This is a genomic window from Chryseobacterium sp. 6424, from assembly GCF_003692615.1.
Taxonomy (GTDB): domain Bacteria; phylum Bacteroidota; class Bacteroidia; order Flavobacteriales; family Weeksellaceae; genus Kaistella.
Map to the genome: position 1 here is coordinate 2191513 of NZ_CP023540.1, position 115343 is coordinate 2306855.

Below are 115343 nucleotides of genomic sequence, written 5' to 3' on the forward strand. Positions count from 1 at the left end.
TAACATTAAATCCGAAAAGGCCCTGATCTGTTATTTTAAACCCATAAGATGTAGCTCCGCCGCCTCCGGTATGCGGAATGATATTAAAGGAATTACTCGTGAACGTGAGGGGACTATTATCAACGCTAAAAATTAGACCCATATCCCCACCATTAGAAATGGAACTGAAAGAACCACCTCCTAAATTTTCTGCAAATCCGAACCAGGGGTTAACACCATTAACAATATTGCGGTAAGAGCCGTAAATCATCATCCGGTTTGTGGATCCCTCAGCGTCGTAGACTGATAAAATTCCATTGGTAGCGTTGCCGTTGACGCTCACTCTGCCCCTTTGATAAATATCCTGATTATTTGCCGTAGCCGGCTGTCCGGTATTCCGGTTATACCAAGGCTCCACATAATTAGCGGTAGAAGATATTTTTTGCCAAATAGTCCCGTCGAAATAATAATATCCTGCTGAAGTAACATTAATAGTTTGTCCAGCTGGAGAAGTATCCGGTAATGTGGCATACACAATGCTTCCGGTTTGAGCTGTGGTATAGTTTTTAGCGCGCAGTTGATTGCCAGTAATTCTTGGAGCTATGATACCATCAAGCTTCGCAGTATCAGCAGCAAATCCATTAACATCTAAAGTTGCAACTGGAGTCGTAGTGTTGATTCCAACATTACCATTTTGCCCTTGCAGGAAGTGGATAGACAGCGAAATAATTGAAATTGTTAATGTTTTTTTCATCATAAATTTTTCTTCAAAGTTAATATATTTTTTTTTTAAAAGAAACAATGTAAAATATATGTAACCGCGCCTTAAAGTTTATAACTTTCAAAAATTCTTTTATCAACTGATCTGCGCAGCGCTCCATTTAAAACGTTACAGAGGTTTAATAGATAAAAATTTAAGCAAAAAAAGGAGATTGCATTGTAACAACCTCCTAATCTTCATCTAGTAAAAGAATTATTTCAATTCTACTTCAGCACCGGCTTCTTCAAGTTGCTTCTTAAGAGCTTCAGCTTCGTCTTTGGAGATGCCTTGCTTGATTGGAGCAGGAGCACCATCTACCATATCTTTAGCTTCTTTAAGACCGGCACCAGTTAAATCTTTTACCAATTTAACTACAGCTAATTTAGAAGCACCTGCAGCTTTAAGAATTACATCGAATTCTGTTTTTTCTTCAGCAGCTTCACCACCACCACCAGCAGCAGCAACTATAGTTGCAGCAGCAGGCTCGATACCATACTCATCCTTAAGGATAGTTGCCAACTCGTTTACGTCTTTTACAGTAAGGTTTACAAGCGTTTCCGCTAAGTTTTTTAAATCTGACATTTTAATAATGTTTTAATTGTTGAACGATTTATTTTGATTTTTTTTGAGTTCTTATTACTCTGCACTTGGTGCTTCTGTAGCGTCAGCGCTTGCTTCCGGAGCAGCCTCTGCAGCTGGGGTTTCTTCTGCCGGAGCCGCTTCTTCAGCTTTTCCTGTTGCTTCTTCTTTGTTTTGAAGTGCAGAAAGTACGTTTCTGATTGGTGACTGAAGTAATCCGATGATTTCTCCAATCATTTCTTCTCTAGACTTGATGTTTGCAAGCGTTCCGAGGTTCTCATCACCCACATAAATAGTCTCCTGAAGGTAAGCTGCTTTCAAAGCAGGGATTTCTGCTTTCTTTCTGAAGTTCTGGATCAGTTTCGCCGGAGCGTTAGCGGTCTCAGAAATCATAAGTGCTGAGTTTCCTTTGAAGCTTTCGAACATTTCAGAGTAATCTACTCCTTCGATCTGCTCCATCGCTTTTTGAAGAAGCGTGTTTTTTACTACTTTAAGAGAAATATTCTGCTTGAACGCCTGTCTTCTGAAATCTGAAGTCGCAGCAGCATTCATTCCTTCAAGATTTGCTACATACACCACTTTGGCGTCCTGTAGCATTTCTTTAATTTCTTGTATTACTAATACTTTATCTTCTTTTGTCATTGTCTTACAGATTTTAGTTTACAGATTTAGTATCGATTGCAATACCTGGACTCATGGTAGAAGACAAGTAAATACTTTTCACATAAGTACCTTTAGCTGCGGTAGGCTTCAGTTTAATTAAAGTCTGTACCAGCTCCTGCGCGTTTTCTTTGATTTTGGCAGCATCGAAAGACACTTTACCAATACCAGCGTGGATGATACCATATTTATCTACTTTGAAGTCGATCTTACCAGCTTTCACTTCTGAAACTGCCTTACCGATCTCCATGGTTACTGTACCCGACTTAGGGTTTGGCATAAGACCTCTTGGACCTAACACTCTACCTAACGGACCTAGTTTACCCATTACAGCCGGCATGGTAACGATAACGTCAACATCTGTCCAACCGTCTTTTATTTTCTGTAAGTACTCATCTAACCCTACATAATCTGCTCCCGCTTCTTTAGCTTCAGCTTCTTTGTCTGGTGTTACAAGAGCAAGAACTTTAATATCTTTACCTGTACCGTGTGGAAGAGATACTACACCTCTTACCATTTGGTTTGCTTTTCTTGGATCTACACCCAATCTAACCGCGATATCTACAGAAGCGTCAAACTTTTCAAAGTTCACTTCTTTCACTAAAGCAGAAGCTTCGTCAAGCGTATATACTTTGTTTTTTTCAATTTTGCTTACCGCTTCTTTTTGCTTTTTCGTCAATTTTGCCATTTCTATTCGTATTAAGCGTTAGTGGGTTTAGTTCCTGTTACTCTCAATCCCATAGATCTTGCAGTACCTGCGATCATTGTAAGTGCAGAATCCAGCGTGAAGCAGTTAAGATCTGTCATCTTATCTTCAGCGATTTTCTTTACCTGATCCCAGCTTACGCTACCTACTTTCGCTCTGTTTGGCTCACCAGAACCAGACTTGATCTTAGCAGCTTCCATTAACTGGATCGCAGCAGGTGGAGTTTTGATAACGAATTCAAAAGATTTGTCTTCGTATACTGTAATTACTACAGGCAAAACTTGCCCTGGCTTATCTTGCGTTCTTCCGTTAAATTGTTTACAGAACTCCATGATGTTCACACCTGCAGAACCCAAAGCCGGGCCTACTGGTGGAGACGGGTTAGCAGCGCCACCCTTCACCTGAAGCTTCACCATTTTAAAGACTTTTTTAGCCATTGTTGTTTTTTAAAAAATTAAGAAATTTATGAATGTGGAAGCATTTATAAATCTGCAAAGTGTTGTCTCACCTAACAACTTTACATTTCGGACTGCAAAATTAAGAATAAATTTTAATTGAGCAAGTGTAAGATGCTGATTTTTAGAAAGAATTTTATTTATAGTAAAAAAGGCTGCTCAAATCTGAACAGCCTTGTTTATAATATTTTTAAAGTTTACACTTTGTCTACCTGCATGTAGTTAAGCTCCATTGGTGTTTTTCTACCGAAGATCATTACAGAAACTTCTACTTTCTTCTTGTCTTCATGGATCTTCTCTATGGTACCGTTAAATCCATTGAAAGGACCATCGATTACTTTTACATTTTCACCTACTACGAATGGGATACCTGCATCAACTGCAAATTCTGAAAGTTCATCCATTCTGCCGAGCATTCTGTTAACCTCAGATTTACGCATCGGTACCGGGTCGCCACCTTTTGTTAAACTTAAGAAAGAGATAACACCAGGGATATTTTTAATGATGTGCGGAATTTCACCTACCAGGTTGGCTTCTACCATCAGATAGCCTGGGTAATAAGGGCGCTCTTTTGGCACCTTCTTACCATTGCGCATCTGTATTACTTTTTCCATAGGAATGACCACCTGCGTAACGAAATTTTCAAAACCATGATGTTTCATTTCGTTTTCGATATAGGTTTTCACCTTATTTTCCTGGCCGCTGATGGACTTCAGCACATACCATTTCAAGTCACTCATTTTTCTTTGGAAATACTTTTTTAATTGAACAGGCCGATAAACAAAGAGATCACGTTGGTGATGGCTTTGCTGAAAAGCGAATCTACCCCAAAGGTAAATAAGGCCAAGATCACGGTAGCAATAGTTACTACGATGGTTGAAGACTGCAGATCTGGCCACTTAGGCCATTCTACCTTATCTTTGAACTCGGTATAAGAACCTTTTAAAAAATCAACTAAGCTCATTATCTGTTATTTGCACGGGCACAAGGATTCGAACCCTGATCAACGGTTTTGGAGACCGGTATCCTACCATTGGACGATGCCCGTAGATTAAAAAAGTCCCGTAAGTTTCCTTACGGAACTTTTATATGGTTTTAGAAATTAATCTAAGATTTCAGTTACCTGACCTGCACCAACTGTTCTACCACCTTCTCTGATCGCGAATCTAAGACCCTCGTTAAGAGCGATTGGTTGTAACAATTCTACAGTAATAGTAAGGTTATCACCTGGCATTACCATTTCTACACCTTCTGGCAAGAAAATCTCACCTGTAACGTCAGTAGTTCTTACGTAGAACTGTGGACGATATTTGTTGTGGAATGGCGTGTGACGACCACCTTCTTCTTTAGAAAGGATATAAACCTCTGCTTTGAATTTCTTGTGTGGCTTCACAGAGTCTTTCTTAGCGATTACCATACCTCTCTTGATGTCGGTTTTCTCGATACCTCTCAACAATAGACCTACGTTATCACCAGCTTCACCTCTGTCTAGGATTTTACGGAACATCTCTACACCTGTAATGGTAGAAGTAAGTTTCTCGTCACCCATACCTACGATGTCTACAGGGTCACCCGTGTTGATCACACCAGCCTCGATTCTACCAGTTGCTACAGTACCTCTACCAGTAATAGAGAATACGTCTTCGATTGGCATCAAGAATGGCTTATCTTGGTCACGTGTTGGTTGCTCGATCCAAGAATCTACAGCAGCCATAAGCTCGTCGATTTTCTCAACCCACTTCGCATCTCCGTTAAGTCCACCTAAAGCAGAACCTTGGATTACTGGGGAGTTATCACCATCATATTCGTAAGAAGAAAGAAGGTCTCTAACTTCAAGTTCAACAAGTTCTAATAATTCAGGGTCATCAACCATATCCACCTTGTTCATGAAAACAACGATTCTTGGTACGTTTACCTGACGGCAAAGAAGGATGTGCTCTCTTGTTTGAGGCATTGGTCCGTCTGTCGCAGCAACTACAAGGATCGCTCCGTCCATCTGAGCAGCACCGGTAACCATGTTCTTAACATAATCGGCGTGACCTGGACAGTCTACGTGAGCATAGTGTCTGTTTTCAGTTTCATATTCAACGTGAGAAGTGTTGATAGTAATACCTCTTTCTTTTTCCTCTGGCGCAGAGTCGATAGAAGAGAAGTCTCTCATCTGTGCTAAACCTTTTTCAGCTAATACTTTAGAGATCGCAGCTGTCAAAGTAGTTTTACCATGGTCTACGTGACCGATGGTACCAATGTTCAAGTGTGGTTTGTTACGATTAAACGTTTCCTTTGCCATGATTTAATTATTTATTTAATTATTTATTTAAATTTTCGGTGCGCAAATATAGTGAAATTTTAAATATCGAAAATCTTTTTTAATAAAATTTTCTTTATTGAAATTTAATCGTTTACGTCGCCAAATTGCCAGTGAATACCGGTGGGCAAATTTACTAAAAATTTTTTAGTGACAAAATCCTTACTCCAGTTTTAAGAAATCAATCCTTTAGCATTCATCCTATTACACCGCTGGGCATCTGGCAGAACACCCTTTCCGGTAAAAACAAAAAATCTCCCGGGTTGGGAGATTTTCCAGAGCCAACAATGAGATTTGAACTCACGACCTCTTCCTTACCAAGGAAGCGCTCTACCCCTGAGCTATGTCGGCAAAATCTAAAAAAAAATCACAAGCCGCTTGTGTGGTTGTGATTTCTTTGAGCGGAAGACGAGGGTCGAACTCGCGACATTCAGCTTGGAAGGCTGACGCTCTACCAACTGAGCTACTTCCGCATAATGTGTAAAACACACTGTTGGCAAACGGTCTGCAAATGTAATAAAAAATCTTCATTACCTGCAAACAGTTTATAAAATGTGGGGAGAGTAGGATTCGAACCTACGAAGTCGTAAGACAGCAGAGTTACAGTCTGATCCATTTGGCCACTCTGGAATCTCCCCAAAATTTTACAAAAAAAACGAGCCTCCAGAGGGATTCGAACCCACGACCCCGAGATTACAAATCACGTGCTCTGGCCAACTGAGCTATGGAGGCAAATAGATTTCAAAAGATCTCTTCTCTTTTTGCGAGTGCAAATATAAGGGAGATTTTTTGAAATCTACAAATATTTTACAATAAAATTTTAACTTTTTTTCTACGCCAGTTCCTTTTTCTTGATTAGCAGCTTTTTAGCTACTTCCGCACACTGGTCTAAACTTTCTTCAAAAGTGGTGGTTGTTTTCTTAACTACGATGTCGTCCCCCGGAACGGCCAATATGATCTCGGCTGTTTTGTTTTCCTTATCAGATTTGTTTTCCACTTTCAGGAAGACTTTACACTCCACGATCTTGTCATAATAATTATCGAGCTTGCTGAGTTTTTTCTCAATATGTTCTTCAAGCGGTGCGTGAGGCGTCAATCCTATTGACTGTACTGAAATTTTCATAAATCTACATTTTTTATAGCCCGCGGATGGGCATTGTTAAACACTTTTTTTAACTGTTCGATATTCGCGCTGGTATAAACCTGGGTACTGGCCAGTGAGCTGTGCCCCATCAAAGTTTTTACTTTAGAAATTTCTGCCCCATGCTCTAACACGTGTGTCGCGAAGCTGTGTCGCAGCATGTGCGGGCTTTTTTTCTTCTTCGATGTTACAAGACTAAGATAGGCATTAACCGCAGAATACACAAACTTATCATTCAGTTTTGTACCCCGTGGCCCAATGAAAAAGTACTTTTCACTCTCTACCTTCGGCTTACGCACTTTCAAATATTCTTTGAAATCATCCGCCAGCTTGGCAGACATGGGGATGATGCGCTGTTTATTACCTTTCCCTATCACCTTCAGTTCAAGTTTATCCAGATCTACCGCTTCAAGAAGCAGGCCAGTCAGCTCGGCGCGCCGCATACCTGTTTGATAAAGTGTTTCAATAATCAGTTCTTTCAGAAAATCGTGCTTTTGTGGCCGAAACTCTTCCATCTGCAGGTTATTCATTTCATCAAAGGACAAAGGAATCTGCTTTTCAGGATAGAATTTCAGGGTCTGGATATGCTCTACAGGCGAAACTTGTATTTCACCCAGCTTCATCATGAAAAGGTAGAAACTACGCAGTGTAGAGAGTTTGCGATTGATCGAACGGCGGGCGATCTTTTTTTCACCAAGATGTGCCATGAAATTGCGCACAACCTTATAATCAGCCTTTAAAAGATCTTCATGGGCTTCGGTGACCAGTAGAAACTGCCGGAAATCCTCCAAATCTTTCCGATAACTGATGACCGTGTTGGCGGAATAGCGTTTTTCGGTGAGGATGTAATCTAAAAATTTTTCGAGCATGGTATAAAAACAAAAAATCACTTTCCAAATATAACTATCTGAAAAGTGATTGTCGTATTTTCTGAAGAAAATTTTTACTTATGCCTGCTCGTCGCGGCTAAGATTGCGCTGTTTGTGAGCTGCTTTCAGTTTTGCCTGTCTGTTGATAACCGACGGCTTGATGAACTGCTGACGGCTTCTTAAAGCACGTACCACACCAGTTTTATCAAATTTTCTTTTGTATTTCTTTAATGCTCTGTCGATAGCTTCGCCATCTTTTACGGGGATAATTAACATAGTTTACATCTCATTTTGGTTTGCAAAAGTAATATATTATTTCGATTTGACAAATTTTTTAGTATTTTTAAACTTAAATTCACATTCATGGTTCAGAAGAATTATCGGGTTATCAATGCCTCCGCAGGTTCCGGCAAAACGTACGCACTTGTGCTCAACCTTCTCATGATCTGCCTGCGGCATCCCTCGCAGCCTGATAAAATTAAAAACATCCTCGCACTTACCTTTACCAACAAGGCCGCCAATGAGATGAAACACCGTATCATCAGTTGGTTAAAAGAATTTTCGCTGCCCGGATATGAAAACAACCAGGAACTGAAAAACATTCAGCAAAAAATGTTAGCCCAAGGGCAGGAAGTATCCTTAAAAGTGCTGCACGAACGCTCGCGCAAAGTGTTGGATTATATCCTGCACAATTATTCCACCCTCAACATCGGTACAATTGATAAGTTTAACTCGCGGCTGGTACGCAGTTTCGCCTATGAACTTGGGCTGGCGCAAAATTTCAACCTCGAGATCAACGCGGAGCCTTATCTGGTGGAAGCGGTGGAAAAAATGCTGGAGGATATTGGCGAAGAAAATGAAGTCTCTGATGCCTTTATGGATTTTGTGACTTATAGCCTTGATAATAATGAACGCGTGAATATCAATAAAACCCTTTACTATTCTGCTAAGGAATTCGTGCAGGATAAACATTATTTCCGCCTCAGCCAGAATAAAGATTTCGACTGGAAGGTATATGATGACGCTAAAAGAAAACTTCGGGAAAACATCCGCAATCTGAAGGAAGAAAACATCAAGACCGCAGAAACCTGCCTGAAGCTCTTGGAAGAGAAAAACCTTGAAACCGGCGATTTCTCGGGTGGTTCTAAAAACAGTATCGCAAAGTTCTTCACAGAAGCCATACGCTTTTTCGGTAATGAACGGATAGATTTCCCATTCCCGAAAAACGAAGAAACCGCACTCACCACCTTTCAGAAAGGCTGTTCCTCAACCTCTAAAAACCGCCAAACCGAGATCCTCGAAATCCTTGATTTTCTGCTCGAAAGCCGCAGCAAAATCATCAGTAATTATATCGACAGCCAAAAACAAGAGAAAATCCTGCATGCCCTGCTGCCACTGAAGGTAAATAAAGACATACAGGATAAACTGGCCGAAATAGAAGATAAGAATGATATTGTACTGCTGAGCAAATTCAACATCCTGATCCATGAAAACCTGCGCGATGAGCCTTCATCATTCATTTATGAAAAAGTTGGCAGCCAGTTTTCGCATTATTTTTTCGATGAATTTCAGGATACATCCTTCCTTCAGTGGCAAAATTTCCTTCCGTTGCGCGATCATGCCGTATCTTCGGAAGAGATGAGCTTTACGCTTGTGGGTGATCCAAAACAGAGCATTTACCGTTTTCGGGGCGGGGATTCGCAACTGATGCTCGACATCATTAATCACCGTGAAAAATCTTTGGTATTGGCCGACCTCGAGAATCTGGGCGACAACTGGCGCAGCGCGAAAAACATTGTAGATTTCAACAACCGTTTATATCAGTTCCTGGCTTCTCACACGCAAGAGCAACACTGCGAACTTTTTGGGAAGGGCTCGCAACAGACTCCAAAATCCAAATCTGAAGGCCGTGTAAGAATAAACCTCATCGAAAACGCGGATAAAAACTCTTTTTATGAAGATATCGCCAGGAAAATGCAGGCAGATATACAGCAATGCGCCGACAACGGTTTCCGGTTTTCAGATATCACAATCCTGTGTCGGGGCAATTTCGATATCTTCAACTTTTCGCGGCTATTGGGTAACCTGAAAATCCAGTATCAGGGGAAAGAAGAGTTTATTAAGACCATTTCAGAATCTGGACTTACGCTGAATCTCTCTTCTACCCTATTGGCTTTAACTGAATTTCTACGATGGGAACAGAACCCAAAAAACAATCAGTTTGCCGTAAAAATGCTGTACTATTTAAATGATTTGGGCCGAATTAAAATCAACGACTTCAGTGCTGCCATGATGCAAATGCTTGCGCTGAGGCATAAACCGGCAATGCTGTCGTTCATAAAGGAACATTTCGGGCTGAATCTTTCGGCTGAATCCTTGTTGCAGCTCAATCTTTATAATTTCGTGGAGCATTACCTGCAAGAATTTGCGGTGGACGGCAAGGAAACTGATTTCCTCTTTAATTATCTGGAAATGCTGTATGCATTCAGCCAGAACTCTGGGGCTAACCTGAAAGAATTTCTGCGCTTTTGGGATGAGGAGGCACAAGATTTTACCATCCAAGCCTCTGATAATCTGGACGCTGTAAAGCTAATGACCATCCATAAAGCCAAAGGGCTGGAGTTTCCTGTGGTATTTCTACCGATGGAAAACTCACACAAAGACACCTCATTCAGCAATTGGTTTGAGGTACCCGATGGCGGTAGTCTCGCGTCTGTAAATGTAAAAGGTTTCACTAAAGGACTGGATGTCTATGACCCTGATATTGAGAAATTCAACAGTGAGAACGTATATCAAAACAAAATCGACCGTTTCTGTCTGCAATATGTCGCTACCACGCGCGCGGCCGAGCAACTGTTCCTGTATGTACAGCAAGGGAATAAAACCAGCAACAATCTTGAACTTTACGACTTTATCGCACCGCTGATTCCCCAAGATGAAAACGGAGAGGCAAGGGATTCTTTTGATATCTATGAAACATCACCGGAGATTTTAAAAAAGAAAAAACAGGAGCAGGCCGCTGACTGGGTTACAAAATCGGTCCCATTTAAAAACATTAAACCACCTTATAGAGATTCAATAAAAATTGCTACGCCATCAAAAAGCTACCAAAACCGTGTTGAGAAAGTGCGCACCGGGATCTTCACACACGAAATCCTGGCTAAAATAAATACGGCTGCTGATGTGGAAAAAACATTGGAGGCCTACATCCTAGAAGGCACCATCACGCAGGAAGAAAAACGTGATATCGCGGAAAGGATCTACAGCATTATGAACGATGAGAATTATGCTAAATATTTCACTCCGGGGCAAGTGGTACTCAATGAAAAGGACCTGATGATCTCAGCCGGTGGCGAATCCAAAATTTGCCGCCCCGACCGACTCATCGATACCGGGAACGGATACCTCATCATTGATTTTAAAACCGGTGAACCCCTGGAGAAACATCAGCAGCAGATCAATGAATACCGCAATATGCTGGAGCGTTTTGGGAAAAAGGTATTGGAGACGACTTTAATTTATATCTAAAAAAACCTGTTCCGGTGCAGGAACAGGTTTTTCTTATTTGTTTAGGTCATCATTTCTTTACGGCTGTAACCACTTGGGCTTCCTGTTTTGTGATATTATCAAAAATCTGTGTGAAAGCCGGATAATACTCTTTTGGGAACACCGAATCATCGATCTGGGTAATGGTTTCCACCGTAAGTGTATTGCCATTTTGTGTCACCAGATAAGTATATTGCAGTGCATTATCTTCTGTCCTGAATTTCTTAGACTTCGGTACATTTTCAAAGACATAGTTTTCGGGCAGTGTGATGGTAACTTTTTTTATACGGTCGTTGGCAGAATAAAACTCCAGTGGCGCCTTTCGCGCTTCTGCCTGCTTAAAATCGTGATTTTGGGTGTATAGAAACAGTAACGGATTGAAGACTAGCTTGCTGCCTATGACATCCACAAAAGTATCTGAGGTAAAATCGAAACTGGTTTCAAACTCATTATTATCCTGCAGGCCATGCTTCATGTTTGCGATGGCAAATTTGTAATCATCTTTATAAGATTTGGCAAACCGGTTGGCATCTTCGGTAAAACGTTCATTTACGACCATTGCATAGAGTTTGGTATCGCGATCGCGGAAGCTACCTTCGAAAGTGCCATCTTCTTTTAGTTTTGCATTCACGGTAAGGAACGTCTTGCTCACGTCCGGATATACGATATTAATTTGTTTGGCATCTTTTCTACCCATAATCAACCCATGGTAATTGAGGGCCTTGGGCGCTATCATGTTAATCTCGCTGTGTTTGTATGCCGCATCCAGAAGGTAAATATTATCCTTATCTATGAAGGAAGCGATTACATAATTCAACTGTGCGATAGAGGGATTATAAGCCAGCAAAAGCCCTTTATGTATCGTAGAAAGCACCACGGGATCTGCAGGGATATCGGCACTGCGCAGCAACATGACCAACAACAGGTTGATGTCGGCACTGTTACCGACTTTGGTAGAGATTAGGTTGCGGACTCCTTTGCCGGCCACCACGTCATCCTCCTTGTTCCAGGTATAGTTGTTCTGCACAAACTTCAGTACGGCCTGCGCCCGTTGCATTATCGGCAGTGTTTTAACCTCCGCCGGAAGCAGATTTTTCACCGCACTTTCCTTGCTGAGCTGTCCGCCGAAATCCTCATGTTCATACAACCGTTTCCGGACGTCTTCCCACGTAGTCGCGTAGGACTTAAATACGTTATTGATTAAGGTAGAATTAAGTTCCGCTTTGATGCCGGTTTTATAATTCTCGTTATTCATGACATACATCTCTTCCTTGTAAGCAGGTACATTCTCGTACGCGAAGCGGTAAGTCTGGTATTGCCCGCCATACAGATTACGCTCCTCCACCACACGTTGAAAGGGCGACAGGGACCCTTTATAATTAATGGTGTAACCTAAAGGTTTCGGCGCATCAAGTACATACTCTACATAACGCACCGGTATGTCTTCTTCAATTAAAATACGCGGTGTAGAACCCAAAAACGGCGTCATAATGGAATATGAGTATTCGATGACCGAACCGTTCTTCACATTAGCAAAAGCAAACTTCGTAATTTGGTAGTTCTTATCTTCTTTGGATTTATATTTTTCATCTTTAGCCACTTTTGTAGCCACGCTTTTTCCGTTTTCGAAATTAAATGTATTCGCTTTCAGGTTACTGAGTACCTCGCGCGAACCTAGACCGTCATCATAAATAGCAATCTCACGATCCAGATAATCAGAGGCGTTGTCTTTATTATAAATCTTGATGCGGTTTACGACATTGTGATACATGGTACCATCATAATCTATCCGGAAATGGATGGACCGGTATAAGACTTCCGCAGGCACATCCCCGAATTTCACAGATTTCTCGCTCTTAAGGTCTTCATCGGAAAGATTGGGGACGTTGAGGAATTTGTGCTGGGCATCTATATTTGCAAGCCAGAAAATGCTTACAAGAAGTAGAAATTTCTTCATCAGTGTTTGGTTATTAGGATTTTAGTGTTATCGCTGGCTGCTGTTTTCTTCCGGAACGCCAGATATTCCTTGAATCTTTCTTTCGGATATATCCCTTTATTGATGGTAAGTATTCGGTGAACACTCAGCTTTTTGTCTTTCAGTTCAAACTTGATGGTATAAGTACCAAAATCTGTGGTAATGGTGTTCGACGCGGGCAGTTCGTTAAAAGCATATCCTTCCGGAGCGGAAAATTCGATTTCGTAATCATCCTGAAACGGGAAACTGATCTCAAAAGGGTGCTGGCGCTCCTCGTTTTCCGAGAACAGCACCGCTTCGTAGTAAGGCATCACCGGAAAGAACAGATCGGCACCTAATTTCTTGGCAAAATTGTTGGCTTTCAGTTGAAGTCCGTAAGAAATATGTGCTTTGTCGCGGTCATTCTGAAGATTCTTTACCAGAAGCTGATCTATTTTTAACTGATAATAGCGGCTTTTTATCAGCTCTGTCAGTTCATCATTCTTAAGTGAAAACAGGCGCAGATTGGTATCATACTGTCCGCCAGAGAACTGAAAAGTGGCTTCAGAATTCATTCCACCGTCTTCAAGCAGCGTGATACGCGCGACGAGTTTCTCTTTGCTTTGCTCTGGTTTATACACCGGTGTATCCACAATCTGTATCCCATCATCTTTTACCGCAAGCACATTACGGTGATGCGAGGTGAAACTAAGGTGGTTGAAAGCGTGTTTCTGCGAGGTATTCTCCAGCCAGATGTTTCCTTCCTCCGTAGGTACCATTAAGATAGCATGATTACCTGAAAGTCTTGGGAAATCTTTATCGAATAACTCCACCGACTCCCCATCATATATCACCGAAAAATAAGAAGGAATACCCGCCGCTGCCAGCAATGTCCGCATATAATTGGTTAATGCCTTGCAGTCGCCATACCCTTTTTTGCTGACTTCGGCCGCAGGCATGGGTTGCCAGCCGCCAATACCCATCGCAATCAGCACGTACCGGGTTTTGTTCTGCATATACTGGTAAAGCGTTTTCACTCGCTCAGCGGTGGATCCGGTAAGGTTCAGGGCTTTTACTTCGGCTATAATCTCTGGCGTAAGTTCAGAGACGGGCGTAATCAGTTGTTGGTAATACCATTTCCCGAAAGCATCCCAATCCGTCATATCGCCCTGGCGACCCTCGAGGGTGAATTTTTCAGGCGAAAATTGCACCTGCGGGACTAGATAATCCAGATCGGGCGCAAGCGTTTCTTCGATAAGCGCCGGAATATTTTCGTAGCCGTACTTCCAAAGGTTACCATCCTGGGTATGAGTAAGTTTCGTGAGTGGTTTGTCGGTGATTTTAGTCCTGATTTTAATACCAGAATCATTCTGTACGGACATGCTGGCCTTTTGGACTGCCACCTGATAAGCTTCTACGGGGCGAAACTGGCTCAGATAAACGGTATTTGAAGTATTGGTCTCATAAGAGCTCCGCATTGTGTACGGATAACTTGCAGATACCGGACGCAGCACCAGGATTCTGTCATCTACATACAATGCCGCACTGGGGTTGTTGGTATAATCCGAGAAATCTTTTTTGGTATAAGTCTTTACCAATTTACCACTGCTGTCGAACATTTCTACTTTAATATTACTTACTTTCGTATTAGGATTGTAAGGAATAAAAACTGTAGAAAAGCGGTCTCCGGCACTGTTTATGACAGAGACCGCGTGGGTAGCTTTTATCTGAAGCTCATTTATTGATTTTAGGATATACTGCTCATCATGCTCGCGCACGACGGCATTTGCATTACTCAGCAAATTTTCGGGGATTAGGCCGAAGTCATAATCCTGCGCATAGGCTGTTACTGATATGAACAGTAAAGCCAGCCTTGAAAAAGTTTTCATTAAAGTAGAAAGCTATTAATTTTCCGTATCTGGGGAAAATACCCTCTGACCCAACTCCTGATCGAAAAGATACAGCGCTGAGGGGTTACCGCTTACCATGTTGATTTTGGTTACTAACTGTGAAGCGTTGGCCTCTTCCTCTACCTGTTCATTCACGAACCATTGCAGGAAAGATACTGTGGCGAAATCTCCCTCATCATTCGCATTCTTCAAAATATGGAAAATGCTTTGGGTAACAACTTTTTCATGTTCCAGTGCTTTTTCGAAAATATCTTTGGCATCTGCGAACTGGTGCGGTGGCTGCGGAATTTCCCCCGGAACAATCTCGGCACCTACATCTACCAAATAATCAAACATTTTGTCGGCATGCATGAGTTCTTCCTTGCTTTGCACACGGAAATAGTTGGCAATCCCATCAAGATCCTTGGCATAGAACCACGCGGACATGGAGAGGTAATACTGCGCTGCATACTGTTCTTTCGCAATCTGACTATTAATAAGTTGTGCGATCTTTTGGCTAATCATAATATAAAATAGTTTTCACCAAATATACCCAAATAATCACTATAGGCATAAAAAAAGCGGAAAAACTTAAATTCTCCGCCTACTAAAAACATTAAAATTATGAACTAGTTTGCCGCTGGCATTTTCTTCATTCTGTGGGCTTTCATGCCAGTTTTTCTTGCCTGTGATTTTTCTTTTTGTTGGGCCTGCCATTTATCATATTGCGCTGGGGTGAGGATCTGCTTCATTTCGGTATCCCATTGTTGTTGCTGTGCCTTCATCGCATCCAAGCGGGCTTTTCTTTCGGCCTGTATCTGTGGGGCATTGCGGCGTCTTTCCTCCATTCTTTTATCCTGCATGGCTTTTATTCTGGCGGTTTGCGCATCCGAAAGCTGTAGGTCTGCCTGCATCATTTTCAGTTTTTCCGCTCTCTTCTGTTCCATCTGTGCCTGGTTTTTCTGTTGAAGCGCTGGGGACTGCTGTGCGTTCAGCATTAGACCGGCAAGAGCAAATATTGAACTAAGGATGATTTTTTTCATATCAGTATAATTTATTGTTGATTTATTTTTTTAATATGGTTTTGGAATTGAAGTTAAAACCATCGGTCACAAAGTTTTGTTAAAGCTCTTTAAACAAAAAGCAGCCCTGTAAAAACAAAACTGCTTTGAAAATCAATACTAAAACTATCACTTACTTATCTCGCCGTCAATCTTAGCCCGGGTGTGCGGGTTGAGTTGGGTGTCCTAAGCCCTGGTGAAGGGTTATTCTGGGTACCGGGAGCGTTTTCGATACTTCTTGTGGGGCGTCTTTACGTGGCGCAGCCTCATTCCGGAAGCCGCTGTTGCTGCCATTCTGGGGAACTGCCTGATTACGGAAGCCTCTATTTTCAGGCATATTCCTCACCTTTTCTTCGTTACCATTCCTGAAGCCTGAACTGGTATTGCTGTTCGGTTTGGCATCGTCGCGGAAACCGTTACCACGCGGCAAACTGCCGTTATTACCGTTATTGATACGCGGCGCATCCCGGAAGCCAAAATTGTTTCTTGGGTTTGCCTGGTGATACTTCACACGATCTACGCGGTATCTGTTCACGTTAATATCTCTGTAACGCGGCACTACATAGATGCGTGGGCTGTAATGCTGTACGCGATAATTCTGATAATATACAACAGGATTGTAACCGTTATAGTAACTGTTCTGGAAGATCACAAACACGCGCGGTCCCAGGATACGTTCAAGTGCGTAGAAACGGTCATAGTACCACCGGTCAGGGTTGTATCGGTAATATGAATTCCATGCGCTGAAGGAAGGGAACTGCTCGTTCAGCAAAATAATCTGTTGCATCTGCCAAGGTGCCAGTTGGTACATGGAGAAAAAGCGACTCCAGTTTACTTGCTGGATACTGCGGCGATAGTCGTTGTAATAACTCCGGTATAGATCATTGCTGTAATAATCAGTAGGATATTCGTAATAATAATCATCCGGAAAGTAAAATTCGTCATTGTAACGATCATAATATCCCATATTGTATTGGGAATTAGGACCTGAGGTAGGATAATAATCCTGATAAACCTGTGCGGACATCAATGTTGTACATAACACCGAAAGTCCCAAAAATATTTTTTTCATGTAAATGCCGTGTATTTGGTTAATTTAATGAAACACCGTTTCGGCTACTGCGTTCAGATGCTTCTGTCTTTTGGATGTATAAATAAAAAAGAAGTTAAACGCGTGGCTTAACTTCTGTATTCAATGTAAATAACGGATATTTATACTGTTTTCTTTAATTAGATTTAAACTCTGTTAGAATCTTTCACCCAACCGGCGATTTTTTCATTAAATCTTTCTTCGGTAATCAAACTTTCAAGCGTCAGGTGCATTCTGTAGCGCCAATAATGAGGGAAGACCGCTGGGATGTTGATGCGTTCCTCATCCATATGGGGATGCTGTAGTCCAGCTTCTGTAGCCAGATATTCCTGGATCGGGAAAATCGCCAACATAGCGTCATTATACAGATGTTGTTTCATGATAATTTCGGCGAGTTGAGGCTCCAGATTTAAAGGTGCGGTGCCTGCCTGCCCCAATTGGTGCTGGAAGTACTGTTGCGTAAGCTCCCGGTCCTCATGCCACCATTGCCGCAGGGTGCTGCTGTCATGGGAACTTGCCGTCACCACATTCATATAACCGGCATTCTTAGGATCATACCACAAGATGTTCTCGGATGGCATCCGCTGTACCTTCAGGGCGGTAATGGCCAAACGATCCATCACTATAGGTACCGCATCGGGCACCAATCCCAAGTCCTCACCACAAATCAGCATATCGGTCGCATTCAGGATTACCGGCAGCTTCTCCATGGCCTGTTCGTACCAAAGCCCATCCTGTCTTTTGAAGAAATAATCGTTATAAAGTTCACTTACCGCATATTTCTCATGATCGGACAGATATTTATAAGAAGTCGTTTTCATGATATTGAAACGCGGGTGATACACACGTTCGCCATCAGCAGTTTCTTCCGTTAAAAACAATACATTGGCGCAGAGCGAAATTAGTTTTTCCTGTGCCCACGGATGCGGATTTTCCTTGAAATATTCTGTAAGTTTCCGCTGGGTGTTATATTCTTCCTTAAAGGTATATCGCCCATTAAAATGGTTATTCATGAATTGCTGATGAATCGCATCGCGCTCACTGCCAAACTCATCCCAAAGGATCTGGTCATTAATGAAAGGCTCACAGTACCGGTTTTCGTCAAACGGAATGTTCCTGGCCTGGAACTCGCTTGTACGAACTGGCACCGCAGGATAAAAATAGCCTAAAATACCCTGTGTGGCACTCATAGGCATCCTCCAGATCCGGAAGAAACCTAATATATGGTCAATCCGCATCGCGTCGAAATATTGTTCCAGCGCTTTGAAACGGTTTTTCCACCAGCGATAGCCATCTTTTTTCATCGCTTCCCAATTGTAGGTCGGGAACTCCCAGTTTTGTCCCAAATCGGTGAACTGATCTGGTGGTGCGCCAGCCTGAAAATCCATACCGAAGAGTTCAGGCTCCGTCCAGGCTTCCACAGAATATCGGTAAATACCAATCGGCAAATCACCTTTTACAGAAATCCCGAGGGTATGTGTATAATCAATGGCTTCTTTTAATTGTATATGCAATTGGTATTGCACCCAGGCATGCAGCATCGCGGCCTCGAAATCCTTACTTTTCGGACTGAAGAATGGTTGTATTTTCCCTGCGATGTATTTCCGGTGGGTTTTCCAGGTATTGAAGTTAGGCGTGTTGTATTTGTCGCGCTGTACACAGAAAGCGCTGTATGGCAACAGCCATTCTTCATTTGACTTCATGAATTTCTTGAAATTCCGGTCTTTTAGGATTTCATCAATGTTTTGTGCGAAAACCGCTTTTAAATACTTCCATTTGGCGGTAATCATTTTTTCATAATCAATGAGGCTCAGTTGATTAAGCGACTGTCTTTCAGCCTCAAACTGAGGTACAAGTTCAGCCGGGATCGGATAATCGAGTCTTGAAAGAGAAATATACTGCGGATGCAGCGCATACACTGAGATCGCGGCGTAAGGATAAGAATCTGTCCAGGAATAATTTGCAGTCGTATCGTTGATCGGCAGAATCTGCAATATTGATAGATTAGTTTTTTTCGCCCAATCAGCCAGATTTTTAAGATCCTCGAACTCACCTACACCAAAACCGTTTTCAGTTCTTAACGCAAAAACCGGCACGGCCACCCCTGCAGCGTGGTACATTTCTTCGCCCCGGAAACGGTAATAATGATCAGCAACTATCTGAAGAACCTCCGAATCAGTATTGGGCTTAACTTTTCGGTCTTCGCCATATTCCATATTTAATATTTCACCAGTGGTGAAATCTCGGATGGCATATTTGTAACTAATTTCTTCGTTTGCCACCAGCTCTACCGGTACTTCCCAAACACCATAATCTGTTTGAGACATAATCACCGCTTGCGAAGCATCCCAGTTGCCAAGTGCTTCATTACCTCCTAGGATGGCGATTTGCCAGTTTGGGTGATAAAGTGGCGCTTCAATGCGGAACAGATGCGTATGCTTCTTAAGGACCGAAATCTTTTCTGGCCGAAAACCACTGAGCTTATTTTTAAGGATCTTGTTGTTCAGATAATTTTCAGGGAAGTTTTTGGCATTCCAGCTGTCATAGATATTAAATTCGCTGTACAGATGCGGAAAACTTAGTTGATGTGAAGCCAATTCCTTCTCAAGAATTTGACCGGCATCATCCGTAACGAGGTACAAATAACTAATGCTTCTTGAAAAATAATCTACCTCCCCATACCAATCTCCTTTTTCCTTGTAAACCAATGGTTTAACTATGGAATGTCCGTCGCGGTCCTGTATCGAAATATGCAGGTTTTCACCTGGTTTTGTGTTAAAATTAATGTTGAAATATAGCTTCATCCTGATGGCATTTTAATAACCGCAATTTACTAAAAAGAAAAGGACTGCCAAGCTGTTTTTCATCTTTAAAAACAGATTAAAATCATGTGTTTATTTACTGAAAAACAATCCATTACAAAGATATATTCCGTACATAAAAAACCCCTCATCAAATCGTGAGAGGTAATGTTTAAATTATTGAATAAGTAGTGCCATCGCGTCCATCTTTCAGTTCAATCCCTTCTGCCAGCAGGCGGTCTCGGATTTGGTCTGAAAGTTCAAAGTTTTTGGCTTTACGTGCTTGATTTCTTAGCTCTATGAGGACCTTTAATGTCTGATCGAGCTTTTCATTGTTATTTTCTTCCACATTTCGAAGCCCAAGCACTTCATATACAAAGGATTGCATCAACGATTGTAGTTCAGTAAAATCAGCCTCTGTAATGGTTTCTTTTCCATCCTCAAGTCGGAAGATCACATTTACCGCCTCAAAAAGATGAGAAATTAAAATGGGTGAATTAAAGTCATCCGTTAGCGCGTCATAACATTTTTTTCGCCAGCCTTGCAAGTCGAAACTACCTGACGCAGAGAAGGGAAATCTAAAATCCTGCAGCAATTTCATCGCCTCCATCAGTCGCTGGAAACCTTTTTCGCTGGCTACCATGGCTTCATTGGAAATATCGAGTACGCTGCGGTAATGTGCCTGCATAAAATTGAATCTTACGATACTCGGGTGAAAAGGCTTTTCAAAGAAATCATTATTTCCGGAAACCAATTCCATAGGCAAGATGTAATTTCCGGTAGATTTACTCATACGTTGCCCGTTCATTGTCAGCATATTAGCATGCATCCAGTAATTTACCGGCTCGGTGCCATTACAGGCTTTGCCTTGGGCAACCTCACATTCATGATGTGGGAACTTAAGATCCATACCACCGCCATGAATGTCGAATTTTTCACCTAAATACTTAGTTGACATGGCAGTACACTCCAGATGCCAACCTGGGAAACCTTCTCCCCAAGGTGAATTCCAGCGCATGATATGCGCGGGCGACGCCGATTTCCACAGTGCGAAATCCTGAGGGTTTTTCTTCTCATGCTGCCCATCGAGGTCGCGGGTGTTGGCAAAGAGTTCTTCAATATTCCTACGCGAAAGTTCGCCGTAGTTAAGTCCCCGGCTGTTATATTCCTGTACATCGAAATACACTGAACCATTGCTTTCATAAGCAAAACCGCTATTGATGAGTTTCTGTGTAAGTTCGATCTGTTCTACGATATGGCCGGTCGCGGTAGGCTCAATGGTTGGCGGAAGCAGATTAAAGGCATCCAATACCTTATGGAAATCTACGGTGTACTTCTGCACAATCTCCATCGGTTCAAGTTTCTCGAGGCGGGACTGTTTTACAAACCGGTCGTTATCTACGTCGCCATCATCGGTAAGATGGCCGGCATCGGTAATGTTTCTTACATACCTTACTTTATAGCCGAGATGCTGAAGTGTGCGGTAGATGAAATCGAAAGACATAAAGGTACGCACATTCCCCAAATGCACATTGCTGTACACGGTAGGTCCACAGACGTACATCCCCACATGGTTTTCATGAATTGGACTGAATATTTCTTTTTCTGCGGAAAGCGAGTTGTATATTTTAAGCTGCATGATAGTAAATTTAATCAAGTTTCTGTACGAAGTCGCCCAAGTCTGTTCAACAGGGGTTTGCTGCTGAATGATTAAAACACAACCGTATCATCTCAAGGGTTTTCAGGTTAATCAAATTTTGCATGGCTCCCTACATAATGCAGAAACTCTTGGCGCGTAATGGGGTTGGTACGGAAGATCCCGCTAAGCTCTGCGGTAATGGTAGAACTGGCCGTATCCTTAATACCGCGGCAGTTCACGCAAAGGTGTTTGGCATCAATAATACAGGCGACATCCTTCGTCCCGAGGGCGATCTTCAGCGCATCCACAATCTGCATCGTCAGTCTTTCCTGTACCTGCGGGCGCTTTGCATAATAATCCACCAGACGGTTAATTTTAGAAAGTCCGATCACTTCACCCTTAGAGATATAAGCGACATGCGCTTTACCGATAATCGGCAGGAAATGATGCTCACAGAAGGAATACACGGTGATATCTTTCTCCACCAGCATCTGCCGGTATTTATATTTATTCGAGAAGGTAGAAATCCCAGGTTTGTTCTCCGGAAGAAGGCCGCCAAAGATTTCATTCACGTACATTTTGGCTACCCGTTTCGGGGAATCTTTTAGGGAATCATCGGCCATATCCATCCCCAGCGTTTCCATAATCTTATAGAAATGATGCTCAATGATTTCTACCTTTTCCTCGGGTGATTTATCAAAGGCATCGCTGCGCATCGGCGTGTGGTTATTACCGGTGAAAACATCGTCGTCGTTATCGATATCGTGATTCATAGTATTAAATGAGCAGCAAAATTAAGATTAAATTTTTAAAACAGGGCGCCGGAGCCTTTAATAATACCACCAATATGACCTCAACTTCAATAAAAAAACCCAGGACATTCATCCTGAGTTTTTATGCTTTAGAAGCCGCTTCCGGTAAAGGTGAACGTGGCTGAAAGCCCTGCCCTGATGGTCGACAGCGGGAAGGCTGTGGAAATCTTGTACCTGGTCAGCAACTGATCATAGAAAAATCTGAGGTTAAAGTTCTGCGACATGTTATAATCTGCAGACAGTTTTATGCTCATCATCCTTTGTCCGCCAGTCACCTGCGAGTCGTTCTGCAGGATGTTGGTGATGCGCGTTTCGCTATCCCGTAAGGAAAAATCCCCACGGATGTTCAAATCACTTTTAATATTCCTGGCTTTCCCTTTAAAGTTGATCTTCATCTTCAGGTCTTTCAGGATGTACCCGAATCCAACAATATATTCATTGCCCGCATCTTCGGTGAGGGTATGGTTCACCAATCCCAGCATAAACATACGGTCGCGGTTGTATTGCGCACGGAACTGCATGTTGTTTCGCATCGTAACATCAGCACCGATAAGCGGGGCAAAAGCTTCTACATAGCCAACTTGTGAGAAGGTATATGGGTTGAACTCATTACCGAAGTTATCGGTTTGTGGCGCGCCCGGATTGTTTCGGAAATTGTAATAATCCACGCTCGACTGTATTCCGGAAGCGGTATAAGTAGAGCTATAGGCATGCAGAATATCGAATTTGGAAAACTGACTGCTGATCAGCGGGATGTTTTTCAGTCCAGCATAGGTAACGCGCCAGTTGGGTAGTGGAAAACCTGTTTTTTTAGGATTACGAAGTTCCCCGTCTACAGATTTGCCTTCCACTGCTGCCTGGAAAGCAGGTATCAGCACATACGCGTCTCCAAGGCCTTTACCGGCGGCAAAATCGGCTTCGTTATATACGCCACCACTTTGCTGATAGATTTTTCGGGCGTTCTGGTACATATTGTTATAGATGTCTTTGCCGTTTGTAAAGGCGGTACCGAACGTCCAGGCCGTACGGCTGTAGGTTACCATATCGCTGCCGAAGGAGAACTGGAAACCGTTGGCCGCGTTAGAATCCGCATCAACATTATATCCACCCTGTGTGAAGATGCTGTTGTAGTTTTTAAGGAAGTTGACATCAATCCTGAACTCATTCACCGGCATAATCTGTACATTGGCGAGGAAATTCTGGTTCTTGAGCTGGGTGTAAGGATCATTCATATAGGGTGAATCAGAGAGCCAACCCCTTTCGATCACCGTTCTGCGGATATCGGCCTGCGAACCCAATAAGAACCCGTAAGTCGGCCCACCGAGTGTTTGCCCATACCCATACCAGTTTGGTGCTGAAAGCAAGCCCGGAAGCACCGTCCCGTTGTTTTCATTATAGGAAATATCTAGCTGTTTTATTGAGGTTAGTGCGTATGCTACACTTTGCAACGGACTGAGTTTATTTTTAAATGTATAAGACTTAAAGTTTCGTTTGCTGTTTTTCTTCTGCCAAGCCAGGCTGTATGCATTGTTTAAGGAATCTACCTCCCGCTTGCGTTGCTGCATGGTGGCATTGATCTTCTGGAAATACCTAAACTTACTGAAAAACTTCGGCACATCTACCGAGGATGTCGCTACGATATTATTGGTGTTCTGCCCGATGCTACCCAGACTTTCTGACTGATTGGTTTCCGGGTTAAAAAAACCAGTCATTACAGTACTGCGCGCATTCCAGTTATAGGTGAACCCGTAACCAAGTTCTGCATTAATGAAATCCAGATAAGGCAGATACTCGAACGGGAAACGGTAATTCAACTGTACGCGGTGGTTGTAAAGTACAGGTCTGCCTGCCCGCAAAGGATCGCTAAAGATAGACCTGCTGTTCATATCCTGCACATTCAAATGGTCGTTGAGCGTACGCATGGCAGAATTTATCTCGAGCTTCAGGGATTTAGTAAAGTTAAATCCGATGCCGTATTGCCAGCCGAAATAGAAATTCCGGTTCTTGATGACATCAAAATTCTGCCCTGCATTGCCATTCAGGATGGCTTCGATATTCCGGAACTCCAGTTCGTTGTAATTACGGTCGATTTCTGTACGGAAAGAGAAACGTGTCGGTATCGGGTTAAAGTTTACTTCTTTAATAAACCTTAAATATTTATAAGACTTTGCCGTATCGCTCACAATTTTATTGAACGGACGAAGCACCCACGGTTTGAAACTGTAATTATAATCTATATATCCCCGCAGGTACTGGCGGTAGTTCTTCTTGGTATATACATCGCGGAAATAATCATCATTATAAACAGCGGTAAGAGAAAGGTTTTCCACATCATAGAATTTCGGTATCCTTTCCGCGTTCATTCTTTCCTTGCGCATATTCACTACTCCAATGCTGCGCTGTTGGGTATAGGTACGCGCTACCTTCTTTAATTCTTCCTTATTGGGAGCTTTATCAAACGTCACATCGTTATCCAGCGGGTTGTATTTCGGATCTTCGATGGTTTGGGTGTAGGAATAGTTGACCGGAATCTTCATACCTACCTTCTCTGGGATGAATTTATCAACATTCACCGTAGTATTCACGCTGTATGCGGAGAATTCAGACTGTGCTCTTTCGGCTGGCTTTTCGGTAATTCCCCCAAACCCGATGGTAGAATAAGATGCGTTGGCATTTACCAGGGCAAAATCTCCCAAATTGAAGTTAAGACTTGCGTTACCGGCGTATCCGCCTTTGTTTTCAATTTCCGAAAGACGAATTTCGTTCACCCAAAGCACCAATTCTTTAGAAGTGGCAGCGTTGTTCCTAACACCCAGCATAATGGTGGTTACATTACCTAAACTCGGGCGTCCTTTGAGGTAGATCTTTTTATTCGGGTCCATCGCACCGTATTCCAGGTCTTCCGTCCTTTGATCAATAATAATCTGTGAGTTGGCATCGCGCCGCAGTTTGGCATCTACGAAATTCTGAATCAATAAATCCACGGTATTCTCGGAAGGCCAGATTTCCATTGGGGAAGTGGCGTTTCTCGGAGTGTACTTCAGGGAGGTTTCGTATTCGTAATAATTATCGGTCGCATCACTTCCGAAACGGATGAAGAATTTAGCATCAGGATCAAGCTCATTGCTGATGGCACCGGCGCGTATATCTTCGGCATGTACAAAAAGTTCCAGGTTTTTGTATCTGCGCATATCCAAAGCTACATTTTTGAAGACGGCACGGGAAGAGCGGGGCTCCATCGGGGCTGCTTTCAGGTAAAGAGAAGCTTCATTCTGTCTTTGCGCGCCTGCGTTGCCACTTAAAATCTGGCGGTCGATACCCGGTGGCAGTACATACGGTGGCTGGTTGAGGCCGTTTTCTTCAAGATTCACACTTCCTACGTCAAGGTTTCGGTTATCCACTTGGTTTACACCTTCGGTGGTGCTGTTGGCAGCGGCCACATCTTTGGTATATTTCCTCCAGTCGCTTCTTACAAGATCGAAAGTGCCGAAACGGATGGTAGAAGCCTGGTCGAAACCTGTAAGTAACATCCTCGCAAAGCGTACATTGTTTAGAATGGAAAGATCTTTCACGCCGCCTTCATTGGCTGCCTCATCAAACTGCGTTACCGGCACACGGAAGAGGTACCATTTGTTCTTGCCGGTTTGCCCGTTCTGGAATTTCACTTCCACCTCTTTTTCATCTACGATAAACTTTTGCCCTTTTGCCAGACTTGCACGGTCGAGGTTGATGGTGTACTGGGTATAGTTTTCATTCTGATCGAGGTTGTAATCACGGTTTACATCTTCAGCATCGGGTGTTTGCGTGGCAACTTCCAGCGAGTTACTTTGTGAGTTACCTTCCGGATTCCGGAAATATTTATAACGTTCGGTAAGCGTTGAAGCCTGCGCACCCTGAAATTTATCAGACATATAAAACACAAAGTCATCCGAGGCCGGATCTGGCGTATTGGTTACCGGATTGATGAAATTGGTACCGAATCTCTCACGCTCGCCTAAGGCATCTAGACCATCATATCCTAAATCCTGCGCGGCACGCTCTTCATTTTCGGTAGAGAAAGCATACAATACGGGGAACTGGTTGGGCTGTGTGCCCCACGCTGTAACGGTGGTATTCGCTGGTAAGGCCGGTGTTGGGAGCCCGTTTTCGTATTGTAATTTACCGTCTTTCAGCACGTCTTCTGAGACATTCCCCAAGTGTAGCAGAAGTTTCGGGTTGGCACCGAGTGTATTGCCGTCCGCATAAGGGTCCATCATCCAGAATTCTACATATTCAATATTGGAGTTAATGAAATTGGACACCGAAATCGGCCGCATTAGCCCAGCCCAGCGCTCCTGTGTACTCTCGCTGTTTGGGTTCACGTTATATGGCCCTCTTTCATTTGGGAAATAGGTAATATCAAAAGTATTGGTATACAGTTGTTCACCAGCTACAAAATCGCGCGAGTTATACAGTTCCTGCATTTGCACCCGGCGCGACGCGTGGTTAGAGACTGCCTGCGCATTAATTCCGTTAGGTGCGCTGCCGCCCACTCCGTAAAATCTCGGGTCGATGTTATACCAGGTGAGCAAGCCCCGGCCGTTACCGTAAGCCAGATTGTCGTTCAAGGACCCGTTCTGGAAGTAAGGCTCAGGATTTTTTTCAGGTTTAGAAGCCAAACTCCACATGGCAGGTTCTTTTAATGAAATTTTTGAGGTGGTCTGTTCAAAATCATCGATATAAGACTGGTCGCCAATCCCCTTGTTCTGTCCGGGCATCAGGTAGGCTCCTTCAGCTGTAAAACTGAGGTTCGACGGTGCTTCTGTATTAACGAGCGGAATTTTATCGGTAAGTCGGGTAAGGAATGGTAACTGATTATTATACAGGATATTGAAACCAGCCATGGTATTGTTCACCGCCTCTTGTCCGAAATTCACTTTTTGCGTTAGCGGTGTTTCAGCATAATTTACAACGGTTCCGCCAACGGTAAGATGTTCATTAAACTTACGCTCCAGGTTCAGCCCTAAAAAACGTTTCCGTTGTGTGTTGAACGTAAGTTGATTCTCTAATGAAATATTAATTGCCTGGCCAGACTGTTTTACGGTTTCGTTAATAATATTCACGGTTCCGAGCATGTAATCTACCGTAAAATCAATACCTTCCTGTAGCTGTACCCCATTGGCAGTTACCTTTACAGAACCTTGCGGCACATTAATCGCGCCTAGTGAAATGCCCGTGCCTTGCGATCCCTTGAAACGGCCTTCCAGCGTATAAGCAAGCGCCAGACGGTTTTCTGAAGCTACATTCTTAAACTGCTCATAGAGTTCATTAAACACAAATTTCGGATCGTTAGTGCCTAATACATTTTGCAGATAGGCACCAAACGGTTTCGCTTTAGTAAAGATGATCTTACCGTTTTCGCTGTCCACCGTAATACCCGGCACAAAATCGAAGATACCGTCACCCGTGGTAGTGCCATTCTGTTGAAGGTCATTATTAAGGTTCAGGCGGTCCCAGTTAAAAAGCTTTAACAGGTTGATATCCTGAACGGGCGTGTTGGGCAGGTAGTTTACTTTGCCACTTTGTGGATCCCGTAAATAGACATTCAGAAGAAACTGCTCTGCATTGATGCCATTGGTATTCAATGAATAGATATTCTTCATCATCAAATCCCACATCGGGGTAGTGGTGGTAGTTTTGGTATTAGATTTCAAAAGTTTGGTAATCAGTACCGGACTTTCCTCGGAAAACTCCCCTACTTTATATACACGGCTGTCCCCATTTAATGTATAGGAATACGCTACTGCCAGAAGTTGGTTATCATTCAGACGCTGATTAAGCGAAAGGTAACCGAGTTGGGGGTGATACCGAAATTCGTTGGAGGTAAGTTTCCGCGCTTTTCTGTTGAAGATAAACTGCTCACCATCGCTGTAAGTCTGCGGTGATCCGGCAGCATTTGGGAAGGTTTGTCCGTTAATTGTGTTATAAGCTGTGTTGATATCTCGGATGCCGGTCCCCAGATTAGAGATTGACTGGTAAAGGCCGTTTTGCGAATTATCGGGATAGCCAGATAATCCTTCGCCAAGATCGCGGATGCCCAGCACGCCCTTCTGATCCTGAAGGTTACCCGATCCCTGATCGAGCACCCAGGCTTCGATGCGGGTAATGTTGATTCGGGAGTTGATCTGTGGGTAGTTCAGTAAAGCGTTATCGTAGCTGTTTAGGAAATAATGCCCGAGGAAATAGTGCTGATTATCCTCATAATCAATCGCATTAAGTTTAAAAGTGTTCAGTACGCCACCGCCCTGCGCAATGATATTCCGGGCTTCGCCCTGTTGCTGTGAAAAAACGACAGTTCCGTAGGTTTTCCCGAGCTGAAACTCGGTTTTTAACCCAAAAAGCGATTCCGAACCACGGATCAGGCTGGTGGAAAGCGGCATATTCACGTTCCCGAATTCCACTCTTTTAATGATCTTATCTTCACCGCCGCTGGTATCATCAAGTCCTTTGCTTTGCAGGTCTCGCCATGTTCCTTTGGCCTGCCACACAAGATTCATCCGGTTTTCGAATGCGAAGCCACTTTGGGTGTCGTAATTCGCTTTTAACTGAAGGTTCTCACCCACTTTTCCCAGTAAGCCCAACTGAATGCGCTGTTGGATATCAATCGCGAAGCTGGTTCTGTTCTGCGGTAAAATCAGTGGATTATCAATCTTCTGATAAAGTCCGCCAATATCAAAGGAGGCAAAACCTTGCGGAATAAGCTCAATTTTATTTCCGCCAAAAACCGACTCGAACAGTTTATTCTTAATATTCACACTGGGCAGAAGTCCTTTTTGCCGCGCATCCGTCTGGTCCTTTCGGTAGCCGAGATTATTGGTAGAGGATTTCTCTTTGTAATAAGCACTCAACTGGTTGTTCAGCATATAATCATAATATTCTGCTGAGCTCATCGATACGGGATTTCCCACCACCATGTTGCCGATTTTGGGATAAAGGATATACATCCCGCTCTGCACATCATAAAATGCTTCGTAACGGATGGGGTTCGGGAGAGAAAAATCTTGCCTTACCGAACTGCTGTCTTGTCTGTTTACCTGTGCCGAAAGAGTAAGCGTGCAGAAAAAAAGAATAAAAGGATAGAGGAATTTATGCTGGATAAAGGTGTACCGTTCCAAATGTTAAATATTTTTTAAAATCTGTTTAATTAAATCTTCCACAGAATAAGCGGGGGTTGTTTTAAGAAGCCGGTCTGCGATCTTTTCACTGGTCTTTTTAGGGATGCCCAGAACTTCTAATGCAGATAACGCTTCGTCCTTCACTTTATTATCTGCAAAATTAGAAATATTTTCACCGGAAACGCTGAATTTCTGCACTTTGTCGCGTAGGTCCACTATGATTCTTTCCGCGGTTTTGGCACCAATCCCCTTTACCTTTTGCAGCAGCAAACTGTTACCGCTTAGGATGGCATTGGCAATCTCATCAATGGATAGCGAAGACAGCATGATAAGCGCAGAAACCGGTCCCACGCCGTTAACAGATATTAACAGATTGAAAAGTTCTTTCTCTAAAATGGTGTTAAAACCAAACAATAGGTGTGCATCCTCGCGGATGATTTGTTGGATATGGAGAAACGTAGCTTCACCTAATGTAAGTTTCTCTGAAGTTTGAAGGCTGATGCCCACAAAATAGCCGACCCCGTTTACATCAACCACTACTGAAGTAGGATTCAGTTGTTGAACGGTTCCTTTTAAGGAATAAATCATGATTCGTTTTTGAAGAACCCCAAATATAAGATTTTTTGGTGGTTACAACAGTAAGCACAAGGACATTAACTAAGTACCGTACAGCAAACGAAGCGTCTGTGGATCTGCCCGCCCATTGAAGAACCGCGTCAGGGCTTTTTTGAAAACTGCGTCTGTCGCCTCATCAATTTCCGCAAATAAGGTAAGACATGAATGCAGTTTCAAGTCATCCGGATGGCCAAAGATCTCATGTGCATTATCATTCGGCAGATTGTTTAGAACATCGGTAATCTCGCGAAGCCTTTTCCCAAGGACGGGATGCTGTAGATAACTCTTAGCTTCGTGCAGATCCCTGATGCCGTAAAATTGTGCTGTCGCACTGTGCGCCAACCCTTTCAGTTGCGGAAATATAAACCACATCCAATGGGTACGTTTCTTACCTGTGCGGATTTCGCCCAAAGCCACTTCGTATATTCCGTGTTGCGCATCAATGAAGCGTTGGAGAGCCATATCATTCATGCTGATTTTTGTGCAAAAGCTATTCCCTTCAGTCATTTCAAATAAAAAACTGCGGACAATTGCCCGCAGTCTAAACACATTCCGCTTACGTTAACTATTGCCGGCTTCTTCGCGCTTCTGAGCATCGAGGACGGCAATGGTCGCCAGATTTACAATCTCATCTACGCTGGCACGCATCTGCAGTACGTGTACAGGCTGCTTAAGTCCCATTAAAATTGGGCCCACTACCTGTGCGACTTTCATCCCACGGATGATTTTGTAGGAAAGATTCGCACTCTCCAGGTTCGGGAATATAAACACGTTGGCGGGCTTGGTACCGAGTTTGGAGAACGGATAATCTGAAAGATGATCGGCATCCATCGCAAAATCGGGCTGAATTTCGCCATCCACCACCATATCCGGATACTTTTCATGAAGGATAGATACGGCTTTCGCCACTTTCTTCGAAGTATCGGAAATGGCTGCGAAGTTCTCGAAAGACAGCATGGCGATTCGTGGATCTATCGCAAAAGATTTCACCACCTTTTCAGACATGCGTGCGATATTCACCAAATCTTCTGATGTTGGATTTTGGATAATCGAGGTATCTGCAAAGAAAATCGGTTTCTTGTCTGTAAGGATCATCATCATTGATGCTACCTTGTCCACGCCTTTGTCTTTCTCAATCACCTCAAGTACCGGTCGCAGTACGGAAGTGTAATTTTTCGAAAACCCAACAATTAGCGCATCGGTATCCCCATTTTTCAACATCAGCGGACCGAAATAATCGCGTTGGCGCACAATCCTTTTGGCTTTATATTCGTTCATGCCTTTTCTTTGGCGCAGTTGCCAGAGGGTTTCCCGGTAACGTTTACGGTTCTCTTCCTGGTCATCATCGGCAGGGTCTACTATCGGAACATCAATTTCTATCCCGAATTTCTTCATCTGTTCTTTAATGTACTGTTTCTCGCCAAGCAGGATAGGATGCGCGATACCTTCTTCCAGAAGAATCTGTGCTGCCTTCAGTACATTATATTCCTCGGCATTACCCAGCGTAACTCTTTTCGGGTTTGAGCGGGCACGGTTTTGCATCATACGGATGAGTCTTTCATCACGCCCCATCCTGTCGAGCAGGGCATTTTCATACTCTTCGAAATCTACAATCGGTTTGCTTGCAATACCGCTGTTCATGGCTGCTTTGGCTACCGCCATAGAAACTCTGGTGATCAAACGGTTATCAAATGGTTTCGGGATAAAATATTCGCGTCCGAAACTCAGGTTCTTAAGGTTATAGGCCAAGATTACTGCTTCCGGCACGGGTTCTTTGGCTAGGTTTGCGATGGCATGTACAGCCGCAAGTTTCATAGCTTCATTAATACCGGTTGCCTGCACATCCAGCGCGCCACGGAAAATATACGGGAAACCGAGAACATTGTTCACCTGATTAGGATAGTCGCTTCTGCCGGTGGCCATAATGGTATCTTTACGCGTTTGCATTGCCAAGTCATATTCAATTTCCGGGTCGGGGTTGGCAAGACCAAACACAATTGGGTTATCAGCCATGGTAAGCAACATTTCGGGCGTTAGCACGTTCCCTTTAGACAAACCAATGAACACATCAGCACCTTCCACCGCATCTTCTAGCGTATGGAGATTAGTTTCGCGCACGAAATCTAATTTTTCAGGGGTAAGGTTTTCACGCTGATGATGGATTACGCCTTTTGAATCGCACATCAGTACGTTTTCTTTGCGTAAACCGAGTTCCAGATAGAGTTTGGTACAGGCTACCGCGGCGGCACCCGCCCCGTTCACCACCATTTTTATGTCTTCTATTTTTTTACCGGCAATCTCTAGCGCGTTGATGAGTGCGGCGGCTGAAATAATAGCGGTACCATGCTGGTCATCGTGCATTAAAGGAATATCCAGCTCTTCTTTCAGGCGTTGCTCGATATAGAACGCCTCGGGGGCTTTAATATCCTCCAGGTTGATGCCTCCGAAGGTTGGCGCGATTCCTTTAACGATTTCAATAAATTTATCCGGATCTTTTTCGTCGATTTCGATATCAAACACGTTGATATCTGCAAAAATCTTGAATAATAAGCCCTTCCCTTCCATTACAGGCTTAGAGGCTTCAGCACCGATGTCCCCGAGGCCCAGAACGGCCGTTCCGTTAGAGATTACGGCTACCAGGTTTCCTTTCCCGGTATATTCGTAGGCGGCTTTGGGATCTTTTTCAATCTCCAGACACGGGATCGCCACACCCGGTGAATATGCGAGCGAAAGATCGCGCTGCGAGGAATGTGGCTTGGAGGGGATGACTTCTATTTTGCCTTTAGGCTCGGTACGATGATAATCCAGCGCGGCCTGGCTGAAGGTTTTCTCGTCGCGGTTGGTTTTACTTGACATAATAAATTAATTTTTAAAGAACCGGAAAGATTTTCCCGGCAGAGGCCCAAGAGGCCTTTTAATGATTAATGGACGAATCAGGAAAGATTCAGAATATATTTTTTATGATAATCTACGAGGCTTTCGATAGGTTTCTGTACCACGCGCCCTACTTTCAGGTTAAGTTCTGCCGCTGCTGAACGCAAAATATCTTCGTAAATATAGGCGATATACCCAATGAAATTGATTTCGGCTTCGCGTGCTTCGGGATAGGGCAGCACCTGATAATCGAGAAAGTTTTTCATCTCATCAAACACCATGTTCTGGAAGTAGGAATGCTTTCGCCGCTCGGCAATAAATTTATTGAACTCGCCCAGATAGGCGTTGGCCCTAGGATTATGATACATTTTATTCAGTGCCTCCTCAATGCTGAGGTTGTAGGTCGCACGGAAATCGGCTTCCAGATCTTTCGGGAGTTTTTTCATGAAATATCTTCGAAGGAGATGTTTGCCAAGTGCGCTGCCACTGCCTTCATCACCGATTAAAAAACCAAGTGAAGGCAAATCTGTCCGGATTTTTTCACCATCGAAATAACAGGAGTTAGAGCCTGTACCCAAAATACAGACTATGGCCGGTGCGCCGTTGTAGGCAGCATACGCCGCCGCCGTCATGTCTTCTTTGATGCTGACTTCAGCATTCGGGAAGATCCGAGTAAACTCGTGTTCAATTTTCTGTGCGTTATGTGCTGTACCACACCCTGAACCATAGAAAAACACTTTTTCGATATGATTTTTGAGGAAATAGAGCTGCTGGTTTCTATCAATCTCCTGAGAAACGAAATCAGGATTAATAATATTCGGATTAAAGCCCAATGTAGTGGTCTTCAGGTGTAGTTTACCTGAATTTTCAAGTATCACCCAATCACATTTGGTAGAGCCGCCGTCTACAATGGCAATCATATTTCAATAGGGTTTTAAAGGTGCTAAAGTATCAATTTAATTTGAAAACCGCTGGTGTTTTAGCGGGTTATTTACAAAAGTGCTGCGGAAGAAAGGCATTAAAAAAGCAGCCCCGCACAGGACTGCTGTATCTGGCAAGTTACACCGGCATTACTCCACATTCAGCACTTCCCGGATTTCGGGTGCGTGCTGTTTGATGGTATTCTCTACGCCCAGTTTCATCGTAGAGAAACTCATCGGGCAGCCGTTGCAGTTACCCTGTAGTTTTACGTAAACGATATCCTCCTTCACCTCTACCAATTCGATGTCGCCACCGTCTTTATTCAGAAAAGGCCGAATGGTCTCCAGCGCATATTTTACTCTGTTAATTGTTTCTTCTTGCATAATCTGTATTTTCACGTTCAGCCTGCTAAGACCTGTATTTTTTTATTTTTTTGGGGAACAGCCAGCCATTGTAGTGATTTTCACAGCTTCGGTTGGTGGCAGGTTTTTGTTTCTTTCCACCAGGCTTTCAATCATCTGTTGGGTGGTTTTTAGGTAGATGTCTGCAATAGCCGAACCTTCCTGAAGTGCGGCTGGGCGGCCTACATCTCCTGCCTCACGGATACTCTGGATGATTGGGATCTCGCCTAAAACGGGGATACCCAGGTCTTCTGCCATGTATTGTGCGCCTTGATTCCCGAAGATATAATATTTATTCTCCGGAAGTTCTTCGGGTGTAAAATAGGCCATATTTTCTATTAAGCCAAGTACCGGAATGTTGATGCTTTCCATCTGAAACATCGCGATCCCTTTACGAACATCTGCCAATGCGATGTGCTGCGGTGTGCTTACAATTACGGCGCCGGTTACAGGCACTTCCTGAATGATGGACAAATGGATGTCACCCGTACCTGGCGGCAAATCTATCAAAAGAAAATCTAGTTCGCCCCAAGCGGCATCGCGAATCATTTGGTTCAGAGCCTTGCTGGCCATTGGCCCGCGCCATACCACAGCTTGATTAGCGCCTGAAAAATAGCCGATTGACAACATTTTCACGCCGTAATTCTCGATAGGCTTCATCAGGTTTTTACCATCAATTTCTACAGAGATGGGTTTTGCGCCTTCGGTATCGAACATGGTTGGGACGGATGGCCCATAGATATCGGCATCTAGAAGCCCTACCTTGAAACCCATTTTAGACAGTGTAACCGCGATATTGGCAGCCACGGTAGATTTCCCTACCCCACCTTTGCCTGATGCTACAGCGATAATATTCTGGATGCCAGGGATTTGCTTCCCTTTGATAAGGTTTTGCTGTACTTCGGTTGGCTCTGGTGAAGTAATTTTAAGTTTCAGTACGATTTCTTCTCCGAATTCTGAGGCGAAAGCCTGTTTCATAGCAGCTTCGAGTTTCTTTTTCTCGTGCATGGCCGGTGAATGGGCAGTCATATCAATATACACATCATTACCCATTACCTGGATGTTGTGTACTAGATCATCTACTTCTATCTCTTTCAGAAAATTCTGAACTTTATCTTTGGTTAACATAATGGCTTGTAAAAATTAGCCACAAATTTAAGCAATTTATTCTGTAATTTAGAATGAGTAAAAGGAGGAATAGGTGACATCAATCAGTATTTGACTGAAGTGTCTTTATTAAACAGACGCTCTGTAAGCCAAACGATAAAAAATGCCGCGAATGAAGGCATTAACCAACCCAACTGATGTTCTGAGAGCGGCAAAATATCATTAACTTGCTGTACCACTGATGGAAAAAGATTGAAGTGAGCAAATACGGAGAACGATGCAACTACCGCTGCAGCTATTACGGCGGCCACAAAAGGCCGTCTGCCCTTTACTGCCTTACCGAAAAACAGTACGGTAAGAATCAGCGCAAATGTAATCGGATAGATGAAACCCAGAACGACTACCGCATATTCAATGATTTCATCAACACTTTTTACAGAAAAATAGCCCGAAACAAGGCAGGTAATGATTACACCCACTTTGTAGCTCATCTTACCTTTAGTTAACTGCTCAAGAAAACTGCCCATCGCGGAAGACAGGGCAATAGCGGTCGTAAGACAGGCCAGCGCAACCGCGACAGAGATCACTATAGTCCCGTTATGGCCTAATACGGTTCGGGAAATATGTAGCAGCAAATCGGTTCGGGAAATATCCTCTCCTTGGGGATACCCAGCGTGTGCCCCCAGATAAATTAAGCCACCATAGATAAATAACAGCGCCATCATGGAGACCAAACCAGCCGCAATGGTAATTCTGAACCTATCAGTCGTGTTTGTGAACCCTTTATCAATAGCCGCTGAGATGATGATTCCGGCAAAAATCACCGAGGCCAGCACGTCAAGCGTTTGGTACCCTTCATGAAATGCGAATATAAACGCGCTTCGCTCATTTAGGGTTGATAGCTCCACGGCTGACGGAGGATTCATCATGCCCATCACCACCAAGATGCCTAAAGCCAGAATTAAAAAAGGAGTGAGGAAATTACCAATAATATCGACAATCTTGGATTTGGAGGCAGAAAGAAAGACCACTACTATAAAGAATAGTACAGAAAACACAATACTGTTGAAAGACGGCAGTAAAGGCTTGATACCAATCTCATAAGTTGCTGCCGCTGTACGGGGAATCGCTACCAACGGACCGATACACAACATAATTAAAAAAGTAAGCACCAACACCACCCCAGGATTTACCTTACGCCCCAAATCGGTGAATGAAGTCCCGAAGAGTACGACCGTAAGTACACCCAGAAAAGGCGAAACAATACCTGTAGTGAAGAAACCCGCTACCGCTGCCAGCCAATCTTCACCACTTCTCAGTCCTATGAATGGCGGAAGAATAAGGTTGCCCGCCCCAAAGAACATGGCAAAAAGCGCAAACCCTAGCGTGACTGCTGTCCCCAGTTTGTTTTTCACTACAGCTTTATATTAAGAAGTTTAGAATCTGAAGAATTATAAATCCCCACCGTGATTATCCAGCTGTCCTTCCCATTTTGATACGGCAGAGGTTGCGAGTGCATTACCGAGTACATTGGTCATACTTCGTCCCATATCACAGAAATGATCAATCGGGAGAATCAAGGCAATTCCTTCCGGTGGGATGCCGAACATCGTACACGTCGCCACAATAATAACTAGGCTGGCACGCGGCACGCCTGCAATACCTTTTGAGGTAAGCATCAGTACAAGCAGCATAATAATCTGTTGGCCCAAAGTCATATCGATACCATAAATCTGAGCGATGAAAATGGCCGCGAAAGTCATGTACATCATACTTCCGTCCAAATTGAATGAATAACCGAGTGGCAAGATGAACGAGACAATTCGGTTGTTACAGCCAAATCTTTCAAGTTCTTCTACAAGTTTTGGAAACACCGCTTCGGAACTGGTTGTTGAAAAAGCGATGAGCAACGGCCCTTTGATCCTTCTTAAAAGTTCGAAAAGACGGTTCCCGATAATCGCGTATCCAACAATTAACAGCACTATCCAAAGAATAGCGAGCGCGAAGAAGAAATCCCGCAGATAAATAGCGTAAACCTTAAAAATATCGAACCCGTTTGTGGCAACCACCGCAGCGATAGCGCCTAAAACACCAAGCGGCGCGAACCACATGATATAGCCTACCATTTTCAGGATGGCATGTGCACAAATATCCAATGCACGGACAATCGGTTTGGTGTAATCCTCGCCCATATTCGCCAACGCAATACCGAACATAATGGAAAATACTACAATCTGCAAAACCTCATTGGTAGCGAAGGCTTCAAAGAGGCTTTTGGGGATCACATGCTTCACAAACTGCTCCAGAGAAAGGCCTTGGCTATTCGCCACTACATCACCCCCTGCATCTGCGGCAGGTATCGGGAGTTGCATCACATAACCCGGCTGCAACCAATTTACAAAGACAAGCCCGATGAGTAAAGAGACGAGCGAGGCGGTAATAAACCAGAGCATGGCCTTGGACCCTACCCTGCCAATCATCCTCATATCACTCATCTTAGAGATTCCCACTACAAGGGTTGTGAATACGAGCGGAGCAATAATCATCTGCACCAAACGAATGAAAACAGTTCCTAAAAGTTTGATGTTGGTGGCAAAGCCTTCAGCATTTTCAGGAAATTGGGTATGAACAATACCGCCCATGATAACACCTATCACTAATGAAATCACAATGGCGATAAACAGTTTGTTTTGACCTTTCATGTATTATTTTTAAAATGTAAGCGCTACAAATATAGTTTTTTTTAGTTATTGCAATAGCCAACCTGCGTTCACAGCAAACAAAAAACCTCTGAAAAAACAGAGGTTGTAAATAAAATATCTTAAATATTAAGCGCGCAGGTAACGCGAGTAGGCATAACCTTCTTTACCGTCGGCAGTCCGAACTTTCCACCAGTCATCAGAAGTCTGTTCTACCAGTGTTACGTTTCCACCTTTTGCTACTTTACCTGTAACAGCGGCTTCTGTAGAAGGCTCCTGGCGGATGTTTAGGTTAGAGCTTTCGGTCTCCACCCGAAGTGAAGTTCCTGTAGAGAGGCCAGTAATCTGGACGTTCAGGTTAATATCTGAGGCGGTATAGGTCGTATCTATCGCTCCTAAAGCGTTCCACACCGCATCTTTAGCGGCGCTGGATGAGGCATCACCAGAGATATAAAGAATCCCTTCTTGCTCTGTAATCTGAAGGTTACGGATGCCCGCTGATTGTGCGGCAGAAATCACGCTCGCATATTTATTCTGTAATGTATTCATAACCAACTATTTTACTGTGTAATTATAATTTACTTTTCCTACTTGCAGTGCATCAACAGACATTTTTATTTTACGGGCCTGTTCTGGCGAGACATTCCCGGTCAGGGTAAGTTCACCATTCACGACTTCTACATTTACGGATGGGAAATCCTTCACAGCATCCGCAACTTTTTGCTGAACTTCTGGATCAACAGCTGAAACTGTTTCGACTACTGGTGCAGTTTCTATAGTTGACATGTCCATCACATCCTTGATGCCAGGAATCGCTTTCAGCGAAGCTATCATCTGGTTACGTGAAGCCTCATCAGCAAAGGTTCCGCTAAGGTGTGCGGTGCCATCCTTTACCTCTACAGAGGCATTTGGGTTAGCAGTAACAATAGTAGTGGCCTGCGTTTGCAGATCTGCATCACTCACTTTTTTCTTACAGGCTACAGACCCGAAGGATACTGCAAGCGCTAAAGCCGCCATTGCGATTGTTTTTTTCATAGTTGAATATTTTAATGTTAATAGGTATTCAAATTTAATGATATAAGTCATATAAAATCACCGGTTAAGATAAGAAATTTCGGCATTTACTGTACAATTCGCTTTTTCGAAGCAAAATTAGGACCCTTTTTAATCATGACCTCGTTCGATAATCCGGAACGTAAGGTTGATTCTGGGGGTGGTAATTTTTTTTGATGGTGGCAAACGGTGTTGCCAAAAGCGCTGCGTTTCATCTTTCATTACCAGCAGGCTGCCATGCTCCAAAAACAGTTCCATTTTTTCTTTGGTAGCCTGATGTCTGAAAACAAATTTACGTTCCGCTCCTAAACTTACTGATGCGATTGCGCCATTTTTCTTTAAATCTTTCTCTGCATCACTATGGTAAGCCATGCCTTCCTCGCCGGAATGATAAAAGTTCAGCAGGCAGGAGTTGAATTTTTCGTCTGTTTTTCCTTCCGTCAATGCTTTAAGTTCGAGAAGTTCGCACGTCCACGGAAGTGCGGTTTTGGTGCTTTTGGAATAGGTGTAAGAAAACGCTTCGTCGCCGTACCAGGCTACCTTACGCTTCGTGATTATTTTCTTTCCCAATATTATTGCCTCATCAGGCTGCCATGCAATGTTTTTCATTAAAAGAGCGTAAAGACGGTTCGCTTCTTCTGTAGATAAGATTTTCCCGTAATAATTCACGGTACCGTCACGTGGCAGTAAGTTTAGGTCTGGGTCCGCACTATTATCAAATAAACGCATCATCAGTCAATTTGTTAGTTAATTTATAATCTTTTTTATACTTTCGGGCAAAATTATCATTCATGAAAAAATTTCTGCGATTTGCTCTCCTGTTTTGTTTCCTCTCGGTTTTTGCTCAAACGGTGCCGGACAATACCTTTGTGAAGGAAAACTTCACCAAACAGGAAGTTTACATCCCGATGCGCGACGGGGTGAAGTTATTCACTGCGATTTACATTCCAAAAGACATCTCGAAGTCTAAGAAATACCCGTTCATCATGCAACGCACCTGCTACAGCATCGCTCCTTACGGCGAAAACGAATACCGCGCGTCGCTGGGCCCTAATAAATTTTTAATGAATGACAAGTACATCTTTGTTTATCAGGACGTGCGTGGCCGATACATGAGCGAAGGTACGTTCACCAATATGACACCTCAGGTGGAACGCAAAACCAAAAAAGACGTCGATGAAAGTACGGATACTTATGATACGATCGAATGGTTGCTGAAGAACGTAAGAAACAACAATGGGAAAGTGGGCCAATATGGCACTTCCTATCCGGGATTTTATACCGCTGCAGGCATCTTGGCAGACCATCCGGCACTTGTAGCTTCTTCGCCACAAGCTCCGATCTCAGATTTCTGGAATGATGATTTTCTGCACAACGGAAAGTTCATGCTCGGCTATTTCAGGACTTTCCCGGTTTTTGGCGTACAGAAAAACAAAGCCGAAAACAAAGCCTGGTACAGCGACAGCATGATTAAGGCTACATCAGAAGATGGCCTGAAGTTCTACCGAGACATGGGTACGCTGAAAGACGGGTATGAGAAATATTACAAAGACAATTTCTTTATGACCGAGGTGATGAACCACCCCAATTATGATGAATTCTGGCAGAAAAGAAGCCTGCTGCCACACCTTAAAAATGTAAGACACGCTGTGATGACCGTAGGCGGGTGGTATGATGCCGAAGACCTGTTCGGGCCTTTAAATATTTATAAAACCATTGAAAGAACCAGCCCAAAAGCCAAGAACACCATCGTGATGGGACCTTTCTCACATGGCGCGTGGGCACGCGAAACCGGAAAGCACTTCCACAACGAGGTTTACTTTGGCGACAGCATCGCAACTTATTACCAGAAAAATTTGGAAACAAAATTCTTCAGTCATTATTTAAAAGGAAATCCCAAAGCCGACGCCGGTTTACCCGAAGCCATGATGTACGATACCGGAAAGAAAGAGTGGAAAGAATTTGATGTTTACCCTCCCATAAATGCCAAAAAAGTCAATTTTTTCTTAGCCGACGGCACACTGAAAGAAAGTGCAGGCAATTCAGTATCCGAATATTACAGCGATCCGCACAATCCGGTTCTGAGTTCAGATAAAATCAAAGACTTCAACGGTTTCACGCCCCGGAATTACATGAGTGAAGACCAGCGGTTTGCTGTTGGGCGTCCGGACGTAATTACTTTTACAACCGATGTTTTAACAGAAGACATCACTTTCGCGGGTGAAATTTTGGCTAAACTTAATATTGCTTCTTCTTCAGACGACGCGGATTTTGCCGTAAAACTTATCGATGTTTACCCAGAAGATTTTAAACCGGCGGAAAAGAAAGACGGCGTCGTTTACGGAAACTACCATCAGATGGTACGCAGCGAAATAATGCCTGCAAGATTCCGCAACTCACGCGAAAAACCGGAAGCGCTTGTTCCGAACCAAAAAACTGCGGTGAACTTCCGTCTGCAGGACGTTGTGCACACATTTAAGAAAGGTCATAAAATCCAGATTCAGATTTCGAGCACCTGGTTTCCGCTGTTTGCTGTAAACCCTCAGAAATTCATGGATAATCCAAATTTCGCCACCAAAGAAGATTACACAAAAGCGTTCATCAAAGTTTTCGGGGACAGTTCTTTGGAGGTGGATGTTTTAAAATAACTTGTAATCTCTATTTGCACTTCTAAAGTGTAAATTATAAGACCATAAAAAATGCTTTCCCTGACCGGAAAGCATTTTTTATGGATGCTATCTTCGAGCTGGAGCAAGCTATCTTTTTGAGATATGATGGTAAGCCAACATTTTATAATAAAGTTTCGCCGCAAGGAAAGCACTTGGCTTGGCCATTGGCGAATCCATCAGTTCTACGATATCGAAGGCCACCACATTGCATTTTTCGAAAACTTTTTTCAGGAGTTCCAGCGTTGGATACCATTGCAGGCCGCCCGGTTCCGGTGTTCCGGTGGATGGCGCGATTGATGGGTCGAACGCATCAAGATCGATGGTGATGTACACATTCCCAGACACTTTTGCCAGCACATCATCGATCCAGTTTGGGTTAGTCGCGATTTCATGCGCCCAAAAGCATTGCTCTTCATTCACATGTTCCATTTCCTCGGCATCCATAGAACGTATTCCGACCTGAACGAGATTGTGTTTTTTGCTGGCTTCATAAACCGCACAGGCATGATTTGAAGTTGATCCGTGGAATTCAGGTCTTAAATCGGTGTGAGCATCAAGCTGAAGAACAGTTAAGTTCTCATATTTTTCACCCACAGCACGAATCGAACCGATGGAAACTGAATGCTCACCACCGAAAAGCGTGAAAAGTTTGTCCTCATGCTTCAAAAGTTCTTTGGTTTTTTGGTAAACCGCTTCCGTCATCGCTTCCGGCGTGGAGTTTTCGGAAACTTCGCCTGCCAGATAAACACCTTCCAGATAAGGTTCGGTACGGGTTTCGATGTCGAAAAGCTCCATATTCTCAGAAGCATCCAGGAAAAGTTCCGGGCCTTTATCGGCTCCTTTGCCCCAGGTCGAGGTTCCGTCATAAGGAACCGTCACGAGCATCACTTTTGAGTTTTCCAGGGTGGCGTTTTCTTCCGGAATTCCTGCGTATGTCTGCATTTTGATTTTTAATTTAGATTGAAAATTTCAAAGCTCAAAGATAAAAAACAGATTGTAAATGAAAGCCATTTTCGCGGCTGGATAATTCCGGGAAAATTCTTAACTTTAGTCAAACCTAAAAAGATGGAAACGAATAACTTTAGTAACGATTCAACCAACTGGATTTGGGGCGTTTTCTACTACAACAAAAACGATAAGCGGATTTTTCCGCCTAAACGACAGCCCTGGATGGGTTGGACTGTGAATTTCGCCAATTGGAAATCCATACTTGCTTTGGTGGTGGCATTAGCTTTTTTCTTTGGTTTGATCTGGTTCATCGAAGCAAACCAATAAAATTTTCATCTTAAAAATTTCAGAGCGCTTTTTCTACCTTTGCGCAAATTCTGAATATGCCTTTAAAAGCGATACTCTTCGACATGGACGGGGTGATTGTAGACACCGAACCGCTGCACCGCAAAGCCTATTTTAAAATGTTCGAGGACCTGAATATCTCGGTTTCTGAGAAACTTTACACCAGTTTCACGGGTGCTTCTACACAGAAAGTCTGCACGACACTTGTTGAGAAATTTAGTCTGAATTCTACACATGAAGAGTTAGCTTCGATAAAACGCCGATATTTTAAGCATTACTTTGACCATGATGCGGATTTTGATCTTCTGCCGGGCGTTAAGGACCTTATCGAAAACTATTTCGACAACGGCCTGAAAGTTATCCTGGCTTCCTCCGCGCACATGAACACCATCAACTGGGTCTTTGAAAAGTTCAGGCTTGAGAAATATTTTTCGGGGAAAATCAGCGGTGCCGACTTGAAGGAATCTAAACCTCATCCCGAGATTTTTCAGCTAGCCGCAGAAATGGCCGGCGAACCAACAGAAAACTGCCTGGTCATCGAAGATTCTACGAACGGCATTATGGCGGCACACGCAGCCGGAATTTTTTGTGCTGCCTACAAAAGTCCACATTCTAAGGACCAAAACTATGAACTGGCCAATATCCTGGTGGAGGATTTTGCTCACCTGAAGTTACCGAAAATCCAAAGGTTTTTCTGAGGCTGCAATGAAAGAAAGCTGTAAGGAGAGGTTGGGCGCGAGCGAAGCGAGCGCCGAAAAAGCTATTTTGTAAATCTTCGGAAGCAGAACCGCCTGAAATTCTAGCCCCGATCTTAACGGCATCCTTTTGCGGAATGCAGTGCAGTAAAAGATACAGTGGAGAGCGGGACAAAAATTGAAAAGGAGCAACCCGCGGCTGCTCCTTAATTTTAATATCCTAATAATTTCAGTACATCTTCCGGCCGCTGTTCCTCGCGGAAAACTTCATACGTAAAGTTGCCTTCTTCGTCTTTATTGATGAGAATATGCTTGGGCTGAGGCATCAGGCAGTGGTGAACGCCGCCGTAACCGCCGATCGTTTCCTGATAGGCGCCGGTATGGAAAAATCCGATATAAAGCGGTTTGGTGTCACTGAAAACCGGTAGATAAATCGCGTTGGTATGCTGCTCGGAATTATAATAATCATCTGAATCGCAGGTTAATCCACCCAGGAAGACACGTTCGTAGGTATCTTCCCAGCGGTTCAGCGGCAACATGATAAAGTGGCGCGAAATGGCCCACGTATCCGGCAGAGTGGTCATGAAAGACGAGTCGATCATATTCCATTTTTCCCGGTCGTTCTGGCGTTTTTGTGAGATGATTTTGTACAGGTTCCCGCCACTCTCCCCGACCGTAAAACTACCGAATTCGGTATAGATATGTGGTTCTTCAACGCCTTCTTCCTCACAGAACTTTTTGATCTGCGATACGATTTCGTTTACCATATACTGGTAATCGTAATCGAAATTCAGCGAGGTTTTGATTGGGAAACCACCACCAATATTGAGTGAATCTACTTCTGGCGCAATCTTTTTCAGCCTGGCGTAAACGCGAAGACATTTGTAAAGTTCGTTCCAGTAATACGCGGTATCTTTTATCCCGGTATTGATGAAGAAATGCAGCATCTTGAGGCGCGCATTGGGGTGGTCCGCGATTTTTTGGCTGTAATACGGGATAATATCTTTATACCCGATACCAAGCCGCGAGGTATAGAATTCAAATTTCGGTTCTTCTTCGGAAGCGATTCGGATGCCGATATTGAAAGTGGTATCAATGCTTTCGGTAAGCTTGTCAAGTTCCCGGTAATTGTCGAGTACCGGAATGATATTCTGGAAACCACTGTTGATGAGTTCTGAAATTTTATGCAGATAATCATCAGTCTTGAATCCGTTGCAGATTACTTCGACATCTTTATCGTATTTTCCTTTGTCGTAGAGCGATTTTACGATATCCATATCGTACGCCGACGAAGTTTCTATCGAAATATCATTTTTCAAAGCCTCTTCAAGTACAAAGGCAAACTGGCTGGATTTTGTGCAGTAGCAGTAACGGTAACCTTTTTTATAATCATTCTTCTCGATGGCTTCTTTAAACCACGCTTTCGCACGCTGTATATTGGTAGAGATTTTCGGGAGATAATTAAACTTCAAAGGGGTGCCAAACCGTTCTACCACATCCATCAGAGGTATATCGTGAAATTGCAGTGTATTCTCCGAAACATTAAATTCTTCTGTCGGGAAATACAAAGTCTGGTCGATAAGTTCTGAATATTTAATTTTCATTCTAAAAAAGTTGTGGTATTTAAATGTTAAAAACAGTGTTGAAAAATAAACTGCAAAATTGGTGAAAAAAGTTGGTTTCTATAAGCTAATCTCGGAAAAATTACCCCATCGGCTGATGACCGACAAATACAACGAGTTCTCCCCCCGAAAACTGCACGCTTACTTTGTCTTTCAACGCAAAATTTCGTGTACCAATCCTTTTATCCACCGATAAATCCTCCCCATTAAGTTCCCAGTTCAGCCCCTCCGTCTTGATATTTGAAGCTACCGAAACCGGAAATAGCGATACCAACCGACCTTTCATCTCCGTTAAAACTAAATTTTTAGGCGCAAAGAAATAACGCGAAAATTCATCATAGAATGTAATGTCTAATGCATCCTTGAAAGCCAGTGCCGTATGCAGATTCCCCAAAAAATGATCCATCTCGCCACCGCTTCCGCCATATACATCCACGGTTTTATACCCACGATAGAGGATGATTTCGAGTGATTTATGAAAATCGGTCTTATCCTGGTCGGGCGTGTAAATAAATTTATCCTGAGCCAGTGACTCATCGGTGCCGCTGTGTGAATCGAAATCCCCGGAAATAAACGCCAGCTTCTTCAGAGGGAAACCCAACTTCTTCAAATAATGAAATGCCCCGTCGGAACACGCGATCAAACCATATCCTTCAAAATTCGGGATCGTACTTGGTGGTACCCCATTAATGAAAAGCAGCGCTTTATCGTTCATTCGGATTCCAGTATTCTTCTTTCTCGCCATATGTTTTAGAAACGTATCGGGCCAGCATGAACAGGTAATCTGAAAGGCGGTTGAGATATTTGATGAGTTCCGGGCGTACTGTTTCGGTTTCGTTCAGAAAAACAAGGCTGCGCTCGGCCCGGCGGCAAACCGTTCGGCAGATATGCAGCGAAGTGGCCGCTCTTCCGCCACCCGGCAGAATGAAAAACTGCAAAGGTGCCAGTTCCGATTCATACGCATCCATCCAGCTTTCTAGTTCTTCAATCTCTTTTTCAGAAATCATTAAAGCAAGTCTGGATTTTCCGTTCGCCAAAGTTAGCTTATCGGTTGGTGTAGCAGATTCTGAACCCAAAGTGAACAGATCAAACTGGATTTTTTTTAACTGACTGATGACTTTCTCATCTTTAATTTCAGCCTTTGCAAACCCTATGAATGAATTAAGTTCATCAATGTTTCCATAAGATTCTACTCTGGCAGAGGCTTTTGATACGCGCGTACCGCCATACAAAGCGGTTTCGCCCTTGTCACCGGTTTTGGTGTAAATTTTCATCGGCTTTACTTTGATGTAAATTTAAGGATTTTAAAGATAGCTGTAAGGCTTGCATTAATGCGCATTTTGAAAAGTTTTGATCGTAAATTTGACTATTGCTGTCATATTTTTAGAAATTTCGGCCTCTCGAAATTTTTCGTAAATATTCAGGAAATTTTCTAGCTTTAGCTAAAAGCCTCTAGTACAATCGTCCAGAGGTCACGATTATAACTCCTGAAGAAATTTACATGCCCGATCTCTTTTTCTGGCGATTCGCTGACGCGGATTTTACGGTATTGCTTTTTAAGGTTCGGGTAACCTTTATTCATCAGGCTTTCCATCCCTTTCATGGTTACCCACGTATCATCTTCCGCATAAACGACCAGGGTTTTCTGGTGCAGATCATCGGAATAATCGCCGGCACTTTTAGCAAAAAGTCGCCCCGTGGATTTGCGGTGAATAACCAAGGTTCGCCAATCAAGCGCTACCCCTTTTGGCAGAGATTCGCCTAAACCGAACCATTGTGCCGGAAAATATCCTAAGATTGCCGTAAGTACGGGCAGCAGCAAACCAAACCCGAACAACCCGAGCATGGCTATCCGAAAATTAAGATTCCGGAAGTACGCATCTTGGGTGGCCACAAATACAAACTTATCAAACATCGTGGCGTCAGGATTCATACCCAGGATTAGGGCGCCAACAGAATGTCCCAAAAGATATTTCTGATGATTTTTGTAATGCACCGCCACATATTCCGTCATGGTTCTAAAATCCTGCGCGCCCCAAATCCGCATGGAAGCCTCAAAATTCTTGATATTAGCAGGTTTCGATTCGCTAATACCACGGTAATCGTAGGTGATGACTGTAAAGCCGTTCTCTGTCAAATATTTTGCGAAACCGAAATATAGTTGTTGCTTGACACCGGTAGCGGAATTTATAAGCAATAGTTTCCCGTGAGATTTTTCAGGCTCGAAAATCTTCACGGAGATAGGTGCGCCACCAGCAGAAATAAGGACGAGTTCTTTCATTTTAAAATAAAAAATTCACTTCTGAAAAGTGAATTTAAATATCATTAGACCATTAAGGGCATAAAAAAGTTTAAACTTTATGTTAGAAACAGTTTTTCTATTCTTCATCAAAATCTTTCAGGTAAGGCAAACCACTTTGCGACCCACGGTTCTTGGTCACTTTTAAAGAGACATCATTACCAAACTGCACACAATCATCAATGGTGTTGCCGTGGCACAGCGCAATCGCAAAACCTGCGGTAAAAGCGTCGCCCATGCCCATCTTGTGAAGCACCGAATCGTGGTCGTTGCGCTGGTATTTCATCTCCGAGCCGTTATAGTAAGTGGTGGAATTAGAATCATCGCGCACGAAAAGCCGGTTCGGGAATTTTTTAAGGATTTCCTCTCGCTGTTCTTCCCCAAAAACAGTGGTTAACTCATTACTTTTGGCCACGATAAAGCTGCTGGCCTCAATCACCTCTGTGGAGAGTTTCTTCGCCGGCGCGGCATAGATGCCTACTTTTACGTCGTACCGTTTTGCAAGACTTACCGCAAACTCCACTGTTTCCATCGGAATCTCGAGTTGTATAAGCACCAAATCAGCGGATGCAAAATATTTTTCGGCTTCAGCGACATGTTTTGGCCGTAAAAAAGAGTTCGACGCGGGTACTACGACGATGGAGTTCACACCTTCGGACGAAGTGACGTAAGCCGTACCTGTAGCGGCATCTTCTGTTTCTGCCACGAAGCCTACATTTACCCCTTCATCCACCAAATTCCGGAGAATCTGCTGCCCAAAAGGATCCATACCTACAGACCCGATAAAATACACGCTGGCACCAAGGCGCGAGGCTGCCACTGCCTGGTTGGCCCCTTTGCCCCCAAAAAAACTTTCGGCTTTTTCTGCCATCACGGTTTCGTTGGGTTTGGGAATATGGTCTGTACTGAGGACCAAATCAATGGACGAACTGCCTACGACTATAATTTTGGGTTGCTCGGTGGTGATTTTCATGTTGAACGGTTAATTAAAATAATCTGCCTGATAAAATGGGATGTGGCGTAACAAAACTATTCTTTTTCTAAGAGAAACAAAAATCTTCGCAAAAGCGCGTCAACTGCCGATTTCGATAAATTCGGTGATGATTTTTACAGGTTTCCCCTCAGCATCGTAGCCAATATAGCTCCCGTAAAACCCTTCACCATACCCTGTCTCAAAAGCAAAAATGCTGCCTGGTTTTGTATCAGAAGGTTTTAAGACCGCAAACTGATCGATGGCACCGTTCTCATCAAAAAAATGAGCATGGAAGAATTCTTCATAAATCCCCATAAAATCAGCCCCTTTTCTTTTGAAAATACGTTGTTCAAGCCGGCTCAGTTCATGTTGGGTATCGGCATCCATAAAACAGCCCATGCCGCTTTCTACGGGATAACCGAATATCTCGTCCTTACCAAGCTCAGCCACGCGCTGCCCTTCTGTAGTTGCCAGTTGCCAAGATTTTACCATATTGTTACTGAAAACAATTTCTATATAAGCGATGCAGTTGCTTTCGCGCTCTTTATGAACATGAAGCGGGTAGTCACCCACTGGGAATGGCTGCGTAAAAGCCGGCATATCATTGGTAAGCAACGGATCGCAGGCGACCAGATGACCGGTCGGAAGATGAATTTTGCCGCCATCAAAAGTTTCGATCAGTGGGCTTTCGACAAAATCTTTGCTAAAAAGCTTCGCAATATTTTCGAGGTGAGTCATGTTTTGTTTTAATTATTATAAAGTCTTCAGTTTCGCCTCTAAAAGTGCAATTTTCTCCTGCGCATCGCGCTGTTTTTTGCGCTCAGCCTCTACGATTTCTGGTTTTGCATTAGCTACAAACTTTTCATTGGAAAGCTTCTTATCCACCGAAATCAGGAAACCTTTGAGGTATTTTATCTCATCTTCAGTCTTTGTTTTTTCTTCTGAAAGATCGAGGTTTTCGCTGAGCGGGATGGAGATCTCACTGGAACCGATCAGGAAGGTAAAGCTCGGTTTATCCGTTTTCTGGGCGTAATGAATATCAGAAATATTGGCTAATTTTTTCACTAAATCTTCATTCTCGAAATGTTCTGCGTTAGTGAAGATTTCAACAGATTCACGTGGAGAGATGCCTTTGCTCTGGCGATAATTCCGTACACCGGAAATGATGTCTTTTGCAAGATCAAAATTATTCAGCACCTCCTTACTGAAATCGCCACCTTTGCTTTGTTGCGTGATTACCAATGCGTTATCCGCATTTCGGGGTGTGATGTTCTGCCAAAGTTCTTCTGACAAGAACGGCATGAAGGGATGCAGAAGTTTCATCAATTCCTCAAAATAAGCAATCGTCTGATCGTAAACTTCCTGCGAAACAGGCTGGCCAAACGCGGGCTTCACCGCTTCCAGATACCATGCGCAGAAATCGTCCCAAACCAGTTTGTAAACGAGATGCAGCGCATCAGAAATCCGGAATTTTTCGAATTGGTCGGCAATTTCAGTGATGGTTTTATTCATTTGCTGGCCAAACCACTCGATCGCCTGTGCGTCCGATTTGTTTGGTTTCACGTTCTGATCTTTATTCCAACCCTGAATCAGGCGGTAAGCGTTCCAGATTTTCGTGGCGAAATTCCGGCCCTGAAGCATCAGTTCTTCATCAAAAAGAAGATCGTTTCCAGCGGCGGAACTTAACAGAATACCCACACGAACACCATCCGCACCGTATTTTTCGATCAGTTCTATCGGGTCGGGCGAGTTACCCAGCGATTTCGACATTTTGCGTCTTTGCTTATCCCGAACTATTCCGGTGAAGTACACATTTTTGAACGGAACTTCTTTGCGGTATTCGATTCCGGCCATAATCATCCGGGCCACCCAGAAGAAAATAATATCGGGACCGGTTACCAAATCCGAGGTTGGATAGTAATAATTAATATCCTCATTTTCAGGATCAATAAGTCCGTCAAAAACAGACATTGGCCACAGCCACGAAGAAAACCACGTATCAAGCGCATCCTGATCCTGTCTGAGATCGGACATGTTAAGATTCGGATTTTTAGATTTTTCTTTTGCAAGCTCCAGCGCTTCTTCAATGGTTTCAGCCACTACAAAATCGTTTTCGCCTTCCCCAAAAAAGTACGCCGGGATCTGCTGTCCCCACCAAAGCTGGCGCGAGATGTTCCAGTCACGGATGTTCTCCATCCAGTATTTATAGGTATTCTTGAATTTTTCAGGATGAAATTTTACTTCATCGTTAATCACTACATCAAGTGCGGGTTTAGCGATTTCCGACATTTTCAGGAACCACTGCACCGAAATTTTAGGTTCAATTATGGCACCGGTCCGCTCGGAAGTTCCTACTTTGTTGATGTAATCTTCGGCTTTTAGCAGTAAACCATTTTCATCAAGTTCTTTTGCGATGAGTTTTCTTACTTGAAAACGGTTTTTGCCGGCGTAATGCAGGGCGTGGGCGTTCATGTTTCCGTCTTCATCAATAGAGTCGATAACCTGCAGTTGATATTTCTGCCCAATTTCATAGTCATTGATGTCGTGTGCCGGTGTAATTTTTAATGCACCGGTACCAAACGCTATATCCACATATTCATCTTCAACAAGGGGAACAGCGCGGCCCACGATGGGTACGATAACGTTTTTCCCTTTTAAATGTGAATAGCGCTCATCCTGTGGATTTATACATACAGCGGTATCGCCAAAGATGGTTTCGGGACGTGTGGTGGCTACTGAAATATACTCTTCCGAGCCTTCGACTTTATATTTTAAGTAATAAAGTTTGCCATTTTGCTCTTTGAAGATCACCTCTTCATCAGAAATATTTGTTTTTGCCTCGGGATCCCAGTTTACCATGCGGTAACCGCGGTAAATCAGACCTTTGTTGTATAGATCAACGAAAGATTTGATGACCTGCTGAGACATTTTCGGTTCCATCGTGAAGCGTGTACGCTGCCAGTCGCACGAGCAGCCCAGCTTTTTGAGCTGTTCCAGAATGGTTCCGCCGTAGGTATCGGTCCATTCCCATGCATGTTTCAGGAATTCTTCGCGGGAAATATCCGCTTTATTGATGCCTTCTTCCTTAAGTTTTGCTACTACTTTAGCTTCCGTGGCGATAGATGCGTGATCTGTGCCCGGCACCCAGCAGGCGTTGAAGCCCTGCATTCTGGCGCGTCTCACCAGTACATCCTGGATCGTATTGTTCAGCATGTGACCCATGTGCAGAATCCCGGTCACGTTCGGTGGCGGAATTACGATGGTATAAGGAGGTTTCTCGTTGGGTTCGGAATGAAAGTAGTTATTTTCCAGCCAGTAAGCATACCATTTCTGTTCGGTTTCTTTGGGACTGTATTTTTCTGAAAGCTGCATAAAAATCTGTTCTTAGTCTATTCTTGCAAAAATAGGCAAATAAAAAAATATCCGGATGTAGAAATAATTTTTAACTTTGTCTTTCATAATTTGTCAAACCATCACTAAAACAAGTATATATGAAAAAGATTTTTGCAGTATTATCTTTAACTGCATCTTTTGTATTCGCAACAGCACAAACTATTTCTTTCGATAAAACCACGTTAGATTACGGAACAGTAGCATATGGCTCTGAAGGACACAGGATCTTCACTGTAAAAAATACGGGCGAGAAACCCTTACTCATCTCCCGAGTACAGGCGTCTTGCGGCTGCACTACACCGGAATGGAGCCAAGATCCTATTATGCCAGGAAAGACCGCGCCACTGAAAGTAGGTTATAATACCACCATCGCGGGCCCTTTCACTAAGATCATCGAGGTATATTCCAACGATGCTGAAAACAGCCGCGCAATCATCAATATCAAAGGGACAGTAGAAAATCCGCCTGCTGCACCGGCCCAGGAAGTTGCTGCAACACCGGTAAGCAACCAAAAGAAAGCGAACTAAACGTTTTTTCGCCTATAAAAAAATCACCTTTATCTACGAAGGTGATTTTTTATGGAAGTACCTGAAATAAACCACAAGAAAAACTATAAGCCGGATTCTGTACCCCGAAGTTTCGGGGCGCCTGTTATTTATCTGCGCTTTACATTACTGCAAAGCTTTAGCTGTTTACCCCTCGGTTTTTGGGGCGAGCCACCCCTATTCCCGGCGAACCGGGAAAATCCGATATACTTAACATTGCACCGCAAAGAGTTTACCTGATTTCACTATAACTTAATATACATCCTTTCTGTTGCACTGGTCCTGATCTTGCGACCGACGGGCGTTACCCGCTTTGCTGCTCTGTGGTGTCCGGACTTTCCTACCTCAAAAATGAATTGAGATCAACAGGCCGTTTTTCTTGTGGACGGCAAAGATACTATTTTTTCGGCATGGCTTTCAGTATGATACTTCTCGACACTAATAAAACCAGACATTATTTATATTTTTGAAATATGGAATTAGATTTAATTAAGGTAAAATACATCGACATCGTGTACCGCGTACTTATGAGATGGTACGCAGAATTTGCAGAAAATACCCTAAACATCTTGGTAGGGATCCTGGTTTTCGTCTTGATTCTGAAAATGAGCCGTTTTCTGAGCAAAAATGCCGTAAGGCTTTTTTCATAAGCTTTTTCCGAATAAAGAGCAGAAAACATTTGCCAACCTCATCGGCCTCTTCCGGTTTTTAATTATACTGGCCGCCGCGTTTATCGCGTTCGAGATCATGGGGCTTGGCGGTTTCGTGATGAAGTTCTTGGGCAGCCTTGGGGTAGCGGGTGTAATCGCCGGGGTGGCATTGAAGGATTTGGTTCCGTCTATATTTTCAGGGATGCTGATTGGGATCGACAAGGCTTTTTCAGTAGGAGATTATGTATCCATTAAAGGCGCCTCTGGCACTGTAGAGGATATTGGCTTTCTTACAACTAAACTGATTACCGATGAGGGCAAAAAGGTGTACATCCCAAATCAGCTTATTTTCAGCGCACCATTTATCAATTATTCCGCTTCCGCGCAGCGAAAGATTTTCATCGCACTTGAAATTCCCAATACCGAGGACCTGGAGAAAGCCAAAACAGTCATTATGGAGGAAATACGAACCTTCGATTTTGTGGAAGATAAAGCGTCTGCAGAAGTTATTGTACTAAAGCAAAGTTTGGGCGTTTTCTATCTCGAGGCACGCTTCCAGATGAAAGCCGGTGAAAAAATCACCCATATCCGCAGTGAGGCTTTGATAAAGATTAAGAAAAAACTGGATGAAAGCGGCATTGAACTCGCCACTACCCCGGTAATCAATCCCACTACCGAAGGAGAATAAAAAAATCTGTCCTACAAACAGCAGGACAGATTTGTATCTATAAAATGAATGCTCTTGGATTCTTATTGCGCCAATACCTCTTTTACTTTGTTAGCCGCTTCCTCCAGCGTAATCGCGGAGTGTACCGGCAGCCCTGAGTTATCAATAAGTTGTTTTGCCTCTACAGCGTTGGTACCCTGAAGTCGCACGATGAGCGGAACCGGAAGGCTTCCCATCGCTTTATAAGCATCAACCACGCCCTGTGCTACACGGTCGCAACGTACGATACCACCAAAGATATTGATGAGGATGGCTTTTACGTTCGGATCTTTCAGGATGATACCGAAAGCTTTCTGAACGCGCTCTGCATCGGCAGTACCACCTACATCAAGGAAGTTGGCCGGGTTACCACCAGAAAGTTTGATGATATCCATAGTTGCCATCGCAAGACCGGCGCCGTTTACCATACAGGCCACGTCACCATCCAGTTTTACGAAGTTCAGACCAGCATCCCCAGCTTCTACGTCGGTCGGATCTTCTTCGCGGGTATCTCTTAGCGCTGCCAAATCTTTGTGACGGAAAAGCGCGTTACCATCCAAGGTAACTTTGGCATCTACAGCGATGATTTTGTCATCAGAGGTTTTCAGTACCGGATTGATTTCAAATAATGATGCATCAATACCTACATACGCATTATAAAGATTGCTTATGAATTTGGTGAATTCTTTAAAAGCATTACCAGAAAGCCCTAGGTTGAATGCAATTTTCCTTGCCTGGAAGCCTTGCAGGCCTACCGTCGGATCAATGATTTCTTTATGAATCAGGTGTGGGGTTACCTCAGCTACATGCTCAATATCCATACCACCTTCGGTAGAATATACCACGGTATTCTTGCCTAAAGCTCTGTCTAAAAGGATAGAAACATAAAACTCCTTCGTTTCTGTCTCACCAGGATAGTACACATCTTCTGCTACCAGTACGCTGTGTACTTTCTTACCTTCCGCAGAGGTTTGTGGCGTCACGAGTTGCATCCCGATAATGTTCTGTGCATTTTCTTTCAACTTGTCGATGTTTGGTGAAAATTTCACCCCGCCGCCTTTTCCGCGGCCACCTGCATGTACCTGGGCTTTTACTACCCAGCCTTCTGCACCACCGGTTAATTCCTTCAGTTTATGGGCTGCCTCTACGGCCTCATCTACATTGTTTGCCACAAAACCACGTTGGATGTTAACGCCGTATTTTGCTAAAATCTCTTTGGACTGATACTCGTGAAGATTCATAATATTGGATTAGATTTATTATTTTTTTTAAAGATTGACAAATTTAAGAAAAAAGGACTAAGTACAGCGCCTTATACAGTTAAGTTTTTTAGCTGGCAAAACTTCCTTCGGGCAGAGGTGTGAAACGCCTCGTATGATAGATATTTTGATGGATAGACATTTGGGCGCCAACTCCGGCTTTCACTACTCGCTTTTTTGCGCCCGCGCTTCGCCATAGCCTGCAAAAAGAGCTCAGACATGCCGTTCAATCCGGGGCGCGGCATTAGCCAATCATTAAGTACTTGGCATTTAATACAAACGTCCCACCTCTTTGCAGACCTGCATATATTCAGCCGGGATTTGGGTACGGAAACCCTGCTCATAATACTCATCACTATGCGGAATATAGATGCTGTATCTTTTCCCGAGTGGGATGAGCGGGATGAAGAACAGTTCGATGTACATTTTATAAACAGTGATAACCGCCTTCACCTCAAAGCCGTTTTTACGGACGCTTCGGGTTTCCTTGCCTATCGGCTTTTTATTATAGCCAAAGATGAAGAACATTTTAGTTAGAAGTTAGAGGTTAGAAATGAGATGTTAGAAGTTAGAAGTTAGATTTTAGATGTTAAAAATTCATCTTGGATTATCTAACATCTAACTTCTAATATCTTAAATCTTGTTTTTCAGGAAATAGAAAACCAACATTGCCCAAGAAATAATCATCATCAATCCACCGATAGGTGTGATGGGTCCCAGAAATTTAAAATTCATGTTCCAGGCATCACTCATGCTCAGTAAATAAATGCTGAAGGAGAAAATGAAGGTTCCAGCAATCATCAGAATAGAAATCCACTTTTCTGAAGAGGTTTCAAACTTTAAGATATAACCTACAATCAGCAGGAAAAGGGCGGCGTACATTTGATACCTCACACCTGTCTCGAAACTGATGAGTTTCTCTGCAGAAATAATTTTTTTCAACGCGTGCGCACCAAACGCGCCTAAGATTACAGACAGCAACCCGTAAACGGCACCAATAACTAACGTAAATGTCTTCATAGTAATAATTCTCCGGTTTGATACATAATAATTAATTTCCCGAGCAGCGATAGCGCGCCGATGGCGATAAACATCCAGGCGAACCTTCTGGATTTCGCAAACCCGGGATCGTTGGTAACCTTCAGGAAAATCCCAAAGACCAGCAACAAAAGTCCTAAAAAAAGCTGAAACATGTTTATTTGTTTCTTAATTGATTAAATTCGGTAATGACCTCGTGGTGTGTGACTGTTTTATTCTTAAAGTAATCCACGAAGTAATTTTTCTCCTCCTCGGTGGCGCCCAACTGATTCAGAATATTCAGCAGGTGCATTTTCATGTGCCCTTTCTGGATTCCGGTGGTCACTAATGAGCGCAAGGCTGCAAAGTTTTGGGCCAGACCGGAAACCGCTAAGATGCTCATCAGTTCCTGCGCGGAAGGTTTCCCTAAAAGCGCGAGCGAAAATTTCACCAGCGGGTGAAGATTCGTCAAACCACCGACAACACCTACGGAAATCGGTAAATCGATCCAGAAACGAAAGATCCCGTTATCAATGGTGCAATGTGTTAGACTCGAATATTTGCCGTCTTTTGCGGCGTAGGCATGCGCACAGGCTTCAGTGGCGCGGAAGTCATTGCCGGTAGCGATCACCACCGCGTCAACACCGTTCATGATGCCTTTATTGTGCGTGGTTGCACGGTACGGCTCAATCTCAGCGATCGTTACCGCACGCTTGAATTTGGTAGCGAATTCCTCGTTTGAAATACCGCTGTCGTCTTTTAAATCTTCGATTTTACACGAAACTTCTGCCCGTACGATACAGTCGGGCGTGAAATTAGACAGAATGTTCATCACAATCTGAAGCGAATCTTTTTCTTCCTGCGTGAAATCTTTTTCCCTTGCAATTTCTTCCTTCAAAGTCTTGCCAAACTGCTCTAGACAAGAGTTGATGAAGTTGGCACCCATAGAATCCACGGTATCAAAACTGGCTTTGAGCTGGAAATAATTCTCCATATCAGCCGTGTTGTCAATCAATCGGATATTCAAAATTCCACCGCCTCGGTTGCGCATGTTTCTGGTAATATCTTCGGTAGCTTCGAAGAGCCTCTTCTTTAATTTAAAATTAAAAAAGTGCTGCAACTTGTGCGGCTCCACATTCAGGATAAAATGTGTGTGACCTAATTTTTTAGTATTGATGATGGTGGTTTTGAAGCCACCTTTATCAAGCCAGAATTTTGCCGATTTCGAGGCTGCCGCGACTACCGAGGACTCCTCAACCGCCATTGGCAAAGCCAAAATTTTCCCGTCGATAAGAAAATTTGGCGCAATGCCGTAGGGCATATAAAAATTAGAAATGGTATTTTCAGAAAACTCTTCGTGCAGTTTCTGCAGCGCGGGATCTGAGTTCCAGTATTGTTTCAATATTTTTTCGTAGCTGGCATCTCCCTCAAGATATTCATTAACAATCCAATCGATTTTTCCCTGTTTTGAAAGTTTAGAGAAACCTTCTACTGGCTGATGAGTCATAACAAAATTGATTAAGCATCAAATATAGGGAATTTGGCCGTAAATCATGAAACCTTGGCCCTTTTGAAGTTAGCAAACCCAAGTGCTCAAAATGAAAACCGTGTCATGGTTTAACACCTTGACACGGTTAGTTCTTTAAACATTCAATTTCGTTACCCTTCCAACTGCGTTCCTAAAAATTCCCACTCCTGGAGCGCTAGATCGAGCTCTTCTTTTTTAGAATTGTAAATTTCCAGCGTTTCGGCGGATGGATTTTCGGTGGTGAATTTAGCTTCCATTTCCTCGATTTTCAGCTCAAGTTCAGAGATTTTCTCCTCTACTTTTTTTATTTTATTCTGAATTACTTTCTGATCTTTAGTAATGATCGCCGGCTTATTTTCGATCGGTTTTTCAACCAGTTTTTCCTGAACCGGCTCGTTGCGCATTTCCTGCAGTTTCGATTTCTCCGCTGAAACTTCGCGGATGCTTTCTTTCTGGCGGAACTCGAGATACTCGTTAATATCACCTAAAAATTCCTTCATCCTACCGTCACGGAATTCGAAGATTTTATCACTTAATCCTTGCAAAAATTCACGGTCGTGAGAAATCACGATCAGCGTCCCTTCGAACTTCTGCAACGCCAGTTTGATGATCTCTTTTGACTGAATATCAAGGTGGTTGGTCGGCTCATCCATAATCAATGTATTGAACGGACGAAGCAGTAATTTACACAAAGCCAGACGGTTACGCTCGCCCCCGGAAAGCACCTTTGTCTTTTTCTGCACGTCCTCACCCTGGAACAAGAAGCTTCCTAAAAGGTCGCGGACGCGTGGACGGGTTTCTTCGGTCGCCGCGTCTTCGGCTTCTTCCAAAACGGTTTTGTTTGGTGTAAGAACTTCCTCCTGGTTTTGCGCGAAATAACCGATGTTCACGTTGTGACCAAGATTCCATTCGCCGGAATAATCTTTAATTTCGCCTGCCAGAATTTTAGCCAAAGTCGTTTTACCCTGTCCGTTCTGGCCAAGCAAAGCGATTCTGTCGCCACGCTCCACAAAGAAATCTACCTTATCGAAAACCTGTTTGTTACCGTAAGCTTTTCCTAAATTTTTAGCTTCAAATATCACTTTTCCCGGAACTACAGACTGCACAAAACGGATATTGAATTTCGAAACATCCTCATTATCAATCTCGATCCGGTCGATCTTTTCGAGTTTTTTAATCAAAGACTGCGCGAACGAAGCTTTCGTAGCGCTGGCGCGGAAACGGTTGATGTTGTCCTCCATCTGCTTGATTTCAGCATCCTGGTTTTTCTTCGCCTGCGTGAGCTTCTCCTTGCGCTCCTTGCTCAGTTCCAGATATTTTGTGTAGTTGGCTTTATAATCGTCAACTTTTTTATTATTGATGTCGAAAGTCCGGTTACAGACCGAGGTCATGAACTGTTTGTCGTGGCTTACCAGCACAATTGCGCCGGGATAGTCTTTTAAAAATGCTTCAAGCCAAATGATCGATTCCATATCAAGGTGGTTCGTGGGTTCATCCAATAGCATCAAATCGTTTTTCTGAAGAAGAAGCTTGGCCAGTTCAATCCGCATTCGCCAGCCGCCCGAAAATTCGTCGGTGATCTTGTGAAAATCATCGGCCTTGAAACCAAGACCAAGCAAAACTTTTTCCACATCACCTTCCAGATTGTAGGCATCGTGATGCATTAAAAGATCATTGAGTTCCGTCATTTTGTGAATCAGATTCTCATACGCGTCGCTTTCATAATCGGTTCGGGTTACAAGTTGGTGGTTCACCTCATCCAACTCGTTTTTCATCGCGTTGATCTGCTCAAAGGCCTGCAAAGTCTCATTCCAGACGGTGCGGCCTTTCACGAAATCAAGGTCCTGCTTTAGAAAGCCGATCGTGATGTTTCCTTCAGGAACGATGTTTCCTTCGTAAAAATTGATTTCGCCGGTGAGCATCTTCAGCAAAGTAGATTTTCCTGCGCCATTTTTACCTACGAGCCCGATTTTATCATCTTTTTTGATGGTAAAATTTACATTTTGAAAAAGATAATTCCCCGAATGATGGAGGCCTAAACCCTGAACTGATAACATATTGATAAACGATTATAAGCGAATAATTTTCGAGGTGCAAAAGTACACAAACAAATTGAATTGCCGGCGCAACCCAAATCCTTGCTAAATATAACTGAATAAGCAAAAGCAGTATCTTTGATAATAAAATTTATCGAAATGAAAAAACTGATTTCCCTGCTTGCTGCCCTTATGTTTTTGCCACTTGCGGCGCAGGAATTATCTGTAATGTCATTCAACATCCGGCTTGCACTGGACTCTGACGGAGAAAACGCCTGGGCACACCGCCGACCTGATGTTCTTGAATTACTGAATTATTATGAGCCTGATGTGCTGGGTGTGCAGGAAGCGTTGCCCGTGCAAATGCGGCATCTTCGGGACGGTCTCAAAAACCATTCTGCTATCGGTGTAGGCCGCGATGACGGTGCCGATGCCGGTGAATATTCCGCGATATTCTATAACCACAGGAAGTTCCGTATGATGGCGTCTGGCACCTTCTGGCTCAGCGAAACCCCGGACAAACCCTCAAAAGGTTGGGATGCGGCTTATAACAGGGTATGTTCTTACGTTTTATTGAAGGATAAAAAAAGTGGAAAAAAATTCTGGGCCTTTAATCTTCATCTTGATCATGTAGGGAATGTGGCGCGCGAAGAATCCGCCCGGTTGGTGCTGCAAAAAATACAAGCTCTAAATACGAAAAACCACCCGGTAATCTTAACCGGCGATTTCAACCTGACGGACGATACGCCACCGATAAAACTGCTGTCTGAAAACCTGAAAGATACTTACCGACACTGTGCGAAACCACCTTATGGCCCGAGCGGAACCTTCACTGCTTTCAACACGCAAAAGCCTGCAAAGGAACGTATTGATTATATTTTCACTAAAGGTTTCGGCTGCAAAAGCCACCGCATCATCAATGACAGACGCGAGAACCTGCTGTACCCATCCGACCATTTCCCGGTGTTCGCAACACTTAAATTTGAATAAAAAAAGCATAAAAAAATCCACCGGTGATGAAGCCGGTGGATAAACACAAATGATGAAAAAAAATTTATTCCTTAGCTGATGAAGGCCTTAGAACAACACAAAGAAATACATTAAAAGCCATATTTCCAAATTAATTTTCGGGTTAATGGGCTGTAATTAGGCATCAGCACTGTTTATCAGCGATATAAATTACGCCACTGGACGAAAAATAAGTCCGCTTTCCTCAAAATAATCGAGTGTGATACGGTCACCATCGTTCACATGACCAGCCAGGATTTCCTTAGAAAGTTTATTAAGCACTTCCTGCTGCAATACACGCTTCAGCGGTCTCGCACCGAAGCTTGGGTTATAGCCTTTGTTCATCAGATAATTGATGGCATCTTCTGTCGCTGTAAGAATAATACCACGTTTTTCGAGCATCTTATTGAAGCCACGGAGTTGATACTGCACGATTTTCCCGATTTCTTTGCGGCTAAGCGGTTGGAAGAGCACCAGTTCATCAATGCGGTTCAGGAACTCTGGCCTTAAAGTTTGTTTAAGCAAGGCAAAAACCTCTTCTTTGGTACGTTCCACCACCTCGTGTACGTTATCATCGGTCATATTCTCGAAATTTTCCTGAATTATAGGAGACCCAAGGTTGGAGGTCATGATGATAATGGAATTTTTAAAATTCACCACACGCCCCTTGTTATCGGTAAGTCTGCCATCATCCAAAACCTGGAGCAACGTATTAAATACATCAGGATGCGCTTTCTCAACCTCATCCAGCAACACGACTGAATATGGCCTTCTTCGCACCGCTTCGGTAAGTTGCCCGCCTTCATCGTAGCCCACATATCCCGGAGGCGCACCCACCAAACGCGACACCGAATGTCTTTCCTGATACTCACTCATATCGATCCGCGTCATATTGTTTTCATCATCGAAAAGATACTCTGCGAGGGCTTTTGCGAGTTCGGTTTTCCCCACACCTGTCGTCCCGAGGAAAAGGAAAGAGCCGATGGGTTTTTTCTCATCATTAAGACCGGCGCGGTTTCGACGGATGGCATCGGCAATGGATTCGATGGCTTCATTTTGCCCGACCACTCTTTTGTGGAGTTCATCTTCAAGATGCAAAAGCTTCTCCCGTTCACTCTGAAGCAGCTTCGTCACAGGGATTCCGGTCCATTTGGCGATGACTTCAGAGATGTTTTCAGCGGTGACTTCTTCGGTGATCAGTTCGTTTTGGTTATTCTGCATTTCGAGTTCCAGTTTCTGCAAATCATTTTCTTTTTCTTTGATTTTACCGTACTGTATCTCTGCGACTTTGGCATAATCACCGGCTCGTGACGCGCGTTCGGCCTCCAGTTTCAGTGCTTCTATGTCTTTCTTGATGGTTGTAAGATCTTCGGATTTTTGTTTTTCTTTCAGCCATTTCGCATTGATTTCGTTGCGTTCTTCCGAAATCTTCGAAATATCTTCCTTCAGATGATTGATCTTCATATCATTACCTTCACGGGAAATGGCAGCCAGCTCAATTTCGAGTTGCATAAGTTTTCGGTCGAGCACATCGAGTTCTTCTGGCTTGGAGTTGATTTCCATCCTTAGTTTTGCGGAAGCTTCATCTATCAGGTCAATGGCTTTATCGGGCAGAAAACGGTCGGAAATATATCTTTGTGACTGTTCTACGGCAGCGATAATCGCTTCATCTTTAATTCTGACTTTATGATGCGCTTCATACTTATCTTTAATTCCCCTCAAAATGGAAATCGCTGACTCCGTATCGGGTTCTTCCACCATCACCTTCTGGAATCGTCTTTCCAGTGCTTTATCTTTCTCGAAATACTTCTGATATTCATTAAGCGTAGTCGCTCCTACCGCACGAAGTTCGCCTCTTGCGAGCGCAGGCTTCAGGATATTGGCCGCATCCATCGCACCTTCGCCACCACCGGCACCTACCAGGGTATGGATTTCGTCGATGAAAAGAATGATTTGGCCATCAGATTTAATGACTTCATTAATGACAGATTTCAGGCGCTCTTCAAATTCGCCTTTATATTTTGCACCTGCTATCAGCGCGCCCATATCCAGCGAGTAAAGCGTTTTGTCCATCAGGTTTTCCGGAATATCACCCGACACGATCCTGTGTGCGATTCCTTCTGCGATCGCAGTTTTTCCCACGCCGGGTTCACCGATAAGGATCGGGTTGTTTTTGGTTCTTCGGGAAAGGATCTGCAGTACACGGCGGATCTCTTCATCACGTCCAATGACAGGATCTAGTTTTCCTTCGGCAGCGAGTTCATTGAAATTCTTAGCGTATTTATTGAGGCTTTGATAGGTTTCTTCAGAACTTGCAGAAGTCGCTTTCGATCCTTTTCGAAGTTCCTGAATCGCAGTTTCAAGGCCTTTCTTGGTCACACCCATGTCTTTCAGCATCTTCGAAACTTCCGCGCCGGAATCGAAAAGCGACAGCCAAAGATGCTCGATGGTGACGTATTCATCACCCATTTTTTTGGCGATATTGGGCGCATCTAACAACACTTTATTGGAGGCTTGGGACAGATAGATGTTTCCGCCTTCCACTTTAGGCAGTTTTTCGATATTCGTGCGGTTACGCTCGCGCACGAGACTCATTTCGGCCTCAGACTTTTTGAGCAGGAAGTCTGAAATGTTTTCATCTATCTGAAAAACTCCTTCAAGCAAATGCTGCGGCTCGATGATTTGATGGCCAAACTCCATAGCGATTTGTTGCGCTTTCTGGATGGCTTCCTGAGATTTTACAGTATATTGGTTAAGATTCATATTATATTTTTTAGTGTGATAGTGTTTATTTTCCGTGTGTTACACAAAAATTATTCTTTAGCAGTAGAATTGATATTTTTAAGACAAAATTTCTGACAATACAGCTAAAACACTGATTTATAAGTCATTTTTTCCGATTTCTAAAAGAATTATTTACAGATGAAGCGCCTGTTTGTCTTTCTTAAATTTAATTTATATTTGTTGAATACACTTTTTTAAGGAGTCTTTATTATATTATGCATCATTTTCATTTGTTAAAAACAGTAAAAGTTAAGAAGGAAACTAATGATTCCGTACATATCGCTTTTGAGATCCCAGCTGATTTGCGCCATGCGTTTACCTTTAAACAAGGCCAATACCTGAACGTAAGACTAATGCTGAACGGCGAAGACCTGCGCCGGTCTTATTCGATCGTCAATGCGCCAAGCGAAGGAAATACCCAACTGGAAATCTTGGTAAAACACTTGCCAGAGGGCAAAGTATCTACCTTTTTTAACGAAGTGCTTAAAGAAGGAGATTCGGTAGAAGTACAGGCACCCATGGGCCACTTTTACACCCACCACCATCCCTCCAATGAGAAGACATATGTAGGGCTGGCGGCCGGCAGCGGCATTTCACCTGTACTTTCAAACCTGAAAGAAGCTCTTCTGCAAGAACCAAAAAGCATTGCCTACCTGTTCTTCAGCAACAAAACAGTGCACGACATTATCTTCCGTAAAGAAATTGACGCGCTGGCTGAGAAATTCGCGGGCAGACTGCATATTATTTACCTCCTTTCACGAGAAAAACATACTGATGACGTACTTTTTGAAGGCCGCATCTGTGCGGATAAACTTCATCAACTTCTTAGCAGATATACCGAAATACCGGTGCAACAGGCCACGTATTTCATTTGTGGTCCTTCGGAAATGATAAAAGATGTTTCAGGCTATTTTAAAAACACCTGCAAAGTACCTTCGTTACAGATTATGTACGAATACTACGCGGCACCCGATGATGATGAAAACGCCGAAATGAGCGACGAATTCAAGGCGATCCCTAACATTGAAAGCATGGTAACGCTGATTATTGATGACGATGAGTATTCCTTTCACCTCAACTCCAAAAAGAAAAGCATTCTGGATCAGGCATTGCACGACAAGCTACCGGTGCCGTTTGCCTGCAAAGGCGGGGTTTGCTGCACCTGCAAAGCCCAGGTAATGGAGGGCGAAGTATTTATGGAAAAAAATTTCGCGCTTACCGAAGAAGAAGTGGCGCGTGGTTTTGTACTCACCTGCCAATGTCATCCCACTACTAATGTAGTAATGCTGAATTATGATGTTTAATACATAAGGGAAGCCCTAACTATTTTTTAAGAAAAAGTTTTCTGGCAAAATTTATAGCATCCGGCAACGTTTTATTTAAAATCACAAGAAATGAATCACGAAAAATTTATAGAATACGTACAGGCTGACCATAAAGTCGAACCAAAAGATGTAATGCCAGAAGATTACCGCAAACTCCTGGTAAGACAAATCTCGCAGCACGCCCATTCTGAAGTGGTAGGCATGCTTCCCGAAGCCAACTGGATTACCCGTGCGCCCTCGCTGCGCCGCAAAATGGCGCTGATGGCAAAAATTCAGGATGAAGCCGGCCACGGACTTTATCTTTACGCCGCCACCGAAACCTTAAATAATGGTGAAATTGCCGCCGACCGAGATTCCACTTATAATGATATGCTCTCCGGGAAAGCCAAATACTCCAGTATCTTTAACTATCCAGCGCTCTCATGGGCCGACATTGGCGCCATTGGCTGGCTTGTGGACGGTGCTGCCATCATGAATCAGGTAATGCTGATGGGAAATTCCTACGGACCATATTCACGCGCAATGGTAAGAATTTGCAAAGAAGAATCCTTCCACCAGCGACAGGGCTACGAAATCCTTATGACGCTTTGTCGCGGAACAAAAGAACAGAAAGAACTTGCCCAGGAAGCACTGAACCGTTTCTGGTGGCCAGCCTTAATGATGTTTGGTCCAAATGATGACGCCTCACCAAACTCGCAAAAATCAATGAATTACCGCGTAAAACGCGAAAGCAATGATGCTTTAAGACAAAGATTCATTGATGTGACTGTGCCACAGGCAGAGTTTCTTGGCCTTACAATCCCAGACGATAAACTCAGATGGAATGAAGAAACGCAACACTATGAATTTGGCGAACTGCCTTGGGATGAATTTGCTGAAGTATTGAAAGGAAACGGGCCTTGCAATAAAAAGCGCCTCGAAACCAAACGAAAGGCCCAACGCGAACATGCCTGGGTAAAAGAAGCCGCGATAGCCTACGCGAAAAAAGCAAACCTAACCGAAACCGCCACGAATTAATATGATTTGGCAAGGCCGTCATGATGGCGATGATCCGCTGTATCACAGATTATTCCAGAGGGTTTCTTTGGAAACCGATTACGAGGCTATCTTACCGAAAGATTTCGTCTTACATGGTTTTGCGGTGGATGAAGGGGTACAGCGCAACAAAGGCCGTGTTGGCGCGAAACACGCACCCGACGTACTCCGCAGAAATCTTTCAAATTTCCCAGTGGTAAGCCCGGATTTTGTTCTGAGAGATTTCGGGGACATTAGTGACAAGAAGGGATTAGAGCCAACCCAACGCGATTTTGCAGACAAAGTAACCAAGGTAATACAACAGAAAGGAAAGTCCCTGGTGCTTGGTGGCGGCCATGAGGTGACTTTCGCACATTATTCAGGGATTAGAAATGCTTGCCCTGGCCAAAACATTGCCATCATTAATATAGATGCCCATTTCGACAACCGGGAAATCGATCCGCACGTGGGGTCAACCTCCGGAACCGGTTTCTGGCAAATCGCCCAGCAAGGCAATATCAATTCGTTACATATAGGGATACAAAGAAACTCAAACACGCTGAAACTTTTCGATACCGCTCATGAATTTGGCATGAAGTACATTCTTGCCGACGAGATTTTTTTCGAAAACTTACCCTCTGTCTATCAAAAAATTGATGAAACCATCGCCTCTGCTGACGTACTCTACCTTACGATCTGTATGGATGTATTTAACGCAGCCATTGCGCCGGGCGTTTCCGCTCCTTCCTATAACGGTATTTTAGCAGACGCCGCATTCATGCATCTTTACCGACATATTTTAAAATCCCAAAAACTTATAGCGCTGGATGTTGCAGAGGTAAATCCGTCCTTGGACATCCAAGAGCGTACTGCAAGACTGGCCGCTAGCTTGGTAAACGAATGGTTTATGGTGTAAAAACATTTTTTGTTGTAGCATAAGGATGATAAAATTCTGCTAAAATTACAGTTAAAGCCACTTAAAGGAACATTTCTTGATGCCGAAAAAAAGTTATCCCCAAGAGGCTTCAGGCTCAGGCAATTCGGGCAGAGGGCGAAGTTTATTAAAGTTTTAATAATTTTAAAATATTTCTATTGATAAAGAATTTTATATATTTGCACCTATTAACAACTAATTAAAAATAAATTACTATGTCAGACATTGCATCAAGAGTAAAAGCTATTATTGCTGATAAACTAGACGTTGAGGAAACAGAAGTAACTCCAGAAGCTAGCTTCACCAACGATTTAGGAGCAGATTCTTTAGATACTGTAGAATTAATTATGGAATTCGAGAAAGAATTCAACATCCAGATCCCAGATGACCAAGCTGAGAAAATTACTACAGTAGGACACGCCATTACTTATATTGAAGAAGTAGTAAACAAATAATAGCACATACAAATTAAAATTTATGGAATTAAAAAGAGTAGTTGTTACCGGTTTCGGAGCTGTTACGCCAATTGGAAATAATGCCAAAGATTACTGGGAAAACCTTGTAAAAGGTGTGAGCGGTGCCGCTCCAATTACTCTTTTTGATGCCTCTAATTTTAAAACCAAATTCGCCTGCGAGGTAAAAGACTTCAACCCACTCGACCATTTCGATAAGAAGGAAGCCAAGAAAATGGACCGCAATACCCAACTGGGCATTGTGGCAGCACGCGAGGCCGTGGAACATTCAGGCATCATGTCGAATGATATCGATAAAAATCGGGTAGGCGTTATCTGGGGATCCGGTATCGGGGGGCTTGAAACTTTCGAAAACGAAGTCCTAGGCTGGGCCAATACAGAAATCCCACGTTTCAACCCGTTTTTTATCCCTAAAATGATTGCCGACATCACTGGCGGTCAGATCTCTATTGAATACGGATTCCACGGACCTAATTACACCACCGTTTCGGCATGCGCATCATCCGCTAATGCACTGATTGACAGTAAGATGCTCATCCAACTCGGCAAAGCTGATGTTATTGTTTGTGGTGGGTCCGAAGCTGCTGTTACCGCAAGCGGCGTAGGTGGATTTAACGCCATGATGGCACTATCTACCCGAAACGATGATCCTACAACAGCTTCCCGTCCTTTTGATAAAGACCGTGATGGTTTCGTGCTAGGTGAAGGCGCCGGATGTATCATCCTGGAAGAATATGAACACGCTAAAAAACGTGGCGCAACCATTTATGCGGAACTTAAAGGTGGCGGAATGAGCGCGGATGCTCATCACATGACAGCACCACATCCGGAAGGGCTTGGCGCTTATCTGGTAATGAAGAATTGCCTTGAGGACGCTGGCGTTACCGCAGATGAGGTAGATCACATCAACATGCACGGTACATCTACCCCACTTGGTGATATTGCAGAATCCAATGCCATCTCAAGACTTTTAGGCGAGCATGCCTACGATATCCAAATCAATTCCACCAAATCCATGACCGGTCACCTGTTGGGTGCTGCCGGCGTGATAGAGGCCATTGCTGCCGTACACACCATCATGCACGATGTGGTACCACCAACCATCAACCATTTTACTGACGATGAAAAGATCGACAGCCGCCTGAATTTCACTTTCCATAATGCGGTACAGAAAACGGTAAATGTGGCCATGAGTAACACTTTTGGCTTTGGCGGACATAATGCATGCGTACTTTTCGCAAAAATCTAAGCAATTCCCGATGGAGTTAAAGAAATATTTTCCTAAATTCCTGACTGCCAGAAAAAATAACCTTTCGGAAAAAGATTACCTTTTAAGCATTGAAATCAGTAAAATTACGGGTTGTAATGTGCAGAACATCAATCTTTACCGCGAGGCATTTTCTTTGAAGACAGCCTCTAAAACTCCCACTCACAACTATGAACGGCTAGAGTTCCTTGGCGATTCGGTATTGGGAGCCATCATTTCTTGTCATCTTTTCTCTACGTATCCGCAAGCCAATGAAGGGTATCTTACCCAGATGAAATCGAAAATCGTTAACCGGAAAAACCTGAACAAACTAGGGGAAGAACTCAGACTGACCGATTTTATTCAGAATGATTCCTCTTGCACCCTCAGCGAAAACATCTCCGGTAATTTGTTTGAGGCATTAATCGGCGCACTCTATCTGGATGTAGATTACGAAACGTGCAAAAAAGTAGTGCTTGAGCGGCTTCTTACCCCTTCAGAAATCAATAAACTGGAGAATAAGATTGTAAGTTATAAAAGCCTGCTGTTGGAGTGGAGCCAGAAAAAGAAAGTACAGATCCGCTACGATACCTATGAAGAAATACAGCCGGGCAGAAACTTGGTTTTCCGCAGTGTTGTTTGGCTGGATGATCAAAAGGTGGCCAACGCTACCGAAACCTCTAAGAAAAAAGCAGAAGAAAAAGCAGCACAACGCGCCTTCTATATGCTGAACAAAAAACAAAGCATCATTGAAAACTCAAAAGATCCTGCTTGATATTGATGATGAAGACGAAGAAATCACCCTCGGCTTGGTACGCCTCGTGAAAGAAATTCCGGCACACGAACTTTTTTTTCACCTCAATTCTCTCAATACTTTTAATTTTGCCCGCATTAGTGATTTTGTATATCGCGGCCATTATTACGACCATCATTTCCCTCGGTTCGAAACCTTCCACTGCGATTCGAAAATATGCATTCACATGATTGCCAACAAATCCTGCGGTTATGAACAGAAACGCGTGCCTGATGAACTATTTACTGGCGAGCAAGAGAGCCGCTTTCTGTTGAGTAATTCGCCTGATGTGGATTATATCATCAAAACATCTGAGCCATTTAGCGATTTTTCCTTAATTTTGCATCCTGAAAATCTGATGTTTAAAATACAGGATTTTCGACTCAGCCCTTTCGAGGAGCTTTATCAAACCATTCAATATTATGAATAAATATCTAAAAAAAACCAAAATCATCGCTACACTGGGCCCGGCTTCTTCCAGCAAAGAAACCATGCTGCAACTTATTCAAGCCGGTACCGATGTGTTCAGAATAAATTTCTCTCATGCGGATTATGAACTTGTAAGGAAAAATGTAGAGACCATCCGTCAGCTTAATCAGGAATATGGATATTCGGTAGGAATCTTGGGTGACCTGCAGGGGCCGAAACTCCGCATCGGCGTTGTAAAAGAAGGCTCTTATCTGAACCCGGGCGACATCCTTACCTTCACCAATGAAAAAATAGAGGGAGATTCTGAAAGAGTGTACATGACATATCAACAGTTTCCGCAGGATGTAAAAGTTGGTGAAAGAATCCTAATTGACGATGGTAAGCTGGTACTTGAAGTTATTGAGACCAACAATGTAGATACCGTACGTGCAAGAACCATCCAAGGAGGGCCATTAAGCTCTAAGAAAGGAGTGAACCTGCCAAATACCAACGTTTCGCTGCCCGCACTTACTGAAAAGGACATTGAGGATGCCAATTTCATGCTTGATCTTGAGCTTGACTGGATCGCGCTTTCCTTCGTGCGACACGCACAAGATATCATTGACCTCAAAAAACTGATAAAGAATCACCCGACCAACAAGTACAAAACTCCGATCATCGCGAAAATCGAAAAGCCAGAAGGCGTCCGCAACATCGAAGAGATATTGATGGAATGCGACGGCTTGATGGTTGCACGTGGTGACCTGGGTGTAGAAGTTCCGATGGAAGAAGTACCGGCGATACAGAAAAATCTGGTGGCTATCGCGAGAAAACATTCCAAACCTGTCATTATCGCTACCCAAATGATGGAAACCATGATCAATAGCCTTACACCAACCCGTGCAGAGGTTAACGACGTAGCCAACTCGGTACTGGATGGTGCTGATGCAGTGATGCTATCAGGTGAAACATCCGTGGGAAAATATCCGGTTGACGTGGTGAAAAACATGGCTAAAATCGTAAAGAAAATCGAGCGTACGCACTTTTATCAAACCAAAAATTCCCCGATTGAACGCGAATTCAACTGTGTTGACGAACGCTTCATTACCAATAGAATATGCCTTGCAGCGGTAAGAATCGCCAAATCTGCCAATGTGGAAGCTATTGTTACGCTGACATATTCAGGTTATACGGCTTTCCAGATTTCCGCTCACCGCCCGAACTCGAACATCATTGTATTCAGTTCAAACAGGCGGGTGCTTACGATGCTGAATTTACTTTGGGGCGTACGCGCTTTCCATTATGATATGCAGAAATCTACCGATGAAACGATTATTCAGGTAAATATGCTGGCACATACACACGGCTTTGTAGAACAGGGCGACTTCGTCATCAACATTAATGCAACACCGGCTTACGAAGGTGGCAAAACAAATACCCTACGCCTTACAACCATATAATATTTGTATTTAGCAATAATTAAATCCGCTTTTTCTGAAAGGCGGATTTTTTATTGGTCGCTGTAATTTTTAATGAAGCTGAAAATATCTGCCCGTCAAGTGACTTTTTTAATCCTGAAATTTTTCTATATTTAACAGATAATGACAAAAATTATGGATAAAAGAGAGCTACGCAGTTCAATTTTCCGGCATTTGGATGGAATCGCCACCGCACCCGTTGTTGCAGCGCTTCACAACAAAGGAATATTAAAGGAAATTTTAAATGAAAACACTGATTTACTGGCAATCTCATCAAAATTCAAAGCGAATGAAGGCTATCTAAATGTAGCACTCCGTACTTTAGCATCACAAGGATTTATTGATTATCAGGTACATCATTTAGAAGACCGCATCACTATAAAAGCCAATCGAAACACCCTTTTTCTGCTGGGTCTCGCGCCGTTATACAGCAAGATCATCCCTTTTCTTCAGGAAGCTACCAGCGACGGCTTTCAACAACTGGAACCTGAATCCTTTAACTCCGCAGTACAACTTTTCAGTGAGTTTAAAAACAGTTTTGGCCTTTCAATCTCTGATGTTCCCGAAGAAAGAGCCATTCAACAGCAAGTACTTAAACATCTCGAAGGCTGCTTGGTAGGACCTATAATTGTAAGACTGGGCATGAACGGGATGTTCCATAAATATTTCATGGAAACCTCCTTCCAGGCAGCAGAATTCCATAAAGATCCCGAAAATTTTGAAAAAGTGCTGGATTTTTTAGCAGATCTTGGCTGGTTTACCAAACACAACGGAAATTTCAGGTTTACAGAAAGTGGGCTGTACTTTGCCCGTCGGGCAACATCGTATGGCGTTACCGTTTCTTACCTGCCCATGTTTAACCGAATAGATGATCTTTTATTTGGCAACCCCAAACAAATACGCGATACCAGTGAGAACGGGGACGAAATCCACGTTGACCGAAAAATGAATGTATGGGGAAGCGGCGGTGCACACACTACATATTTCAAGGTGGTTACCGACTTTATCATCAATATTTTCAATCAGCCGATACATCTTCAGCCAACGGGAATTTTAGATATGGGCTGCGGCAATGGCGCGTTCATCCAACATATTTTTGAGATAATCGAACGTCATACTTTACGTGGAAAGATGCTCGAAGATCATCCGCTGTTCTTGGTAGGCGCAGATTATAATCAGGCCGCACTCAGCGTTACGCGCGCCAACCTTATCAACAGCGATATTTGGGCAAAGGTCATCTGGGGCGATATTGGCGATCCGGATCTTTTGGCCAAAGATTTGCGCGAAAACTATGAAATTGATCTTGGTGATTTACTGAACATCAGAACTTTTTTAGATCATAATAGAATCTGGAAAAGACCAACTAACATCACGACTGAAAGAACATCTACCTCCACAGGCGCCTTTGCGTACCGTGGTGAGAGACTGGCCAATCATCTGGTAGAAGAAAACCTCCGCGAACATCTGGAGCTTTGGCTACCGTACATCCACAAAAACGGTTTATTGGTTATTGAGTTGCATACGCTAAAGCCAGAAATCACCGCACAGAATTTGGGCAGAACGGCCGCTACGGCCTACGATGCTACACATGGCTTTTCAGATCAGTATATTGTGGAGGTTGAAGTATTCCACAAAATTTGTGGTGAAGTGGGTTTAAAGGTAGATAAAGATTTATTTAAGAAGTTTCCAGATTCCGAACTTGCGACGGTTTCCATCAATTTTCTGAGGGCTTAAGATTTTCTTCTCCACTAAAATTTGGATAATGGCATCAGCACGATTACCAGCGGGCTGAACGCGCTCACCTGCCACGCGGTGGTGGAGGATGAGATGACGGTCGCTGAAAGTGAAACTCCTCCGAAAGATTGATCAGGAGCTGAAACATCTCAACATTCATCACGCTACCATATAGTAAGAGACAACGGCACATACACATGGTGGTTGCATTTTATGCAGCACCCAAATTAATGCTGTAGGGCACCAGCATCCTCATAAGTCAGTACACACGCGATACTGGGAGATGTTTGGTTCACCATATCTTTTAAATCACAGAAAATTCAGTTTTAATGACTAATTTTACAAAAAGTATTTAGACAGATGTTTAAGAATATAAGACACACGATGGAGAAACAGTGGTTTGGCGTTCTCACACGAATGGGCACCAAATTGGGCATTCCAGTTTCTAAACTGCGCGTTTTCTTTATCTATTCTACATTTGCGACTGCCGGGATCTTCTTTTTAATTTACCTAGGACTCGCCTTTACATTGTGGGTTAAGGATATTTTTATCACGCGCCGGCCTGGTGTTTTTGATCTTTAGAAATCTCACGGCGCAAATCTTGCAACGGTTTTTTCACGATCAATCTCTAAATAAAATATGATGGAGTATTTAAGAATCCCTAGTTTTGATGACTTCCGTGCGCAACAAATTTTTAAGTCTTATTCCGACACCTTTCCGGTGGATGAAAGACGCAGTGAGGCACAGTTTCGTGCGCTCTTCCAGCATCCTAAGGTAAAAGTGCTTTCGGTGCTTAAAGATTTAGATTATATTGGCTATCTAATCGTTTGGGAACTCACGCATTTCGTTTTCATAGAGCATTTTGAGATTTTCTCTGACTTCCGAAGCATGAAATACGGCTCTGAAATCATCGGTGACCTTTTTAAACAATATTCCCACATTGTTTTGGAAGCCGAGCCTGCCGACCTAGATGACACAGCACAACGGCGCATCTTATTTTATGAACGAAATGGGTTTAAGGTCATTGACCAAAACTATGTGCAACCCTGTTATGAAGTAGGCAAGCAACCACTCAACCTGTGGCTGATGGCGAACTGGCAGCCTACAAACATAGAATGGATAAAAGAAGAAATATACGACATCGTCTATTGTTAATAGACGAAAAGTCGGAAGCGTACTTAAAACACCAAAAGTGGATATGAGGCATAAAATGGATTCTGTTAAACGCATGAAGGCAACCCCTGCATAAAGTCGTAGCGGCGACCTATAAATACGCTGCCGAACCACCTCATTACGTGCTATATCTATATAAGCGTATCGTATTGAAAGCTAACAACGCAGCGCCAAACCATCTAATCCACCTGATATTCAAGCTTTATCGTAATACTCGCTTCTTTGTCTTTAGATGAGGTATTGAAGGTCCCGCCATACGAATATTCTTCGGTAGAGTTTGGAGCGGTGATCTGTGTGACACCCATCGTAGCTTTCTTGAGGTTCCCGAGTGAACTTCCCGCATTTTCCGCGATTTTTTCGGCGCGCTGTTTGGCATCTTTGGTGGCATCAGCGATCATCTGTTGCTTCACATCTGCCAGTTTTGTGTAGAAATAATTGGGCGGTGAAGAGGTAAACTCAATACCAAGGTTGATGATTTCGGTGATGTTGCGGGAAAGGTTTTCAATCTTTGCCACATCTTTACTATCGATTGAAACAGTCTGAGAAAGCTGGTAACCCGCAAAACTCTGCTGGCTGCGGCCCATGTTATCGGTGGAATAATTGAACTGTTTCTGGATATCAACCGCTGAAAAAACGATTTCGTTTTTCGGAATTCCTTTTGAAATTAAATAGTTTTCGATAACTTTTTTGTCATTCGCCAGTTCATCGTAGGCAGATTTAAGTTCAAAGCTGTTGCGGGAAAAGTTGCCGCTCCATGTAATCAGATCTGAAGTGAATTTCTTTGTTCCCAAGCCCGTCACCGAAATGGTGTTTTCTGATTGATTTCTGTTTTTAATGGCATTTGCGAGAAAAGCTAATCCAATAATAAAGCCTGCGGCGGCGATGGCGATGGCGATGATGTTTCTGTTCATTTCGAAAAATTTGATTTTATTAAAGATACTAAAAAAATTAACGGGTCCCGTTTAGTTTTTTTCGCTGCAAAAAATTGTCTGCGTTTTGTTCTATATTAAAAAGCAATTTTGCTAAATTCCGCTGCTTCACCGCCTCTGCTGCTGCGGGACTTTCATGGAGAGAACTTTGCAGAAACGGAATAATATCTTCAGCGGGAATCCCTAAATCTGAAAAATAATAATCGTGGACGTGCGCTCGAATCCAGGCAATATCTTCCTGAAGATTAAAATATCTGTATTCTGCCTTCATGCGCCGCGCATCACCGCTAATGACATCGTAAACGGCCTGTGGGCTGATTCGCAGAGCTAACAAAGGTTTCAGTACATCTTTTTTCAGGTCAGCGGCTTTCTCGCGCGGCTTTTCAGGTGGTGCGGGAACGCCGACTTCCCGGCGGAGTTGTTCCGTTTTATCAACTTTACTTAAATTTTTAGAATCTTTCGCAAGATTGCCGGAAAGTTTGACCGGATCGATTTTCACTTCCTCGATAGCAACGGCACTGCGGCTAAGTTCTAAGCTGATATACTTTTGTGCAGCCGCGTCGAAGAAAACGGATTTTCGGTCAAAATGTTCGCGGACAAAGCGAATTTCATCGCCTTTGTTGCCTTGAATTTCAAATAATCCCTGGTCATCAGAAGCTATCCGAACACCGCTCTTCATGTTAATTATCAAAACTGCACTTAATGGATTTTGGTCTTCGTCAGCAATACGACCATAAAGCATCTGTTGAGCGCATGTAAATCCAGCCAGATGAAACATGAGCATAACAATAATTTTTTTATAAAAAGGTAAATCGCAACTCCTCTGAAATTCCGCCAAAATGCAAAGATGCTTTTCGATTAAAAAATAATATCGACCTAATATTTTAGGCACCGACCGGATGTGTTTTAATATATTCATGATCTGCCATCTTCAGGGCAGATGAGATAGAAGCTACATCAAAAGATTTACGGTATTTTTTTGCCAACGAATAATTTCGGTCAGCATAGATTAGGAAACGGTCAATATCTTCTTCTTTGAAGCCCCGAGACGTGTAGAAGGACAAATCTATCTCAGTTTTGATGCGGCGGTAGAAAACCTGTGTTTCGGTGTAATTTGGGGTCGTAAGAGGTGGTTCCGTTGCTTTATTAAAAAGTTTATTCACTGCGGATGCCAAACCTAAAAGATTTACCTGCCCAGCGCTGTAATTAGGCGGTGCAAAAGCGCTTGGCATTGATAGTTTGGGTTGAGCCTTTGCGAAAGGTTTGTACATATAGGCATTCATGTCATTGTTCAGCGCTACTACTTTTTTCGGTGGATCTAGAAGTTTAACATCTTTCTTAAGATTACCGCTCGGTGAAAAAGCCAGTTCAATCTCCTCAATGAGATATGGCGACTTATCCAGCAAAATGTTGAGTGGCGCGGTAAAGTTCTCTGGTATGATTTTTTTATGACTTCGTTCGAACCCAGTTTTTACGAATCGGAGTTCATCCGACACCTCAGCGGCAATCATAAAATGACCGTCTTTGTCAGTGAGTACTTTTTGGTCTGTCCGCATGTTGATGACAACGGTATTCGCAATCTCCACACCTTCTTCAGTAATGGTTTTGCCGAATATGTACTTCTGCGAGAACCCAGTGGCGGAGATGAGTATGAAGAGCAACAGTAGTTTTGTTTTCACGGCTTTAATTTTTGGATAAATGTAGAATTATTCTGTAATGGTTTATAAAGTTTAACCGCTATTAACGCTTTTAAGATATTTTTGTGACAAACCTTTGATGCGTACTGTTCCGAAGATTTTTTGAACAAACCTTCAACCTAGTTGCGTGAGGGATAGAAGCGGCATCCTTTCTTGTTTACTGGCGGCGGCTTTGCCGCCGCCAGTAAACAAGAAAGATATAGCGGATAGCCCGGTTTTCCTTTCCATTGGCGCGCGCTTTAGCGCGCGCCAATGGAAAGGAAAACACGCCCAAATACGATTATATATCGAAAGGAATATTTTTTGTTTATCTTTGCATTCTTAAACATCGGGGTTGACTGGTTTCGACAGCAAGACCAATGGGTAAGTAAGCATGCAGAGAACCGTAGCGCGATCTCTTAAATCCCTTGCTACAACATTTTAACTGGCGACCAAGAGTTTGCTCTTGCAGCATAATCTGAATTATAGTAGGATTCTGCGTTCTCCCGAAGTATAGTAAGGAGGCAAGATGTCTCACAAACGCTCTGTTCTGCGGCGTTTGAGTTTGAGGCATAGGAATGCGGAAATAAGTCTCGTTTCGCTTCGCAACGAGATCGAAAATTTTAGAAGTTAAGCTGTAAATTGGGTGTCTGTGCTCTGTCTACAGTCGAAAATCAAACACAGAATAAGCATGTAGAAAGCTTATGTATTGCTTGTTTGGACGAGGGTTCGAATCCCTCCAACTCCACTTTTTACAAATACAACTCGCTTCAATAAGCGAGTTGTATTTTTTTGACTGAAATCGTTTAAGGTATTGCTCTATGAAAATTTGATGCAGCCAATATCTTTGACTTCGCTTATTTTTAAGGTGTAGATTTGCTTGATCCGTTCTTTTATCTCGACACCTATCTCGTGTACGGGACAAGGTTTTTTACTGTTACATTCGGCAAGGCCTAAAATACACATCACTATTTGGTTTCCTGTCTCAAATATGTTGCAGATCTCTTTTACTGTAAGATTCTGATATTGTTCATTATTCAAATAAAAACCTCCGCTTCTTCCTTTAACAGATGAAATAATGTTTCCTTTTACTAATTTTTGTAAAATCTTCGATGTGAAATGTGCTGGCGAATTAATGTATGCCGCAATTTCTACAACATCGGTTTTACTGCCGTTTTTCCGGGCAAGGTATATGCACGATTTTATGGCATACTGGCATGAATGAGAGAATATCATTTGTTTATTATTTTACTCGGAACGATGGTGTGAAGTTGAGTTGCACCCAACTCCAGGTCTGTATATCCTTAGGGACATTTACCGCCTTTAGGACTTCCATGGAACTGCTTCCGAACATAAACGAATGTCCTACATTCATCACAAACATTTTATTGAATTTATGAACATAAGCGAGATCGGCCTCAGTTCCTAAATAAGATGATTGGCTGTTTGCCAATTTCCCGTTGGTGGTGAATGCATGAAGGTTTACGATCAGTGAAGATTTCGGGTTAAATTTGGTAGTCATTTTCAGGTAGTAATCATTTAATCCAAATGAATTGAAATGGTTTCCTACATAAAAATAGTCCATATGTCCATTAAATTTATGGTTGGTCCCATAGAATGGACTGAACGACCTGTTTTCAGTAGCCTGCGTATCATAATCCCGCCCGGAAAGCCACTCTGTCCCCAAAATTGCATTGAATTTTTGAGTGATGATGAAATCCGCGTTAAGGGAGAACTGATAAGCAGACTTGCTTTGTGCATTGGTGTTTTTCCCTGTCTGATAATATGCTGATCCAAAAACTCCGAAATTTTCAAAATATTTCTTCACATTTAGTCCTAATGTAAGCATATCATAGTGCATCCCAGAAGCTGTGTTCTGCACTACTGAATTAAGCGCGATACCTGATAACTGGAACTTGTTACTGTTTTGATATTGATAATGCAGTAGCTGTAATGATTTTGTTTTTTCACCAGCATCGGCAATATCATAAATTTCATGTTCTGGAGTATCATTGGCATCATTGTCATCATTATTGTAGGTGACTACCGCTTCTAATCTTGAGTTTTTACTGAGACTGAAAATCCCTTTCACCGCATCGAAACTCCTGCCTTGCATCGCCCAATCCATACCGCCAACTAATCTTTCATCATCATAAGAAAGCATCTGTCGACCGATCTTCAGGGCGGCTTTAGGCGTAAACTGATACTTAGCCCAGGCTTCATTTAGGATAAAATTCTGGTTTTTACTTGCTGCGGAGGCATTTTCTCCCCAAGTCCTAACGTCTTGTATGGAGAGATAGAGTTGCAGATTTTGGTAATAATAATCCATATTCAATCTGGCTCTGGATACTATGGTGGTTTCGGCAGACTTGCCTTCTGGGATTAATGTCTTTTGCCCGTTGTCCAACTCTGCACGTGTACGGAAATCCATCCCCATTTTCAGACTATCAACTTGTGCATTCACATTTGCAGAAATCAAGAACAGAGCGGTAGTAGTCACTAATTTTCTTATCATAACGATTTTTTCAACTGAATATAAAGGGTTGTATGATTGCAAACCTGTTAGATGATTTTATATTTTTAAATTTTAAAATGTTAAGAAGGTCTTTCACAGCCCTTTCTTGTGTAGAAATACCAATTGACCGCAACTGCCATTACGCAACCTACCACCAGAAACCAGAAGAACAATCTTGCATCCCCAGTAAGTGCGCGGGACTGAGTAATCAATACATTAAATACAAATGGCCCAAATGCCGCAACCGCAGAGGTAAACCCAATAACACCTGCCGCTTTTCTCGGAGATTCTGAAAAAATGGTTGGGTATTGTTTAAAAGTGGCTGCATTACCGATACCAGTAAAGAAGAAAATCATTAAGACGATTATTAAAAACCCTTGAAACTGATCCGCCGACGTTGGTGTTAGGTAGCCTCCCAAGATTAATGTGGAAATTAAGATTATTAAGGCGATACCGGTGATATGTGTAAGAATTGCGCCACCTGTTTTATCGGCAACTTTCCCAAAGATAATCCTTGAGGCTGAACCGATTAGCGGCCCGTAGAATGCGAACTGTAAAGGATCGATACCTTTATCTAATGGTGCGTATAGATTCTTGATCATCAACGGAAATGATGCGGACATACCTGCGAAAATACCAAACGTCATAATGTAGGTCATCGTGCAATAAAGGGTGTGGCGATCTTTGAAAATATCCAACTGTTCCTTGAATGAAGCTTTTACCGGAATACTTTTCAGTGAAAACCATGCCCATATCCCAACGGCCAATAGTGGCAAAATATAAATGAATGCGATATTTTCGAGATAAATAGTTTTACCGGTCTCTACCACGATTTGTCCACCTCCCATAAATGAAAAGATGCTTAAACCTATAATCAAAGGTGACAGGAGTTGTACTAAACTTACCCCAAAATTTCCTATACCAGCTTGGATTCCGAGTGCAGTCCCGGCTTCTTTTTTCGGGAAAAACAAGGAGGTGGAAGGCATATAAGAAGAAAAATCTCCGCCTCCGATCCCGAGTAAGAACCCGATTATCATAAAATAGGTAAAGGAAGTCTCAGGATTCATCACTGCGAAACCTAGCATCACCAAGGGGATGATTTTGATGAAAGAACTGATAGAGATAATCTTTCGGGTGCCATAGATGGGTATCAGAAAGGTATTTACGACTCTAAGAATCCCCCCCGCAAGTCCTGGCATCGCGGCCATCCAGAAGAGTTGATCGTCGGTAAATTGAAAACCGATTTGTGGAAGTTTGATGACCACCACGCTGTAGAGAAACCAGGTGGCAAAGGAAATAATAAGTGCGGTGGTGGTAATAGTTAAAGTCTTCCAGGCTATTTTTTTACCTTTCTTGTTCCAAAATTCTTCGTTGGATGGGTCGTAGTCTGTTAACCAATGGGTATTGCTCATTTTCAGTAAGTTTATCTTTTAAATTATTCTTTTTGCTGCTGCGTTAGTGCTCAATTTTATCTTTGAGGTGTGGTGCCTCGTTGCGCATCATCTTTTTTATAACAGTATTCATCCAGAAAAGGGCGATAGCAGATACGATGAACACAAAGATCCAGGAACTTGTCCATAATCCGGAAAAAGTAAGCAGATAGCCGAATAAGATGGGGCCTATAAATCCGCCAAGTCCACCAATAAGGCCTACCATACCGCCAACTACCCCCACTTCATTAGGGAAATATTCTGGTATATGTTTATAAACTGCCGCTTTGCCAATGCCCCACATGATCCCAATGAGAATGACCAATATGGAGAAAACCGTGATATGCGCCTCAAACTTGATCAGTGTGTTGCCTTTGGCCAACAGTTCTTTCTTATTCACAGCTTGATTTTGCTGTACCACCACTTCCTGCCAGGAAAAAGATTTCGGCAAAGCGGATACACTTTCAGGGATCTCCGGTTTTGTGATGACAGGAATTTCTTCGTTGTTCAAACTTATTTTTTCATTGGAGACCGAAGTTATCTTTCCGGATTTGCTGGCAATAATCCCTTTCCCTGGAGTTAGAATTTCCATTTTCGGAAGCATCAGCAATCCACTGATGATTAATGAAGAGTATAAAACCCAATACATCACTCTTCTCGCCCCAAATTTATCGGAAAGATAGCCACCCAACGCCCGTACTACGCCACTTGGCAAACTAAAGGCCGATGCCAAAAGACCACCTAAAACCAATGAAGTTTTATATACATTCACATAATAAGGTAACAGCCATTGGGAAAAAGCCACAAACAAGCCGAACACGAGAAAATAATACAATCCGAAACGCCAAACACGTACTTGTTTTAAAGGTTTTAACAGGGAGCCAATGGTTTTCCCCTGAGCCTCTGGCCGTTTATTTTTAATAAAAAACATAAAAACAAAACCTATGACCAGAAGGGCAATACCGTAGAAAACAGGCAACATCCTCCACCCATTCTCCGGATTGTTTTCGGAGAGATAATTCAGTAAAGTGGGGGCCAATAGCGTTGTAATTGCGGCGCCCGCATTTCCCATCCCGAAAATACCCAACGCGCGGCCTTGCCAGTTTTTCGGGTACCAAACTGAAGTGAAGGCGATCCCGACCGCAAAGCTGGTTCCTACCATCCCGAATAAAGCGCTCAGTAAAAAATACAACCAGTAAGAATCTACATAATACAATAGAAAAAAAGGAATACTACAAAGGAGTAATAAAAAGGTAAACACCTTTTGACCACCAAATTTATCAGTAAGCAAGCCCAATGGCAAGCGCATTAAAGAACCCGACAAAATGGGGATCCCTAGCAACCAACCTGTTTCTACCACACTCCAATTATAAATACCGTTGTCGGTAAGATAGGTTACCAAAACACCATTCATCGTCCAAGCTGCAAAGCAAATTGTAAATGCAAGTGTGTTTAAAAATAATACGCGATGTGAGGATTTTAAGGATGTTGTTATGTCTGCACTCATTTTTTATACAATTAAAAAGATTTCTTTTACGTAATAAAAATTGTTTTCCCAAAATTACAATGCAAAACTAAATAAATTATTAGGGCATACGGGTCTTATTTTAAGTGATTATTATCAGACATCCTCCTCCTATTAAAATATTATTTTTTTGTACTTTTGTATCATAGAAATTATATTTAATAATGAAATCAATTGATATAAAAGCTTTTGCAGTAGCCAATGTAGTGACAATGGTTACACTGGTGCTTATTATGATTGGCTCCCGAAATTTACAAAATTTTGATGCGGCATTGATAGCATATATGTTTGGGACTTTATTCGCAATCTTCGGTATTGTTTACCGATATACGGTTTGGATACAAAGACCACCGACAAAAATCTACTTCAAGAGAAGTATCAAGACTTTGTTTTCGAAAGAGTTTTTACACTTCTTTTGGTTTACAGTAAAAGACTTTTTTAGGAATATTGTCTTTCAAAGTTTCATCATCAAACGTGGCAATAAGAAAGGCATTGCCCATCTATTGATGGCAATTGGCTGTATGATGGCGTTTGCGATAACCATACCCCTTACTTTTGGTTGGGTGCATTTCACCTTGGTTCCCCACACTGGGTTAGATCCTAATGCGATAGATATATACACTGCGCATTTTTTCGGATTTGAGATATATTCTTTCCCCGTCAAATCAATTATAGGATCGTTAACTTTTGGTGCGCTTAACTGGTCTTCCCTTTTGGTAACACTTGGCGCAACCTATTTCCTGCAAAAGAGGTTGAAGGATCCGGGATTCATTGCAACACAAACATTTGAAGGTGACATTTTACCCCTACTTTTATTGATATTGGTTTCTATCACAGGGGTCGGCATAACATTGGATTATACCTATATGGGCGGAAAAGCTTTTGAATTCATAGCCGTTACACACGCTTTCTTTGTGATTGTCTTTCTCATCTGGATGCCTTTCGGTAAATTTTTTCACATCATCCAGAGACCCGCGCAGATCGGTGCTCATATATATAAGGAAGTAGGCAAAAAGAGAGGCATGCAAGTTTGTAAACATACTGGGGCCGAATTTACCACTAAATTGCATGTGGCAGATTTGAAAGACATTACCAAAGCTGTGGGGTTCAATCTTCAGGACGAACACGGCAATTCCTTATTAGACTATAGCCCAGAAGGGAAAAGGGATTTACTCGCCATGGCCCATCTCAGAGCCCGTAAGGAATCCGGACAGTTCTTTGGATAAAGACTTTATATTTTTTTAAAAATTAGAATATACTATGGCAAAATTACCTATAGAAGCAGAAAAAATTATCGAAAAATACGGCCCATCACTTCAAATGCCCAATAAAGAAGCCGTTCCGGGCAGAGACGAACCGGATAGAGTGGTGGAGACCCATTGCTGCTTCTGCGGTATGCAGTGTGGCATCAAACTTTTAGCAAAAAATAATAAAGTAGTAGGTTTTGAACCTTGGATGGAGTTTCCTTTCAACGAGGGGAGATTATGCCCAAAGGGGGTGCTGCGTTACATGCAGAACAACCATGATGACCGTTTGACATCACCCATCGTTAATAAGCCTGGTGTTGGATTTGTACCAGTTTCCTGGGATGAAGCGATGGATACTACTGTTTCAGAGATCAAAAGAATACAGGAACAATACGGCAATGATGCCTTTGCCATGCTTTCTGGCGTTTCATTGACCAACGAAAAATCCTATATGGTAGGCAAGTTTGCCAGAACCGCGCTTAAAACCAAAAACTTAGATTACAACGGCCGTCTTTGTATGGTTTCAGCCGGTGCTGGGAACAAAAAAGCATTTGGCTTAGATAGGACATCCAATAATTATCAGGATTTAGAGAAAGCAGAAGTCATCATCGTTACAGGAGCTAATGTATCCGAAACCTTCCCTACGCTAACACACTGGATTTGGAAAGCAAGGGATCTTGGGGCAAAACTCATCGTTGTGGACCCCCGTATGATTCCTTTAGCAAGGACCGCTGATATTCATTTAGACATTCGGCCAGGGACTGATTCGGCACTTTTTGGGGCGATTCTTAACTATATGGTTCAGCATGACATGTTGGATCATGATTTTATAGACAACCACACCTCCGGTTTCGAAGAAGCCATAGAAGCCGTAAAAGATTATACCCTAGAATGGGCAGAAGAAATCACAGGCGCTAAAAAGGAAAAAATTGAAGAAGCGGCAAAGCTTTGGGGAAAAGCCTCTACATCATTTCTCTTACATGCCCGAGGAATAGAGCATCATACCAAGGGTGTGGAGAATGTCCTTAGCTGCATAAACATCGTTCTAGCTTCTGGTAGAATTGGCAAACCATACTGTGGCTACGGAACCATTACCGGACAAGGAAATGGGCAGGGCGGTAGAGAGCATGGCCATAAATGCGACCAATTACCTGGAAACCGCGATATAGAGAACCCTGACCACCGGAAATACATATCGGAAGTCTGGGGAATCGACGAAAAAGATATGCCCGGAAAAGGACTTTCCGCCTACGAAATCATAGACGCCATACATCGTGGGGAAATTCGGGGACTCATTTCTATTTGTTTCAACCCCCTTGTGTCACTTCCTAACAGTAAATATGTAAGAGAAGCCCTAGAAAAGTTAGAATTTTACGTAGGGATTGATTTCTTTTTAAGTGAAACCTTAAGACACGCAAATATTGTATTGCCAGGCAGTCTACACGAAGAAGAAGACGGTACGGTTACTACCGCGGAAGGCAGAGTGGTACGCATCAGAAAAGCGGTAGATCCGCCAAAAGGCGCAAGAACGGATTCCCAAATCATTATAGACCTTGCCAACAGATTAGGAGCGGGAGACAAATTCCCCTACCAAAAAAGCGAAGATGTTTTCAATGAACTGCGCGTAGCTTCTAAAGGAGGAACAGCAGACTACTACGGAATTACGTACGAAAAAATTGAAAAAAACATGGGCGTATTCTGGCCGTGCCCAGACCTGGATCATCCCGGGACGCCACGACTATGGGAAGACAAGAAGTTCAAGACACCAGACGGCAAGGCGCATTTCAATCCTGTAAGATACCACGAAAGCGGCGACCCGGTTGATGCGGAATATCCAATTATATTAACCACAGGACGGGTAGTCTCTCAATACCTAAGTGGCTCACAAACCCGTAGAATAGGTAAATTAGTAGAGCAGTTTGCACAACCATTATTGGAGGTTCACCCAACATTAGCCGCACAGTATGGCATCAAGCAAAATGAAGAAGTCATCGTAAAAACCAAAAGAGGCGAAGCCACCTTCCCTGCCAATATTGTAGAAACCATTAGGGAAGACACCGTTTTTCTCCCTTATCACTGGCCGGGTAGAAAATCCGCCAATCAATTAACAAGCGGCCATCTTGACCCAATTTCTAAGATTCCAGAATTTAAAGTGAGTGCTTGTGCATTACAACCCACAGGAAAGATCGTAGAAATTAATAAAAATTCAGAAGCCTATAAAAGTTCATAAAAATATGTCTCAATATTATAAATTACAAGAAGAGTTTTTTGTGGATATGCAGCGCTGTATCGGTTGCAAATCTTGCGAAGCTGCCTGTGCAGAGTGCGAAACCAATGGCGAGGAACCTATGATCCATGTGAACTATGTGAACAGAGCCGAAACCATACAGACTACGGTTCAGGTATGCATGCACTGCGAGGATCCGGTCTGTGCCAACGTGTGCCCAGCGGATGCCATTACCAAAGACGAATTTGGGATCGTACATACCGCGAACACTTCCCGTTGCATCGGTTGTTCTAACTGTGTGATGGCTTGCCCGTTTGGGGTTCCCAAAAAAGTAGAACAATACGACCTGATGATGAAGTGCAATATGTGCTACGACAGAACAAGTGTAGGGAAAAAACCAATGTGTGCGACAGTTTGCCCTAGTGGCGCCCTATACTATGGCACCAGAGAAGAAATGGCTAAAATGAGACCTAACTCCACCCCTGTAAATCGCTTTATTTTCGGTATGGAAACTGTAAAAACAAAAGTGAACATTATGATGCCAAAAGGAAGTACAGAACTGAAAATCTTTTAAAATTTTATACAATCATAATTAAGCATACCGAAAAATATGAGCAACGAAGATAAACACTGGAAGCAAGATTTCCCTATAAACAGAGGAGAAGCAAACCAAGTGAGCCGAAGAGATTTCGCAAAATTATTGGCAGTAGTATCCGGAGGAATGGTTTTAGGGAACGGACTTATTGCAGCAAATGCCTTTTTCACTGATAAAAGAGAAGGAGGCGAGAAACACAAAATATGCTCAAAAAGTGATATCCCAGTTGGTGGGACCAAATCCTTTGTTTTAGAAAACGAAACGATCCCCTATATTCTAATCCATACCGAAGAAGGCGAGTTTTATGCATACGAACAAAAATGCACCCATCTTTCCTGTGCTGTCTATTATAAACCTGGTACATTAAAAATCGAATGCCCGTGCCATAACGGCTGGTTTGATGTGAAGACTGGGGCAGTATTGCAAGGCCCGCCACCACGTCCGCTGAAAAAACTGGTGGTAACCCTGGAAGGTGAAGAAATCTTTGTAGAACATCCTAAAACCGAAAAAGCATGAGTAACTTCAGAACTGGACAAGAAAGCGCCCATCCACAGAAAAAAAGCATGATCATGTCCACCCTTATCGTCGTGCTTTTAACAAATCTCCTCATTCAGATTTGGCTGCTGTACACCGCACTGAACAATGCCTTAGATGGTCATGAAGAAGTGGCCTATAGTACCTTTATCGCCTCTTTAGTATTATTTTTGGCAAGTACTATCTGGCTGTACTTCTTACCAAAAAATGTAAAATAATTGATGCTGAAAGACAAACACAATAGAATACACGATTACCTGCGGATATCCATCACCGATAACTGCAACTTTCGCTGCACCTATTGTATGCCGGACGAGAAAATTACTTTTTTAAAGAAGCAATTCCTAATGTCACCCGATGAGATCTTCCAACTCTCAAAAACCTTTGTGGGATTAGGCGTTAATAAGATAAGATTAACGGGTGGCGAACCATTGGTCAGAAAAGATTTTGGCGAAATTATTTCAAGATTATCCCTACTATCCGTCAAAATTGGCATCTCAACCAATGGCTTACTCTTGGATCGGTATTTAGACGACATCAAGAAAGCCGACATCTCGTCCATCAATATTAGTTTGGACACCTTGAATCCGGAAAAATTCAAAAACATAACGCAACGCAATAACTTCAGGCAGGTGTGGGATAACATCCTGTTATGCATCAAAGAAAACATTCACGTAAAAGTGAACATGGTCGTGATAAAAGGTGTGAATGATGAGGAGATTGCTGATTTTGTCTCCCTCACCAAAACGCTTCCGATACACGTACGACTGATCGAATTCATGCCTTTCGACCAGAACAACTGGAACCAGGAGAAAGTATACAGTAATAAAGCTGCACTAGAAAAGATCAGCGAGCAATTTCCGCTGTTCAAACTGAAAGACGGCAAAAGCGATACCGATAAAAAATTCGGGATTTTTGGGCATACCGGGACCATCAGTTTCATTTCTACCCTTACCGATTCCTTTTGCAGCACCTGCAACCGAATGCGGGTTACAGCGGATGGGAAAATGAAAAACTGCCTCTTCGGAAAAGATGAATTGGATCTTATATCTGCCATCAGAAAAGGAGAAAGCATTATCCCGATCATCGAAAAATCGATTTTCTTGAAACATCAAAAATTAGGCGGACAGTTTGATGATTATAAAAACATAGAGCCCCATATTTTAGAAAATCGTAGTATGATAAAAATTGGTGGGTGAAAATAATTTAGTCAAACACACTAAAAAACATCCGAAAACCCATGATAAGCTATCCATCTGCAATAGAAATTCTAAAAAACAGAAGTAAAGATCATAAGGAAGTAACTTTACCTTTAGCAAAGTGTCTTCATCTACAGGCGGCAGAAGATGTTTTTGCCCCTATCAATGTCCCTACATTCGATAATTCAGCGATGGATGGATATGCCTTTCGGTATGAAGATTATCAAAATGGCACATCGCTTAGAACAATCAGCGAAATCCAGGCAGGAACAAACCTGCTTCTATCCATTGGGAAAGGAGAAGCCGCCAGAATTTTTACAGGTGCTCCTATTCCCGAAAATGCGGATACGGTGATTCCCCAGGAAAATGTGTCAGTGGAAAATGGAATGCTGAAGTTTCAAAAACCCATTAAAAAAAACGCCAACATTAGACGGAAAGGAACGCAGACACAGCGGGGAGCTTTAATCCTGAAATCCAACGCAAGGATAACAGCAGAATACATCGGCTTCTTAGCCACTTTTGGGATATCTGAACTAAAGGTATATTCGCCACCCAAAATAGGGATCATTGTTACTGGCAAGGAACTGGTAAAGGCGGGCACCCCACTACAAGCCCATCAAATATACGAGAGTAATGCTGTTTTTCTAACTGCCGCGTTACTGGGATTGGGCATAGAACCTGCGTTTTCGGTTTGGGTGGATGATGACGAAAATGAACTAAGGAAAACAATTCAGGAAGGTATTGAAAAAGTTGATATCCTGGTACTAACAGGAGGCATTTCTGTTGGTGATTATGATTTTGCAAAACCAGTTTTAGAGGAATTAGGCGTACAGGAATCCTTTTACAAAGTAAAGCAGAAACCCGGGAAACCTCTTTTTTTCGGCACCTTGAAAAATACAGAAATCTTCGCGCTTCCCGGAAACCCCAGTGCAGTAGTGACATGCTATCATGCTTATCTTAAACCCTTTATAAACGCAAAAATGGGTGATGAGCGTTTTGACAAAAAAGAAGCCGGCATCCTATTGACTGATTACACGAAAAAAACAGGGCTCACCCATTTTGTAAAAGCTTTTGTAGAAAACAATAAGGTAGAGATCCTGCCAAACCAATTATCGTATCAAATGGATGCTTATGCCAGAGCCAACGCGTTTGCCATCCTTCCGGAAAACCGAGACCATTTTCAGATAGGTGAAAAAGTGCACATAATCAAGTTTTGAAATTGGTATGGATACTTATCTAATCTTAGTCCTTTTCTCGGTAGTGGCGTTTCTGTACGCTTCAGTTGGCCACGGTGGAGCTAGCGGCTACATTGCTCTGATGGCCATTTTTGCATTCCCTCAAAATGAAATAAAAACAAATGCGCTTTTTTTAAACCTGTTTGTTTCTTTTGTTTCATTCACGCAGTTTTTCAAGAAAGACGATTTCCCTTATAAACTGTTTTTCATCCTGGTCGCATTTTCTATTCCTATGGCCTTCTTAGGTGGCATTTGGACATTGCACGACCGTATCTACAAGGTGATCCTGGGACTTATATTATTGATACCGATAGCCAAATTTTTGGGGATTTTCCCGAAAACACAATTTTCTGTCAAACAAAATCTGCCTATACTGATCATTTTGGGCTTGGGCATCGGCTTACTCTCAGGTCTATTGGGCATCGGTGGCGGAATTATTTTAAGCCCAATCTTAATTCTTTTAGGTTGGTGTACTGTAAAACAAACTGCGGCAGTAAGTGCTATTTTCATCTTTGTAAATTCATTGGCAGGATTATTGGGTAAAAGTTTCTCTACCATACAGTTTTCCGAAAACATTACACAGATCCTTATCTTCACCGTCATTGGCGGTATCTTAGGCGGCTTTTTCGGGGCCAAAAAATTCAAAGTGCAGTGGATTCAGTATACACTTGCGCTGGTGCTTATCATCGCTTGCTTTAAACTTTTCACCACATAATCAAAAAATGAAAACCTATATTCTTTCGGGCGGGAAAAGTTCACGGATGGGTACCGACAAAGGACTGGTGCTTCTTCATCAAAAACCTTTGGTTTCTTATTTAATAGAGACGCTGCAAAACATTGCTCAAGAAATAAAGATCATAGCGCACGAGCCTGGATATTTGAACTTTAACCTGCCGGTGATCCAAGATTACTATCCTGAAAAAGGACCGCTGGGGGGTATCTTTACCGCTTTGAGAGATGCGAAATCCGATTGCCTGGTCATCAGTGTAGATACGCCTTTTATTTCTGCAAACCATTTTATTAAAATGATGGAAGCTCATCAGGAAAACCAACTTACACTGGCGTTTTCAGACACCAAGATGTATCCGCTATTCGGCATTTATCCTCATCAGATTATTACACAGGTTGAAAAAAGCATACAGCAGAACAAGTTGAAATTGATGGACTTTTTAGATGGAAACAGCTATCAAAAGGTTGACTTCAACTTTTCGATGTTAGAGAAAATGAATATCAATACCTTTGAAGAATTAAAAACGGCAGAAAAAATACTTGAAAATGGAAATTAAAACTTTCGGCAAAATTTCAGAGATTGTAAATAAAAAACTGGAACTGGTATTTCCTATAAGCTTTACAGAACTTAAAACAGCAATAGAAGAGCAGTTCCCAGCGCTGAAAACGCTGCATTACAAAATAGCCATCAACGACGAACTGATTTCTGAAGAAGATCACATCATCACACAACCGCAATCTATCGTAATAATGCCCCCATTCTCTGGCGGATAAAACCTTAAAAAATGCAAAGATATTCCAGACAGATTATTCTGCCAAACTTCGGTGCTGAAGCTCAAAGTCACTTGTTAAACAGCAAAGTGCTGGTGGTGGGAGCAGGGGGGTTGGGCATTCCTGTATTACAATACCTTGCAGCTGCAGGCGTCGGGAAATTGGGAATTGCGGATGGCGATGTAATAGAAATCAGCAATTTGCAAAGACAAGTACTTTATAATGAAACTGAAATAGGTAAAAATAAAGCTCGTACAGCCGGGGAGAAAATTGCAAAATTAAATTCCGCGATCAAACTGGAGGTTTATGATTATTTCATAGATCAAGCTTCTGTTTTCACCCTCATTGAAGGCTATGATGTGGTAGTAGATTGTACGGATCATTTTTCAATCCGGTATCTGCTGAATGATGCATGCTCTCTACTAAAAAAACCATTGGTGTATGCTTCTATCTTTCAATTCGAAGCACAGGTCTCCGTATTTCATTACGGCGACGTTCCTTATAATCTTCGCGATGTTTTTCCGGAAATCCCTGATGACAAATCAGTCCCTAACTGTAACGAAGCCGGTGTTATCGGTACCTTAGCAGGGATTACAGGAAGTTTGCAAGCAAGTGAAGTCATCAAAATAATCACCAAAATCGGGATAGTCAATAGCGGAAGAATGCTGTTATTCAACAGTTTGAGCAATCAAATCACCCAACTTTCCATTTCGAAGAACAGCAAGATTTTTCTGCCAAATTCTAAAGACGAAATCCTTCAAAAAAACTATGGATTTTTTTGTACCAACGCCATCTCTTTGAAAAAACTAAGCGATCTGGAAGCCGCTTTAAGGCAAGAAAGTGCTGTTTTGATTGATGTTCGGGAGAAGAACGAATTACCGAAAATATCTACCCTTTCAACACTAGAGATTCCATTATCTGAACTATCCGATAAAATTGACGTATTACAGCAATTTGACACTTTGGTGTTTATTTGTAAAAGCGGGGTGAGGAGCAGGAAAGCACTTGATGAAATATCAGGAATCCTTCCACTGAAGCAACTTTACCATTGCGAAAATGGTATAAATATATTTGAAGATGAAAAAAAGTTTTGTTAACGGAGCCATCTCTCCGGAAAAAATCGCGACCAGTATCGCGAATCATCAGCATAAAACCAATATCGGTGGACACGCCATTTTTTTAGGCCAGGTACGGGCAGACGAAATAGAAGGGAGGGTTGTAAAAGCTATAGAATTTACTGCTTATGAAGCACTTGCCGAGCATAAATTTGAGGTAATTCGGGAAGATATTTTCGCAAAATACCCATTGGTCTGTATGCACATGTATCACAGTTTAGGCAGAATCGGGACAGGTGAAATCTGTCTTTTCGTATTTACTTCTTCCAAACACCGAAAGGCGGCCCAACAGGCCTGTGACGAACTGGTAGAGAGGATAAAAGCCGAAGTCCCGATCTGGGGAAAGGAAATCTTTGAAGATGAAACCCATCAATGGAAAGAGAATAACTAATAAATACAGCAAGTTAGATGGTAGATATAACGCATAAAAATAATTCATTAAGAATCGCTGTGGCAAAAGCAGTCGTAGCTGTAAGCAAGCCAGAAACGATTTTGGCACTGGAAAACAAGACCGTTCCGAAAGGTGATGTATTCGAAATGGCAAAAACTGCCGGTCTTTTTGCCGCTAAAAGAACTTCGGATATGATACCCGACTGCCATCCGCTACCTATTGAATATACCAAGATCAGTTATGAGATTTCGGGTTTGGAGGTTTCCATTTTTGTGGAAATAAAAACCATCTACAAAACTGGTGTAGAAGTGGAGGCGATGCACGCCGCATCTGTAGTGGCACTTACGTTCTATGATATGCTAAAACCCATTGATAAAGAGATTGAAATTAAAAACATCAGGCTATTAGAAAAAAAAGGTGGCAAATCGGATAAAAAAGAGCACTTCGAGCAACCTATAAAAACCTCAGTGCTGGTTTGTTCAGACAGCATTTCAGAAGGTAAGAAAGAAGACTTTTCCGGAAAAATCATTTTGGAGAAACTGAAATCCGAGCCAGTAGAAATCTGCAGTTATGATATTATACCAGATGGTGTAGAAAATATCCAAACCCAAATTGCGAAATACATTTCAAATAAGGTAGAATTGATTTTGATTACCGGTGGCACAGGGCTTTCTAAAAGAGATTTTACACCTGAAGCCATCAAACCTATCCTGAACACAGAAATCCCGGGAATTGGCGAACATTTAAGACAATACGGGCAAAACCGGATGCCCTATTCTATCTTGTCACGAAGCATCGGTGGGCTCATTGGTGACACATTGGTCATCGCCTTACCCGGTTCTACAAATGGTGCAAAAGAATCTATGGAAGCGCTCTTTCCGTCAGTTCTACATATTTTCAAAATGATACATTCAGGAAAACATTAGTATTAACTTTATATATAGTAAAAATATCCTCTCACACAATTTCGGCGATTTTCAACTCTATTGAAGCGTTGATTACTGCGGTTGGGTGTAGAAATAAAATTAACTCAGTCTGTTTTTAAGACATTTTGCGTTAATTTCAGATTGGTCCGGTAAAACTTCGGTTCGGGATCGAAAATTTAGAAGTTAAGCTGTAAATTGGATATCTATGCTCTGTTTGCAGTCGAAAATGAAACACAGAATAAGCATATAGAAAGCTTATGTATTGCTTGTTGGGACGAGGGTCCGAATCCCTCCAACTCCACTTTTAACCAATAACCCACTGCACATCAGTGGGTTATTTTTCATTTATAAAAGATATGCTGTTCATAAATTTGGGCATTTTTTGGTAATAACTATCTGTAAGAAACTTGTATTTTCGCAGAAACAAACACATGATGATTTTAAATTTATTCCGCAAGAAAAATGCGCTGTTCTTTAAGACTGATGACTGGAAAATTGACGAAAAAAAATGGTAATTATTACCTGAAATTTTATCTTAGAAAAATTAAGCTTACCCCCAGTACGAAGGTATACATCTATAAACGACAAGGTGACCGATATATCTTTATGTCAGAAGGTTTCAAGCATTTGGATGGAAATGAACTGCTATATTACGCACACCTACCCTTTAGTGGGATAGTCCGTGTAAAATGATTTGTGAAAGCACATTTACATACCTGTTTAAAATTAAAATATCATATAAAGAAAATTCCCACAGCCTAAAACTGTGGGAATTTTGTACAAAAAAATTAATATATCTAAAGTTGTGGCCCTGCCGCAACAAGACGTTTTGCTTCATCGTTGTCGCAATACTGCTCGAAATTCTGGATATAGCGTGCAGCCAAATCGCGCGCCTTTTCTTCCCATTCTGCAACATCCTTGTAGGTATCACGTGGGTCTAAAATCCCTTCTGATACATTAGGAAGCGCGGTAGGAATTTCAAGATTCATGATAGGCACTGTAATTTTCTCTGCCTTATCGATGGAACCATCAATAATCGCATCAATTATCGCACGGGTATCTTTCAGTGAAATTCGTTTTCCGGTACCATTCCAGCCAGTGTTTACCAAATAGGCTTTTGCACCATGTTCTTTCATCTTACCAATTAATGTTTTTGAATACATCGTTGGATGAAGTGTAAGGAAAGCTTCCCCGAATGCTGGTGAGAAGGAAGGCTCTGGCGCCGTGATGCCGCGCTCTGTACCGGCCAGTTTAGAAGTATAACCGCAAAGGAAATGGTATTGTGCCTGGTCATCGTTCAGTACAGAAACCGGTGGCAATACGCCGAAAGCATCTGCTGATAAGTAAACAATTTTCTTCGCATGGCCGGCTTTAGATGGCAATACGATTTTGCTGATGTGATAAATCGGATAAGATACCCTAGTATTCTCGGTAATTGAATTATCAGTATAGTCTGCTTCGCCAGCTTCGTTTACAACCACATTTTCGAGTAACGAATCGCGTCTGATCGCTTTATAAATATCCGGTTCTTTTTCTTCGGTTAGGTCAATCACTTTCGCGTAACAACCACCTTCATAATTAAATACGCCGTTATTATCCCAGCCATGCTCGTCATCACCGATCAGGTAACGTTTCGGGTCGGCAGAAAGGGTGGTTTTACCGGTTCCGGACAGTCCGAAGAATAAGGCTACATCCCCATCGTCACCTACGTTAGCAGAACAGTGCATAGAGGCCATACCTTTCAGTGGGAGGAAGTAGTTCATCATCGCGAACATCCCTTTCTTCATTTCCCCTCCGTACCATGTACCGCCAATGATTTGGATTTTCTCGGTAAGGTTGAACATCACGAAGTTCTCTGAATTCAAACCTTGTTCTTTCCAATCTGGGTTGGTTGTTTTAGAACCGTTCATCACGATGAAATCGGGCTCGCCAAAATTTTCAAGTTCATAATTTGAAGGACGGATGAACATATTGGTTACGAAATGTGCCTGCCAAGCCACTTCCATAATAAAACGCACTTTAAGCCTTGTATCCGGATTGGTACCGCAAAATGCGTCTACTACATATAATTTTTTAGAGGTAGAAAGCTGTTTGAGTACTAACTGTTTGCAACTTTCAAAAACTTCAGCAGTAGTCGGTAAGTTTACTTTGCCATCCCAGTAAATGGTGTCTTTGGTGACATCATCCTTTACAATGAAACGGTCTTTTGGCGAACGTCCTGTGAAAATACCGGTCTTTACCGCCACAGCGCCCGATTCTGTTACCACCCCTTGCTCGAAACCTTTGTTTTCCGGAGAAACTTCAGCTTTGTAAAGCTCTTCGTAGGTAGGGTTGTACATGACTTCTTGGTAACCAGTGATTCCCAGATTGTGTAATTGCTGAATGATTTTGATGTTCTTCATGACTACTCTTATTTCTGATTTATTTTGAGTAACAAATTTAGTAATACTTAAGGATTTTCCTTGTTCTAAAAGTACTGATATTCATCAGAAAATAAAAATGATTGTATTCAGCTGATTATCAATTAATTATATCATCCCATCCAAAAATATTACTGAAGCCAAGTTCCTTGAAGTATGCCTCGTAATCCTGGAATTTTCTGGTCATGATAAAGTCGCCGCCCCACGCCCCGAGGCTTTTCACGAAAACAGGGCAATCTTGAAAGAATTTTTCACGGATGGTTTTTATTAAAAGATGGTTTGACAATTTTTGCTCATGAAGTGTCATCATTTCAGAAAAAGCATCCAAATCTTCACACAGAATCACTTCTTTTGTCAGTGCTGAAAACCACTCGATCAATGCGTTTGATTTTTCGCGGGAACGATACATCTTGATGCCTTCGCGACTGTCTTGCTTTTGATTTAAATGCACAAAAACCAATTGATTTTTAAAAGATGGTGCATACCTCACGCGCTGCACTATTCTTTCATTTCCGGAGGTCTGATAGAGTACCGCAGACCGCTCTTTTGCCACAGCGATATCGTAACCACTGCCACCGAGGCTTTCCTGGTTCAGCAAAAAGGCGTCGATACCAGCCCATTCTGCAAGATTATTCATCAATGTGGAACTGCTGCCCAAGCCATAATCTGCGGGAAACTGTAGGTTTGTCCGTAGTTTATAACAAATATCAACCGATTGTAATTTCTGATCAGACAGCCGCTGTATGTTCTTCAACACTTTTACAATGAAAAGAGCGGCTTCGGGAAGGTTGGTCTCTTCAATTTCCCAGGTCTGGTAATTAATGCGTGCTTTTAACCATGGCTGGTTTTGATGATACGCTTCCCAAATAATGAGGCTGTCATTGCCAAGAATTTCTTCAAAAAAAAACTCTTGCCCCCATTTTGTAGGTACGGCAAGAGCCAAAGCACCGTCAAGCACGGTATATTCTGAAGTAAGCAAGAGTTTCCCCGGAGAGAAAATTTTACCCGTCATGTTTATTAAATAGCGGTAGAAACATCTACGTCGCTGTTGATTTTTTTAATTAATCCCTGAAGCGTTTTACCCGGGCCTACTTCTATAAAGGTGGAGGCTCCGTCCTTAATCATATTCTGTACAGATTGTGTCCATTTTACAGGGCCTGTAAGCTGTTTGATGAGGTTTTGTTTGATTTCCTCAGGATCGGTGATGGCTGTGGTTGTAATATTCTGATACACAGGGATGGTCGCTTTCCGGAAACGCGTGTTTTCAATAGCAGAAGCCAGTTTCTCCTGTGCAGGCTGCATCAGCGGAGAATGGAAAGCACCGTTAACCGGTAATAACAAAGCGCGCTTGGCACCTGCCTCCTTCATTTTTTCACACGCACGCTCAACCGCGGATGTCTCCCCAGAAATTACTAATTGCCCCGGACAATTATAATTGGCCGGCACTACAATGCCTTCAACAGCGGCGCAAATTTGTTCTACTTTATCATCCGCAAGGCCTAAAATTGCGGCCATGGAGCTTGGGTTGGCATCACACGCCTCCTGCATGGCTTTGGCGCGTGCAGAAACCAGTTTCAATCCGTCTTCGAAGGAAAGAACGCCGTTTGCCACCAAGGCAGAAAATTCGCCAAGAGAATGGCCGGCAACCATGGCGGCACCCTGTCCGTTCACCGCTTTCAGCGCGGCTACGGAATGAATGAAGATAGAAGGTTGAGTGACTTCTGTTTTTTTAAGATCATCGTCTGTCCCACGGAACATGAGAGAAATTATGTCGAAACCTAAAATTTCATTGGCAGAATCCATCAAATCTTTGATGTCTTTCCGGGAATCATATAACTCCTTTCCCATCCCTACAAACTGTGATCCCTGCCCAGGAAATACAAGTGCTTTCATATATTTTTTTTGAACGGTATAATTTATTTTATGCTGTTAGTTCGGTACCAGACGTACCACGCGGTAACCCTTGTTGACGTAAGCGCCATTGCGGGTTTTCTCAAACTCGAATTTAGTAGCGAGTTGTGTCTGAACTTTATTGATTTGTTTAAAAATTTCTCCTTTTTTATTTTCGCGGCTCAGCATATCATTCACGATATCGAAACCAATGATGGCATATTTTGGTGGTGTTTTGCAGTATTTCTGTTTGTATTCGGCAAGTATTTCCTTCTCGAAGCTGCCTTCTGCATCAATTTTTCTGTCCATCAGGTACACCAGATTGGCTTGGCTGAGCTCATCTACTTTTCTCTCAAAAACCGGGGAATAATACATACTGAACGCGCGGATGTTATTTGCTTCCTTTGAGAGAGCCATCATCCTGTTTGCAAACGCCTCGCCGTCCGCATCTTCTTCACTGGCAAGTATAGCGATTACCGGGACTGCCTGCCCCGTCATCATATTCTGATCGAGTTTGATGTCCGCAGCCGAATTTACCACAATAACGCTGGCGTTCCTTAAGGTTTTATCCAATTGGGTCTTAAGATAGTTCGCATTGGATTTATCGGAATCTGACATTATGTAAATCTTCTGGTCAGAATACACGTCTTTTACCTCTTTTACGATTCTCTCCGCATAAACTAATTTATTCGTTTCAACTAAAATAAGATTATCAAACTTCAGTAAATCATCAGAATTTGCAAACGGCGCTACGACAGGGATCTTCTGCGTTTTCACATAATCCAGTACCTGCAGCACGCTTGATTTGAAAAATGGCCCAATGATCAAATCGGTATTTCCAGCATTTATCTGGGTAAGGGAGTTTTTGAAACTTGCTTCATTACCCGCATCAATCACTTTAATATCAAGTTTCTGGCCTTTTGAAGCATTGCGTTCGATGGCCAGTTTGGCTCCGGTAAGGAAGTCCAGCGAAAGTGTACGGAACTTGGCATCCCCGGTATCAAACCCGAAAGGCAGCATAAGCACCACATTCAGTGCGTCGCCAGATTTTTTCACATATCCGGCTTCGAGTTTCTTGATTTTAAGTATCATACCAGCCTTCAATCCTTGGGAAAGCTGAGGATTAAGGGAAAGCAACTCATCAAGCGCAACCCCGAATCTGTTCAGGATACCAAAAACAGTATCCCCACTCTGTACGGTATAAGTGACGTACTCATCAGAAACACTGGTAGTCGTATAAGTATTTGTTTCCGCCGTTTTAGGTGCGGAAGTTTCTGCTACTGATCCTTTAATGATGATAAATTCGCCTGGTTTCAATCCTTTTTCCTCAAGGCCTGGATTAAGTGCGAAAAGTTGCTTCTGTGTAAGATTAAACTTGCGTGTAAGTTTGTAATAATTGTCTTTTTCCTGTATTTGATAGGTATTTTCATCAATACTTATATCAGCAGGGCTTTGTGAGATTACTGCAGGATTGGCTTCCACTGGTACAGGAGCAGTCGCATCGCCGTATTTGGCAATATTGGCTTGGGGCAATATTACTTCATCACCAATTTTCATACGCGAATCTAATTCGGGATTCAACCGGCGGAGTTCAGCCTCCGAAATCTGGTATTGCTTGGTGATCCCATAGATGGTTTGCTTGGGCTTCAGCACAATTTTACCGAGTGCTGGCTGGGCAGTGCCCGATGTTTTGGCAGTAGATTTATTTACAACCAGCGATTCGCCGATAGAGATTTTTCCGTCCTGCACTTTTGGGTTTAACTGGTACAACTCATTTACAGAAATACCGTATTTCTTAGAAATATTATACGGTGTATCACCCTTTACCACCGTGTGGATGGCCTGGGCATTCATAGCGGCAAATGCAATTAAACCGGAGGTGATGAAAATCTTTTTCGTCATTTTTAAAGGAAATATCTACAAAAATAGTGCATTAAAATTAAATGGAAACAATAATAAGTTCAGGGGTTGTAGTGGCCGATTGCTGATAACAAGTCTGAAGCCAATCCCTGCCATGATCCGCATAGAAGACCGAGAAATTATACACCCGCTCTTGCCAGGTTTTACCCGGATGTATCGTAAGGAAAAGGTTTTCGAGCCTTTGAAGTTTCTCCTGCTGCTTGATTTTTTCGGCACGCAAAAGCCTTTTCCGCATTCGGTGGAACGATTTCAACTGACGGGTTTTTTCCGCGTCAACCAAAGTACCGAATGACGGGTCTGTGGTCGCCGCTTTATCCATAATCTCCTGGAATTGGGCATCTATCACCTCCTCACTCTTTTGAAGCAGCGCTAAGATTTCATTATCTTTAAGCAGCAAATTTTTGGTCACCAAGGCAAAGTTCTTGAAGAAATCTTCTATCTGAAGTCCCAGTTTATTCACTTTTGAAAGTGTTTTATCCGTTACAAATAGCAGCGAGCTCCGTGGGACCAGCACGGGAAACGGTAACGCCAAAGTATCAAAATAAGGTTTCAGTTGCAGCCAATACATCATTTCTGCATTACCACCGATATAGGCCAGATTCGGTAATACTGTTTCCTGAAAAACAGGGCGCATCAATGCATTTGGACTGAATTTTTCGGGATGCTCGTGTAATTCTTGCAGGATTTCTTCTTCGGTAAAAGAAAACGGTTGGTCAACAATGCTGTATTTCCCATCGTTGCATTCAATTCTGTTTCGTTCCTCATTTAGGTAAAAAAGGTTAATGTCGCGTGGGTTTACCTGCACTTTACCATATTGCTCGATTAGCGATTCTACTGTGGATTTGGTGGTTTTTGCCAGCTTCTGATGAAGCAACTCGTCTCTAAATGTCGGGATCAACTGTTTTTTAAGCCTTGCATCATTCCCGTCGATCATTAACAGGCCATAATCTCCGAAAAGTTCCTGCACCAAAATACGGGTAGCAACGGCCAGCGAATGACCTTTTTTATAGGCTTTTTTCATCAGCATGACCAGTTCAGTCCCAAAAACGGTATCACTGAATTCTTGTCCGAACGCTGATATAAAGAAATCATCTCCCACTATAATTTCGCCAACCGCACCACCAGATTTTGCCTTGGTTTCATAATAGCCATTTTCGGTCTTAAAATGGTTTATTTCCTCGAAATCATGATCTTCCGAAGCCATCCAAAAAACCGGAACGACTTTCTTATCCGGGAAATCACGCGATAAATCATCAGCCAAACGAATGGTCTGTAGAATTTTATAGATGAAAAAAACCGGGCCTGTAAATAGGTTGAGCTGGTGCCCAGTAGTGACGGTAAAAGTATCCGGAGAGCGTAAACCCTCTAAGTTTGCGTGCTGTTTTTCAGAAATTTCCACATGCGCGTGTTGTGTCGCAAGTACTTCGTACAGCAATTGCCGCTGCGGTTGCAAGAAAGTTTTCTCCTTGGCTGAAAGCTGTTTCCGCAGGTTATCGGCCGAAAGAATATGATCTTCATAGCCCTGCACTTTCTTCATGAGGAAATCCTTAATGAGTAGCGGGATGCTCTCTAGCTCTAAGAACGGTATGGAAGTATGTTTTTTCAAAATTTTAACTGAAAAGATACCATACGATTCCCAGATTCAGGCGGAAATCATATATCGGGTAGTTCGGGACGGTAAACGATTTATTTTGTGAAAGAACAGTGTTCAGGTGTTGTGCCTCAATGAAGAAGAACATGCGCTTCACCTTCAGATTAAAATAGGCATCTGCCACCGGTTGCCCACCAATGGAGTGCGCATTGTTCCCCGGCAGCATAAACTCATTAAGCACCGGAAAATATTCGCGCGAAGCAAATTTCGAGAAGTAGTACACTTTAAGCCCGGCCTGGATCTCTGCCGCATCTTTAAATACTTTTGATTGCCAGTAAAGGTTGGCGCGTCCGATGAAATTAGGCATCGGTAACAGCCCTGTATCGCCAATCGCACTTTGGAAGAGCAACTGCGGACTGAGGTGAAACTTCTTTAACGAAAACGTAGCCTGCCCGCCAATCTGTGAAATATTCAAAGAAGAACTGCTTTGCTGCGCAACACCTTCGGCATTCACGAAAGTGTAATTCTGTACCCTGAAATAATTGGCATATACCGAGCTTTTAAACCATTTTAAATTTACCGAGCCGCCGATTTCAGTGATGGCCTCGTTGGCCGGATCATTGAGGTAATAGTTGAAACGGCGGTAAACCGAAGGGTTAATCAACAGATGAAAAGTAGGCGCGGAAGTCTGGAAATTAACTTTTGCATTTACAAAATATTCTGGGAAGGGCTCGAACCTTAGGATATTTTCAGAACGTAGAAAACTCCCGAACGCGTTTCCACCAGAAATCTCAAGATCAGCATCAAGCGCCACTTTATCCCAAAGCCTTATCTGCAAACGGCCCACAGCACCAAGTCGGTTCTCAGACAATTCCTGCGGGATGGCCAGTGCGGAAGGCAAAGCTTCCCCAATACCCAATATAATGTGCTGGTGACGAACCCCCGCATCGAGCTTGAATTTTTCTTTATCGAAAAGCACACTTACCGTATTACTGAGGTTTTTCGAGTATTTCTTTGAGGACAGCGGATAATCAATCAAGTCATTATTGGTTTCAAAATAAAACGCTTCCGGCGCTCCCTGGATATAATAATATTTATTTCCCTGATGAAACAATGTATGCCGGATTTTAAACGGAAACTTCTCTAAGGCAAATGGCCGAAATTCGTGACTGAAATAATAACGCCGGTAAGAGAAGCGTGAATTGGTATTTTGCAGGTTTACCGGAAGGTTCAGGCGGTTATCGAAATTGCTGTTGCCATTCAGAAAGAGGTCGATATCCTCGATGCCACCGTTTTCTTCATTGTTGACATTTTGATGGGTAAAATGCGCGAAGGCGCGATATTTTTCGTCTTTTGATGTATAGTGCCCGGAAAAAGTAAGGTTGTTATTCGCCGCCAAAGACCTTTGATATAACCCCAGCGAACGCAGCCCCATATATTCTATGGCAAAATTGAAATTCTTACCGATATTCTGGGTATAAGTAGACTGTAAGGCGGCACCGCTGCTCACTGAATTATGATAAATGAAGGCGGTGGTCGGGGTTTTTACATCGTAATATTTAATATCGTTAATTCCCTGGATGAAGAAAGATTTATTGGTAGGCAGTAGCGAGAGATTACGCTCTGGGTTCACTTCGTAGATTAACGGCTGAAAGCCCGCGCCTATATTGGCAAACTGGATGCGACCAAAATTATCGCGGTTATTATACTGTGAAAAAACAAACGTTTTGTCGGGGGTAAAAGCGGTATCGAAAATCTTTTTCTCGCCGAAGCGTGTTTGAAAAGTATAATCGTAGATGGTAGGTTTAAAGATTTCGAGGGAGTCTCTTGTACCGGAATCGATTACGAGCGTATCCTGTGGTTTCACGCGGTTGGAATCGGTTTTATTGATGACCTGTGCCTGGAGCGTACACCCGAAAAATAAGATACAGAACAGAAGATATTTCATTTGTTTTGTTTGGTGTACAAATGTAAGAAATATGGGGGAATGAAAAACCCCCGCTGAACTGTCCGCACAGTGGCTAAATATTTATGTAAATATCGGTAGTATGAACTACTGATTGCCTGTTCTCTTGTATTAGTATATAATGATTTAATACTAGAGTTTATGAAGAAAACTGTTTAAATTCTTCGAAAATAAGAATATTAATTATTTATATACTCCATCATTTCGATAATGTCTTCTTCTCTACTAAAACTCAACTTATTTGTTTCTAAAAAATTTTCGAATGAAGATTTATCAACCGATAATATTTTAACGAAGTCTCTGCCGTTTTTAGGGAATTTAAAATACGTTGTACCTTTTCTAATTATATATACATCGCGTTGTTGGGCATAATAATCATTTGCATCTTTGCCAAAGGCACTAGGGCTTTTTTCACCTTTTAGCAGTTCGACCTTTTCTCGTTTAAATAAAGAAATATTAGGATGTTCATAAAGTAGAACCAGATATCCAAATTTATGTTTGTTATCAAGCGAATAATTAAGAATCTGATAAGTTTTTTTATTGTCAGTAAATACAATTTTTAATCCTTCCTGCTTATTAGCGTAATAAATCTCACTAGCATCTTCAAATTCCATTTCATCTTCATATGCATTATACCTTAACTTTTGGACATTTAGACTGTAACCATCAATTAAAACCTGCTTAAAATCTTTACTATTAATATATGGATTACCTTCAACTACATGATCTATTGTAGTTGGCCTGTTAGCTTTCATAAAGAAAGTGCCCGAGGAAAAAGAAATATTTTCATTACCAACCTGTGAAAATGCCAGACCTTCAAAAAGTATGAATATGGATACCAATAAAGACTTCATATACTTAGATTAAAAACAAATATACAAATTAAAGATTAAAAAAAGAGCTGCATATTATGCAACTCTTCTAATCTATTATTATACTTTCGGTATTAAATATTAATTGTCATATCCTGGATTTGCAACAATTGGGCTGTTAGCCAAATCTGTTTCGCTTCTTGGAATTGGGAATGCGTTAAGATTAACGTCTGTACTAGCCCCTGCCGGTCTTGGAACAGCATCACCCCATCTTCTTAAATCCCACTGACGTAGACCTTCACCTAAAAGTTCTTTCATTCTTTCAGCTTTCAACATAGTCATATCAACACTTGTTGCTGCAGGAAGCCCACGGTTTGTTACGATCATGTTGTAGTAAGTTAAGGCTTTTGCTGGATCACCTCCGTTCAATTCAGCCTCAACACCGTTTAGAAGAATTTCTTCATAACGTAACATCTTGATATTATCTGCACCAACACCTTGGGTATATTTACCAATACCGTTCGCGTTAGAGTTGAAAGATAGATATCTTTGACCACCTGAAGTTGTAATGAAAGTTCTTCTCACATCTGTCGGAGCATAAGCAGCCAAAGTACTTGCGTTCACTACAATATTCCCATAACCGTTAGGATTAAGTCTCTGTCTGTAAGAGTTCGTAGATAATGAGGCGTTGATCCCTACTGCCAATTCGAAAATTGAGTTAGGAGCGGCTCCATTCAAAGAAAATCTAAATGTTTCCTGCAACAATGATGCGGATGGTACACTATATTTTCCAGAATTAACGATATCGTTAGTAAACGCTCTAACTTTACCGTAATCTCCTTTATATAAATAAAATCTTGAAGCTATACCTTTAACCGCATTAATTGTAAGCTCTGTTTTAGTTACATTATTTACGGATCCGTTTGCAGTCATTAACTGTAGGGCTCTATTGAAGTCAGATTCAATTTGAGTTTCTGTTTCTGCTATGGTTGCTCGAGGCATTATTGCCTTTGGATCATACTTCAATGGCAATACTATACCCAATGTACCACCTGTATATTTTTGACCATATAATCTATGTGCATCAAAGAATCCCATTGCTCTCAAGGCATATGCCTGCCCTTGGGCATATCTTGCATCCTGACGGTCTAAATCGCTTCCCTTTATTGTAGACATATCCGTATTGATAAGAATATTGGCCTTAGCAATCAAAGTATAGATTTGCGAATATGTACCCACAGCATACGTATCATTAGAAAGCATGGTATAATTCATTACATTTTGGTAATAACCCCCTGCTAAATTACTGATCATTTCGTCCGATCTTACTTCACCATAGGCAAGAAAGTCTGCACCATAGTAAGTATTTGCTCTTAAAGAAACATATCCCCCTTTAACAAACGCCTCTACCTCATTTAAGGTTGTCAACGGCGCTTGCTGTATCTCTTGGTAAAACTCTCTGTTAACAAAGTCGTCTGAACATGAACCTGCTGTAATTGCAAGCCCAATTGAAAGTAATCCTATTTTTATTGTTTTATTCATTTTCATATAATTTTAAAAAGACATATTAACACCAAACAAGAATGATTTTAATACTGGTAAAGCTAAGTTTGTGTAACCTGATACGTTGGTTTCAGGATCAAATTTCAATCGGTCATCAAATCTGTGAGTCCATGCATTGTTTGCCATTACATAAACCTGGAAAGAGTTTAAACCACTACCTGTTAATAATCCTTTATCAAAAGTGTAGCCAAGTCTGGCGTTGCTCAATCTGATGAAATCAGCATCGTATAAGAATCTTGTAGACGCTGAGTTTGATCTCTTATTTCCGTTAATGATTGGCTTAGGATTACTAGCAGTTGTATTGGTTGGTGTCCAATAATCCCCCATGACATCTCCATAACCTGGATAATTAAGGGTGTATTGACCGTCACTGTATGTATAGGATGCCCAATCGTCATAAATCTTGCCTCCTATTCCAAAAGTAAACTGTAAATCTAGATCAAATCCTTTATAAGAAAGGTTTGTGTTGGCCCCTCCATACAAATCACTTATAAATGAACCCTGAACCTCTTGCTGAGCTAAGTTATAATTATTTGTTGTTTCACCGTCAATTCCGTTAATAAACCAAAGTGGGTCTCCATTAGCAGCATCTACACCTGCCCATTTTCTTAGGTAGAATGTACGTACTCCTTCACCTACTCTTAGTGTAGTAGTCCCGGTATTTACTGTACCGCCATATAGCTCAGTAATTTCATTTTCTAATGTGGACACGTTAGCACCTACAGACCAGTTGATTTGGTTTCTATCTCCTCTAAAGATATCTGCTTTAAGTGTAAACTCATATCCTTTATTAACCAAGGTACCCACATTATCTACATAATTCACCAACCCTTGTGCTCTGGACAAAGGAAGATTATAAATTAGATCCTTAGTTTCCTTGTTAAAGTATTCAGCAGAAAGAGTCACACGGTTTCTAAAGAATCCTAAATCTAAACCAATGTTTAATGGATTAACAGTTTCCCAAGATAAATTCGGATTAAAGACCCTGTTATAAGTTGCTCCAGCAGTATCATCGTAATTAGCTAAGAAACTGTAAGTAGCATATGGGTTTGCAGAAACTTGATTTCCTAACTTTCCATAAGATGCTCGCAACTTCATTAGGGAAATTTGATCAATTTCTCTAATAGCATTAAGTCGTGCTAAATCAACGCCCACACCAACAGACCAAAAATCTCCAGCTTTTTTTCCAGGAAGAAACTGAGACAATACGTCTCTTCTGTATGATCCGTCGACCAACACAAGTTTGTCATAATCATAATGTGCAGTAACTGCATAACCGTATCTCGATGAAATATCAAGTGTACCGCTATAGCCATACGGAACTACAAAATTAGACAAAGTCGTCAATTCTGGTGAACCTACGGTAATACCCGTTGCACTTAAGAATTTTCTGTCGGATTTATAAGCTTCCTGGATCAAAGATGCTCCTACATTATGCATTCCGAATTTTTTAGAGTAATCTAAAATATTCTGGATGTTAAAGTTGAAATATCTGTTTACAGAAGTTCGTTGATATCCACCATAAGCATAACCATCACCATGAACAGGATTCCAGTAAGTATCTTCTTCTACACTGATATATTCCGGAGCAAACACTAATCTGTAGGTGAGATTATCGATAATTTCGTATTGCGCACCTAAGTTAGCAAATGCTCTTAGTGAACCGGCTTCATTATAATTATTTTCCAAAAGATAGCCTGGATTGAACATGTTATTACTCAGCCTGCTATTACTTGGACTAAAATACCAAGATCCGTCCGGATTTCTTGCAGGATCAGTCGGTCTGTTAAAATATTGAGCCAACATTGGGTTAGCAAATCCGCCTCCTTCTCCTAAGGTTCTGGTTTTACCATGAGAAATCTGAAAATCTGTGGTTAATTTCAACTTCTCCGTGGCCTGGTATCCTAATTTTGTACTATAAGACAATCTCTTGAAGAAAGAATTCCTCACAATACTGTTTTGGTCAAACATGTTAGCTGAGGCATAATAAGTAAACTTATCACTACCGCCAGACATGCTAAAATCAGCATTTTGTTGGTACCCATCTTTTCTAACTAAATCTGCCCAATTAGTATCAGCTTCTGATCTAAAGATAGAAAGCACCGTAGCATTATTAAAAACGCCAGCAGTATATTCTTCAACTGTATTGCTTGTACCTCTTAAATTATTTAATCCATCTTTCAAATACTCTTTATACTCTGCAGCAGTTAACCCTCGATGAGATTTAACTGCTTGTTGGTTAAAACCAGTATTGAAAGATAGATTGAATCTTGGCTTTCCTCTTTTACCAGATTTTGTTGTAATTACAATAACCCCGGCTCCTGCGTCAGCTCCATATACTGCAGTAGAAACAGCATCTTTCAGTACCGTTATATTCTCAATATCATCTGGATTCATATTCGCGAGTATATTCGCAGTCGTATTATTGGTAGTCAAGTCACCATTAGCTACGCGCACCCCGTCTACAATATAAATAGGAGATGTAACGCCATTTATTGAAGAAATACCACGAACTCTAACATTCGAAAATCCACCCGGCTGACCAGAAGCAGCCCCAGTTTGAACACCAGCCACTCTACCCTGTAGCATTTTATCAACCGATGCAACTGGAACGTCATCAATTGATTCTGCAGACATGGTACTAATAGAACCTGTCATTTCTTGAACCGTTTTCTTCTGGCCAAATCCAACTACAACTACCTCATCTATATTAGTTGTTTTCAGAGAATCTTTCTGTGCCATTACTGCCTGTCCCGTAAAAAATAATACGCCGGCAGTTAACACCTTTAATTTCACATTCATATTAACACTATTTTTAATTGAACGCAAATATGTTAATAAATATTAATATAACCAAAATTTTTTGTTAAATACATACTAAACCAGTACTAAATTATTGCTGTAAATCCATATCATTTACAATAAAACCAATAACAATAAGCGTTCTCGTTACATCATAGATTATTTAGAATAATTACAAATTAAAGCTTGAAACAAAAAAACCTGCTTAAAAGCAGGTTTTTATCATATCCGAAGCAGTTATTTCAGTTTTTTCTTAACAGCTACTTCTTCATAAACTTCTAAGATGTCGCCAACTTCTATATCATTATAGCCTTTGATGTTCAGACCACATTCATATCCTTTGGTTACTTCTTTTACATCGTCTTTAAAACGCTTAAGACTTTCAAGCTCACCATCAAATTTCACGATGCCGTCACGCAGCAAGCGTATTTTTGAATTTCTGGTCACCTTTCCGGTTAAGACCATACATCCAGCGATAGATCCTACTTTGGAAATCTTGAACACTTCACGAATCTCTACATTACCAATCACCTGCTCTTTGATTTCCGGTGATAACATACCTTCCATCGCTTCCTTCACCTCATCAATCGCGGCATAGATGACCGAATAGGTACGGATTTCGATTTCTTCTTTATCTGCGAGGTCTTTCGCGTTTACGCCAGCTCTTACGTTAAAGCCAATCATAATCGCATCTGAAGCCGCCGCTAAAAGCACATCAGATTCCGTAATCTGCCCTACGCCTTTGTGAATGATGTTCACGCTGATTTCCGGAGTGGAAAGTCGCTGTAGCTGATCCGAAAGGGCTTCCACAGAACCATCCACGTCACCCTTAAGGATGATATTAAGTTCTTTGAAGTCACCGAGTGCAATCCTACGGCCCAGTTCATCCAATGTAAGGTGTTTTTTGGTTCTGATAGACTGCTCGCGCTGAAGCTGTTCGCGCTTGGTGGCGATTGTTTTCGCTTCTCTTTCATCTTCATACACCCGGAATTTGTCTCCGGCTGTGGGTGCCCCATCAAGTCCTAAAATAGTTACAGGGATCGACGGACCTGCGGTTTCCAGCGGTTTGCCTCGCTCATCAAGCATGGCTTTTACTTTACCGTGGTTTTTACCGGCAAGTACATAGTCGCCTACCCTTAAAGTTCCGCTTTGTACCAAGATAGTCGAGATGTAGCCTCTACCTTTATCCAGAGACGCTTCAATTACAACGCCTTGCGCTTTCTTATTTGGATTTGCTTTAAGCTCAAGCATTTCTGCCTGAAGCAACACTTTATCAAGAAGTGCTTCCATATTATTACCAAACTTGGCCGATACTTCTTGTGACTGTACATTGCCGCCCCATTCTTCCACTAAAACATTCATTGATGAAAGTTGCTGACGGATGTTATCTGGGTTGGAGTTTGGTTTATCCACCTTGTTCAGTGCGATAATCATCGGAACTCCCGCTGCCTGAGCGTGTGAAATGGCTTCTTTGGTTTGGGGCATCACATCATCATCAGCGGCGATTACGATAATCGCAATATCGGTGATCTGTGCACCACGTGCCCGCATCGCGGTAAATGCCTCGTGCCCCGGAGTATCGAGGAAGGTAATACGCTGCCCATTCTCTAACTGTACGTTATATGCACCAATGTGCTGGGTAATACCACCGGATTCGCCGGCGATAACGTTAGTTTTCCTGATATAATCGAGCAAGGAGGTTTTCCCGTGGTCAACGTGTCCCATTACAGTAACAATAGGTGCGCGGGTTACCAAATCCTCTTCATTATCCACATCATCTTCGATGGCAGATTCCTCAAGGTCTGCATCAGAGAATTCAATTTTATAACCGAACTCATCCGCTACGAGTAAGAGGGTATCTGCTTCCAGACGCTGATTCATGGTTACCATTACACCGAGTGAGAAACATGCAGAAATCACTTCGGTAGGACTCACGTTCATCAAACTTGCAAGTTCGCCTACGGTGATAAATTCCGTCACCTTCAGTGTTCTGTCTGCTGCATCTATTTCCTGCTGCAGTTCGTCTTGCTCGCGACGGAAAACTCTTTTCTCTTTTCTATATTTCGCCCCTTTGTTCTTGCCTCCTTTATTGGTAAGCTTCTCGAGGTTTCTTTGATTTGATTTTTTACCTGCTCGTCGGTTAATTCCACCGGCATGGTAGGTGCGCCACGTCGGCCACCGCCTTTTTTATTGGCGTTGTTGCCACCCTGGTAGCCAGGTCTGTTGCCCTGCTGACCACCGGGGCGATTGCCGCCCTGCCCTTGCGGACGGTTGCCCTGGCCCTGATTGTTGTTACCAGCAGTTCCTGGGGTACCTGGTTTTTCAATGCGTTTTCTTTTCTTTTTTGCCGCTGCACTGCTTGATGGTTTTTTATCGAACTGCGAAAGATCTACTTTTTCTTTCAAGATTTTAACACCATCCAGTTTTTGGTAAACGGTTTCAATTTTTTCGGGTTCGTTAGACTCGGGAGCTTTTGGTGCTTCTGCCGCAGCTGGTGCTGTTTCCACCGGAGCTTCAGTTTTTGGCGCAGGCGGAACCACCACTGGCTCAGCCGGTTTTTGTTCGGTAACTGGTGGCTGCTCTTTTTTAACTGCACGCGGCTTGTTACCTTCGATCTGGGAGAGATCAATCTTATCCAGCACTTTGAAGCCTGGTTTTTCGGCAGCTACAGGAGTAACCGGAGCGGTTTCCTGCTGAGGTTTAGCTTCTGGTTCAGGTTGTTTTTCCTGTGGGATTTCCGGCTTCTTAGGCTCCAGATCTATCTTGCCCAAAACTTTTGTTTCAGGTCTTGCGGTGTTTCTTGCCCTGATGATTTCGGGCTTAGACGGTTCGATCTCCAGTTTTTCTTCCGGAACTTTAATCATCACCACTTCGTGGGAAGCTTTGCGCTGCTCACCGTCTTTTGCGAACTCCGCCTTCAGTGCAGAATATGCCGATTCTTCCAATTGAGCGTTCGGATTACTTTCTACCTCGAATCCTTTGGACTGTAGAAATTCTACCAGCCTAGACATCGAAATATTAAATTCCTTGACCGCTTTGTTTAATCTAATTTTGGGCATGTAAGATTTATACTTTTGTTTTATTTTTTTGTAAAGTTAACGTATTTTAACGTTACGTTGTTATTTTGAAGCTTAGTCTTCAAATTCTTCTTTCAAAATCTGCTTCACATCTTCAATGGTTTCTTCTTCAAGATCTACCATTTTAAGCAGTGCATCGGTATCTTTATCAAGGACGCTCTTGGCCGTGGTGAGTCCTACTTTTTCGAACTCATCAATGATCCACTGGTCGATATCGCCTTCATCAGTACCGGCAAATTCTTTCAGTTCCACATCATCATCTTCGCTGGCTTCTCTGTACACATCAATTTCGTAGCCGCTAAGCCAAGAGGCCAATCGAATGTTCTGCCCCTGCTTACCGATCACACGGGAAATTTCTTCAACTGGTGTATATACGAGCGCATACTGCGTTTCTTCGTTAATCTCGATCTTGTTCACCGTGATATTGCCTAAGGCTCTTTTCACCATGATCTCTGGGTTTTTGGACCACTGAATGACATCAATGTTCTCGTTCTTCAACTCACGTACTACGCCATGAATTCTGGATCCTTTCACACCAACGCAAGCACCTACCGGATCTATACGGTCATCATATGCATCTACGGCGATTTTTGCTTTCTCGCCCGGGATCCGCACTACTTTTTTCAGCATGATGGTACCATCCTGAATCTCCGGAATCTCCAGTTCGAGGAGTTTCTCAAGGAATTTCGGCGCGGTTCTCGAAACAATAATCTGTGGCTTTGCTCCTTTGAAATCTACACTTTCTACGATAGCGCGCACGTTTTCTCCTTTCTTAAAGAAATCGGAGGGGATTTGGTTTTCTTTCGGTAAGATGAACTCGTTATCTTCATCATCCAGCAAAATCACATGTTTGTGACGGATGTGATGTACTTCTCCTACAACAATTTCGCCAATCTTATCGCGGAACTGTTCGTACAGCATGGCATTGTTATGCTCTTGCAGTTTGGTGGCCAAGATTTGCTTCAAGGTAAGGATGCTTCTTCTGCCCAACTGCTCGATAGGGATCTCCACGGTATAATCTTCACCTACTTCAAAAGTCGGGTCTATTTTCTTGGCTTCTGAGATTTCGATTTCAAGGTCGTCATCTTCAGACATGTCGTCTTCTACGATGGTTTTGTTCAGAAATATTTGAAAATCACCTTTGTCGGGGTTTACAATTACGTCGAAATGATCATCGGAGTCGAATCTTTTTCTAAGTAAAGTTTTCAGGGCGTCTTCAATAATCGCCATCAGGTCAATCTTACTGATGCTTTTTTCTTCCTTGAAATCGCCAAATGCTTCAATCAGTGCTAAACCGTCCATATATATAAATGATAAGTGATGAGGCTGCGCCAGGCAGATCCATCTTTTAGTTAATTAAAATTTTATTGTTACCAGTGCTTTTTTTATTTCTGAATAGGGAATCTCGCGGTCTTCCACAACATCTACCTTTCCTTTTCCTATTTCTTTCGGTTTCCTGTATTTCATTATGAGGGTAATTTTCTCTTCATCTACCGAAGCAAGTTCGCCCTCAACCTGTGTATCATCTGTCAACAGAATATCCAGTTCTCTGCCGATATTCTTCCGAAACTGGCGTGGCGTTTTCAGCGGCTCACTAAGGCCAGCGCTCATTACCTGTAAAGAAAAATCGTGCTCTTCGCGATCCATATTAAACTCAATGGCGCGGCTGGCATCCAGACAATCCTGAAGCGTCACCCCCTGATCCCCGTCGAGAATGACGGTAATATCATCGGCAGCAGAAAATTTTAAATCAATCAGGAATAAATCCTCTCTTTCACTGAGGAAGGCCTGCAGCAGTTCCTCTATTTTGTTCCTAAATTCCATATTTTAATTTGAGTTACGAAAAAAGGCATTCTTGCGAAGGCCTTTTCATGTGTATCCGTAAATCCGGTGCAAATATACATTTTTTTTGATAAAAGCACAAATCCCCCGACAAATCAATCATATACAAACCACCTTAGTGCAGTAAATTATTATATTTGCAGGCTAAAACTTCAGACATTGAATATTACAATCGTTGGGACAGGTTATGTAGGCCTGGTAACCGGAACTACGTTGGCAGAATTGGGGAATACCGTTTACTGCGTGGATATTGACCGGCAGAAGGTTGAAAACATGAAAAAAGGCATCGTACCCATCTACGAGCCCGGCCTTGAGGAAATGTTCCTGCGCAACATACAGGCAGAACGGTTGTTTTTCACTACGGACCTGAAAGAAGCTCTTGATAAAAGCGAAGTCATTTATCTGGCCCTGCCAACGCCACCGGGCGAAGACGGTTCTGCAGACCTTTCTTACGTATTGCAGGTAGCCAACCAAATTGGTGACTGGATGAGCGAGTATAAAGTAATCGTGAATAAATCTACCGTTCCTGTAGGTACCGCGGAAACAGTAAAAGCCACCATCGCAGGAAAAACTCAAGTCCCGTTCGATGTAGTTTCAAACCCAGAATTTCTGCGTGAAGGTTTTGCTGTAGAAGACTCGATGAATCCCGCCCGCGTGATCGTAGGCAGCGAATCGGAACGTGCCCGCGAGATTATGGCCAAAATTTACCAGCCTTTTACCAACACCGGCATCCCAATTATCTTCATGGATGAAAAATCCTCGGAACTTACCAAGTATGCCGCAAACTCTTTCCTTGCTGTAAAAATCACCTTCATGAACGAAATCGCCAACTACTGCGAAAAAGTAGGCGCCGATGTTGACAAAGTGAGGCTTGGGATGGGCTCCGACGACCGCATTGGGCACCGCTTTCTGTTCCCGGGAATCGGTTACGGCGGCAGCTGTTTCCCTAAGGATGTAAAAGCACTCATAAAATCTGGCCTGCAGGAAGACTTTGATTTTCAACTATTGGAAGCGACTGAAAAAGTGAACCAACAACAGAAAATCATTCTTGTCTCAGAAATTGAAAAATACTTTAACGGAGATATAAAGAATAAAAACATTGCGATATGGGGACTTGCTTTTAAAGCCAATACCGATGACATCCGCGAGGCCTCCTCACTGGATAACATCCGGCTTTTGCTCGAAAAGGGCGCAAACATCACCGCATATGACGCCATAGCTGAAGAGAACGTACGAAACCTGCTTGGCGAAAAAATTTCTTACGCTAAAGACATGTACTCGGCCTTGGAAAATGCGGATTGCCTGTTGATTGCGACGGAATGGAGCGAATTCAAGAACCCAAATTTCGAAATGATGGCCGGCAAAATGCGCCACAAAGCCATATTTGATGGTCGGAATATGTTCGCGCTGGAGCAGGTGGAAGACTCTGGCTTCTACTATAAATCTATCGGCCGCCGAACCATCAGCTAACCACTGATCCCTGATAAAACACACACACAAATCTTGAAACTGAATTTATTTACCCGGGTGATCTTCGCCTGTTTGCTGGCCTTTACAGTAAGCAGCCTGGTTTATTTTGCCTTCGGGAATATCTATTCAGCAGAGATCCTTCGTTTCAGCGAGTTTCAACAGCAGTTTAATGCCGGGGTGTACCAATACCGAATACTGGGCCCAACTCTGCTTATTTGGCTGCACGACTTCTTATCTACATTAAATATTGATTATCAATTATTTAAATTTAAATTCTTCAGTCCGGAGGCCGAACCGCAGATGATGCTGTCTTTTTATCTGCTAAATACATTCTTCCTGATCCTTGCTGCGATAATGATGGTTTTAATCTTAGAAAACCGCCATATCATCGCTACTTCTGCTGAGAAAACGCTGTTACTTGCCGTCTTGATATTTACCGCAGGATTTTCACAGTTTGTGCTGGTACCTTATGATATGACGGGATTGTTTTTCATGTTGCTTTTCATATTTTATCTATTACGATTCTCTGAAAAAAACTCAGCGCCCCGTTTATTAATTCTGCTTGGCATCATAGCTGTTTCTACGTTGAACAGGGAGTCTTCGGCGATTTGTATTTCTTTGGCAGCAACCATGCTATATCAAATCCATGGATTAAAAAAACAAACAATTTGGCCTGTTGCGTGGCTGGCCATTGCTTTTGTTGCAGTTTACGCGGGGGTACGGCTGCTGAACCAAAACTTCACTACAAATGACGGCGACTTGCTCACACAGAACTTCACGGAAGCAAAAAATCTTTTAGGCTTACTGTTTTGGCTGGT

Annotated in this window: 98 protein-coding genes, 5 tRNA genes, 2 other RNA genes and 1 pseudogene (2 of these 106 only partly in view); 35 read left to right on the forward strand and 71 right to left on the reverse strand. The window is 42.5% G+C overall.

Going from position 1 to position 115343, the window contains the following annotated elements:
• The 16 genes from CO230_RS10270 to rpsU form a co-directional block, all read right to left on the reverse strand.
• Positions 1 to 736, reverse strand: the 5' portion of a protein-coding gene (locus CO230_RS10270) for a hypothetical protein (protein ID WP_162990024.1). 488 nt of this gene lie to the left of the window's left edge; the window shows 736 of its 1224 coding nt (coding positions 1–736); its start codon is at positions 734 to 736; its stop codon lies beyond the left edge, outside the window.
• Positions 737 to 952: 216 nt separating this feature from the next.
• The gene (rplL, locus tag CO230_RS10275; protein ID WP_122028516.1) at positions 953 to 1321 is read right to left on the reverse strand and encodes a 50S ribosomal protein L7/L12; all 369 of its coding nucleotides are present in this window, start codon (positions 1319 to 1321) and stop codon (positions 953 to 955) included.
• Between the two features lie 54 nt (positions 1322 to 1375).
• Positions 1376 to 1960 carry a 50S ribosomal protein L10 gene (rplJ, locus tag CO230_RS10280; protein WP_122028517.1) on the reverse strand — a complete coding sequence of 195 codons (585 nt, stop codon included), beginning with the start codon at positions 1958 to 1960 and terminating at the stop codon, positions 1376 to 1378.
• A 13-nt stretch (positions 1961 to 1973) separates the two neighbouring features.
• The gene (gene rplA, locus CO230_RS10285) at positions 1974 to 2666 is read right to left on the reverse strand and encodes a 50S ribosomal protein L1 (protein ID WP_122028518.1); all 693 of its coding nucleotides are present in this window, start codon (positions 2664 to 2666) and stop codon (positions 1974 to 1976) included.
• A gap of 11 nt (positions 2667 to 2677) precedes the next feature.
• Positions 2678 to 3121, reverse strand: coding sequence for a 50S ribosomal protein L11 (rplK, locus tag CO230_RS10290; protein WP_122028519.1), 444 nt, complete (start codon positions 3119 to 3121; stop codon positions 2678 to 2680).
• A gap of 215 nt (positions 3122 to 3336) precedes the next feature.
• The gene (gene nusG, locus CO230_RS10295; RefSeq protein WP_122028520.1) at positions 3337 to 3879 is read right to left on the reverse strand and encodes a transcription termination/antitermination protein NusG; all 543 of its coding nucleotides are present in this window, start codon (positions 3877 to 3879) and stop codon (positions 3337 to 3339) included.
• Positions 3880 to 3899: 20 nt separating this feature from the next.
• Entirely contained in the window at positions 3900 to 4103 is a 204-nt protein-coding gene (gene secE, locus CO230_RS10300; protein ID WP_122028521.1) for a preprotein translocase subunit SecE, read from the reverse strand.
• Between the two features lie 13 nt (positions 4104 to 4116).
• Positions 4117 to 4187: transfer RNA gene (locus CO230_RS10305), tRNA-Trp, on the reverse strand.
• 54 nt (positions 4188 to 4241) lie between these two features.
• Positions 4242 to 5429 (reverse strand): elongation factor Tu, encoded by a 1188-nt coding sequence (gene tuf / locus CO230_RS10310; protein WP_122028522.1) that lies wholly within the window; start codon positions 5427 to 5429, stop codon positions 4242 to 4244.
• A 297-nt stretch (positions 5430 to 5726) separates the two neighbouring features.
• Positions 5727 to 5798, reverse strand: a tRNA-Thr gene (locus tag CO230_RS10315).
• A gap of 49 nt (positions 5799 to 5847) precedes the next feature.
• Positions 5848 to 5920 (reverse strand) — tRNA-Gly (locus CO230_RS10320).
• 82 nt (positions 5921 to 6002) lie between these two features.
• A tRNA-Tyr gene (locus tag CO230_RS10325) sits at positions 6003 to 6085 on the reverse strand.
• A 20-nt stretch (positions 6086 to 6105) separates the two neighbouring features.
• Positions 6106 to 6179: transfer RNA gene (locus CO230_RS10330), tRNA-Thr, on the reverse strand.
• 100 nt (positions 6180 to 6279) lie between these two features.
• The gene (locus CO230_RS10335; RefSeq protein WP_122028523.1) at positions 6280 to 6570 is read right to left on the reverse strand and encodes an HPF/RaiA family ribosome-associated protein; all 291 of its coding nucleotides are present in this window, start codon (positions 6568 to 6570) and stop codon (positions 6280 to 6282) included.
• Positions 6567 to 7457 (reverse strand): tyrosine-type recombinase/integrase, encoded by an 891-nt coding sequence (locus CO230_RS10340; RefSeq protein WP_122028524.1) that lies wholly within the window; start codon positions 7455 to 7457, stop codon positions 6567 to 6569. Before CO230_RS10340 ends, CO230_RS10335 begins: the two co-directional genes overlap by 4 nt.
• A 78-nt stretch (positions 7458 to 7535) precedes the next feature.
• Complete coding sequence (gene rpsU / locus CO230_RS10345) at positions 7536 to 7733, reverse strand: 30S ribosomal protein S21 (RefSeq protein WP_122028525.1); 198 nt, start codon at positions 7731 to 7733, stop codon at positions 7536 to 7538.
• Between the two features lie 87 nt (positions 7734 to 7820).
• On the opposite strand from rpsU, the gene CO230_RS10350 reads away from it, so the two are divergent.
• Positions 7821 to 10985 carry a UvrD-helicase domain-containing protein gene (locus CO230_RS10350; RefSeq protein ID WP_122028526.1) on the forward strand — a complete coding sequence of 1055 codons (3165 nt, stop codon included), beginning with the start codon at positions 7821 to 7823 and terminating at the stop codon, positions 10983 to 10985.
• 49 nt (positions 10986 to 11034) lie between these two features.
• Here CO230_RS10350 and CO230_RS10355 read toward each other — a convergent pair whose 3' ends face one another.
• From CO230_RS10355 to CO230_RS10450, 20 genes are all read right to left on the reverse strand, one after another.
• On the reverse strand, positions 11035 to 12960 hold the full coding sequence (locus CO230_RS10355; protein WP_122028527.1) for a DUF3857 domain-containing protein: 1926 nt from the start codon (positions 12958 to 12960) through the stop codon (positions 11035 to 11037).
• Positions 12960 to 14846 carry a DUF3857 domain-containing protein gene (locus CO230_RS10360; RefSeq protein WP_122028528.1) on the reverse strand — a complete coding sequence of 629 codons (1887 nt, stop codon included), beginning with the start codon at positions 14844 to 14846 and terminating at the stop codon, positions 12960 to 12962. The genes CO230_RS10355 and CO230_RS10360 overlap by 1 nt, the downstream gene beginning before the upstream one ends.
• 15 nt (positions 14847 to 14861) lie before the next feature.
• Positions 14862 to 15371, reverse strand: a complete 510-nt coding sequence (locus tag CO230_RS10365) for a ferritin (protein ID WP_122028529.1) — start codon at positions 15369 to 15371, stop codon at positions 14862 to 14864.
• A gap of 104 nt (positions 15372 to 15475) precedes the next feature.
• The gene (locus tag CO230_RS10370) at positions 15476 to 15889 is read right to left on the reverse strand and encodes a hypothetical protein (RefSeq protein WP_162990025.1); all 414 of its coding nucleotides are present in this window, start codon (positions 15887 to 15889) and stop codon (positions 15476 to 15478) included.
• Positions 15890 to 16061: 172 nt separating this feature from the next.
• Positions 16062 to 16979, reverse strand: a complete 918-nt coding sequence (locus CO230_RS10375) for a hypothetical protein (protein WP_162990026.1) — start codon at positions 16977 to 16979, stop codon at positions 16062 to 16064.
• A gap of 164 nt (positions 16980 to 17143) precedes the next feature.
• Positions 17144 to 19801, reverse strand: a complete 2658-nt coding sequence (locus CO230_RS10380; RefSeq protein WP_122028532.1) for a 4-alpha-glucanotransferase — start codon at positions 19799 to 19801, stop codon at positions 17144 to 17146.
• 169 nt (positions 19802 to 19970) lie between these two features.
• Complete coding sequence (gene cysS, locus CO230_RS10385; protein WP_122028533.1) at positions 19971 to 21437, reverse strand: cysteine--tRNA ligase; 1467 nt, start codon at positions 21435 to 21437, stop codon at positions 19971 to 19973.
• A gap of 107 nt (positions 21438 to 21544) precedes the next feature.
• Positions 21545 to 22210, reverse strand: a complete 666-nt coding sequence (folE, locus tag CO230_RS10390; protein WP_122028534.1) for a GTP cyclohydrolase I FolE — start codon at positions 22208 to 22210, stop codon at positions 21545 to 21547.
• A 128-nt stretch (positions 22211 to 22338) separates the two neighbouring features.
• On the reverse strand, positions 22339 to 29403 hold the full coding sequence (gene sprA, locus CO230_RS10395) for a cell surface protein SprA (protein ID WP_122028535.1): 7065 nt from the start codon (positions 29401 to 29403) through the stop codon (positions 22339 to 22341).
• 3 nt (positions 29404 to 29406) lie between these two features.
• A complete protein-coding gene (gene ruvA / locus CO230_RS10400; RefSeq protein ID WP_122028536.1) occupies positions 29407 to 29991 on the reverse strand; it encodes a Holliday junction branch migration protein RuvA in 585 nt (194 codons plus the stop codon).
• A gap of 69 nt (positions 29992 to 30060) precedes the next feature.
• On the reverse strand, positions 30061 to 30480 hold the full coding sequence (locus CO230_RS10405) for a DUF1810 domain-containing protein (protein WP_122028959.1): 420 nt from the start codon (positions 30478 to 30480) through the stop codon (positions 30061 to 30063).
• A gap of 99 nt (positions 30481 to 30579) precedes the next feature.
• Entirely contained in the window at positions 30580 to 32874 is a 2295-nt protein-coding gene (locus CO230_RS10410; RefSeq protein WP_122028537.1) for an NADP-dependent malic enzyme, read from the reverse strand.
• 77 nt (positions 32875 to 32951) lie between these two features.
• Complete coding sequence (locus CO230_RS10415; RefSeq protein ID WP_122028538.1) at positions 32952 to 33812, reverse strand: BadF/BadG/BcrA/BcrD ATPase family protein; 861 nt, start codon at positions 33810 to 33812, stop codon at positions 32952 to 32954.
• A gap of 150 nt (positions 33813 to 33962) precedes the next feature.
• Complete coding sequence (locus CO230_RS10420) at positions 33963 to 34196, reverse strand: NifU family protein (protein WP_122028539.1); 234 nt, start codon at positions 34194 to 34196, stop codon at positions 33963 to 33965.
• Between the two features lie 42 nt (positions 34197 to 34238).
• Positions 34239 to 35342 carry an Mrp/NBP35 family ATP-binding protein gene (locus CO230_RS10425; protein ID WP_122028540.1) on the reverse strand — a complete coding sequence of 368 codons (1104 nt, stop codon included), beginning with the start codon at positions 35340 to 35342 and terminating at the stop codon, positions 34239 to 34241.
• An 83-nt stretch (positions 35343 to 35425) separates the two neighbouring features.
• On the reverse strand, positions 35426 to 36736 hold the full coding sequence (brnQ, locus tag CO230_RS10430) for a branched-chain amino acid transport system II carrier protein (protein WP_122028541.1): 1311 nt from the start codon (positions 36734 to 36736) through the stop codon (positions 35426 to 35428).
• 36 nt (positions 36737 to 36772) lie between these two features.
• Positions 36773 to 38023 carry a dicarboxylate/amino acid:cation symporter gene (locus CO230_RS10435; RefSeq protein WP_122028542.1) on the reverse strand — a complete coding sequence of 417 codons (1251 nt, stop codon included), beginning with the start codon at positions 38021 to 38023 and terminating at the stop codon, positions 36773 to 36775.
• Between the two features lie 126 nt (positions 38024 to 38149).
• Positions 38150 to 38569, reverse strand: a complete 420-nt coding sequence (locus CO230_RS10440) for an SH3 domain-containing protein (RefSeq protein WP_122028543.1) — start codon at positions 38567 to 38569, stop codon at positions 38150 to 38152.
• 6 nt (positions 38570 to 38575) lie between these two features.
• On the reverse strand, positions 38576 to 39055 hold the full coding sequence (locus tag CO230_RS10445) for a BON domain-containing protein (protein ID WP_122028544.1): 480 nt from the start codon (positions 39053 to 39055) through the stop codon (positions 38576 to 38578).
• Positions 39056 to 39184: 129 nt separating this feature from the next.
• Positions 39185 to 39802: an alpha-ketoglutarate-dependent dioxygenase AlkB family protein gene (locus CO230_RS10450; protein WP_122028960.1), complete on the reverse strand. Its 618-nt coding sequence runs from the start codon at positions 39800 to 39802 to the stop codon at positions 39185 to 39187.
• A gap of 62 nt (positions 39803 to 39864) precedes the next feature.
• On the opposite strand from CO230_RS10450, the gene CO230_RS10455 reads away from it, so the two are divergent.
• Positions 39865 to 41721 (forward strand): CocE/NonD family hydrolase, encoded by a 1857-nt coding sequence (locus CO230_RS10455; protein ID WP_122028545.1) that lies wholly within the window; start codon positions 39865 to 39867, stop codon positions 41719 to 41721.
• 108 nt (positions 41722 to 41829) lie between these two features.
• Here the strand turns inward: CO230_RS10455 and speB are convergent, their stop codons facing one another.
• Positions 41830 to 42684: an agmatinase gene (gene speB, locus CO230_RS10460; protein ID WP_122028546.1), complete on the reverse strand. Its 855-nt coding sequence runs from the start codon at positions 42682 to 42684 to the stop codon at positions 41830 to 41832.
• 123 nt (positions 42685 to 42807) lie between these two features.
• Between speB and CO230_RS10465 the strand changes: the two genes are divergently transcribed.
• Both CO230_RS10465 and CO230_RS10470 read left to right on the forward strand, forming a co-directional pair.
• Entirely contained in the window at positions 42808 to 43017 is a 210-nt protein-coding gene (locus tag CO230_RS10465; RefSeq protein ID WP_122028961.1) for a DUF5808 domain-containing protein, read from the forward strand.
• A gap of 56 nt (positions 43018 to 43073) precedes the next feature.
• Positions 43074 to 43733: an HAD family hydrolase gene (locus tag CO230_RS10470; protein WP_122028547.1), complete on the forward strand. Its 660-nt coding sequence runs from the start codon at positions 43074 to 43076 to the stop codon at positions 43731 to 43733.
• A 209-nt stretch (positions 43734 to 43942) separates the two neighbouring features.
• Here CO230_RS10470 and CO230_RS10475 read toward each other — a convergent pair whose 3' ends face one another.
• The 7 genes from CO230_RS10475 to CO230_RS10505 form a co-directional block, all read right to left on the reverse strand.
• A complete protein-coding gene (locus tag CO230_RS10475; protein WP_122028548.1) occupies positions 43943 to 45334 on the reverse strand; it encodes an arginine decarboxylase in 1392 nt (463 codons plus the stop codon).
• A gap of 100 nt (positions 45335 to 45434) precedes the next feature.
• Positions 45435 to 46067 carry a thiamine diphosphokinase gene (locus CO230_RS10480; RefSeq protein ID WP_122028549.1) on the reverse strand — a complete coding sequence of 211 codons (633 nt, stop codon included), beginning with the start codon at positions 46065 to 46067 and terminating at the stop codon, positions 45435 to 45437.
• Positions 46057 to 46626: a cob(I)yrinic acid a,c-diamide adenosyltransferase gene (locus tag CO230_RS10485; protein ID WP_122028550.1), complete on the reverse strand. Its 570-nt coding sequence runs from the start codon at positions 46624 to 46626 to the stop codon at positions 46057 to 46059. The genes CO230_RS10480 and CO230_RS10485 overlap by 11 nt, the downstream gene beginning before the upstream one ends.
• A 164-nt stretch (positions 46627 to 46790) precedes the next feature.
• On the reverse strand, positions 46791 to 47633 hold the full coding sequence (locus tag CO230_RS10490) for an alpha/beta fold hydrolase (RefSeq protein WP_122028551.1): 843 nt from the start codon (positions 47631 to 47633) through the stop codon (positions 46791 to 46793).
• Positions 47634 to 47730: 97 nt separating this feature from the next.
• The gene (locus CO230_RS10495) at positions 47731 to 48624 is read right to left on the reverse strand and encodes a ribokinase (protein ID WP_122028552.1); all 894 of its coding nucleotides are present in this window, start codon (positions 48622 to 48624) and stop codon (positions 47731 to 47733) included.
• 99 nt (positions 48625 to 48723) lie between these two features.
• On the reverse strand, positions 48724 to 49362 hold the full coding sequence (locus tag CO230_RS10500) for a DUF4241 domain-containing protein (protein WP_122028553.1): 639 nt from the start codon (positions 49360 to 49362) through the stop codon (positions 48724 to 48726).
• Between the two features lie 15 nt (positions 49363 to 49377).
• Positions 49378 to 51996: a valine--tRNA ligase gene (locus CO230_RS10505; protein ID WP_122028554.1), complete on the reverse strand. Its 2619-nt coding sequence runs from the start codon at positions 51994 to 51996 to the stop codon at positions 49378 to 49380.
• Between the two features lie 119 nt (positions 51997 to 52115).
• On the opposite strand from CO230_RS10505, the gene CO230_RS10510 reads away from it, so the two are divergent.
• Complete coding sequence (locus CO230_RS10510) at positions 52116 to 52544, forward strand: DUF1573 domain-containing protein (protein ID WP_122028555.1); 429 nt, start codon at positions 52116 to 52118, stop codon at positions 52542 to 52544.
• A gap of 70 nt (positions 52545 to 52614) precedes the next feature.
• On the opposite strand, the gene rnpB is transcribed toward CO230_RS10510, so the two are convergent.
• Positions 52615 to 52944: RNase P RNA component class A (gene rnpB / locus CO230_RS10515), an RNA gene on the reverse strand.
• Between the two features lie 91 nt (positions 52945 to 53035).
• On the opposite strand from rnpB, the gene CO230_RS12480 reads away from it, so the two are divergent.
• Complete coding sequence (locus CO230_RS12480) at positions 53036 to 53212, forward strand: hypothetical protein (RefSeq protein ID WP_228438133.1); 177 nt, start codon at positions 53036 to 53038, stop codon at positions 53210 to 53212.
• A 97-nt stretch (positions 53213 to 53309) separates the two neighbouring features.
• Positions 53310 to 53900, forward strand: a complete 591-nt coding sequence (locus tag CO230_RS10520) for a mechanosensitive ion channel family protein (protein ID WP_262601799.1) — start codon at positions 53310 to 53312, stop codon at positions 53898 to 53900.
• Between the two features lie 62 nt (positions 53901 to 53962).
• On the opposite strand, the gene sucC is transcribed toward CO230_RS10520, so the two are convergent.
• From sucC to CO230_RS10545, 6 genes are all read right to left on the reverse strand, one after another.
• Positions 53963 to 55159, reverse strand: coding sequence for an ADP-forming succinate--CoA ligase subunit beta (gene sucC, locus CO230_RS10525; RefSeq protein WP_122028556.1), 1197 nt, complete (start codon positions 55157 to 55159; stop codon positions 53963 to 53965).
• A gap of 288 nt (positions 55160 to 55447) precedes the next feature.
• Positions 55448 to 55705 (reverse strand): hypothetical protein, encoded by a 258-nt coding sequence (locus tag CO230_RS10530; RefSeq protein ID WP_122028557.1) that lies wholly within the window; start codon positions 55703 to 55705, stop codon positions 55448 to 55450.
• Between the two features lie 105 nt (positions 55706 to 55810).
• Positions 55811 to 56197: a DUF423 domain-containing protein gene (locus tag CO230_RS10535; RefSeq protein ID WP_122028558.1), complete on the reverse strand. Its 387-nt coding sequence runs from the start codon at positions 56195 to 56197 to the stop codon at positions 55811 to 55813.
• Positions 56194 to 56370: a hypothetical protein gene (locus tag CO230_RS12235; RefSeq protein ID WP_162990027.1), complete on the reverse strand. Its 177-nt coding sequence runs from the start codon at positions 56368 to 56370 to the stop codon at positions 56194 to 56196. Before CO230_RS12235 ends, CO230_RS10535 begins: the two co-directional genes overlap by 4 nt.
• 2 nt (positions 56371 to 56372) lie before the next feature.
• Entirely contained in the window at positions 56373 to 57701 is a 1329-nt protein-coding gene (locus tag CO230_RS10540; RefSeq protein WP_122028559.1) for a hydroxymethylglutaryl-CoA reductase, degradative, read from the reverse strand.
• Positions 57702 to 57853: 152 nt separating this feature from the next.
• On the reverse strand, positions 57854 to 59779 hold the full coding sequence (locus CO230_RS10545; RefSeq protein WP_122028560.1) for an ABC-F family ATP-binding cassette domain-containing protein: 1926 nt from the start codon (positions 59777 to 59779) through the stop codon (positions 57854 to 57856).
• 138 nt (positions 59780 to 59917) lie between these two features.
• Here CO230_RS10545 and CO230_RS10550 point away from each other — a divergent pair, with 138 nt between their 5' ends.
• The gene (locus CO230_RS10550) at positions 59918 to 60748 is read left to right on the forward strand and encodes an endonuclease/exonuclease/phosphatase family protein (protein WP_122028561.1); all 831 of its coding nucleotides are present in this window, start codon (positions 59918 to 59920) and stop codon (positions 60746 to 60748) included.
• 189 nt (positions 60749 to 60937) lie between these two features.
• Here the strand turns inward: CO230_RS10550 and clpB are convergent, their stop codons facing one another.
• Complete coding sequence (gene clpB / locus CO230_RS10555) at positions 60938 to 63529, reverse strand: ATP-dependent chaperone ClpB (RefSeq protein ID WP_122028562.1); 2592 nt, start codon at positions 63527 to 63529, stop codon at positions 60938 to 60940.
• Between the two features lie 236 nt (positions 63530 to 63765).
• On the opposite strand from clpB, the gene CO230_RS10560 reads away from it, so the two are divergent.
• The 11 genes from CO230_RS10560 (at position 63766) to CO230_RS10615 (ending at position 74110) form a co-directional block, all read left to right on the forward strand.
• Positions 63766 to 64854: an FAD-binding oxidoreductase gene (locus CO230_RS10560; protein WP_122028563.1), complete on the forward strand. Its 1089-nt coding sequence runs from the start codon at positions 63766 to 63768 to the stop codon at positions 64852 to 64854.
• A gap of 90 nt (positions 64855 to 64944) precedes the next feature.
• Complete coding sequence (gene paaA, locus CO230_RS10565) at positions 64945 to 65892, forward strand: 1,2-phenylacetyl-CoA epoxidase subunit PaaA (protein WP_122028564.1); 948 nt, start codon at positions 64945 to 64947, stop codon at positions 65890 to 65892.
• Positions 65888 to 66805: a formimidoylglutamase gene (gene hutG, locus CO230_RS10570; protein ID WP_122028565.1), complete on the forward strand. Its 918-nt coding sequence runs from the start codon at positions 65888 to 65890 to the stop codon at positions 66803 to 66805. The genes paaA and hutG overlap by 5 nt, the downstream gene beginning before the upstream one ends.
• 233 nt (positions 66806 to 67038) lie before the next feature.
• Complete coding sequence (locus tag CO230_RS10575; RefSeq protein WP_015807007.1) at positions 67039 to 67278, forward strand: acyl carrier protein; 240 nt, start codon at positions 67039 to 67041, stop codon at positions 67276 to 67278.
• A 22-nt stretch (positions 67279 to 67300) separates the two neighbouring features.
• A complete protein-coding gene (fabF, locus tag CO230_RS10580; RefSeq protein WP_122028566.1) occupies positions 67301 to 68545 on the forward strand; it encodes a beta-ketoacyl-ACP synthase II in 1245 nt (414 codons plus the stop codon).
• 10 nt (positions 68546 to 68555) lie between these two features.
• Positions 68556 to 69317: a ribonuclease III gene (rnc, locus tag CO230_RS10585; RefSeq protein WP_122028567.1), complete on the forward strand. Its 762-nt coding sequence runs from the start codon at positions 68556 to 68558 to the stop codon at positions 69315 to 69317.
• A complete protein-coding gene (locus CO230_RS10590; protein ID WP_122028568.1) occupies positions 69292 to 69765 on the forward strand; it encodes an IPExxxVDY family protein in 474 nt (157 codons plus the stop codon). Before rnc ends, CO230_RS10590 begins: the two co-directional genes overlap by 26 nt.
• A complete protein-coding gene (pyk, locus tag CO230_RS10595) occupies positions 69758 to 71203 on the forward strand; it encodes a pyruvate kinase (protein ID WP_122028569.1) in 1446 nt (481 codons plus the stop codon). The genes CO230_RS10590 and pyk overlap by 8 nt, the downstream gene beginning before the upstream one ends.
• A gap of 153 nt (positions 71204 to 71356) precedes the next feature.
• A complete protein-coding gene (locus CO230_RS10600; RefSeq protein WP_122028962.1) occupies positions 71357 to 72955 on the forward strand; it encodes a class I SAM-dependent methyltransferase in 1599 nt (532 codons plus the stop codon).
• A gap of 360 nt (positions 72956 to 73315) precedes the next feature.
• Positions 73316 to 73537 carry a PspC family transcriptional regulator gene (locus tag CO230_RS12485; protein ID WP_122028570.1) on the forward strand — a complete coding sequence of 74 codons (222 nt, stop codon included), beginning with the start codon at positions 73316 to 73318 and terminating at the stop codon, positions 73535 to 73537.
• 57 nt (positions 73538 to 73594) lie between these two features.
• On the forward strand, positions 73595 to 74110 hold the full coding sequence (locus CO230_RS10615) for a GNAT family N-acetyltransferase (RefSeq protein ID WP_228438135.1): 516 nt from the start codon (positions 73595 to 73597) through the stop codon (positions 74108 to 74110).
• Between the two features lie 197 nt (positions 74111 to 74307).
• On the opposite strand, the gene CO230_RS10620 is transcribed toward CO230_RS10615, so the two are convergent.
• Genes CO230_RS10620 through CO230_RS10630 form a run of 3 tightly spaced genes read right to left on the reverse strand, consistent with a single transcriptional unit; the run spans position 74308 to position 76736 of the window.
• The gene (locus CO230_RS10620) at positions 74308 to 75039 is read right to left on the reverse strand and encodes an SIMPL domain-containing protein (protein WP_122028571.1); all 732 of its coding nucleotides are present in this window, start codon (positions 75037 to 75039) and stop codon (positions 74308 to 74310) included.
• Positions 75040 to 75076: 37 nt separating this feature from the next.
• Positions 75077 to 75976 carry a carboxypeptidase regulatory-like domain-containing protein gene (locus CO230_RS10625; protein WP_162990028.1) on the reverse strand — a complete coding sequence of 300 codons (900 nt, stop codon included), beginning with the start codon at positions 75974 to 75976 and terminating at the stop codon, positions 75077 to 75079.
• Positions 75942 to 76736, reverse strand: coding sequence for a hypothetical protein (locus tag CO230_RS10630; RefSeq protein WP_122028573.1), 795 nt, complete (start codon positions 76734 to 76736; stop codon positions 75942 to 75944). The genes CO230_RS10625 and CO230_RS10630 overlap by 35 nt, the downstream gene beginning before the upstream one ends.
• A 348-nt stretch (positions 76737 to 77084) precedes the next feature.
• Here CO230_RS10630 and ssrA point away from each other — a divergent pair.
• Positions 77085 to 77484: a transfer-messenger RNA gene (gene ssrA / locus CO230_RS10635) on the forward strand.
• Positions 77485 to 77552: 68 nt separating this feature from the next.
• On the opposite strand, the gene CO230_RS10640 is transcribed toward ssrA, so the two are convergent.
• From CO230_RS10640 to CO230_RS10655, 4 genes are all read right to left on the reverse strand, one after another.
• Positions 77553 to 77969, reverse strand: coding sequence for an RrF2 family transcriptional regulator (locus CO230_RS10640; protein ID WP_122028574.1), 417 nt, complete (start codon positions 77967 to 77969; stop codon positions 77553 to 77555).
• 7 nt (positions 77970 to 77976) lie between these two features.
• Positions 77977 to 79248 (reverse strand): alginate export family protein, encoded by a 1272-nt coding sequence (locus tag CO230_RS10645; RefSeq protein WP_122028575.1) that lies wholly within the window; start codon positions 79246 to 79248, stop codon positions 77977 to 77979.
• A gap of 80 nt (positions 79249 to 79328) precedes the next feature.
• Positions 79329 to 80660, reverse strand: coding sequence for an MFS transporter (locus CO230_RS10650; protein ID WP_122028576.1), 1332 nt, complete (start codon positions 80658 to 80660; stop codon positions 79329 to 79331).
• Positions 80661 to 80703: 43 nt separating this feature from the next.
• The gene (locus CO230_RS10655) at positions 80704 to 82185 is read right to left on the reverse strand and encodes an MFS transporter (RefSeq protein ID WP_122028577.1); all 1482 of its coding nucleotides are present in this window, start codon (positions 82183 to 82185) and stop codon (positions 80704 to 80706) included.
• Positions 82186 to 82367: 182 nt separating this feature from the next.
• Between CO230_RS10655 and CO230_RS10660 the strand changes: the two genes are divergently transcribed.
• Genes CO230_RS10660 through moaCB form a run of 13 tightly spaced genes read left to right on the forward strand, consistent with a single transcriptional unit; the run spans position 82368 to position 93172 of the window.
• Complete coding sequence (locus CO230_RS10660; RefSeq protein ID WP_122028578.1) at positions 82368 to 83429, forward strand: MFS transporter; 1062 nt, start codon at positions 82368 to 82370, stop codon at positions 83427 to 83429.
• A gap of 34 nt (positions 83430 to 83463) precedes the next feature.
• The gene (locus tag CO230_RS10665; RefSeq protein ID WP_122028579.1) at positions 83464 to 85680 is read left to right on the forward strand and encodes a molybdopterin oxidoreductase family protein; all 2217 of its coding nucleotides are present in this window, start codon (positions 83464 to 83466) and stop codon (positions 85678 to 85680) included.
• 4 nt (positions 85681 to 85684) lie between these two features.
• On the forward strand, positions 85685 to 86251 hold the full coding sequence (locus CO230_RS10670; RefSeq protein ID WP_122028580.1) for a 4Fe-4S dicluster domain-containing protein: 567 nt from the start codon (positions 85685 to 85687) through the stop codon (positions 86249 to 86251).
• Positions 86252 to 86287: 36 nt separating this feature from the next.
• Positions 86288 to 86788: a Rieske (2Fe-2S) protein gene (locus tag CO230_RS10675; protein ID WP_122028581.1), complete on the forward strand. Its 501-nt coding sequence runs from the start codon at positions 86288 to 86290 to the stop codon at positions 86786 to 86788.
• Positions 86785 to 87024, forward strand: a complete 240-nt coding sequence (locus tag CO230_RS10680; protein ID WP_122028582.1) for a DUF6755 family protein — start codon at positions 86785 to 86787, stop codon at positions 87022 to 87024. The genes CO230_RS10675 and CO230_RS10680 overlap by 4 nt, the downstream gene beginning before the upstream one ends.
• A gap of 3 nt (positions 87025 to 87027) precedes the next feature.
• Complete coding sequence (gene moaA / locus CO230_RS10685; protein WP_122028583.1) at positions 87028 to 88005, forward strand: GTP 3',8-cyclase MoaA; 978 nt, start codon at positions 87028 to 87030, stop codon at positions 88003 to 88005.
• Between the two features lie 41 nt (positions 88006 to 88046).
• Positions 88047 to 89222: a gephyrin-like molybdotransferase Glp gene (glp, locus tag CO230_RS10690; protein ID WP_122028584.1), complete on the forward strand. Its 1176-nt coding sequence runs from the start codon at positions 88047 to 88049 to the stop codon at positions 89220 to 89222.
• Between the two features lie 7 nt (positions 89223 to 89229).
• Positions 89230 to 89955, forward strand: a complete 726-nt coding sequence (locus CO230_RS10695) for a TSUP family transporter (RefSeq protein WP_122028585.1) — start codon at positions 89230 to 89232, stop codon at positions 89953 to 89955.
• Positions 89956 to 89962: 7 nt separating this feature from the next.
• On the forward strand, positions 89963 to 90526 hold the full coding sequence (locus CO230_RS10700) for a molybdenum cofactor guanylyltransferase (protein WP_122028586.1): 564 nt from the start codon (positions 89963 to 89965) through the stop codon (positions 90524 to 90526).
• Positions 90516 to 90743 (forward strand): MoaD/ThiS family protein, encoded by a 228-nt coding sequence (locus CO230_RS10705; protein ID WP_122028587.1) that lies wholly within the window; start codon positions 90516 to 90518, stop codon positions 90741 to 90743. The genes CO230_RS10700 and CO230_RS10705 overlap by 11 nt, the downstream gene beginning before the upstream one ends.
• Positions 90744 to 90754: 11 nt before the next feature.
• On the forward strand, positions 90755 to 91837 hold the full coding sequence (locus CO230_RS10710; protein WP_122028588.1) for a HesA/MoeB/ThiF family protein: 1083 nt from the start codon (positions 90755 to 90757) through the stop codon (positions 91835 to 91837).
• Positions 91818 to 92246, forward strand: coding sequence for a molybdenum cofactor biosynthesis protein MoaE (locus CO230_RS10715; protein ID WP_122028589.1), 429 nt, complete (start codon positions 91818 to 91820; stop codon positions 92244 to 92246). Before CO230_RS10710 ends, CO230_RS10715 begins: the two co-directional genes overlap by 20 nt.
• Positions 92247 to 92263: 17 nt before the next feature.
• Entirely contained in the window at positions 92264 to 93172 is a 909-nt protein-coding gene (gene moaCB, locus CO230_RS10720; protein WP_122028590.1) for a bifunctional molybdenum cofactor biosynthesis protein MoaC/MoaB, read from the forward strand.
• Between the two features lie 797 nt (positions 93173 to 93969).
• Here the strand turns inward: moaCB and pckA are convergent.
• The 12 genes and pseudogenes from pckA to rimP all read right to left on the reverse strand — a co-directional run bounded on the left by pckA (position 93970) and on the right by rimP (position 113037).
• Entirely contained in the window at positions 93970 to 95574 is a 1605-nt protein-coding gene (gene pckA / locus CO230_RS10725) for a phosphoenolpyruvate carboxykinase (ATP) (protein WP_122028591.1), read from the reverse strand.
• A 118-nt stretch (positions 95575 to 95692) separates the two neighbouring features.
• Positions 95693 to 96604, reverse strand: a complete 912-nt coding sequence (locus CO230_RS10730; protein ID WP_122028592.1) for a GYDIA family GHMP kinase — start codon at positions 96602 to 96604, stop codon at positions 95693 to 95695.
• Positions 96605 to 96609: 5 nt separating this feature from the next.
• Entirely contained in the window at positions 96610 to 97485 is an 876-nt protein-coding gene (gene fabD / locus CO230_RS10735) for an ACP S-malonyltransferase (protein ID WP_122028593.1), read from the reverse strand.
• Between the two features lie 36 nt (positions 97486 to 97521).
• The gene (locus CO230_RS10740) at positions 97522 to 99384 is read right to left on the reverse strand and encodes a LysM peptidoglycan-binding domain-containing protein (RefSeq protein ID WP_122028594.1); all 1863 of its coding nucleotides are present in this window, start codon (positions 99382 to 99384) and stop codon (positions 97522 to 97524) included.
• Between the two features lie 37 nt (positions 99385 to 99421).
• Entirely contained in the window at positions 99422 to 101008 is a 1587-nt protein-coding gene (gene bshC / locus CO230_RS10745) for a bacillithiol biosynthesis cysteine-adding enzyme BshC (protein ID WP_228438137.1), read from the reverse strand.
• 4 nt (positions 101009 to 101012) lie between these two features.
• Positions 101013 to 102941 (reverse strand): putative porin, encoded by a 1929-nt coding sequence (locus CO230_RS10750; protein ID WP_122028595.1) that lies wholly within the window; start codon positions 102939 to 102941, stop codon positions 101013 to 101015.
• Positions 102942 to 103138: 197 nt separating this feature from the next.
• A complete protein-coding gene (locus tag CO230_RS10755) occupies positions 103139 to 103813 on the reverse strand; it encodes a hypothetical protein (protein ID WP_122028596.1) in 675 nt (224 codons plus the stop codon).
• Positions 103814 to 103912: 99 nt separating this feature from the next.
• A complete protein-coding gene (locus CO230_RS10760; protein ID WP_228438138.1) occupies positions 103913 to 105313 on the reverse strand; it encodes a RagB/SusD family nutrient uptake outer membrane protein in 1401 nt (466 codons plus the stop codon).
• Between the two features lie 12 nt (positions 105314 to 105325).
• Complete coding sequence (locus tag CO230_RS10765) at positions 105326 to 108136, reverse strand: SusC/RagA family TonB-linked outer membrane protein (protein ID WP_122028598.1); 2811 nt, start codon at positions 108134 to 108136, stop codon at positions 105326 to 105328.
• Positions 108137 to 108373: 237 nt separating this feature from the next.
• Positions 108374 to 111195: pseudogene (gene infB / locus CO230_RS10770) on the reverse strand (translation initiation factor IF-2).
• Between the two features lie 72 nt (positions 111196 to 111267).
• Positions 111268 to 112515, reverse strand: a complete 1248-nt coding sequence (nusA, locus tag CO230_RS10775; protein WP_122028599.1) for a transcription termination factor NusA — start codon at positions 112513 to 112515, stop codon at positions 111268 to 111270.
• A gap of 54 nt (positions 112516 to 112569) precedes the next feature.
• Positions 112570 to 113037: a ribosome assembly cofactor RimP gene (gene rimP, locus CO230_RS10780; RefSeq protein ID WP_122028600.1), complete on the reverse strand. Its 468-nt coding sequence runs from the start codon at positions 113035 to 113037 to the stop codon at positions 112570 to 112572.
• A gap of 177 nt (positions 113038 to 113214) precedes the next feature.
• Between rimP and CO230_RS10785 the strand changes: the two genes are divergently transcribed.
• Together CO230_RS10785 and CO230_RS10790 are read left to right on the forward strand one after the other, a co-directional pair.
• Positions 113215 to 114525: a UDP-glucose dehydrogenase family protein gene (locus CO230_RS10785; RefSeq protein WP_122028601.1), complete on the forward strand. Its 1311-nt coding sequence runs from the start codon at positions 113215 to 113217 to the stop codon at positions 114523 to 114525.
• Positions 114526 to 114558: 33 nt separating this feature from the next.
• Positions 114559 to 115343, forward strand: partial view of a hypothetical protein gene (locus CO230_RS10790; RefSeq protein ID WP_162990029.1) — the 5' portion only. 199 nt of this gene lie beyond the right edge of the window; 785 of the gene's 984 nt are visible here — the first part of the coding sequence; the start codon lies at positions 114559 to 114561; the stop codon falls past the right edge of the window.

Bases quoted from the DNA above. Each gene is read 5' to 3' on its own strand.
- rplL (WP_122028516.1), bottom strand. From the start codon at position 1,321: ATGTCAGATTTAAAAAACTTAGCGGAAACGCTTGTAAACCTTACTGTA.
- rplJ (WP_122028517.1), bottom strand. From the start codon at position 1,960: ATGACAAAAGAAGATAAAGTATTAGTAATACAAGAAATTAAAGAAATG.
- rplA (WP_122028518.1), bottom strand. From the start codon at position 2,666: ATGGCAAAATTGACGAAAAAGCAAAAAGAAGCGGTAAGCAAAATTGAA.
- rplK (WP_122028519.1), bottom strand. From the start codon at position 3,121: ATGGCTAAAAAAGTCTTTAAAATGGTGAAGCTTCAGGTGAAGGGTGGC.
- nusG (WP_122028520.1), bottom strand. From the start codon at position 3,879: ATGAGTGACTTGAAATGGTATGTGCTGAAGTCCATCAGCGGCCAGGAA.
- secE (WP_122028521.1), bottom strand. From the start codon at position 4,103: ATGAGCTTAGTTGATTTTTTAAAAGGTTCTTATACCGAGTTCAAAGAT.
- tuf (WP_122028522.1), bottom strand. From the start codon at position 5,429: ATGGCAAAGGAAACGTTTAATCGTAACAAACCACACTTGAACATTGGT.
- CO230_RS10335 (WP_122028523.1), bottom strand. From the start codon at position 6,570: ATGAAAATTTCAGTACAGTCAATAGGATTGACGCCTCACGCACCGCTT.
- CO230_RS10340 (WP_122028524.1), bottom strand. From the start codon at position 7,457: ATGCTCGAAAAATTTTTAGATTACATCCTCACCGAAAAACGCTATTCC.
- rpsU (WP_122028525.1), bottom strand. From the start codon at position 7,733: ATGTTAATTATCCCCGTAAAAGATGGCGAAGCTATCGACAGAGCATTA.
- CO230_RS10350 (WP_122028526.1), top strand. From the start codon at position 7,821: ATGGTTCAGAAGAATTATCGGGTTATCAATGCCTCCGCAGGTTCCGGC.
- CO230_RS10355 (WP_122028527.1), bottom strand. From the start codon at position 12,960: ATGAAGAAATTTCTACTTCTTGTAAGCATTTTCTGGCTTGCAAATATA.
- CO230_RS10360 (WP_122028528.1), bottom strand. From the start codon at position 14,846: ATGAAAACTTTTTCAAGGCTGGCTTTACTGTTCATATCAGTAACAGCC.
- CO230_RS10365 (WP_122028529.1), bottom strand. From the start codon at position 15,371: ATGATTAGCCAAAAGATCGCACAACTTATTAATAGTCAGATTGCGAAA.
- CO230_RS10370 (WP_162990025.1), bottom strand. From the start codon at position 15,889: ATGAAAAAAATCATCCTTAGTTCAATATTTGCTCTTGCCGGTCTAATG.
- CO230_RS10375 (WP_162990026.1), bottom strand. From the start codon at position 16,979: ATGAAAAAAATATTTTTGGGACTTTCGGTGTTATGTACAACATTGATG.
- CO230_RS10380 (WP_122028532.1), bottom strand. From the start codon at position 19,801: ATGAAGCTATATTTCAACATTAATTTTAACACAAAACCAGGTGAAAAC.
- cysS (WP_122028533.1), bottom strand. From the start codon at position 21,437: ATGCAGCTTAAAATATACAACTCGCTTTCCGCAGAAAAAGAAATATTC.
- folE (WP_122028534.1), bottom strand. From the start codon at position 22,210: ATGAATCACGATATCGATAACGACGACGATGTTTTCACCGGTAATAAC.
- ruvA (WP_122028536.1), bottom strand. From the start codon at position 29,991: ATGATTTATTCCTTAAAAGGAACCGTTCAACAACTGAATCCTACTTCA.
- CO230_RS10405 (WP_122028959.1), bottom strand. From the start codon at position 30,480: ATGGCTCTCCAACGCTTCATTGATGCGCAACACGGAATATACGAAGTG.
- CO230_RS10410 (WP_122028537.1), bottom strand. From the start codon at position 32,874: ATGTCAAGTAAAACCAACCGCGACGAGAAAACCTTCAGCCAGGCCGCG.
- CO230_RS10415 (WP_122028538.1), bottom strand. From the start codon at position 33,812: ATGATTGCCATTGTAGACGGCGGCTCTACCAAATGTGATTGGGTGATA.
- CO230_RS10420 (WP_122028539.1), bottom strand. From the start codon at position 34,196: ATGCAAGAAGAAACAATTAACAGAGTAAAATATGCGCTGGAGACCATT.
- CO230_RS10425 (WP_122028540.1), bottom strand. From the start codon at position 35,342: ATGTTAACCAAAGATAAAGTTCAGAATTTTCTGAAAGAGATAGAAGTA.
- CO230_RS10435 (WP_122028542.1), bottom strand. From the start codon at position 38,023: ATGAAAGGTCAAAACAAACTGTTTATCGCCATTGTGATTTCATTAGTG.
- CO230_RS10440 (WP_122028543.1), bottom strand. From the start codon at position 38,569: ATGAATACATTACAGAATAAATATGCGAGCGTGATTTCTGCCGCACAA.
- CO230_RS10445 (WP_122028544.1), bottom strand. From the start codon at position 39,055: ATGAAAAAAACAATCGCAATGGCGGCTTTAGCGCTTGCAGTATCCTTC.
- CO230_RS10450 (WP_122028960.1), bottom strand. From the start codon at position 39,802: ATGCGTTTATTTGATAATAGTGCGGACCCAGACCTAAACTTACTGCCA.
- CO230_RS10455 (WP_122028545.1), top strand. From the start codon at position 39,865: ATGAAAAAATTTCTGCGATTTGCTCTCCTGTTTTGTTTCCTCTCGGTT.
- speB (WP_122028546.1), bottom strand. From the start codon at position 42,684: ATGCAGACATACGCAGGAATTCCGGAAGAAAACGCCACCCTGGAAAAC.
- CO230_RS10465 (WP_122028961.1), top strand. From the start codon at position 42,808: ATGGAAACGAATAACTTTAGTAACGATTCAACCAACTGGATTTGGGGC.
- CO230_RS10470 (WP_122028547.1), top strand. From the start codon at position 43,074: ATGCCTTTAAAAGCGATACTCTTCGACATGGACGGGGTGATTGTAGAC.
- CO230_RS10475 (WP_122028548.1), bottom strand. From the start codon at position 45,334: ATGAAAATTAAATATTCAGAACTTATCGACCAGACTTTGTATTTCCCG.
- CO230_RS10480 (WP_122028549.1), bottom strand. From the start codon at position 46,067: ATGAACGATAAAGCGCTGCTTTTCATTAATGGGGTACCACCAAGTACG.
- CO230_RS10485 (WP_122028550.1), bottom strand. From the start codon at position 46,626: ATGAAAATTTACACCAAAACCGGTGACAAGGGCGAAACCGCTTTGTAT.
- CO230_RS10490 (WP_122028551.1), bottom strand. From the start codon at position 47,633: ATGAAAGAACTCGTCCTTATTTCTGCTGGTGGCGCACCTATCTCCGTG.
- CO230_RS10495 (WP_122028552.1), bottom strand. From the start codon at position 48,624: ATGAAAATCACCACCGAGCAACCCAAAATTATAGTCGTAGGCAGTTCG.
- CO230_RS10500 (WP_122028553.1), bottom strand. From the start codon at position 49,362: ATGACTCACCTCGAAAATATTGCGAAGCTTTTTAGCAAAGATTTTGTC.
- CO230_RS10505 (WP_122028554.1), bottom strand. From the start codon at position 51,996: ATGCAGCTTTCAGAAAAATACAGTCCCAAAGAAACCGAACAGAAATGG.
- CO230_RS10510 (WP_122028555.1), top strand. From the start codon at position 52,116: ATGAAAAAGATTTTTGCAGTATTATCTTTAACTGCATCTTTTGTATTC.
- CO230_RS12480 (WP_228438133.1), top strand. From the start codon at position 53,036: ATGGAATTAGATTTAATTAAGGTAAAATACATCGACATCGTGTACCGC.
- CO230_RS10520 (WP_262601799.1), top strand. From the start codon at position 53,310: ATGGGGCTTGGCGGTTTCGTGATGAAGTTCTTGGGCAGCCTTGGGGTA.
- sucC (WP_122028556.1), bottom strand. From the start codon at position 55,159: ATGAATCTTCACGAGTATCAGTCCAAAGAGATTTTAGCAAAATACGGC.
- CO230_RS10530 (WP_122028557.1), bottom strand. From the start codon at position 55,705: ATGTTCTTCATCTTTGGCTATAATAAAAAGCCGATAGGCAAGGAAACC.
- CO230_RS10535 (WP_122028558.1), bottom strand. From the start codon at position 56,197: ATGAAGACATTTACGTTAGTTATTGGTGCCGTTTACGGGTTGCTGTCT.
- CO230_RS12235 (WP_162990027.1), bottom strand. From the start codon at position 56,370: ATGTTTCAGCTTTTTTTAGGACTTTTGTTGCTGGTCTTTGGGATTTTC.
- CO230_RS10540 (WP_122028559.1), bottom strand. From the start codon at position 57,701: ATGACTCATCAGCCAGTAGAAGGTTTCTCTAAACTTTCAAAACAGGGA.
- CO230_RS10545 (WP_122028560.1), bottom strand. From the start codon at position 59,779: ATGTTATCAGTTCAGGGTTTAGGCCTCCATCATTCGGGGAATTATCTT.
- CO230_RS10550 (WP_122028561.1), top strand. From the start codon at position 59,918: ATGAAAAAACTGATTTCCCTGCTTGCTGCCCTTATGTTTTTGCCACTT.
- clpB (WP_122028562.1), bottom strand. From the start codon at position 63,529: ATGAATCTTAACCAATATACTGTAAAATCTCAGGAAGCCATCCAGAAA.
- CO230_RS10560 (WP_122028563.1), top strand. From the start codon at position 63,766: ATGCATCATTTTCATTTGTTAAAAACAGTAAAAGTTAAGAAGGAAACT.
- paaA (WP_122028564.1), top strand. From the start codon at position 64,945: ATGAATCACGAAAAATTTATAGAATACGTACAGGCTGACCATAAAGTC.
- CO230_RS10575 (WP_015807007.1), top strand. From the start codon at position 67,039: ATGTCAGACATTGCATCAAGAGTAAAAGCTATTATTGCTGATAAACTA.
- fabF (WP_122028566.1), top strand. From the start codon at position 67,301: ATGGAATTAAAAAGAGTAGTTGTTACCGGTTTCGGAGCTGTTACGCCA.
- rnc (WP_122028567.1), top strand. From the start codon at position 68,556: ATGGAGTTAAAGAAATATTTTCCTAAATTCCTGACTGCCAGAAAAAAT.
- pyk (WP_122028569.1), top strand. From the start codon at position 69,758: ATGAATAAATATCTAAAAAAAACCAAAATCATCGCTACACTGGGCCCG.
- CO230_RS10600 (WP_122028962.1), top strand. From the start codon at position 71,357: ATGGATAAAAGAGAGCTACGCAGTTCAATTTTCCGGCATTTGGATGGA.
- CO230_RS12485 (WP_122028570.1), top strand. From the start codon at position 73,316: ATGTTTAAGAATATAAGACACACGATGGAGAAACAGTGGTTTGGCGTT.
- CO230_RS10615 (WP_228438135.1), top strand. From the start codon at position 73,595: ATGATGGAGTATTTAAGAATCCCTAGTTTTGATGACTTCCGTGCGCAA.
- CO230_RS10620 (WP_122028571.1), bottom strand. From the start codon at position 75,039: ATGAACAGAAACATCATCGCCATCGCCATCGCCGCCGCAGGCTTTATT.
- CO230_RS10625 (WP_162990028.1), bottom strand. From the start codon at position 75,976: ATGAATATATTAAAACACATCCGGTCGGTGCCTAAAATATTAGGTCGA.
- CO230_RS10640 (WP_122028574.1), bottom strand. From the start codon at position 77,969: ATGATATTCTCTCATTCATGCCAGTATGCCATAAAATCGTGCATATAC.
- CO230_RS10645 (WP_122028575.1), bottom strand. From the start codon at position 79,248: ATGATAAGAAAATTAGTGACTACTACCGCTCTGTTCTTGATTTCTGCA.
- CO230_RS10650 (WP_122028576.1), bottom strand. From the start codon at position 80,660: ATGAGCAATACCCATTGGTTAACAGACTACGACCCATCCAACGAAGAA.
- CO230_RS10655 (WP_122028577.1), bottom strand. From the start codon at position 82,185: ATGAGTGCAGACATAACAACATCCTTAAAATCCTCACATCGCGTATTA.
- CO230_RS10660 (WP_122028578.1), top strand. From the start codon at position 82,368: ATGAAATCAATTGATATAAAAGCTTTTGCAGTAGCCAATGTAGTGACA.
- CO230_RS10665 (WP_122028579.1), top strand. From the start codon at position 83,464: ATGGCAAAATTACCTATAGAAGCAGAAAAAATTATCGAAAAATACGGC.
- CO230_RS10670 (WP_122028580.1), top strand. From the start codon at position 85,685: ATGTCTCAATATTATAAATTACAAGAAGAGTTTTTTGTGGATATGCAG.
- CO230_RS10675 (WP_122028581.1), top strand. From the start codon at position 86,288: ATGAGCAACGAAGATAAACACTGGAAGCAAGATTTCCCTATAAACAGA.
- CO230_RS10680 (WP_122028582.1), top strand. From the start codon at position 86,785: ATGAGTAACTTCAGAACTGGACAAGAAAGCGCCCATCCACAGAAAAAA.
- moaA (WP_122028583.1), top strand. From the start codon at position 87,028: ATGCTGAAAGACAAACACAATAGAATACACGATTACCTGCGGATATCC.
- glp (WP_122028584.1), top strand. From the start codon at position 88,047: ATGATAAGCTATCCATCTGCAATAGAAATTCTAAAAAACAGAAGTAAA.
- CO230_RS10695 (WP_122028585.1), top strand. From the start codon at position 89,230: ATGGATACTTATCTAATCTTAGTCCTTTTCTCGGTAGTGGCGTTTCTG.
- CO230_RS10700 (WP_122028586.1), top strand. From the start codon at position 89,963: ATGAAAACCTATATTCTTTCGGGCGGGAAAAGTTCACGGATGGGTACC.
- CO230_RS10705 (WP_122028587.1), top strand. From the start codon at position 90,516: ATGGAAATTAAAACTTTCGGCAAAATTTCAGAGATTGTAAATAAAAAA.
- CO230_RS10710 (WP_122028588.1), top strand. From the start codon at position 90,755: ATGCAAAGATATTCCAGACAGATTATTCTGCCAAACTTCGGTGCTGAA.
- CO230_RS10715 (WP_122028589.1), top strand. From the start codon at position 91,818: ATGAAAAAAAGTTTTGTTAACGGAGCCATCTCTCCGGAAAAAATCGCG.
- moaCB (WP_122028590.1), top strand. From the start codon at position 92,264: ATGGTAGATATAACGCATAAAAATAATTCATTAAGAATCGCTGTGGCA.
- pckA (WP_122028591.1), bottom strand. From the start codon at position 95,574: ATGAAGAACATCAAAATCATTCAGCAATTACACAATCTGGGAATCACT.
- CO230_RS10730 (WP_122028592.1), bottom strand. From the start codon at position 96,604: ATGACGGGTAAAATTTTCTCTCCGGGGAAACTCTTGCTTACTTCAGAA.
- fabD (WP_122028593.1), bottom strand. From the start codon at position 97,485: ATGAAAGCACTTGTATTTCCTGGGCAGGGATCACAGTTTGTAGGGATG.
- CO230_RS10740 (WP_122028594.1), bottom strand. From the start codon at position 99,384: ATGACGAAAAAGATTTTCATCACCTCCGGTTTAATTGCATTTGCCGCT.
- CO230_RS10750 (WP_122028595.1), bottom strand. From the start codon at position 102,941: ATGAAATATCTTCTGTTCTGTATCTTATTTTTCGGGTGTACGCTCCAG.
- CO230_RS10755 (WP_122028596.1), bottom strand. From the start codon at position 103,813: ATGAAGTCTTTATTGGTATCCATATTCATACTTTTTGAAGGTCTGGCA.
- CO230_RS10760 (WP_228438138.1), bottom strand. From the start codon at position 105,313: ATGAATAAAACAATAAAAATAGGATTACTTTCAATTGGGCTTGCAATT.
- CO230_RS10765 (WP_122028598.1), bottom strand. From the start codon at position 108,136: ATGAATGTGAAATTAAAGGTGTTAACTGCCGGCGTATTATTTTTTACG.
- nusA (WP_122028599.1), bottom strand. From the start codon at position 112,515: ATGGACGGTTTAGCACTGATTGAAGCATTTGGCGATTTCAAGGAAGAA.
- rimP (WP_122028600.1), bottom strand. From the start codon at position 113,037: ATGGAATTTAGGAACAAAATAGAGGAACTGCTGCAGGCCTTCCTCAGT.